This is a genomic window from Bradyrhizobium sp. 195 (assembly GCF_023101665.1).
Lineage (GTDB): Bacteria > Pseudomonadota > Alphaproteobacteria > Rhizobiales > Xanthobacteraceae > Bradyrhizobium.
In genome coordinates this window covers 2,563,277-2,677,674 of record NZ_CP082161.1, presented here as the reverse complement: position 1 = coordinate 2,677,674, position 114,398 = coordinate 2,563,277, and the positions used below count along the sequence as shown (strand labels likewise).

107 protein-coding genes, 1 tRNA gene, 1 pseudogene and 1 riboswitch (2 of these 110 running past the window's edge) are annotated in these 114,398 nt (G+C 61.6%); of the genes and pseudogenes, 44 read left to right on the top strand and 65 right to left on the bottom strand.

The features are described from left to right. The 4 genes from IVB26_RS12455 to IVB26_RS12440 all read right to left on the bottom strand — a co-directional run. A protein-coding gene (locus tag IVB26_RS12455; protein WP_247971922.1) for an alpha/beta fold hydrolase crosses the window boundary here: on the bottom strand, positions 1–131 show its beginning. The gene continues 763 nt to the left of window position 1, outside the view; the window shows 131 of its 894 coding nt (coding positions 1–131); the start codon lies at positions 129–131; its stop codon lies beyond the left edge, outside the window. A 57-nt stretch (positions 132–188) separates the two neighbouring features. Beyond that, the gene (locus tag IVB26_RS12450; protein WP_247971921.1) at positions 189–980 is read right to left on the bottom strand and encodes a crotonase/enoyl-CoA hydratase family protein; all 792 of its coding nucleotides are present in this window, start codon (positions 978–980) and stop codon (positions 189–191) included. Between the two features lie 405 nt (positions 981–1,385). Beyond that, positions 1,386–3,635 (bottom strand): xanthine dehydrogenase family protein molybdopterin-binding subunit, encoded by a 2,250-nt coding sequence (locus IVB26_RS12445; protein WP_247971920.1) that lies wholly within the window; start codon positions 3,633–3,635, stop codon positions 1,386–1,388. Between the two features lies 1 nt (position 3,636). Further along, on the bottom strand, positions 3,637–4,095 hold the full coding sequence (locus tag IVB26_RS12440) for a (2Fe-2S)-binding protein (RefSeq protein ID WP_247971919.1): 459 nt from the start codon (positions 4,093–4,095) through the stop codon (positions 3,637–3,639). A gap of 519 nt (positions 4,096–4,614) precedes the next feature. Here IVB26_RS12440 and IVB26_RS12435 point away from each other — a divergent pair. Then, positions 4,615–5,943 (top strand): SCP2 sterol-binding domain-containing protein, encoded by a 1,329-nt coding sequence (locus IVB26_RS12435; protein WP_247971918.1) that lies wholly within the window; start codon positions 4,615–4,617, stop codon positions 5,941–5,943. A 207-nt stretch (positions 5,944–6,150) separates the two neighbouring features. Here the strand turns inward: IVB26_RS12435 and IVB26_RS12430 are convergent, their stop codons facing one another. Next, positions 6,151–7,302, bottom strand: coding sequence for a hypothetical protein (locus tag IVB26_RS12430; RefSeq protein WP_247971917.1), 1,152 nt, complete (start codon positions 7,300–7,302; stop codon positions 6,151–6,153). 387 nt (positions 7,303–7,689) lie between these two features. Between IVB26_RS12430 and IVB26_RS12425 the strand changes: the two genes are divergently transcribed. The 3 genes from IVB26_RS12425 (at position 7,690) to IVB26_RS12415 (ending at position 11,550) form a co-directional block, all read left to right on the top strand. Continuing rightward, positions 7,690–8,439, top strand: coding sequence for an electron transfer flavoprotein subunit beta/FixA family protein (locus IVB26_RS12425; protein ID WP_247971139.1), 750 nt, complete (start codon positions 7,690–7,692; stop codon positions 8,437–8,439). After that, a complete protein-coding gene (locus tag IVB26_RS12420; protein ID WP_247971916.1) occupies positions 8,439–9,374 on the top strand; it encodes an electron transfer flavoprotein subunit alpha/FixB family protein in 936 nt (311 codons plus the stop codon). Before IVB26_RS12425 ends, IVB26_RS12420 begins: the two co-directional genes overlap by 1 nt. Positions 9,375–9,480: 106 nt before the next feature. Beyond that, positions 9,481–11,550, top strand: a complete 2,070-nt coding sequence (locus IVB26_RS12415) for a 3-hydroxyacyl-CoA dehydrogenase NAD-binding domain-containing protein (RefSeq protein WP_247971915.1) — start codon at positions 9,481–9,483, stop codon at positions 11,548–11,550. A gap of 193 nt (positions 11,551–11,743) precedes the next feature. On the opposite strand, the gene IVB26_RS12410 is transcribed toward IVB26_RS12415, so the two are convergent. After that, positions 11,744–12,316, bottom strand: coding sequence for a TetR/AcrR family transcriptional regulator (locus tag IVB26_RS12410; RefSeq protein WP_247971914.1), 573 nt, complete (start codon positions 12,314–12,316; stop codon positions 11,744–11,746). Between the two features lie 149 nt (positions 12,317–12,465). Here IVB26_RS12410 and IVB26_RS12405 point away from each other — a divergent pair, with 149 nt between their 5' ends. Together IVB26_RS12405 and fabF are read left to right on the top strand one after the other, a co-directional pair. After that, positions 12,466–13,203 (top strand): SDR family NAD(P)-dependent oxidoreductase, encoded by a 738-nt coding sequence (locus IVB26_RS12405; RefSeq protein WP_247971913.1) that lies wholly within the window; start codon positions 12,466–12,468, stop codon positions 13,201–13,203. 257 nt (positions 13,204–13,460) lie between these two features. Next, positions 13,461–14,720, top strand: a complete 1,260-nt coding sequence (fabF, locus tag IVB26_RS12400) for a beta-ketoacyl-ACP synthase II (protein ID WP_247971912.1) — start codon at positions 13,461–13,463, stop codon at positions 14,718–14,720. A 51-nt stretch (positions 14,721–14,771) separates the two neighbouring features. Here fabF and IVB26_RS12395 read toward each other — a convergent pair whose 3' ends face one another. Next, entirely contained in the window at positions 14,772–15,947 is a 1,176-nt protein-coding gene (locus tag IVB26_RS12395) for a vWA domain-containing protein (protein WP_247971911.1), read from the bottom strand. A 359-nt stretch (positions 15,948–16,306) separates the two neighbouring features. Between IVB26_RS12395 and IVB26_RS12390 the strand changes: the two genes are divergently transcribed. The 4 genes from IVB26_RS12390 to IVB26_RS12375 all read left to right on the top strand — a co-directional run bounded on the left by IVB26_RS12390 (position 16,307) and on the right by IVB26_RS12375 (position 19,194). Further along, positions 16,307–17,149, top strand: coding sequence for an AAA family ATPase (locus IVB26_RS12390; protein ID WP_247973143.1), 843 nt, complete (start codon positions 16,307–16,309; stop codon positions 17,147–17,149). Between the two features lie 80 nt (positions 17,150–17,229). After that, positions 17,230–17,817 carry a TetR/AcrR family transcriptional regulator gene (locus IVB26_RS12385; RefSeq protein ID WP_247971910.1) on the top strand — a complete coding sequence of 196 codons (588 nt, stop codon included), beginning with the start codon at positions 17,230–17,232 and terminating at the stop codon, positions 17,815–17,817. 23 nt (positions 17,818–17,840) lie between these two features. Further along, positions 17,841–18,473 (top strand): glutathione S-transferase family protein, encoded by a 633-nt coding sequence (locus tag IVB26_RS12380; protein WP_247971909.1) that lies wholly within the window; start codon positions 17,841–17,843, stop codon positions 18,471–18,473. Further along, complete coding sequence (locus tag IVB26_RS12375; RefSeq protein WP_247971908.1) at positions 18,436–19,194, top strand: SDR family NAD(P)-dependent oxidoreductase; 759 nt, start codon at positions 18,436–18,438, stop codon at positions 19,192–19,194. Before IVB26_RS12380 ends, IVB26_RS12375 begins: the two co-directional genes overlap by 38 nt. Positions 19,195–19,294: 100 nt before the next feature. Here IVB26_RS12375 and IVB26_RS12370 read toward each other — a convergent pair whose 3' ends face one another. The 7 genes and pseudogenes from IVB26_RS12370 to IVB26_RS12340 all read right to left on the bottom strand — a co-directional run. Continuing rightward, positions 19,295–20,278 (bottom strand): LysR family transcriptional regulator, encoded by a 984-nt coding sequence (locus tag IVB26_RS12370; protein ID WP_247973142.1) that lies wholly within the window; start codon positions 20,276–20,278, stop codon positions 19,295–19,297. Positions 20,279–20,655: 377 nt separating this feature from the next. Further along, positions 20,656–22,053 (bottom strand): NAD(P)(+) transhydrogenase (Re/Si-specific) subunit beta, encoded by a 1,398-nt coding sequence (locus IVB26_RS12365; protein WP_247971907.1) that lies wholly within the window; start codon positions 22,051–22,053, stop codon positions 20,656–20,658. A gap of 39 nt (positions 22,054–22,092) precedes the next feature. Then, entirely contained in the window at positions 22,093–22,410 is a 318-nt protein-coding gene (locus IVB26_RS12360; RefSeq protein ID WP_018317801.1) for a proton-translocating transhydrogenase family protein, read from the bottom strand. 11 nt (positions 22,411–22,421) lie between these two features. Then, positions 22,422–23,549, bottom strand: coding sequence for a Re/Si-specific NAD(P)(+) transhydrogenase subunit alpha (locus IVB26_RS12355; protein WP_247971906.1), 1,128 nt, complete (start codon positions 23,547–23,549; stop codon positions 22,422–22,424). 89 nt (positions 23,550–23,638) lie between these two features. Beyond that, entirely contained in the window at positions 23,639–24,442 is an 804-nt protein-coding gene (locus IVB26_RS12350) for a glutathione S-transferase family protein (protein ID WP_247971905.1), read from the bottom strand. Positions 24,443–24,854: 412 nt separating this feature from the next. After that, the gene (panB, locus tag IVB26_RS12345; RefSeq protein ID WP_247971904.1) at positions 24,855–25,727 is read right to left on the bottom strand and encodes a 3-methyl-2-oxobutanoate hydroxymethyltransferase; all 873 of its coding nucleotides are present in this window, start codon (positions 25,725–25,727) and stop codon (positions 24,855–24,857) included. 260 nt (positions 25,728–25,987) lie between these two features. Continuing rightward, positions 25,988–27,610, bottom strand: a pseudogene (locus IVB26_RS12340) (long-chain-fatty-acid--CoA ligase); the annotation flags it as partial. 215 nt (positions 27,611–27,825) lie between these two features. Between IVB26_RS12340 and IVB26_RS12335 the strand changes: the two are divergent. Next, complete coding sequence (locus IVB26_RS12335) at positions 27,826–28,233, top strand: tautomerase family protein (RefSeq protein WP_247971903.1); 408 nt, start codon at positions 27,826–27,828, stop codon at positions 28,231–28,233. A gap of 521 nt (positions 28,234–28,754) precedes the next feature. Continuing rightward, the gene (locus IVB26_RS12330) at positions 28,755–29,861 is read left to right on the top strand and encodes an AraC family transcriptional regulator (RefSeq protein ID WP_247971902.1); all 1,107 of its coding nucleotides are present in this window, start codon (positions 28,755–28,757) and stop codon (positions 29,859–29,861) included. Positions 29,862–30,024: 163 nt separating this feature from the next. Here the strand turns inward: IVB26_RS12330 and IVB26_RS12325 are convergent, their stop codons facing one another. The 10 genes from IVB26_RS12325 to IVB26_RS12285 form a co-directional block, all read right to left on the bottom strand. After that, positions 30,025–32,241, bottom strand: a complete 2,217-nt coding sequence (locus tag IVB26_RS12325) for a 3-hydroxyacyl-CoA dehydrogenase NAD-binding domain-containing protein (protein ID WP_247971901.1) — start codon at positions 32,239–32,241, stop codon at positions 30,025–30,027. A 118-nt stretch (positions 32,242–32,359) separates the two neighbouring features. Next, positions 32,360–33,568, bottom strand: coding sequence for an acetyl-CoA C-acetyltransferase (locus IVB26_RS12320; protein ID WP_247971900.1), 1,209 nt, complete (start codon positions 33,566–33,568; stop codon positions 32,360–32,362). A gap of 359 nt (positions 33,569–33,927) precedes the next feature. Beyond that, positions 33,928–35,130, bottom strand: coding sequence for an ABC transporter substrate-binding protein (locus IVB26_RS12315; RefSeq protein WP_247971899.1), 1,203 nt, complete (start codon positions 35,128–35,130; stop codon positions 33,928–33,930). A gap of 73 nt (positions 35,131–35,203) precedes the next feature. Next, complete coding sequence (locus IVB26_RS12310; protein WP_247971898.1) at positions 35,204–36,844, bottom strand: class I adenylate-forming enzyme family protein; 1,641 nt, start codon at positions 36,842–36,844, stop codon at positions 35,204–35,206. Beyond that, positions 36,845–37,033 (bottom strand): PaaD-like zinc ribbon domain-containing protein, encoded by a 189-nt coding sequence (locus tag IVB26_RS43515; RefSeq protein ID WP_458309348.1) that lies wholly within the window; start codon positions 37,031–37,033, stop codon positions 36,845–36,847. It lies immediately after the preceding gene. Next, positions 37,030–37,800, bottom strand: a complete 771-nt coding sequence (locus tag IVB26_RS12305; protein ID WP_247971897.1) for a Phenylacetic acid catabolic protein — start codon at positions 37,798–37,800, stop codon at positions 37,030–37,032. The genes IVB26_RS43515 and IVB26_RS12305 overlap by 4 nt, the downstream gene beginning before the upstream one ends. Next, positions 37,800–38,054 carry a phenylacetic acid degradation b gene (locus IVB26_RS12300; protein WP_247971896.1) on the bottom strand — a complete coding sequence of 85 codons (255 nt, stop codon included), beginning with the start codon at positions 38,052–38,054 and terminating at the stop codon, positions 37,800–37,802. The genes IVB26_RS12305 and IVB26_RS12300 overlap by 1 nt, the downstream gene beginning before the upstream one ends. 10 nt (positions 38,055–38,064) lie before the next feature. Further along, a complete protein-coding gene (locus IVB26_RS12295) occupies positions 38,065–38,376 on the bottom strand; it encodes a metal-sulfur cluster assembly factor (RefSeq protein ID WP_247971895.1) in 312 nt (103 codons plus the stop codon). Further along, a complete protein-coding gene (locus IVB26_RS12290) occupies positions 38,373–39,329 on the bottom strand; it encodes a 1,2-phenylacetyl-CoA epoxidase subunit PaaC (protein WP_247971894.1) in 957 nt (318 codons plus the stop codon). The genes IVB26_RS12295 and IVB26_RS12290 overlap by 4 nt, the downstream gene beginning before the upstream one ends. A gap of 35 nt (positions 39,330–39,364) precedes the next feature. Then, positions 39,365–40,216, bottom strand: coding sequence for a TetR/AcrR family transcriptional regulator (locus tag IVB26_RS12285; RefSeq protein ID WP_247971893.1), 852 nt, complete (start codon positions 40,214–40,216; stop codon positions 39,365–39,367). A 217-nt stretch (positions 40,217–40,433) separates the two neighbouring features. Here IVB26_RS12285 and IVB26_RS12280 point away from each other — a divergent pair, with 217 nt between their 5' ends. From IVB26_RS12280 to IVB26_RS12270, 3 genes are all read left to right on the top strand, one after another. After that, entirely contained in the window at positions 40,434–41,033 is a 600-nt protein-coding gene (locus IVB26_RS12280; RefSeq protein WP_247971892.1) for a 2-hydroxychromene-2-carboxylate isomerase, read from the top strand. Positions 41,034–41,035: 2 nt separating this feature from the next. After that, the gene (locus IVB26_RS12275; RefSeq protein WP_247971891.1) at positions 41,036–41,737 is read left to right on the top strand and encodes an SDR family NAD(P)-dependent oxidoreductase; all 702 of its coding nucleotides are present in this window, start codon (positions 41,036–41,038) and stop codon (positions 41,735–41,737) included. A 250-nt stretch (positions 41,738–41,987) separates the two neighbouring features. Next, a complete protein-coding gene (locus IVB26_RS12270; RefSeq protein WP_247971890.1) occupies positions 41,988–42,971 on the top strand; it encodes an NAD(P)H-binding protein in 984 nt (327 codons plus the stop codon). Between the two features lie 246 nt (positions 42,972–43,217). Here the strand turns inward: IVB26_RS12270 and IVB26_RS12265 are convergent, their stop codons facing one another. Both IVB26_RS12265 and IVB26_RS12260 read right to left on the bottom strand, forming a co-directional pair. Continuing rightward, complete coding sequence (locus IVB26_RS12265; protein ID WP_247971889.1) at positions 43,218–43,382, bottom strand: hypothetical protein; 165 nt, start codon at positions 43,380–43,382, stop codon at positions 43,218–43,220. A 25-nt stretch (positions 43,383–43,407) separates the two neighbouring features. Then, positions 43,408–44,583, bottom strand: coding sequence for a saccharopine dehydrogenase family protein (locus IVB26_RS12260; protein WP_247971888.1), 1,176 nt, complete (start codon positions 44,581–44,583; stop codon positions 43,408–43,410). A gap of 237 nt (positions 44,584–44,820) precedes the next feature. Between IVB26_RS12260 and IVB26_RS12255 the strand changes: the two genes are divergently transcribed. After that, positions 44,821–45,612 (top strand): SDR family oxidoreductase, encoded by a 792-nt coding sequence (locus tag IVB26_RS12255; RefSeq protein ID WP_247971887.1) that lies wholly within the window; start codon positions 44,821–44,823, stop codon positions 45,610–45,612. A 246-nt stretch (positions 45,613–45,858) separates the two neighbouring features. Here IVB26_RS12255 and IVB26_RS12250 read toward each other — a convergent pair whose 3' ends face one another. The 6 genes from IVB26_RS12250 to IVB26_RS12225 are packed head-to-tail and all read right to left on the bottom strand — an operon-like array spanning position 45,859 to position 51,250. Beyond that, the gene (locus tag IVB26_RS12250) at positions 45,859–47,409 is read right to left on the bottom strand and encodes a class I adenylate-forming enzyme family protein (protein WP_247971886.1); all 1,551 of its coding nucleotides are present in this window, start codon (positions 47,407–47,409) and stop codon (positions 45,859–45,861) included. A gap of 7 nt (positions 47,410–47,416) precedes the next feature. Then, the gene (locus tag IVB26_RS12245) at positions 47,417–47,833 is read right to left on the bottom strand and encodes a Zn-ribbon domain-containing OB-fold protein (protein ID WP_247971885.1); all 417 of its coding nucleotides are present in this window, start codon (positions 47,831–47,833) and stop codon (positions 47,417–47,419) included. A 2-nt stretch (positions 47,834–47,835) separates the two neighbouring features. Continuing rightward, a complete protein-coding gene (locus IVB26_RS12240; protein ID WP_247971884.1) occupies positions 47,836–49,005 on the bottom strand; it encodes a thiolase family protein in 1,170 nt (389 codons plus the stop codon). Positions 49,006–49,059: 54 nt separating this feature from the next. Continuing rightward, positions 49,060–49,467 carry a rhodanese-like domain-containing protein gene (locus tag IVB26_RS12235; RefSeq protein ID WP_247971883.1) on the bottom strand — a complete coding sequence of 136 codons (408 nt, stop codon included), beginning with the start codon at positions 49,465–49,467 and terminating at the stop codon, positions 49,060–49,062. A gap of 5 nt (positions 49,468–49,472) precedes the next feature. Beyond that, positions 49,473–49,979, bottom strand: coding sequence for an aromatic-ring-hydroxylating dioxygenase subunit beta (locus IVB26_RS12230; RefSeq protein WP_247971882.1), 507 nt, complete (start codon positions 49,977–49,979; stop codon positions 49,473–49,475). Positions 49,980–49,990: 11 nt separating this feature from the next. After that, on the bottom strand, positions 49,991–51,250 hold the full coding sequence (locus IVB26_RS12225) for a Rieske 2Fe-2S domain-containing protein (RefSeq protein ID WP_247971881.1): 1,260 nt from the start codon (positions 51,248–51,250) through the stop codon (positions 49,991–49,993). A 334-nt stretch (positions 51,251–51,584) separates the two neighbouring features. Here IVB26_RS12225 and IVB26_RS12220 point away from each other — a divergent pair, with 334 nt between their 5' ends. Further along, on the top strand, positions 51,585–52,370 hold the full coding sequence (locus IVB26_RS12220) for an SDR family oxidoreductase (RefSeq protein ID WP_346732874.1): 786 nt from the start codon (positions 51,585–51,587) through the stop codon (positions 52,368–52,370). A 45-nt stretch (positions 52,371–52,415) separates the two neighbouring features. Here the strand turns inward: IVB26_RS12220 and IVB26_RS12215 are convergent, their stop codons facing one another. The 4 genes from IVB26_RS12215 to IVB26_RS12200 form a co-directional block, all read right to left on the bottom strand. Then, complete coding sequence (locus tag IVB26_RS12215) at positions 52,416–53,387, bottom strand: Bug family tripartite tricarboxylate transporter substrate binding protein (RefSeq protein ID WP_247971879.1); 972 nt, start codon at positions 53,385–53,387, stop codon at positions 52,416–52,418. Positions 53,388–53,447: 60 nt separating this feature from the next. Further along, positions 53,448–54,323, bottom strand: a complete 876-nt coding sequence (locus tag IVB26_RS12210) for a Bug family tripartite tricarboxylate transporter substrate binding protein (protein ID WP_247971878.1) — start codon at positions 54,321–54,323, stop codon at positions 53,448–53,450. A 244-nt stretch (positions 54,324–54,567) separates the two neighbouring features. Then, the gene (locus IVB26_RS12205; protein WP_247971877.1) at positions 54,568–55,467 is read right to left on the bottom strand and encodes a LysR substrate-binding domain-containing protein; all 900 of its coding nucleotides are present in this window, start codon (positions 55,465–55,467) and stop codon (positions 54,568–54,570) included. A gap of 276 nt (positions 55,468–55,743) precedes the next feature. After that, positions 55,744–57,666, bottom strand: coding sequence for an AMP-binding protein (locus IVB26_RS12200; RefSeq protein ID WP_247971876.1), 1,923 nt, complete (start codon positions 57,664–57,666; stop codon positions 55,744–55,746). A 375-nt stretch (positions 57,667–58,041) separates the two neighbouring features. Between IVB26_RS12200 and IVB26_RS12195 the strand changes: the two genes are divergently transcribed. Beyond that, the gene (locus tag IVB26_RS12195) at positions 58,042–59,724 is read left to right on the top strand and encodes a tannase/feruloyl esterase family alpha/beta hydrolase (protein WP_247971875.1); all 1,683 of its coding nucleotides are present in this window, start codon (positions 58,042–58,044) and stop codon (positions 59,722–59,724) included. A gap of 200 nt (positions 59,725–59,924) precedes the next feature. After that, positions 59,925–60,323 carry a hypothetical protein gene (locus IVB26_RS12190; protein ID WP_247971874.1) on the top strand — a complete coding sequence of 133 codons (399 nt, stop codon included), beginning with the start codon at positions 59,925–59,927 and terminating at the stop codon, positions 60,321–60,323. A gap of 156 nt (positions 60,324–60,479) precedes the next feature. On the opposite strand, the gene IVB26_RS12185 is transcribed toward IVB26_RS12190, so the two are convergent. From IVB26_RS12185 to IVB26_RS12165, 5 genes are all read right to left on the bottom strand, one after another. Then, positions 60,480–60,863, bottom strand: coding sequence for a DUF1214 domain-containing protein (locus IVB26_RS12185; RefSeq protein ID WP_247971873.1), 384 nt, complete (start codon positions 60,861–60,863; stop codon positions 60,480–60,482). Further along, positions 60,854–61,183, bottom strand: a complete 330-nt coding sequence (locus tag IVB26_RS12180; RefSeq protein ID WP_247971872.1) for a hypothetical protein — start codon at positions 61,181–61,183, stop codon at positions 60,854–60,856. Before IVB26_RS12180 ends, IVB26_RS12185 begins: the two co-directional genes overlap by 10 nt. A 28-nt stretch (positions 61,184–61,211) precedes the next feature. Beyond that, positions 61,212–61,784 (bottom strand): DUF1254 domain-containing protein, encoded by a 573-nt coding sequence (locus IVB26_RS12175; RefSeq protein ID WP_247971871.1) that lies wholly within the window; start codon positions 61,782–61,784, stop codon positions 61,212–61,214. Between the two features lie 393 nt (positions 61,785–62,177). Then, positions 62,178–63,611, bottom strand: a complete 1,434-nt coding sequence (locus IVB26_RS12170; protein WP_247971870.1) for a DUF1254 domain-containing protein — start codon at positions 63,609–63,611, stop codon at positions 62,178–62,180. Positions 63,612–63,956: 345 nt separating this feature from the next. Beyond that, positions 63,957–64,625 (bottom strand): hypothetical protein, encoded by a 669-nt coding sequence (locus IVB26_RS12165; protein ID WP_458309368.1) that lies wholly within the window; start codon positions 64,623–64,625, stop codon positions 63,957–63,959. 241 nt (positions 64,626–64,866) lie between these two features. On the opposite strand from IVB26_RS12165, the gene IVB26_RS12160 reads away from it, so the two are divergent. Together IVB26_RS12160 and IVB26_RS12155 are read left to right on the top strand one after the other, a co-directional pair. Then, positions 64,867–65,568, top strand: a complete 702-nt coding sequence (locus tag IVB26_RS12160) for a hypothetical protein (RefSeq protein WP_247971869.1) — start codon at positions 64,867–64,869, stop codon at positions 65,566–65,568. A gap of 372 nt (positions 65,569–65,940) precedes the next feature. After that, on the top strand, positions 65,941–66,948 hold the full coding sequence (locus IVB26_RS12155; protein ID WP_458309367.1) for a SphA family protein: 1,008 nt from the start codon (positions 65,941–65,943) through the stop codon (positions 66,946–66,948). Here IVB26_RS12155 and IVB26_RS12150 read toward each other — a convergent pair. Continuing rightward, positions 66,938–67,186 (bottom strand): hypothetical protein, encoded by a 249-nt coding sequence (locus IVB26_RS12150; RefSeq protein WP_247971868.1) that lies wholly within the window; start codon positions 67,184–67,186, stop codon positions 66,938–66,940. The two genes, IVB26_RS12155 and IVB26_RS12150, sit on opposite strands and share 11 nt — an antisense overlap. A 170-nt stretch (positions 67,187–67,356) precedes the next feature. On the opposite strand from IVB26_RS12150, the gene IVB26_RS12145 reads away from it, so the two are divergent. After that, positions 67,357–67,791: a DUF2721 domain-containing protein gene (locus IVB26_RS12145; protein ID WP_247971867.1), complete on the top strand. Its 435-nt coding sequence runs from the start codon at positions 67,357–67,359 to the stop codon at positions 67,789–67,791. A 553-nt stretch (positions 67,792–68,344) separates the two neighbouring features. On the opposite strand, the gene IVB26_RS12140 is transcribed toward IVB26_RS12145, so the two are convergent. Continuing rightward, positions 68,345–68,419, bottom strand: a tRNA-Gln gene (locus IVB26_RS12140). 266 nt (positions 68,420–68,685) lie between these two features. Here IVB26_RS12140 and IVB26_RS12135 point away from each other — a divergent pair. Continuing rightward, complete coding sequence (locus IVB26_RS12135; RefSeq protein WP_247971866.1) at positions 68,686–70,464, top strand: acyl-CoA dehydrogenase; 1,779 nt, start codon at positions 68,686–68,688, stop codon at positions 70,462–70,464. A gap of 115 nt (positions 70,465–70,579) precedes the next feature. Here IVB26_RS12135 and IVB26_RS12130 read toward each other — a convergent pair whose 3' ends face one another. Next, positions 70,580–71,815, bottom strand: a complete 1,236-nt coding sequence (locus tag IVB26_RS12130) for an MFS transporter (protein ID WP_247973139.1) — start codon at positions 71,813–71,815, stop codon at positions 70,580–70,582. A gap of 243 nt (positions 71,816–72,058) precedes the next feature. Between IVB26_RS12130 and IVB26_RS12125 the strand changes: the two genes are divergently transcribed. The 7 genes from IVB26_RS12125 to IVB26_RS12095 all read left to right on the top strand — a co-directional run bounded on the left by IVB26_RS12125 (position 72,059) and on the right by IVB26_RS12095 (position 80,954). Continuing rightward, entirely contained in the window at positions 72,059–72,817 is a 759-nt protein-coding gene (locus IVB26_RS12125) for an enoyl-CoA hydratase-related protein (RefSeq protein WP_247971865.1), read from the top strand. Between the two features lie 181 nt (positions 72,818–72,998). Further along, positions 72,999–74,654, top strand: coding sequence for a bifunctional metallophosphatase/5'-nucleotidase (locus tag IVB26_RS12120; RefSeq protein ID WP_247971864.1), 1,656 nt, complete (start codon positions 72,999–73,001; stop codon positions 74,652–74,654). Positions 74,655–74,786: 132 nt separating this feature from the next. Beyond that, positions 74,787–75,716, top strand: coding sequence for a histone deacetylase family protein (locus tag IVB26_RS12115; protein ID WP_247971863.1), 930 nt, complete (start codon positions 74,787–74,789; stop codon positions 75,714–75,716). A 74-nt stretch (positions 75,717–75,790) separates the two neighbouring features. After that, on the top strand, positions 75,791–76,042 hold the full coding sequence (locus tag IVB26_RS12110; protein WP_247971862.1) for an exodeoxyribonuclease VII small subunit: 252 nt from the start codon (positions 75,791–75,793) through the stop codon (positions 76,040–76,042). A gap of 608 nt (positions 76,043–76,650) precedes the next feature. Continuing rightward, positions 76,651–78,579 carry a 1-deoxy-D-xylulose-5-phosphate synthase gene (gene dxs, locus IVB26_RS12105; RefSeq protein WP_247971861.1) on the top strand — a complete coding sequence of 643 codons (1,929 nt, stop codon included), beginning with the start codon at positions 76,651–76,653 and terminating at the stop codon, positions 78,577–78,579. A 400-nt stretch (positions 78,580–78,979) separates the two neighbouring features. Next, positions 78,980–79,714, top strand: a complete 735-nt coding sequence (locus tag IVB26_RS12100) for a TlyA family RNA methyltransferase (protein ID WP_247971860.1) — start codon at positions 78,980–78,982, stop codon at positions 79,712–79,714. Then, entirely contained in the window at positions 79,707–80,954 is a 1,248-nt protein-coding gene (locus IVB26_RS12095) for a class I SAM-dependent RNA methyltransferase (protein WP_247971859.1), read from the top strand. Before IVB26_RS12100 ends, IVB26_RS12095 begins: the two co-directional genes overlap by 8 nt. 10 nt (positions 80,955–80,964) lie before the next feature. Here the strand turns inward: IVB26_RS12095 and IVB26_RS12090 are convergent, their stop codons facing one another. The 5 genes from IVB26_RS12090 to IVB26_RS12070 are packed head-to-tail and all read right to left on the bottom strand — an operon-like array spanning position 80,965 to position 85,899. Beyond that, positions 80,965–81,816, bottom strand: coding sequence for an ABC transporter permease (locus tag IVB26_RS12090; RefSeq protein WP_247971858.1), 852 nt, complete (start codon positions 81,814–81,816; stop codon positions 80,965–80,967). Positions 81,817–81,818: 2 nt separating this feature from the next. Further along, entirely contained in the window at positions 81,819–82,667 is an 849-nt protein-coding gene (locus IVB26_RS12085; protein WP_247971857.1) for an ABC transporter ATP-binding protein, read from the bottom strand. Then, positions 82,664–83,710, bottom strand: coding sequence for an ABC transporter substrate-binding protein (locus IVB26_RS12080; RefSeq protein WP_247971856.1), 1,047 nt, complete (start codon positions 83,708–83,710; stop codon positions 82,664–82,666). Before IVB26_RS12080 ends, IVB26_RS12085 begins: the two co-directional genes overlap by 4 nt. Positions 83,711–83,752: 42 nt before the next feature. Beyond that, complete coding sequence (locus IVB26_RS12075; RefSeq protein WP_247971855.1) at positions 83,753–84,967, bottom strand: CaiB/BaiF CoA transferase family protein; 1,215 nt, start codon at positions 84,965–84,967, stop codon at positions 83,753–83,755. Then, positions 84,964–85,899 (bottom strand): hydroxymethylglutaryl-CoA lyase, encoded by a 936-nt coding sequence (locus IVB26_RS12070; protein ID WP_247971854.1) that lies wholly within the window; start codon positions 85,897–85,899, stop codon positions 84,964–84,966. Before IVB26_RS12070 ends, IVB26_RS12075 begins: the two co-directional genes overlap by 4 nt. 91 nt (positions 85,900–85,990) lie before the next feature. Between IVB26_RS12070 and IVB26_RS12065 the strand changes: the two genes are divergently transcribed. Then, the gene (locus tag IVB26_RS12065; protein WP_247971853.1) at positions 85,991–86,899 is read left to right on the top strand and encodes a GntR family transcriptional regulator; all 909 of its coding nucleotides are present in this window, start codon (positions 85,991–85,993) and stop codon (positions 86,897–86,899) included. A 235-nt stretch (positions 86,900–87,134) separates the two neighbouring features. Here IVB26_RS12065 and IVB26_RS12060 read toward each other — a convergent pair whose 3' ends face one another. Beyond that, entirely contained in the window at positions 87,135–87,734 is a 600-nt protein-coding gene (locus IVB26_RS12060; RefSeq protein ID WP_247971852.1) for a hypothetical protein, read from the bottom strand. Positions 87,735–87,969: 235 nt separating this feature from the next. Between IVB26_RS12060 and IVB26_RS12055 the strand changes: the two genes are divergently transcribed. Beyond that, positions 87,970–88,743 (top strand): enoyl-CoA hydratase/isomerase family protein, encoded by a 774-nt coding sequence (locus tag IVB26_RS12055; protein WP_247971851.1) that lies wholly within the window; start codon positions 87,970–87,972, stop codon positions 88,741–88,743. Between the two features lie 12 nt (positions 88,744–88,755). Here IVB26_RS12055 and IVB26_RS12050 read toward each other — a convergent pair whose 3' ends face one another. Then, entirely contained in the window at positions 88,756–89,391 is a 636-nt protein-coding gene (locus IVB26_RS12050) for a hypothetical protein (RefSeq protein WP_247971850.1), read from the bottom strand. Positions 89,392–89,564: 173 nt separating this feature from the next. Then, the gene (locus IVB26_RS12045; RefSeq protein ID WP_247325864.1) at positions 89,565–90,428 is read right to left on the bottom strand and encodes a DUF1194 domain-containing protein; all 864 of its coding nucleotides are present in this window, start codon (positions 90,426–90,428) and stop codon (positions 89,565–89,567) included. Positions 90,429–90,733: 305 nt separating this feature from the next. Continuing rightward, a riboswitch (Fluoride riboswitch) is annotated at positions 90,734–90,810 on the top strand. Between the two features lie 36 nt (positions 90,811–90,846). Between IVB26_RS12045 and IVB26_RS12040 the strand changes: the two genes are divergently transcribed. Genes IVB26_RS12040 through clpS form a run of 5 tightly spaced genes read left to right on the top strand, consistent with a single transcriptional unit; the run spans position 90,847 to position 93,645 of the window. Further along, positions 90,847–92,109 carry an MFS transporter gene (locus tag IVB26_RS12040; RefSeq protein WP_247971849.1) on the top strand — a complete coding sequence of 421 codons (1,263 nt, stop codon included), beginning with the start codon at positions 90,847–90,849 and terminating at the stop codon, positions 92,107–92,109. Between the two features lie 18 nt (positions 92,110–92,127). Beyond that, entirely contained in the window at positions 92,128–92,517 is a 390-nt protein-coding gene (gene crcB, locus IVB26_RS12035) for a fluoride efflux transporter CrcB (protein WP_247971848.1), read from the top strand. Positions 92,518–92,523: 6 nt separating this feature from the next. Further along, the gene (gene crcB / locus IVB26_RS12030) at positions 92,524–92,952 is read left to right on the top strand and encodes a fluoride efflux transporter CrcB (protein WP_247971847.1); all 429 of its coding nucleotides are present in this window, start codon (positions 92,524–92,526) and stop codon (positions 92,950–92,952) included. A gap of 2 nt (positions 92,953–92,954) precedes the next feature. Continuing rightward, on the top strand, positions 92,955–93,296 hold the full coding sequence (locus tag IVB26_RS12025; RefSeq protein WP_247971846.1) for a DUF190 domain-containing protein: 342 nt from the start codon (positions 92,955–92,957) through the stop codon (positions 93,294–93,296). Positions 93,297–93,339: 43 nt separating this feature from the next. Continuing rightward, a complete protein-coding gene (clpS, locus tag IVB26_RS12020) occupies positions 93,340–93,645 on the top strand; it encodes an ATP-dependent Clp protease adapter ClpS (RefSeq protein WP_212080890.1) in 306 nt (101 codons plus the stop codon). A gap of 3 nt (positions 93,646–93,648) precedes the next feature. Here clpS and IVB26_RS12015 read toward each other — a convergent pair whose 3' ends face one another. From IVB26_RS12015 to fabI, 4 genes are all read right to left on the bottom strand, one after another. Further along, complete coding sequence (locus IVB26_RS12015; RefSeq protein ID WP_247971845.1) at positions 93,649–94,839, bottom strand: adenylate/guanylate cyclase domain-containing protein; 1,191 nt, start codon at positions 94,837–94,839, stop codon at positions 93,649–93,651. Positions 94,840–94,901: 62 nt separating this feature from the next. Further along, on the bottom strand, positions 94,902–95,990 hold the full coding sequence (aroC, locus tag IVB26_RS12010; protein WP_247971844.1) for a chorismate synthase: 1,089 nt from the start codon (positions 95,988–95,990) through the stop codon (positions 94,902–94,904). 89 nt (positions 95,991–96,079) lie between these two features. Further along, entirely contained in the window at positions 96,080–96,679 is a 600-nt protein-coding gene (locus IVB26_RS12005; protein WP_247971843.1) for a histidine phosphatase family protein, read from the bottom strand. A gap of 13 nt (positions 96,680–96,692) precedes the next feature. Then, a complete protein-coding gene (gene fabI, locus IVB26_RS12000) occupies positions 96,693–97,508 on the bottom strand; it encodes an enoyl-ACP reductase FabI (protein WP_246924785.1) in 816 nt (271 codons plus the stop codon). Between the two features lie 171 nt (positions 97,509–97,679). Here fabI and IVB26_RS11995 point away from each other — a divergent pair, with 171 nt between their 5' ends. Beyond that, on the top strand, positions 97,680–98,168 hold the full coding sequence (locus tag IVB26_RS11995) for an RNA polymerase sigma factor (protein WP_247971842.1): 489 nt from the start codon (positions 97,680–97,682) through the stop codon (positions 98,166–98,168). Positions 98,169–98,271: 103 nt separating this feature from the next. After that, the gene (locus tag IVB26_RS11990) at positions 98,272–99,042 is read left to right on the top strand and encodes an anti-sigma factor family protein (RefSeq protein ID WP_247971841.1); all 771 of its coding nucleotides are present in this window, start codon (positions 98,272–98,274) and stop codon (positions 99,040–99,042) included. Between the two features lie 322 nt (positions 99,043–99,364). On the opposite strand, the gene IVB26_RS11985 is transcribed toward IVB26_RS11990, so the two are convergent. Together IVB26_RS11985 and IVB26_RS11980 are read right to left on the bottom strand one after the other, a co-directional pair. Beyond that, entirely contained in the window at positions 99,365–100,327 is a 963-nt protein-coding gene (locus IVB26_RS11985) for a DnaJ C-terminal domain-containing protein (protein ID WP_247971840.1), read from the bottom strand. Between the two features lie 109 nt (positions 100,328–100,436). Next, positions 100,437–100,844, bottom strand: coding sequence for an RT0821/Lpp0805 family surface protein (locus tag IVB26_RS11980; RefSeq protein ID WP_247971839.1), 408 nt, complete (start codon positions 100,842–100,844; stop codon positions 100,437–100,439). Positions 100,845–100,957: 113 nt separating this feature from the next. Here IVB26_RS11980 and pdxH point away from each other — a divergent pair, with 113 nt between their 5' ends. Further along, positions 100,958–101,599, top strand: a complete 642-nt coding sequence (pdxH, locus tag IVB26_RS11975; RefSeq protein ID WP_247971838.1) for a pyridoxamine 5'-phosphate oxidase — start codon at positions 100,958–100,960, stop codon at positions 101,597–101,599. 50 nt (positions 101,600–101,649) lie between these two features. Then, a complete protein-coding gene (locus IVB26_RS11970; protein WP_247971837.1) occupies positions 101,650–102,402 on the top strand; it encodes an SDR family NAD(P)-dependent oxidoreductase in 753 nt (250 codons plus the stop codon). A 1,324-nt stretch (positions 102,403–103,726) separates the two neighbouring features. On the opposite strand, the gene IVB26_RS11965 is transcribed toward IVB26_RS11970, so the two are convergent. Together IVB26_RS11965 and IVB26_RS11960 are read right to left on the bottom strand one after the other, a co-directional pair. Next, positions 103,727–103,945 (bottom strand): hypothetical protein, encoded by a 219-nt coding sequence (locus IVB26_RS11965; RefSeq protein ID WP_038972668.1) that lies wholly within the window; start codon positions 103,943–103,945, stop codon positions 103,727–103,729. 290 nt (positions 103,946–104,235) lie between these two features. Beyond that, on the bottom strand, positions 104,236–105,213 hold the full coding sequence (locus IVB26_RS11960) for a magnesium transporter CorA family protein (protein ID WP_247971836.1): 978 nt from the start codon (positions 105,211–105,213) through the stop codon (positions 104,236–104,238). 337 nt (positions 105,214–105,550) lie between these two features. Here IVB26_RS11960 and IVB26_RS11955 point away from each other — a divergent pair, with 337 nt between their 5' ends. After that, complete coding sequence (locus IVB26_RS11955; RefSeq protein ID WP_246921042.1) at positions 105,551–106,237, top strand: L,D-transpeptidase; 687 nt, start codon at positions 105,551–105,553, stop codon at positions 106,235–106,237. Positions 106,238–106,274: 37 nt separating this feature from the next. Here the strand turns inward: IVB26_RS11955 and IVB26_RS11950 are convergent, their stop codons facing one another. Then, on the bottom strand, positions 106,275–107,360 hold the full coding sequence (locus IVB26_RS11950) for an extensin family protein (protein WP_247971835.1): 1,086 nt from the start codon (positions 107,358–107,360) through the stop codon (positions 106,275–106,277). A gap of 65 nt (positions 107,361–107,425) precedes the next feature. On the opposite strand from IVB26_RS11950, the gene IVB26_RS11945 reads away from it, so the two are divergent. Together IVB26_RS11945 and IVB26_RS11940 are read left to right on the top strand one after the other, a co-directional pair. Next, entirely contained in the window at positions 107,426–109,054 is a 1,629-nt protein-coding gene (locus IVB26_RS11945) for a fatty-acid--CoA ligase (RefSeq protein WP_247971834.1), read from the top strand. Between the two features lie 230 nt (positions 109,055–109,284). Further along, positions 109,285–110,139: a DUF1499 domain-containing protein gene (locus IVB26_RS11940; RefSeq protein ID WP_247971833.1), complete on the top strand. Its 855-nt coding sequence runs from the start codon at positions 109,285–109,287 to the stop codon at positions 110,137–110,139. Positions 110,140–110,209: 70 nt separating this feature from the next. Here the strand turns inward: IVB26_RS11940 and IVB26_RS11935 are convergent, their stop codons facing one another. The 4 genes from IVB26_RS11935 to IVB26_RS11920 form a co-directional block, all read right to left on the bottom strand. Continuing rightward, positions 110,210–111,127: an MBL fold metallo-hydrolase gene (locus IVB26_RS11935; protein WP_247971832.1), complete on the bottom strand. Its 918-nt coding sequence runs from the start codon at positions 111,125–111,127 to the stop codon at positions 110,210–110,212. Positions 111,128–111,294: 167 nt separating this feature from the next. Continuing rightward, positions 111,295–112,509 (bottom strand): acyl-CoA dehydrogenase, encoded by a 1,215-nt coding sequence (locus IVB26_RS11930; RefSeq protein WP_247971831.1) that lies wholly within the window; start codon positions 112,507–112,509, stop codon positions 111,295–111,297. Positions 112,510–112,717: 208 nt separating this feature from the next. Continuing rightward, a complete protein-coding gene (gene ribB / locus IVB26_RS11925; protein ID WP_212476646.1) occupies positions 112,718–113,794 on the bottom strand; it encodes a 3,4-dihydroxy-2-butanone-4-phosphate synthase in 1,077 nt (358 codons plus the stop codon). 160 nt (positions 113,795–113,954) lie between these two features. Then, positions 113,955–114,398: the final stretch of a cation:proton antiporter gene (locus IVB26_RS11920; RefSeq protein WP_247971830.1), read on the bottom strand. Its footprint extends 1,287 nt past the window's final position; 444 of the gene's 1,731 nt are visible here — the last part of the coding sequence; its start codon lies off the right edge, out of view; it ends in the stop codon at positions 113,955–113,957.

Genomic DNA, 114,398 nt, shown 5'->3' with positions numbered 1-114,398 from the left:
GGCTCACCGTGCAGACAGACGATAGGATCGCCACTCCCCTCGTCGACGTAATGCATCCGGAAACCGCTTCCTTCGAAGAAGCGAGGCTGGAAGGGCCAGGTTCCACCGAAGGTCTCGCGAGAGTCGATCATCGTTGCGCTTCAACTCGTTCTGAACGGCTTTTCACCCTTTTCCGTCGCCCGCGCCGATCATTTCCCGCGGAAAACGGCTGGACGACGTTCGATGAAGGATTGAATGCCTTCCATCATATCCTCGCTACCGAGAACGCGGTCCTTGATCTTGGGTATGTAATCGATCGCGTCTCGTTCGGCCGCCTCGATATACTTCAGCGCGGCTTGCTTTGTGACCTGTATTCCGAGCGGCGCATTTTTTACGATCGTCTGCGCCAGCGCCATGGCCCGATCGATCTGGCTTCCCGGCTCGACCACTTCCTGCACGAGGCCAATCGCGTGCGCCCGCTCGGCATTGAACTCGTCGCAAAGGAAAAGGTGATACATCGCGTCCCCCCAACCTGCGCGCGTCAGGAATCGGAAGTGAGCGCCGCCGAGAGGTGCAATTCCTCGCTTTGCTTCCATTTGGCAAAACCGGCTATCCGACGCAGCGATGACGATATCGCCGGCAAGCATCATTTCGATTCCGATCGTATAGACGATGCCCTGCACTGCCGTCACGATCGGCTTGCGGCAACGTCCCTTGAGCGCAAAAGCATCGATGTTGCTCGGAGGAATCTCGCTTTTCTCGGCGTTCGGGCCGAAGAATTTTGGCATGTCGAGACCTGACGTGAAGTCCGTTCCTTCTGCGCAAACGACGCCCGCCCAATAATCGTCGTTGCCGTCCAGAAGCGTCATGGCATTCGACATCTCCACCATCATGGCGGGTGTGAAGGAATTCTTCTTCGCTGGATTGTCGATGATGATCTTGAGGATCCGACCATGCACTTCCGTGCGGATCCGGCCCGATGGGCCCTTCTGATCGCTCATTTGTATCCTCCAGACGCGGCAACCACCGACCGCGTCGCCAAAGCCTGCTTTCTTTCTGACGAGTTGACAGCGCAGCTCGCAAGTCGGCTACAACAATCTTGTGCCAACCCTATTCAGAGGTGAATGCCGCCGCCGAGGGTTGCGCCTGCCCCGCGACGTTTACGCCTCGCGCCTCTCGTGCGCGCGGAGGAGGCTCACCTACCGAGCGTCATTTCGTCCCTCGGCAGGGGTCCCTTTCCAGACATGCGCGCCCCATTTGCGCGCATTTGAGCGCGATCAAGCTGCCTGGCGTGGCAGCCCTGCCCTGTAGGCCGCCGCTTCCGATGGCGGCCCCAGATACAGCACCCGCGTTACCCGCACCCGTGCCGCTGGTGGCCAACGCGCTGGTTGCTCATGATCGAGATGTCACGCGAACGTGACGCTCTTGTTGAGTGGCAGTTCGCGCACACGCTTTCCGGTAAGAGCAAAGATTGCGTTGGCGAGAGCAGGTGCGGCCGGTGGGACTGGCGGTTCGCCAATTCCCCGCACTTCACCCCCAAGCTCCAATCCCTTGACGATGATTTCCGGCACCTGATGGAATCTCATGGCTTCAAACAGGTGAAAGTTCGTCTGGACCGGCGCAAAGTTTTCGTAGGTGAGCTCGCAGTTCATGGCATGGCCCAAGGCCCAGATGATGCCACCCCGCACCTGCGCTTCAAAATTGACCGGGTCCAGAATGCGCCCCACATCGCAAACGGCATATACCTTGTCGATCTTGATGCCCTGAGGAGTGTCGCTCACCTCGACGACTTGGGCCATGGGCACGCCGAAGGCCACTGTCAGCGCCAGGCCTCGGGCTCGCCGGTCGCCGATTCGCGAGCCTTTCCAGGCGGAAACATCTCGCAAGGTATGCAAGACCTTCTTGGAAGGTTCATGATTGCAGAGACGAATAAGTTCCGCCATCGGATCCGCACCCGCGGCATGGATCAACTCGTCCAGGAAGGAAGCATGGTGGAAGCCATTCGCGGACGCTCCGACGGATCGCCACGGGCTGACTGGCACCATTTCTTTCGCCCGGTAACCTGTCACCCGAAAGTTCGGTATGGCGAAAGGCTGATCCCAAATGCCGTTGACGCTTGAAGCATCGGGACCGGGAGGAACGGGCGCCTGCAGACGGTTGAACCAGGAAGCTCCCATCGATTGTCCAGCCACATCGATGCTCATGCTCTCGACCATGCCATCGCGAACCGTTCCCTTGGCGCGCGAGAGCTGAATCGGGCGCGGATAGTCGTGCCCCATGTTCTCTTCACGGCTCCAGGTCATCTTGACCGGAACGCCTTCCATGGCCATCGCGAGTTCGATCGCCTGCAACGCATAGGTGTCGTCCAGTCGCGCCCCGAAGCTGCCACCGATCGGCTGAGCGTGCACGTAGATCTTCTCTTCCGGCAGTTGGGTCAGCTTCGCCGCATGCGCCTGGAGGAATACCGGGATCTGCGTTCCCGTCCAGATGTCGAGCCGCTCCTTCGTATAGAGTACAACCGCATTCATGGGCTCGAGCGGAGCGTGGGCAAGATATGGAGTCCGATACTCCGCCTCAATCGGTTTGGATGAGCCGGCCAACGCCTTCTCGACGTCTCCGTCATTGCGAAGCCGGCTGTCCAGCAGGTCTTTGGAGAACGAATTCTCCAGCACCTTCCACATTCCAGCCGAGTCGGCCGGATAAGGAGGATCGTTCCATTCGATCTTGATAGCGGCCGCGGCCTGAAAAGCTCTCCACGTGTTGTCGGCAACGACGCCCACACCGTCTTTGATCGGAACGATCTTCTTGACGCCTCTCATCTTTTCCGCGCTAGAGGCATCATATCGTTTGATCGTGCCTCCCATGCCCGGGTTGGCCCGGACGGTGGCGTACACAATCCGGTCCGGACGAATATCGATCCCATACTGTTGCGTACCGGTAGACTTGGCGACGATATCGATCCGGCGCATCTTCTTGCCGATGTAGCGCCACTCCTGTTCCGGCCGGAGGGTGACATCGGTAACCGGTGCAAGCTGCGCTGCCTCGACGGCCAGCTCCGCGTAAGTGACGGACTTGCCATCGGGCAAGATGACCTGACCGTCCCTGGTTTTCAGCTGCGATCGGGGCACGCCCGACTTTCTGGCCGCCGCCTCCTTCAATGTCTCGCGAGCGACGGCTCCCGCCATCCGAAGTTTTTGATAGCCATCGGGTACGGTGGACGATCCTCCCGTGATCTGCATGCCGAGAAGACGGCTCAACACCTCGCCACCTCCCCGCGCCCCTCGAGCCATGAGGCCATCGTCGATCGGAGAGAAGGGGAGGCTGTCGTCCATGACCCGGCTGTTGAAGTAGGCCGGATTTGGCGGACCAGGATCGATGCGAACCTTGTGCGGATCCACGTCAAGCTCTTCGGCGATCAGATGAGCTTGGATGGAATATGAGCCTTGGCCCTTGTCGGCGCGCGGAGTGATGAGTGTAACGCCCTTTGCGTCGACGCGGACGTAGGGCGTGATCGCGGCTTCACCCGCCTTGAGGTCCTTGAGCAGCGGATTGGGAGGATCCTGGCGCAATCGGTAATAGCCGAAGGCGACGCCGCCGGCGATCGCAGCGGAGCCGATCAGAAACGTGCGTCTTGCAATTGTCCTGAGCCGAGCCACGTTATTTCCCCTTCATCATCTGGGCAGCAGTTTTGACGGCGCTGTGGATGCGAGTATAAGTGCCGCAGCGACAAAGATTTCCGCTCATGGCGTCGGCGATTTCGGTGTCTGACGGATCGGGGGTTTTCGATAGCAGGGCCGCTGCAGTCATCATTTGGCCGGACTGACAATAACCGCACTGCGCAACTTGGTGCTCGATCCAAGCCTGCTGAACAATGTGCAGGTTTGCGGGAGTGCCCAGACCCTCGATTGTCGTGATGCTGCCGCGGACCTCACCAGCGTTGATCGAGCAGGAACGAACCGCGGTACCGTCGATATGAACGGTGCACGCACCGCAAAGGCCCGCCCCGCAACCGTACTTCGGCCCTGAGATACCAAGCTCGTCTCGGAGCACCCAAAGGAGCGGCATTTCCGGTTCGACATCCAGATCGTAGCGCTTACTGTTGACGGTCAACTGCATTGCGAATGCTCCTGTAGTGGCGAACAACGGCACCTGCCTGCCTCTCCAAGCACCGCGGCCGCCGGATCCGATGTGTCGAACCTGGTACGTATTCTTGACGAATAGGTCGTTACGGAGGCCTCGGCCAATTCAGAATCGAATAGCTTTGCTTTACCGCTGAATTGCCGCGAAGCGCGTTTCGGCAGAACCGTTCTACACCTTGGATTTTCGGAAGCAGTGCGCAGCACGACGCTCGGTCCCGCAGGGCCCCCTCGTCGCTCGGTCCGTCTCTCAGATAACGTCTATCATGCTTTCGGCGAACACCGACGCAAGACCAGTTCGGAGCTGTCGTGCATCGGGCGTACGGATCAGACTCGGTGCTCCAGGCCCTTAGCATCAAATCGCCAAACGAACCTCAATGAAATGGCAGTTTACCTGCCTGCACAACGTGATAGTATCATATGCCCGTAATTGGGTCCGGCGCACCGCGCGCGGGTGCACGCAGCCTTCAGATGCAGCCTTCAGATCAAGGAGACCAGCATGGCGGGACTTAAAGACCACCCGATCGCCGAACGCATACGGCTCAACCCTCCGGCACCGCCTGCAGCCCTTAGCCTCGATGCTTTGAAGGCGTTGGTCATGGAATGCGGTGCAGATGATTGCGGTATCGTCAGCCTCGATGACCCCCTGGTAAAGGACGAAGCGGTTCACGCCCGACGGGCATTCGCGGGGGCGCGATTGGCGGTGAGCATCGTGAGCAGGATGAATCGCGGTCCCATCCGTTCACCCGCGCGTTCAGCGTCCAATAACGAGTTCCACAAGATTTCTCACGAGGTCGACGATATCGCGCGCGAGCTCGTTCGGCGGCTGGAGGACATGGGCATCTCGGCGATGAACCCGCCGATGGCATTCCCCATGGAGTTCGACAAATACCCGGAACGGGGATGGGTCGTCTCACACAAGCTCATTGCCGAAGCTGCCGGCGTTGGAAAGCGCGGCATCCATCGCAGCGTCATCCATCCCAAATTCGGCAGCTTTATCCTTTTGGGCACCGTGCTGGTCGATCTCGACATAGAGGCGCCGTCGAAGCCACTCGACTACAATCCCTGCTTCGAGTGCAGGCTCTGCGTCGTCGCCTGTCCGGTCGGCGCGATCAAGCCCGATGGCTATTTCGATTTTTCTTCCTGCCTCAACCACAACTACCAGCAGTTCATGGGCGGATTCGCACAATGGATCGAGGACATCGCGGACGCGAAGTCCGCCAAGGACTACCGTGAACGCCAACCGCTGGCAGAAACAGTCAAGCGCTGGCAGAGCCTCTCGTACGGCCCCAACTACAATGCGGCCTATTGCGTCGCGGTTTGTCCTGCCGGCGAAGACGTCATGGCCGGCTACTTGTCAGACCGCAAAGCGCACGTGGAAACGATCGTCAAACCGTTGCAGGACAAAGTCGAGCCGCTGTATGTCGTCCGGGATTCCGATGCAGCAAGTCACGCCGCGAAGATGTTCCCGCACAAGTCGCTTCGGTTTGTACGCTCGAGTGCCCGGGCCTCGAGTATCGGCGCATTTCTCTTCGGAATGGGGCTTACCTTCCAGCGTAATAGGGCTAAGGGCTTGAATGCCACCTACCACTTCGTCTTCACGGGCCAAGAGCCCAAGGAGGCCACGGTGGTTATCAAAAATCAGAAGCTGACCGTCACCGACGGCCTCATTGGTACCCCGGACTTGCGCATTCAGGCGGACTCAGCCGCTTGGCTGAAGACTTTGAATGGTCAGCTCTCGGTCGTCCTGGCGCTCGCGCAGAGAAAGATTCGATTGAAGGGTCCTCTTCAACTCCTGAAGGCCTTCGGCGCCTGCTTCCCGAAATGACAAAACACTGTTGCGAGCCAAGCCGTAGGCGTGCAGCTCGGGCGCCTACTGGCCGCAGGTTCGAACCTTTTAGTTCTTTTTTAGAATTGACTAAGCCATCATCTCAATGTTTTATTCCCGCAACCTCCCGGTCCGGCCCAGGAGACGGCGAGATCTGGCTCGGACTACTTAACCGGCTGCGAAAGCGGCCGGTTTTTTTTCATTGTGTTATTCTGTGGGATGAAGGAGCCAGGCTCGTCTCGCAATCTGTAGCATCTCCGTTTCGCGAAGCTTGAGCCGGCAAACTCTCGCTTTGGATCTTGGATAATGCTGGGCCGGCGAGGCTTTCAACATCGCCGGAAGCGCGCTGAAGCCGAGCATCATGCCATTCGGTGCGGTTTCGGTTGGATCGAGACGAAAGGCCGGCGGCGAAGCAAGGCCGTCTCCCTCGTGGTCACGGCGCCAACCGAGGCGATCGAGCGCGGCTACAGGCGAGTGTCCGCCGGGGCGCCACTTCAACACTTCGATCGCGGAACGAAAAGCAAGCGTCACACAATCGATGTCGTCGACAGATCGGTCACTAACCATCTGCGCGTGATACATAACAGCTTGCAGTACCTCTTCACGCACGTGATCATGGCTGAGAGCGATAGCGGTCAAGCCGAACAGAGCGTCAAAGATCCGGAACGCGTGGCGCGCGGTGACCAACATCCTGAGATAACATTCCAAGGCAGTCGGTCCGAACGCGGCCGCCGACTTCGCTCCGGCCGCCGCCAACCATATTGTGCGCGCTCGCGTGAATCCCAGGCTAGGAGTCCACCCATTCAAGGTCGATGATTTGGCCGCTTCAGCCAACCAGTATTCAGGAGCGTCGCTGCTCATCAGGGCGAAATGAGCCATCGCGTGAGCTATTGCGCAATAGTTGCATTCACCGACACTGAATGTGGTATTGGCTTCGACCCTCGCGCGCTCACCTAAGTCTTCCAGGGCCGCCAGATAGCGAGTTGCCAGCGCATATGCCAACACTTCGATGAGAGGCGCCCATCTGCATACGGACCGGAACTCTGTTCTAGACGGAAAGCGCCCCGGAAGAGTGAGTGGCGCGAGCAAATCGAAAGCGATATCTCTGCTTTTCGATCTCAGACGATGTAGCCGGCTCCGTAAGCCTGCGGATGTCATGAGCTTGTCGATCTCGTCACCGACCAGAAAGCCGTGCTGACGAAGCGGACGCAACCTCCCGGACGAGTCAATCTCAATGGCGGCCGGGACACCCGGAATTTTCAGGACCGCTGGTCGCGCAGACTCGCCGGCCGTCCGGATGCCTTCCCATGTCGTCGGCTCCATCTCTATGGCGAGTCCGATCGCCAGTGTGTCCGCCATTCTCACGAGGTCGTCAGATCCATATGCAGCGATGATCGGACCGAAGTTATGAGACCTCTCTCTAGCCTCCTGGTTCGATCGATCCGGATACAAAGTTCGCTGCTCCAACGTCCACCTCATTGGTTTTCCTGGGAGCGTGATCCGGTCGTCGCGCATGACGAACGGATCGATTTCCGAGGATGAACCTAGGGTGAGAAAGTAGGTGTGTTTCCTGCAACCCGGTCGAGCCGCGCATTTCGAGCAGCGCCTAGTCAAAAATGAATAAGCGGTCGTTCACGACGTGCAGCCGATTTGGCCGCCGAACTGTCCTGCTTGCCAGAGCGCTTGCATCCTCTTGACAAGTTCTTTTATGGAACTTATCGAATTCTTCCAAATGGAGGCTACTCGATGAAGGTCTTAGTGCCGGTAAAGCGGGTGGTCGATTACAACGTCAAGGTCCGCGTCAAGGGCGATGGATCGGGCGTTGAACTCGCCAACGTCAAGATGTCGATGAACCCGTTCGACGAAATCGCGGTCGAGGAAGCCCTGCGCCTGAAAGAAGGTGGCAAGGCCACCGAGGTCGTGGTGGTCTCCATTGGACCGGCGCAGGCGTCGGAGACGATCCGCACCGGTCTTGCGATGGGTGCCGACCGCGGCATCCTCGTGAAGGCCGACGGTACCGTCGAGCCGCTGGCGGTCGCGAAGATTCTCAAGAAGATCGCCGACGAAGAGCAGCCGGGCCTGATTATTCTCGGCAAGCAGGCGATCGACGACGACAGCAATCAGACCGGCCAGATGCTGGCCGCGCTGCTCGGCTGGTCGCAGGCGACATTCGCCTCGAAGCTCGAGGTCGAAGGTTCTGACTTCAAGGTCACCCGCGAAGTCGACGGCGGCCTCCAGACCGTCAAGCTGAAGGGACCGGCGATCGTCACCACCGACCTGCGTCTCAACGAGCCGCGCTACGCGTCGCTGCCCAACATCATGAAGGCCAAGAAGAAGCCGATCGCGGAGAAGACCGTCGCCGATTACGGCGTCGACGCCACCGCGCGTCTCGAGGTTCTCAAGACGACGGAACCGGCGGGCCGCAAGGCGGGCGTCAAGGTCAAGGACGTCGCCGAGCTGGTGTCGAAACTCAAGAACGAAGCCGGGGTGCTCTGATGACGACGCTTCTGATTGCCGAACACGACAACGCGTCGCTGAAGGATGCGACCAACAAGGCGCTGACCGCGGCCGCCGCGCTCGGCGCGGATGTCGAGGTGCTGGTCGCCGGCGAGAACGCCAAAGCCGCGGCAGATGCGGCCGCCAAGCTCGCAGGTGTGAAGAAGGTGCTGCTCGCCGATGGCGCGCTTTACGCGCACGATCTCGCCGAGCCGCTGGCTGCGCTGATCGTCTCGCTGGCGCCCGGCTACGACGCCATCGTCGCGCCCGCGACCTCGCGCTTCAAGAACGTGATGCCGCGCATCGCAGCCCTGCTCGACGTCATGCAGGTTTCGGAGATCATCAAGGTGGTCGCGCCCGACACCTATGAGCGTCCGATCTATGCCGGCAATGCCATCCAGACGGTGAAGTCGAAGGACGCCAAGAAGGTCATCACGGTGCGTACCTCGACCTTCGCCGCCGCGGGTGAAGGCGGCAGCGCGCCCGTCGAGAGCGTGGCTGCAGCGGCCGATCCCGGCCTGTCGTCCTTCGTCGGCGAGGAAGTCGCGAAGAACGACCGCCCCGAGCTGACCTCGGCCAAGATCATCGTCTCCGGTGGCCGCGCCATGCAAAGTCGCGAGAACTTCGCAAAGTACATCGAGCCGCTCGCCGACAAGCTGGGCGCCGGCGTCGGTGCCTCGCGCGCGGCGGTCGACGCCGGCTATGCGCCGAACGACTGGCAGGTCGGCCAGACCGGCAAGGTCGTGGCCCCCGAGCTCTATGTCGCCGTCGGCATTTCCGGCGCCATCCAGCATCTGGCCGGCATGAAGGACTCCAAGGTGATCGTCGCGATCAACAAGGACGAGGACGCGCCGATCTTCCAGGTTGCCGATTACGGCCTGGTCGCCGACCTCTACCAGGCGGTTCCGGAGCTGACGGCCGAACTCGGCAAGTAATGCACGTGGCGCCAGCCCATGCACCGTTCGGCGCGCGAATGCGACCCAACGTACCCGGCAATTCCAACGGCAAACGCCGTCCAGGACGGCGATATGGAGGAGATCGATGAGCACTGTCGTAAGCCTGAAGTCCCACGACGTCGTAGGCATCGTCACCATCGATAGCCCTCCCGTCAATGCGCTCAGTGCAGCAGTACGCGGCGGCATTCTGGAGTGCGTCCAACAGGCCATCGCCGATCCCTCCATTCAGGCCATCGTGCTGACCTGCGCAGGACGGACGTTCATCGCCGGAGCCGACATCACGGAATTCGGCAAGCCTCCGAAGAAGCCGGCCCTCGATGAGGTCCTGACCGCGATTGAGAGCAGCCCGAAGCCCGTCATCGCGGCAATTCACGGCACCGCTCTCGGTGGGGGGCTTGAGGTCGCCCTGGCGTGTCATTTCCGGGTGGCGGATAAGGGTTCGAAGCTTGGCCTGCCCGAGGTCAAACTCGGTCTATTGCCAGGCGCCGGCGGCACACAGCGCCTGCCGCGCGCAGTGGGTCCAGAACTTGCCGTTAAAATGATCATCGGCGGCGACCCCATCGGCGCCAACGAAGCGTTTCAGAACGGATTGATCGAGGAGGTGGTCGAGGAGGCAGCCTCGGGCGGCGAAGCCTTCGCTCGAAAGCTCCTTGCCGACAGGCGCCCGCTTCGCAGGTTGCGCGACGATGACACCAAGCTGGCCGCGGCTCGATCGGACCGCTCGATCTTCACCGGCGCGGTGGCTGCAATTACAAAGAAGGTCAGAGGATTGGAGGCGCCGTTCGTTGCGGCCGACGCAATCGGCCATGCGCTGGATCTACCCTTTGAGCAGGGGCTGAAGAAAGAACGAGAGTTGTTCCTCCGGCTGATGAGCAGCGATCAATCGAAGGCTCTGCGATACGCTTTCTTCGCCGAGCGAGAGGCAGCGAAGATCGCCGGTGTCGAGACCGGCACCAAGCCGCGTTCGGTCGAGGGCGTGGCGATCATCGGCGCCGGCACCATGGGGGGCGGGATCGCGATGTCGTTCGCGAACGCAGGCATTCCTGTCACTTTGGTGGAGACCGGCAAGGAGCAGCTCGATCGCGGATTGGGCGTCATCCGCAAAAACTATGAAGCCACCGCAGCCCGGGGTGGTATTCCCGCCGATGCGCCTGCGAAGCGCATGGCACTCATCACGGGAGCCGTCGGTCTCGACAACGCCGGGCAAGCCGACCTCATCGTAGAGGCTGTATTCGAAACCATGGCGATCAAAAAGGAGGTTTTCGGACAGCTCGACAAGATCGCGAAATCTGGCGCTATCCTGGCGACCAACACCTCCTTTCTGGACATCAATGAGATCGCCAAAGAGACCGGGCGTCCCCAGGACGTGGTCGGCATGCACTTCTTCAGCCCGGCCAACGTGATGAAACTGTGCGAAATCGTCCGCGCCAAGAGCACCGCGCCCGACGCGCTGGTAACTGCAGTTTCATTGGCGCGGAAGATCGGAAAAGTGCCGGTGATCGTCGGTGTCTGCGACGGCTTCGTCGGCAATCGCATGCTCATGGCCCGGCAGCATCAGGCCAGCCAGCTGCTTTTCGACGGCGCACTTCCTCAGCAGGTAGATGCCGCCCTGACCAAGTTCGGAATGCCGATGGGTCCGTTCGCGATGGGCGACCTCGCCGGACTAGATATCGGGTGGCGCTCGCGACAGGATCGTGGCATCAAGTCGGAGATCGAAGACGCCTTATGCGAGGCTGGCCGCTTCGGACAGAAGACCGGAAAGGGCTTTTTCCGGTATGAAAGCGGCTCGCGCGCTCCCCTTCCCGATCCGGAAGTCGAGAAACTGATCGATCAGACGTTGATGCGTCTCGGGCGCAAGCGGCGCACGATCAGCGATGAGGAAATCCTGGAGCGGACGACATATGCGATGATCAACGAAGGAGCGCGAATCCTTGAAGAAGGCATCGCGACTCGAGCAAGCGATATCGACGTGGTATGGCTTTATGGGTACGGATGGCCCGTCTATCGTGGAGGCCCCATGTATTACGCCGACCATATCGGGCTGAAGACAATCGCTGACAAGCTGTCGTACTATGCGAAGGAAGCAAACGATCCGTCGCTCGAGCCGGCACCGTTGCTGAAGAAGCTGGCCAATCAGAACGCGAAATTCACCTGAGTTGCTGGCCTCGGAGCGGGCGAATGCCCTTCCCGCTCTGAGGCTGACCTTCCTGTCGGCGGGTAAGTCCCCGTTGTTGCCGGCTTCCGGGCGGCAAAGCTGGTGGATCGAGACTTCGATCGGCAACGCGGATCGACCCGAGGCAGGGCCGGTCATGCCGTGAATCGCAAAGTCGGCTCCAGCCTTTGTCGGACTATGGCGAACGTAAGAACCGGGATAACTGCCGACGAACGACCCCCAGCATTGTTTCAGAAGCCGCCGGCTTCGCGTCTTTCAAAGCTCGCGAAATTGCCAGCGCTCCAACAAGCGCGGCGACAGCGAAAAGCGAGAGATCTCGGGATTCCGGGTTTGATCTGCCGGTAGCCCTCAGCTCGTTTTTGACCAGTCCCACGAAGCCGTCGAATCCGGCGGCGAACTCCTCTTGGACGGCGCCGTCTTGCTGAGAAATTTGCGAGACCAGCGCGGCTATGGGACAGCCGCTCTCCGGGGAATCCCGGTGCTGCAGCGACAAATATTGGCTCAACAAGTCGTCAAGCGCCAACTGGGAGAAGTCTGAATGGCATTGGCGGAAGCCCTCCTCGAGAGCTTCCGACGAGAGCGCGTCTTTCGAGGAAAAATGACTGTAGAGCGCCCCATGGGTAAGGCCCGCAGCTTTGGCGACCTCCCCCACCGTCATCGCTCCAAAACCGCCCTTTCGCATATGCCTGGAGGCGACATCGAGGATTGAAGCTCGGTTTTCGGCCGCCTGGGCCTTGGACACTTTCATTCTTTGCTGGCTCGGGCGTTGATGGGGACCTTGACATCCATAGATTACGTACGCAATTAAACCATTCATTGCAAATGCAATGAATATGAGAAACGCTGGCCTGAGCGGCTGTCGACTGCCGGCAATTACAGGGACTTTGGAGATCGAGAATGAAGGTTGAAGGTTCAGTTGCCCTGGTGACTGGTGCGAACCGAGGAATCGGGCGAGCTCTCGTCGAGGAGTTGCTCAGACGTGGCGCATCGAAAGTCTACGCCGGAGTACGCGACGTCAGTTCGGCAGAGGCATTATTCAAGGACGACCGGCGATTGATCGCGGTCCAACTGGACGTCAGCAAGCCCGACCAGGTCGCCAAGGCAGCGGCGGCGGCATCCGATGTGACCCTGCTCGTGAACAATGCAGGATTTCTCGGAGGCCACGGCGCACTGTCCGTGAGCGATCTTGCACTGGCGCGTGAAGAGATGGAGGTAAACTACTTTGGACCTCTGGCCCTTGCCCAGGCATTCAAGAATACGCCCGCGCTGAACGGCGGCGCAGTAATCAACATTCTGAGCTTCCTGGCCCTCGCGACCATTCCACAAGCAGGCACCTATTCGGCCTCGAAGGCGGCGGCACTCTCGTTGACGCGTGTCCTGCGAGCGGAACTGAAGAATCGTGGATCTCAAGTCCTGGCGGTATTGCCGGTGCAGGTTGATACACCGCTCGGAAAGTCCATGCCGGATCCGAAGCTGACGCCCAACGAAGTCGCGGTCCACACTCTGGATGCCCTGGAGGCGGGGCAAGACGAGGTTTTTCCGGGTGCGCTCTCCGAAGGTGCCGCGGCCGCGTTCAAGGCGGACCCGGCGGGATTGCAGGCGAAGTTGGCCACCATGGTCCACGCCATCGATTAGGCCGCAATGGGCGGTTCGGCGCCGAAGCGAGCCCCGGCCGCCCATTTTTCACCGATAGTTACTTGAAATTTCGTAGCTACTCTGGCAGCTTGGGGGTGCGTAGCTTGCCAGGGGTAGAGCGCTGCTCCCTATCACAGGTGAGAGCGCCGCCTCGTCGCCGGAGAAAAATTCGAGAAGAACCGATACTGCTGACGCACGCTCGGGATCTCGCCTCGCTCCGGCAATCGACCATCCATCATCAAGAATCGGGTCCTGACATGCGCCGAATAGTAGTCACAGGAATGGGGCTTGTCTCTCCGCTCGGCTGCGGTACGGAGTTGGCGTGGTCCCGGCTGCTTGCCGGCAAGTCCGGGCTGACCGTCCTGCCCGAGTGGGCTTCCTCGCTGCCGGGGAGAGTTGCCGGACTCGTGCCGACCAAAGACGATGATTTCGATGGCGGCTTCGATCCCGATCGGACGATCCCGCCCAAAGAACAGCGGAAAATGGATCGGTTCATTCAGTTCGCGTTGGTGGCAGCTGCAGAGGCAGTCAAGCAGGCTGGCTGGTCCCCTACGGACGAACGCTCTCAGGAGCGGACAGCGACGATCATCGCTTCTGGAATTGGCGGATTTCCGGCCATCGTCGAAGCGGTACGGACCACCGATCAACGTGGCATCCGCCGCCTGTCTCCGTTCACCGTACCATCCTTTCTGGCAAATCTCGCCGCCGGACACGTTTCGATACAGTACGGCTTCAAAGGGCCAATCGGCGCCCCCGTAACCGCGTGCGCCGCCAGCGTACAGGCGATCGGCGATGCGGCTCGATTGATCCGCGCGGGTGAGGCCGACGTGGCGATCTGCGGAGGTGCCGAAGCTTGCATCGATCTCGTCAGCCTTGGAGGTTTCGCGGCGGCCCGCGCGATCTCGACCCGCTTCAATCACCGGCCCTCGCAGGCGTCCCGCCCATTCGATCGGGACCGCGATGGCTTCGTCATGGGCGAAGGAGCTGGAATTCTGGTGATCGAAGAACTCGAGCACGCTCGAGCACGCGGGGCCCGGCCGATCGCCGGACTCGTCGGCTATGGAACTTCCGCTGACGCGCATCATATCACGTCGGGACCTGAGGATGGCTCGGGCGCGCGGCGAGCTATGGAAGCGGCCTTGCGGCAGGCCGAACTTTATCCGCGCAACGTGCAGCATCTCAATGCGCACTCGACTTCGACCCCGGTCGGCGACAACTCCGAGCTGGCCGCTATCAAATCCGTTTTCGGAACCCACGGCGGCATCGCCGTCAGCGCGACGAAGTCGGCGACCGGTCATTTGCTGGGCGCCGCAGGGGGGGCCGAGGCCATCTTCGCGATCCTCGCCGTCCGAGATCAGGTAGCCCCTCCTACCCTCAATCTGGAAAATCCAGACGAGACAGCGGAAGGCGTCGATCTTGTCGGACCCAAGGCTCGAAATATGGCGATAGATCACGTGATCTCGAATGGTTTTGGATTTGGCGGCGTGAATGCCAGCGTCATTTTCAAGCGCTGGTAGGGGGACGTGCGCGTACTTCTCTTCGCTGGGTTCTAGCCGGCCAGCTCCGGGCTAGTGCGTCAATTCCTTCGTCGCTGCTTCCAGACCCTCGACGGTGATCGGGAACATGCGGCCCGCGAAGATGCGCTTGATGACGGTGGTCGATTCCGAATAGTCCCAATGCTTCTGAGCGACCGGGTTCAGCCACACCGAATGCGGATACGTGCGGATGATGCGGTCGAGCCAGATCGAGCCCGGCTCCTCGTTGACGTGCTCGACCGAGCCGCCGGGCACCATGATCTCGTAAGGCGACATCGAGGCGTCGCCGACGAACACGACCTTGTAGTCGTGCGGGTATTTGTGCAGCACGTCCCAGGTCGGCGTGCGGTCGGTGAAGCGGCGCTTGTTCTGCTTCCACACGCCTTCATAGAGGCAGTTGTGGAAGTAGAAATACTCCATGTGCTTGAACTCGCTCTTCGCCGCCGAGAACAGCTCCTCGACCTGCTCGATATGCGCGTCCATGGAGCCGCCGATGTCGAAGAACACCAATAGCTTCACCGCATTGCGCCGCTCGGGGCGCATGTGCACGTCGAGATAGCCGTGATTGGCGGTCTCGCGGATGGTGGTGTCGAGATCGAGCTCATCAGGCGCACCGGTGCGGGCGAACTTGCGCAGGCGCCGCAGCGCCACCTTGATGTTGCGGATGCCGAGCTCGACATTGCCGTCGAGGTCCTTGAACTCGCGCTTGTCCCACACCTTCACGGCGCGGTTATTGCGGTTCTTCTCCTGACCGATGCGCACGCCTTCGGGATTGTAGCCGTGGGCGCCGAACGGCGAGGTGCCGGCGGTGCCGATCCACTTCGAGCCGCCCTGGTGGCGGCCCTTCTGCTCCTCGAGGCGTTTCTTCAGCGTCTCCATGAGCTTGTCCCAGCCCATGGCCTCGATCTGCTTCTTCTCTTCCTCGGTAAGGTATTTCTCGGCGAGCTTCTTCAGCCACTCCTCGGGGATCTCCGCCTTCTCCACGGCGTCGAGCAGGTTTTCCAGCCCCTTGAACACCGTGCCGAAGACGCGGTCGAACTTGTCGAGGTTGCGCTCGTCCTTCACCAACGCGGTGCGCGACAGATAGTAGAAATTCTCGACCGAGTAGTCCGCAAGGTCAGCGTCGAGCGCCTCCACCAGCGTGAGGTATTCGCGCAGCGTCACAGGGACCTGCGCGTCGCGCAGAGAAGTGAAGAATTGCAGGAACATGATAGATGAACCATCCGAGTATCCGGGTGAAACTATCCCGGATCTTAGCGCGCCCGATCGACAAACGAGAATAAGTACACTTCATCGGTGAATAGCCCCGCCCATTGCTTCTTGCTCCGACGATGGTCGATCAATCGTCCTGGATGAGTAAGGCACAAAGCATTTGAATCATGCGACTTTAACCACGTCGGGCTGCGCTCGGGCAGATCACCGAAACTGGTCGACTTTGCGGCGAGTCACTCCATGAACATGCGCGGCTGTTGGAAGTGGCCGAGTGGCCGAAGACTTGATTCCCCTGTAAAGCTGCCGCTATTCAGAGCATACCTTGCTTACTACCCGCTCCAACAAATCTGATGGTCATGAAATTCACCGGGACGAAGAACTACGTCGCAACCGACGATCTCAAAGTGGCCGTCAATGCCTCGATCGTGCTGCAGCGCCCACTCCTCATCAAAGGCGAGCCAGGCACCGGCAAGACTGTGCTTGCTGAAGAGGTCGCGAACGCGCTGAGCGCGCCGCTCCTGACCTGGCACATCAAGTCTACCACCAAGGCACAGCAGGGCCTTTACGAATACGATGCTGTATCGCGGCTGCGCGATAGCCAACTCGGCGACAGCAGGGTCTCCGACATCAACAATTACATCAAGCGCGGCAAGCTGTGGGAGGCCTTCACGGCCGAGCAGCGCCCAGTGCTTCTGATCGACGAGATCGACAAGGCCGACATCGAATTCCCGAACGACCTCCTGCTCGAGCTCGACCGCATGGAATTCCATGTCTACGAAACGGGCGAGACTATCAAGGCCAAGCAGCGCCCGATCATGATGATCACCTCCAACAACGAGAAGGAGCTGCCGGACGCCTTCCTGCGCCGCTGCTTCTTCCACTACATCAAGTTCCCCGACGCGGACACCATGAGCCGCATCGTCGACGTCCACTTCCCCGGCATCAAGAAGCGTCTGGTCGAGGAGGCCTTGCGCATCTTCTTCGAGGTGCGCGAGGTGCCCGGCTTGAAGAAGAAGCCGTCCACGTCCGAGTTGCTCGACTGGCTCAAGCTGCTGCTCAACGAGGACATGAGCGTCGAGCAGCTGCGCGAGCGCGATCCGCGTAAGCTGATCCCGCCGCTGCACGGCGCGCTGCTCAAGAACGAGCAGGACGTGCACCTGTTCGAGCGGCTGGCGTTCCTCGGCCGGCGAGAGGTCTAACGCTTCGAGAATTCGATATTGGCCGCCAGTCGGAGTTCTTGATATTCAGGTCTCCGATTATTCTGACCGGAGCAGATTAGATGGGCCACTCCCAAGCGGACAAAGCGAAAAGTCGGGAGCGCATTCTGGATGCCGCCGCAGTCCGGATCCGAGAGCTGGGATTGGACGGCCTCAGCATTGCCGAGCTCATGAAATCGGCAAAGCTGACGCACGGCGGGTTCTACGGGCATTTTGACTCGCGCGATGAGTTGATCGCCGATGCCTTGGCAAAGGCTCTCTCGGAAGGTGGCCCGGAATCGGCGCGCCTGGGAAGCACGAACGGTCCGCGGACCCTCAAAGCGCTGCTAAACACCTATCTCAGCAAGGCGCACCGAGACGATCGGAGTGTGGGATGTGCGGTAGCGGCGCTGGCTGGAGACGTTGCGCGAAGCGATCGAAGAACGCGCGACGTCATGACGAGCTATCTCTCCCAGCACTTCGACAAAGTGGCTCACCTGGTGGAAGGCGATCACCCCGACGAATCCGCCATTGCCATCGTCTGCACGATGGTCGGAGCGGTCGCTCTTTCGCGAGTCGCGAGAGATCGCCCGATGTCTGACAAGATATTGCGCGCGGCCCAACGGAGCATTCTCGATCTTGTGGAATGCCGCGAGGCAACTGAAAAATAGCAGCCCGAAGGAAAAGGACGACGATGAAGCTCTACGATTTCGGACCTGCGGCGAGCGCTCAACGCGTCCGTGTCTTCCTAGCCGAGAAAGGCCTCGATCTGCCAACCGAACAACTGAACGTCCGGGAAGGGGCGCAGTTCACCCTCGCCCTCACCGAGATGAATCCGTTTCACTGCGTCCCCTTCTTGGAATTGGACGACGGCACGGTCATCGCGGAGTCCCTCTCGATTTGCCGCTATCTCGAAGAAATATACCCGCAACCAGCTCTTTTTGGGCGCACGAGCACCGAGCGCGCCGTGGTCGACATGTGGTTGCGGCGGTTCGAACTGGACGGCCTTATTCCGATGCTGCACGCCGTGCGCAATTCCCTGCCGATTTTCGCCGGTCGAGTTGTGCCGGGCACGCGGAATGATCTGCCGCAACTACCCGCACTGGTCACTCGTGGGCGCGAAATGATGGAAATCTTTCTCGGTCGGGTGGAGCCGTACATGGCGAAGAACGCCTTCGTCGCCGGCCCCCAATTCAGCGTCGCGGATATCACCGGCTTCTTCGCCATACGCTCAGCCAACGCGCTGAACATGGATATTGGCGCGCGCTATCCTGCCGTCGCGACCTGGTTTGCCAAAGTTTCGGCGCGCCCGTCTTTCCAGCTCTGAGGAGGCCCATATGAAAAATCCAGTTTGCATCGTCACCGGGGTCGGTCCTGAGCACGGCACTGGCGCAGAGATCGCCAGGCGTTTCAGCGAGGGCGGCTATCGGGTCGCGATGATAGCCCGCAATGCGGAGAACCTTCGCAATTTGGCATCGAAGTACGAGGGCGCGCGGGCCTTTCCTTGCGATGTCGGTGATCTCAAAGCATTGGTCCAGACGCTCGCCCTCATCAGGACCGAGATGGGTGCTCCCCAAGTCGTCGTTCACAATGCTCTGCGTGCAACGCGGGGAAGCATCCTTACCATGGACCCCGACGATTTGGAGAAGAACTTTCGGGTCAATACGACCGCGCTGCTCCATCTCTCCCGCGAGACCATTCCGCAGATGCTGGAGGCCGGGAAAGGCGCAATCCTGGTAACTGGCAACACGTCCGCCTTTCGTGGAAAGGCCAACTGGGGATTCTTCGCTTCAACGAAAGCGGCCCAGCGCATTTTGGCCGAATCAATGGCGCGTGAGTTCGGGCCGAAGGGAATTCATGTCGCCTACTTCATGATCGACGCGGCGATCGACACTCCGCGCACCCGCCCGATTTTGGCGGCGGACAAGCCCGACGATTTCTTCGCAAAGCCTGCCGCCATAGCGGAGGAGATGTTTCGGGTCGCCCACCAGGACCGGTCGACCTGGTCTTTCCTTGTCGAACTACGCCCGTTCGGCGAGGCTTGGTAAGGCTAACCGAATAGCCGAAAGAGACGGACCAGACGACCAAATTGCTCCCGGCGTCGGTTCCGCGCAGACGAGCTAAGGTGCTAAGGCTAACCGAACTGGATCAAGCAACCCGCTGCAGTCGCTTCTGAGCCGGCCTCTGACCGACAAACCACGATTTGGTGTCAGTCAATTCCGCTTCCAGAAAGCGCCAGACCTGCTTGGTCATCTTTCTGAGGTCGCTTTCGCGGCGGCGGAGCAGCCATAAATCCAAAATGGTAGCCTCGTCCGGAAGCACACGCACCAAGCCTTCGGCTAAGGCAAACGGCACCGGCAGAAATGCCAAGCCGAGACCTTCCGCCGTCGCAGCGAAATGATTGACGACCGGCACGAGCTTCAATGTACTCCGGGCGTTCGCAGCCGAATTGAAGGCCGTCAACAACGAGATATGACTCGTCCGTTCGTTGTGAAGCCTCCCGTACTCCGCCGTGCTTCCGATCAGTTCATGGTCGACCAGCTCATTCAGGGACCTCGGTGCTCCACGCTCCGCCAAATAGCTGTCAGATGCAAATAGACCGAAGGCGATGGTTCCGACGCGGCGACCGATGAGTTCGCTGTCACCCGGATGTCCTATCCGAATGACCAGATCGAGATCGCTGGTGGCAAGGTTCTGCTGCTCGACAGTGGAATTGATCTCAAGTCGGATCTGAGGACTCAGCGCGCGCAACTTCTTGACGCGAGGCAGCAGCCAGTGCTTGGTCAGGCCTTCGGTTGCGGAGATCTTGACGGCGGTCGAACGATGGCCGACCCGCAGGGACAGATCCCGGTGAAACTCCTCGAAAGAACGAACCATCTCTTCCGCCGAGCGGAGTAGGTCCTGTCCCTCCTGGGTAAGTTTCACTCCGGACGAGACCCGAAAGAAAAGCGGCGCACCGATATTCCGCTCCAACTCCTTCAAGCGCCTGCTCAGAGTCGGCTGGCTCATGCCCAAGTCCCGGGCGGCCCTGTTGACGCTTCCGGTTCGGGCCACTGAAAAGAAGAGCCTGAACAGATCCCAATTGGTTTCGGTCAAGCGAGGTTTGTGTTGGCTACTACCAGTCGCCTCCATCCCCGTGTTGCGGGGCTCCGCTTCGGAGAAAGGTCCGCCGCGCGCAGCTTCGCCACTCACCACGTTCTCCATTTCCACCCCTTCGAGACACGTGCGAGCGGAGCTAAATGACGCTCGTCATCTTTTACACAGGATGATGCTTATCATGCAAAACGTCAAGCGGCGGATTGAGCACAGATCGGTTGAAACGAACAATTGAACACACGTTCAATGCATGTTCTCGCGGTTGTGAAGGTTGTGAACAGGACACACCGGCTGCGTAACCTCAGCTCTGTCCTGTGCGCTAGAGAGCCGAATTCGTCTCGTGGTGATCTGTTCTGCCTGGCAAGCTTCGCAAGAACCCTTACACCTATTGGACGAGTTGCCTGAGAAATCCGCTACATCGCCTTGACGATGTTCTCGGTGACCTTCTTGGCGTCGCCGAGCAGCATCATGGTGTTGTCGCGGTAGAACAGCGGGTTGTCGATGCCGGCATAACCAGACGCCAGAGAGCGCTTGATGAACATCACGGTGCCGGCCTTCCAGACCTGAAGCACGGGCATGCCGTAGATCGGCGAGGTCTTGTCCTCTTCGGCCGCCGGGTTGGTGACGTCGTTGGCGCCGATCACGAAGGCGATGTCGGCCTGCGCGAATTCGGAGTTGATGTCCTCGAGTTCGAACACCTCGTCGTAGGGCACGTTGGCTTCGGCCAGCAGCACGTTCATGTGGCCGGGCATGCGGCCCGCCACCGGGTGAATGGCGTATTTCACCTCGACGCCTTCCTTCTTCAGGATGTCGCCCATCTCGCGCAGCGCATGCTGGGCCTGCGCCACCGCCATGCCGTAGCCGGGCACGATGATGACCTTCTGCGCGTTCTTCATGATGAAGGCCGCATCGTCCGCCGAGCCGAGCTTGGCGGGCTTCTGCTCGCCGCCGCCACCGCCGGCCGCGGCGGTCTCACCGCCGAAGCCGCCGAGGATGACGGAGATGAAGGACCGGTTCATCGCGTGGCACATGATGTAGGACAGGATCGCGCCCGAGGAGCCGACCAGCGCGCCGGTGATGATCAGCGCCGAATTGCCGAGCGTGAAGCCGATGCCGGCGGCGGCCCAGCCGGAGTAGGAGTTCAGCATCGAGATCACGACCGGCATGTCGGCGCCGCCGATCGGGATGATCATGAGCACGCCGAGCGCCAGCGCGAGGATGACGATCAGCCAGAAGTCGAACGCGCCGCCGGTCAGGACGAGGCGGACGATGAAGAACACCAGCGCCACCGCAATCGCGATGTTGATGATGTGACGGGCGGGCAGGATGATCGGCGCACCGCTCATGCGGGCGGACAGCTTCAGGAACGCGATCACCGAGCCGGTGAAGGTCAGCGCGCCGATGGCGACGCCGAGCGACATCTCGACCAGGCTCTGCGGATGGATGTTGCCGGGGGTGCCGATGTCGAAGGCCTCGGGCGCGTAGAACGCACCGGCGGCGACCAGCACCGCGGCCATGCCGACCAGCGAGTGGAAGGCGGCGACCAGTTCCGGCATCGAGGTCATCGGAACACGGCGGGCGATGACCGCACCGATCGCGGCACCGATCGCGATGCCGACGATAACGAGCACCCAGGCAAGACCGTCTGCCGGCGGATGGTTGGCAAGCGTGGTGGCGACTGCGATCGCCATGCCGATCATGCCGAACAGATTGCCCTGGCGCGACGAAGCCGGGCTCGACAGCCCGCGCAGCGACAGGATGAACAGCACTCCCGCCACGAGATACAAAAATGCAGAGAGGTTGGCGCTCATCTCAGGTCCCCATTGATCCCTTCAGCCCGAGGTGGCCGCTTACTTCGACTTCTTCTTGTACATCGCCAGCATGCGCTGGGTGACAAGGAAGCCGCCAAAAATGTTCACGCAGGCGAAGATCAGCGCGACGAAGCCGAAGGCGCGCGCCCAGCCCGAGCCGCTCGAGACGTTGGCGACGCCGCCCGCGAGCAGTGCGCCGACCACGATCACCGAGGAGATCGCGTTGGTCACGCTCATCAGCGGCGTGTGCAGCGCCGGCGTCACCGACCACACCACGAAATAACCGACGAAAACGGCGAGGACGAAGATCGACAGCCGGAAGATGAAGGGGTCGACGACCTGTGCAGCATGCTCCATGGCGGATCTCCTTAAGCCTTCGGCTGGAAGTTCGGGTGGATCACGGCGCCGTCCTTGGTCAGCGCGGTGGCCTTGACGAGCTCGTCGTCCCAGTTCACGGCGAGCTTCTGTTCTTTCTTATCGACCATGGTCTCGATGAAGGAGAACAGGTTGCGCGCGTAGAGGCTGGACGCGGAAGCGGCGACGCGGCCGGCCACGTTGGTGTAGCCGACGATCTTGATGCCATCGAGGTCGACGACCTCGCCGGCCCTGGCGCCCTCGACATTGCCGCCGCGCTCGACGGCGAGATCGACCAGCACCGAGCCGGGCTTCATCGACTTGACCATTTCGCTCGACACGAGCTTCGGCGCGGGCCGGCCCGGGATCAACGCAGTCGTGATCACGATGTCCTGCTTCTTGATGTGCTCGGCCGTCAGCGCGGCCTGCTTGGCCTGATACTCCCTGGACATTTCCTTGGCGTAGCCGCCGGCGGTCTGGGCGTTCTTGAACTCCTCGTCCTCGACGGCAAGGAACTTTGCGCCGAGCGATTCGACCTGCTCTTTCGTTGCGGGCCGCACGTCGGTCGCGGTCACGATCGCGCCGAGACGGCGCGCGGTCGCGATCGCCTGGAGGCCGGCGACGCCGACGCCCATCACGAACACTTTTGCGGCAGGTACGGTGCCGGCCGCCGTCATCATCATCGGAAAGGCGCGCCCGAAGGCCTCGGCGCCTTCGATCACGGCGCGGTAACCGGCAAGGTTCGCCTGCGAGGACAGCACGTCCATCACCTGCGCGCGCGTGATGCGCGGCATCAATTCCATGGCGAAGGCGGCGACGCCGGCATCGGCGATCGTCTTCAGCGCGGCCTCGTTGCCATAGGGATCCATGATGGCCACGACGAGCGCGCCGCGCTTGTACTGCGACAGCTCGGAGGCTTCGGGGCGCTTCACTTTGATGATGATGTCGGCATCCTTCAGCGCGTCGGCGCTGACGGTGGCACCGACGGCGGTGAATTCGGAATCCGGCAGGCCCGACTTGAGGCCGGCGCCCGGCTCGACGGCGATCTCGGCGCCCAGCGCCTTGAACTTCTTCACCGTATCAGGCGAAGCGGCGACCCGCGGCTCCGACGGATCGATTTCCTTGGCAACGGCGATCTTCATAGGCCCTCCGGCGGCGCCCTCAAGTACGATTTATAAACCCACGGCGAACGCGGCGGGTCGAGTTGTGGACAATACTGCATGCCGTCGCATCAGGCCGCCGCTGCGGACAGCTTATTTACGTATGACCCAAGGTCTGCAGAGAAATGCTCGTGCTTCAACAAACGACCGAAGTGCCTCATCATGCGTGGATACTCGTTTCGGACACCACGGTGAAGTATTCTGCTTAGGCCCAGCTCCTCCAGCTGACGCCGCCGAGAATGTTCGTTCATGAAGAGAGCGAACTCCGTGGCGAAGCAGATATCGGCAAGGGAAATGTTGTCGCCGACCAGCACCTGGCGGGCGGACGAGAGCGCTTGCTCAAGTCCCGAGGCGTAGATCGAAAACGCTTCTTGAGCTCTCGCGTGGACCGTCGCGTCCAGTGTCCCGTCCGACAGTGCGAGAAGGTAGATCTGAGCGTCCCGCGCAAAAATCAGGCTCACATCCAGGAAGCTGTCGATCCTGGAAGCCTCGTAAGCATCATGCCCATAGAGAGGGAAATCGGTCTTGCTCAGGCGTGCCACCGCTCGCATGATGCTATTCGATTCGAAGATGCCGATTTTTCCGCCCGGAGCAAACGCGGCAGGAACGTTGCCGAACGGATGGGCATCCATGAACGCTTCTGTCTTGAACAGGCGCTCTCCTGCCAGCCCTACAATGCCAGTTCGAGCGAGCGGCGAGTACGCGTGCCATTCGTAGGAAGCCACGGGAGCGGCATTGTAATCCCAAAGCCAGCTCTTCAATTCTTTGGCGAGAGCGCCTTTGATCTCGATTTCAACTCCGGCGAATCTGCCCGCAATGGTCGCCTTCCAAACTCTTGGGTTCGGCAGATACGAAAAAATGCGAAGGTCAGCCATTGTAAGCCACTGAGAGAAGCGGTCCCTGGGACGTGTCAGAGGACTAAAGGCCTAGCGGAAATCTGGGCAATCAAAAATCTGCATATCGCCCTACTCACCAATGAATAGGGCACCGCGAACCTGGGTCCGGCAGGCACTTGTCCGGGAGCGCGAGGCCGCGCAATCCAGGTACCGGTGTGGTCCTTACGACCGGAATGGTGTGTCGAAGATGGTGTCTACGCTCGAACCGTGGACCTACTTGGCTAAAACATGGCGCGAACGCATGATGCATAAGACGCCGGTTATGGACCAGATGGAAACCGCAGCACTATTCCTCGTCTCCCCCACTGTACCTCCGCCGCGAAGAGAATGGCGACGCCCGCATTTCGACAGAGCTCTTCATCGCGCAGAAAGCCGCGAGGTCTGATCCGCATCAAGTCGGGCGAGACGGTGTCCAGTTGGCGATGGCAGGGCTAGCGCTTTCAGGAAGACGATAGGATTCGTCTGCAGAGGGGAATGCGCCATCGCGAACATCCGCAGCCCAGCGTGAGAGTGCCTCTTGCAACTGGCCAAAGCCGTCTGTGTAGGTGCGAACGAACCTCGGGCGGCGGCCTTCGACCAAGCCGAGCAAATCATGGAGCACAAGAACCTGGCCCGCACAGGCCGGTCCCGCTCCGATACCGATCGTAGGAATGGTCAGCGTTTCCGTCGCTCGGGCTGCCAGCTCGGCCGGTATTCCCTCCAGAACGAGCGCGAAGCAACCAGCCTCCTGCAGACGATGAGCGTCGTCGAGCAGACGCAAAGCATCGTCGGCCTTCTGACCTTGCACCTTGAATCCGCCCATCACGTTGACGCTCTGCGGGGTCAGGCCGAGATGGCCCATAACCGGAATCTCGCAATCGACCAAGGCGCGAACCATTTCGAGACGCTTCGCTCCGCCCTCGAGTTTCACGGCGTCGGCTCCACGCTGCAGAAACCCGCCGGCATTGCGTATCGTGTCTTGGATGCTGAGATGGAAACTGAGGAACGGCATATCGGCCACCAGCAGGGCTCTCGGCCTCGTTCGTGCGACTGCTTCGAGGTGGTGATTCATCATGGCCATGCTGACCGGAAGCGTATTATCGTATCCGAGGCAAACGTTGCCCACGCTGTCGCCGACGAGAATGACATCGACGACGGGATCAGCTATGCGGGCGGTCACTGCGTCGTAGGCGGTGGTCATAACCAGTCGTCGACCATCCCGCTTCCAAACCTCGAGCATCGGAATCGTAACTCGCCGGACGGGCGCCTCGGGAGTATGGCTCATCTACGTCGCACCCATCTCTTCCTCTGATCGCCCTAACCGGTCCATCGCTCTAGAGTGCCTTGAGAGCGGGCAAGCCAAGCACAGACTTTTCACTTCGAATGAATATTTGGCCCGAAGAAAGCTGAACAGATCGATTTATGGTGCCACGCAATTCATCCATGAATTGCGGATCGTCACCGGTCGCGCGGTGACAGATCTCAACTGTGACCGCTGGCCCGCCCCGACTTGGACGTTTCGCTATCCGGCAGCGGCCGGGAGGAAGCCGATGCGCCGGGAAGTTGGTGATTGCGGTAACGCTCACGAAGCTCCGACTTCTTGACCTTCCCCGTCGCCGTATGGGGAATTGAGTCCATCACAACGTCGTCAGGCATCCACCACTTCGCGATCTTGCCCTCGAGATACGCTAGAATGGCGCTCTTGGACGCCTCCGCACCCGTCTTGATCTGGACCACGAGAAGCGGCCTCTCGCCCCATTTCGGGTGTGGGACGGCAATCACCGCAACCTCCTGCACGGAAGGGTGCGCGGCGGCGACATTCTCGATCTCGATCGACGATATCCATTCGCCGCCTGACTTGATAACGTCCTTAGATCGATCGGTTATGCGCATGTACGCGTGCTCGTCGATCGTTGCGACGTCTCCTGTGTCGAAGTAGCCCTCCTCGTCCAAAATTTGGTCATTCAAGCCAAAGTACGCCTTGGCGACGCTTGGGCCACGCACCTTCAGTCTACCGAATGCTTTTCCGTCGCGGGGGAGTTTCGTGCCGACGTCGTCGGTGATCTTCATCTCGACGAGAAACGGTGCAAAACCTTGACTCGAAAGCTGGGCAAGCCTTTCGGCGCCATTCAGCTTTTCGAACGGCGGCTTCAGGTACCCGATCGAACCGACAGGCCCCATCTCCGTCATACCCCAGCCCTGCCGTGCAGCAATTCCGACTCGCTCAAATCCTTCGATCATCGCAGGTGGAGGCGCCGCCCCACCGATGGTCAGACTTTTAAGCGACGGCAGCCGCAAGTTTTCCGATTCCATATGCTGTTGAAGCATGAGCCAGACCGTCGGGACGCCTGCCGTCGACGTCACGTTCTCGTCCCTGAGCAGCTCATATACGGATGGGCCGTCGAGCTTCGCGCCAGGGAATACAATCTTGCTACCCACCATTGGCGCCTGGAATACGTACGCCCAGCTATTGGCATGAAATAACGGAACGACCGGAAGGACGGTATCGTTACAGCTTAAACCCATCACGTCTGCTTGAGCGGTCATCAGCGACTGAAGTACATTTGACCGATGAGAATACAAGACGCCCTTCGGATTCCCTGTGGTGCCCGACGTGTAGCACAGGCCAGCGGCGGTATTCTCGTCGAAGCACTTCCAGGCGAAGTCGCCGTCGACGCTATCGATCCATTCCTCGTACGCAACGGCACCGCGCAAAGACGTTCTCGGCATATTCTCGCGATCCGTCAGAATGACGAAGCGCTCGACGGATTCGAGTTGTGCAGACAGCTTTTCGAGAAGCGGCACGAATGTGACGTCAGCACAGAGAATTCTGTCCTTTGCGTGATTGATGATCCATACAATCTGTTCGGGAAACAGGCGGGGATTCACGGTGTGGCAAATGGCGCCGATCCCCATGATTCCATACCAGAGCTCCATGTGTCGCCAAGTGTTCCAGGCCAATGTCGCCACCCGATCGCCAAGCACAATGCCGTCGCGATCCAGCCGCTGGGCAACTCTTAGGGCACGTTTTCTGATTTCGCCGTAATTGGTCCGATGGATCGGTCCTTCGATCGACCGAGTCACCACCTCGCGATTCGGGTGGCAAGCTGCGGCGTGATCAATGATCCGCTGACACAGCAAAGGCCAGTCTTGCATTAAGCCCAACATGGATCCCTCCGATAGGTCCTGCCACTTCCGTTCAATCGGAAGCGATCAACGTCTGTTACCTCGATTGGAACATGCGGCCGTCGGGCGGTAAAACGAAACATAGGAGTTGGCGCACAACGTCAATTTTTTGGCGCGTACGGCCATAGAACCCGCGCTGCTGGGTCGTGATATCTTTCCGCACAATTTCAAAAAGCAGCAAGGCGGCAGGAGACGACATGCCAATCTACAGGATCATGAGTGAACGCGGCGCGATCAGCTCCGGGCAGAAGCATGAGATCGCCGAAGCGTTGGTGGAAATGCATTTGCGTGTGGCGGGCGGAGCCAGATGGCTGGTCAACGTCGTCTTCGAGGAATTGGAAAGCGTGTTTGTGGGCGGAACGCCGGCAAAGAGACTGCTGATAGCGACAACCATTCGCGAAGGACGAGGCGCCGAGGCAAAAGCGAAACTCCTTGCAGAATACTCATCACTCGTATCGCGTGTGCTGGATATCCCGACCTCCGATATCATCGCTGGTCTCGATGAAGTAAATCCGGACAACGTGATGGAGGCCGGATTCATTCTTCCAAGGGTCGGGGAGGAAGAGGCTTGGATGAAGAAGGTGCTGGCCTCGAAAGGGCATTGACGCCGACCGGTCGATTGGGTGCGATTGCATCGTGCCGGCGGACGCGGGCCAATCCGCTGGCCGCGATGCTGGGCGCTCCTGGGAGCTCGACCGCAAAAGAACGAATTGATCCCAGCGGCTTACGGAAGCTGCCCCTCGCACCAACTTGCACATCCGAAGGCACTGCAGACGCCGCCAGTCCACGCGACAGCTCGGCCTGCCGTTGCGGCCGAACGGCTCCTTGCACCGCAAACGCGCCGGATGGGAGGCCTTCGGCCGCGATGGCATTTACAACTTAGTTGCCGTCTCCGGCGACAGCGGTCCGGTCCCTCCTCGCCTCCAGCGACCGCGTCACTACTCCTGCGCCCCGCAACGATCGCGAAGGCCACCTTGGTGCAAGCCTCTGCCGAATTGTCATCCGGGTACGCAGTCGCTGCGACCGAGAATCCGCAAGAAGATCCGAAAGCCGATAAGAAGAGCATGGCCATGCTTGTCAAAATACTGATATCATTCGACCGCGCTCCGCGGGGAGAACCATCGTCTTGACAGCTCTTACCGTAGCCTCATGCTGGTTCAACGCAATTCTCGACGGCCTTGAACGACAGGGCCTGGAGAGAACACGACTGACGCTCGGGGTCCGCGGCATCGTGGACGGCAGATTTCCCGACACGAGCCGCATTGAGCTCTCTCCAACAAGGACCATTTGGGGCCGCGCCCGGCTTCTTTCGGACGATCCTCTGCTCGGGGTCAAGGTCGGCAGCGCCCTGCCTATACACGCCACCAATGTGATCGCGGTCATCACAGCGCACAGCCCTACGTTTGGCGAATCTATTCAGCACCTGTTGCGCTATCAGGCGTTGCTGAGCGAGGGCGGCCAGCTCACGACGCAATCCACGGGAGGCGCGATTCGGGTGCTGTATAAGCCGAACTGGGACGCCGTATCGATGGATGTGCTTCATACCGATGCCATCATCGCTTGTGTCGTCGCGAGCGGTCCGAAGCCTACGCTTGTTCATCTCGTTGGTCGGCCGGAGGCCGATCAGGCCTCGTTCGCTGAAACCCTTAAATGCGACGTTTGCTTTGGCGCGCGATGCGCTTCCGTCGACTACGATGCCAAGGCACTGAACACACTAAGATCCGGAGCGGATCGATCTTTGTGCGACATCAATATCGCTTACGCTGAGACCTTGCTTGGCGCTCTCCGTCGAATGGATGCCCTTTGCCAACGGGTGCAGGCAGCGGTCGCAAAGCTCGGTCCGGGTGCAGCCAATATCGACGCCGTCGCCAGCGAAGTCGGCTGTTCACCGCGCACGCTCCAGCGCCGTTTAAGTTCAGCCGGCACGAGCTTCTCTGCACTTTTCGATGCCTATCGGATGGCTGAAGCCCTAATCATGCTGTCCGAGACAGATGTCGGTGTATCTCGTATCGGTCACCTTCTCGGCTTCTCGGAATCGAGCTCCTTCTCCCGCGCCGTATCGCAGTGGTGTGGACTATCGCCCCGCCAAATCAGGGAGCAGCGGAACAGTGACCTGGCTGGAATTCGAGATTCGCATCTATCGCCTCATCGGCCGCTTCCCCGAACGAGGAACGCCGTCGGAGCGACCCGGATGGGGGTCGTCAAACGGCCAAGCTCCTTGTTGACAGTGTGATGTGCTCGCTCCGTCACCCGCAAACGAAAGAGTCGCTCTTTCGATAATTCAAGGCTGCTTAGACGACATTCCCTCTCGCCCGACAATGAAACGGGCTGTTCGATCAAACGGGGCACCGGATTGACGGTTGCCCCGCCGCGAGCTCGGGCGGATATCGACGCCGCTATGCCGCCGTCGCCTTTTTCGGTGTAAAGCGACCGTAGAACGTTTCGCCTTTAGCGGCCATTTCGATCAAGAGCTTTGGTGGCGTGAAGCGCGAACCATACTTCTTCTCCAGCTTCAGACACAGCTCGACGAACTTTTTCGTTCCCATGAAGTCGATGTAGGACAGCGTGCCCCCGGTGAATGGCGGGAACCCGAATCCGAGAATCGAGCCGACATCGGCCTCCCGCGGATCGGTGATGACGTTATCTTCCACGGTGCGCGCGGCTTCCACTGCCTGGACCACGAGAAACCGCTGCTTCAATTCCTCGACGTCGAGCGTATCCGGATCGAGCCGCTTCGGCTGCAGCACGGTCAGCTCCGACCATAGCTTCTTTTGTCCCTTTCCCTTTTCGGGATAGTCATAGAAGCCCTTGCCATTTTTTCGGCCGAGGCGCCCGCGCTTCTCCACCATTTCGACCAGCAACTTCTTGTGATCCTGATTGACCGCCTGCGTGCCGACATCGGCTTCGGTGGCCCTCAAGATCTTAAGCCCAAGATCGAGCGCGGTTTCATCACTGAGTGAGAGCGGCCCGACCGGCATGCCGGCCATCTTGGCGACGTTATCGATCATCGCGGGCGGAACGCCCTCTAGCAGCATCTCATATCCTTCGAAGAGGAAAAGCATCACGCAACGGTTGGCGTAGAAGCCGCGAGAGTCGTTGACGACTATCGGCGTTTTCTTGATCTGGCGCACGTAGTCGAGTGCGGTGGCCAGCGCCACGTCTCCAGTGTCATTGCCGACGATGATTTCCGACAGCATCATCTTCTCGACTGGAGAGAAGAAGTGGATCCCGATGAACTTAGACGGATCCCTGAACTCCTCAGCCAGCGAATTGATCGGCAGCGTCGAGGTGTTCGTCGCAAAGATCGCGCCCTTCTTCAAAAGCGGCTGCGCTTTGGCGTAGGTCTCTGCCTTGACCTTCCGATCCTCGAACACCGCCTCGATCACTAGGTCGCAATCGCTTATCGCGTTGTAATCTGCGGTGGCGGTAATGCGCGAGAGGATCGCGTCGCCGTCGGCTTGATTCATCCGGCCCTTGGAAACCGCCGCATCGACGTTCGCCTGGGCGTGTCCCTTGCCCTTGTCGGCCGAGGCCTGGTCGCGATCGATCAGCACCACATCGATTCCCGCCTGAGCGGAAATGTAGCCGACGCCGGCGCCCATGAAACCTGCCCCAATGACAGCGAGCTTCTTCACCCTTGTCGGCGGCACCTTCTGCGGACGACGCGCACCCTTGTTCAGATCCTGCATCGATATAAAGAGCGAGCGGATCATCGCCGCCGCTTCCTTCGAGCGCAAAATCTTTGAGAAGTACCGAGACTCGACGCGCAGCGCTGTATCCATCGGCAACTGCAGGCCTTCGTAGACGCACTGCAGAATTGCCCGTGCGCCCGGATAATTGTCGTAAGTCTCCCGGCGCAGCATCGCGGTCGCAGGCTGGAAGAACTGCAAGCCCGCTTTCGAGTAGACCGTACCACCAGGCAACTTGAAATCTTTCTGATCCCAGGGCGCGACCGCCTTGCCGCCGGCTTTGATCCAGTTCTTGGCCTTCTGAATCAGATCCCCAGCAGGCACCACCTCTCCGATGATGCCGCGGGCTTGGGCCTTCTTGACATCGATGGCCTCGCCCTTGAACAGCATCTGTACGGCGTCCATGGTCGGCATCAGGCGCGGCAGGCGCTGCGTGCCGCCGGCGCCGGGGAAAATTCCAATTTTGACCTCCGGCAGCCCGACACGGGCTTTTGGATTGTCGGACGCTATGCGGTGGTGGCAGGCAAGCGCCAGTTCGAAGCCGCCGCCGAGCGCCGTTCCATTGATCGCGGCAACCCACGGCTTGCCACCAACCTCGATATTTCGGAACGATTGCGACAACTTGCGCGCCTCACCGAACAGGTATTTGTTCGCCGCTTCCTCGCCTTGCGACTTCAACATCTCCGCGTGAGTACGGTTCATCGCTTCGAGCATCGTCAAATCCGCGCCGGCGCAGAAAGCGTCCTTGCCGGATGTGACAACGACGCCCTTGACTGCCGCATCTGATGTCATCTGCTCGATGATCGCGGCAAGCTCGGCGCCGGACGTGTCGTCGATGACGTTCATCGATTTTCCGGGGATATCCCACGTCACCAGCGCAATGCCGTCGACGTCCGTCTCAATTCTGAAATTCTTGTAGGCCATGTGATCGTTCCAATTCCTTGTCGCCATCCAGGGGGGCCTCGCTCCTCGCGAGGCCCCTAAGGACGTCATGATTAGGATTTTCGCCTGGGTTGCCTCCCCTTACGGGGAGGAGAACAATTCAGACCCGTTCGATGATGGTCGCGGTGCCCATTCCGCCGCCGATGCACAGCGTCACGAGAGCGGTGGATTTGTTGGTGCGCTCGAGTTCGTCGAGGACCGTACCGAGGATCATCGCGCCGGTCGCGCCAAGTGGGTGGCCCATCGCAATCGCGCCGCCGTTGACGTTGATCTTGTCCCTGTCGATTTCGAACGCCTGCATCAATCGCAGGACCACGGAGGCAAACGCCTCGTTCAGTTCGACCAGATCGATGTCCGACAGCTTCATGCCGGAACGATCGAGCACTTTCTTGGTCACATCGACCGGACCGGTCAGCATCATCGCAGGTTCGGAGCCGACATTGACGAACGCGCGAATCTTTGCACGTGGCTTGAGGTCATGCCTCTTGCCAGCATCCTTGCTACCGAGAAGAACGGCTCCCGCGCCGTCGACAATACCCGACGAGTTGCCCGCATGGTGTACGTAATTGATCGCCTCGATTTCCGGATGCGATTGCACGGCAACGGCGTCAAAGCCGCCCATCGCACCCATCGTGGCGAATGATGGCTGCAGCTGGCCGAGCGACTGCATTGTCGTTCCCGGGCGAATATGCTCGTCCTTTGCAAGAATCGTGATGCCGTTGACGTCCTTCACCGGCACGACCGATTTCTTGAACCGTCCTTTCTCCCAGGCCCGGGCGGCGCGCTCCTGGCTCTGAACGGCGTAGGTATCGACGTCATCGCGCGAGAAGCCGTATTTAGTGGCAATCAAATCCGCTGCGACGCCCTGAGGCATGAAATAGCTCGGCACCGCCATCGAAGGGTCCGTCGGCCATGCCGAACCGGAGGACATGATCCCGACGCGGCTCATGGATTCCGCGCCGCCGCCGATGGTCAATTCGTGCTGCCCCGACATGATCTGCGCCGCGGCAATATTCACGGCGTCGAGGCCCGACGCGCAGAAGCGGTTGACCTGAATACCGGGCACTGACTTGTCGAAGCCGGCCTTCAGCGCGGCAAATCGCGCGATGTCGCTCCCTGCCTCGCCGATCGGATCAACGACGCCGAGCACGACGTCATCGACGCTGTCAGGCGCCAGATTGTTGCGCTCCTTCAGCGCCTGTAGCGGAACGGCCGCCAGCGCGAGGGCGGTCACTTCGTGGAGCGAGCCGTCGGATTTCCCCTTGCCGCGCGGCGTGCGAACGTGATCGTAAATATATGCCTCAGGCATCTCTGGCCTCTCCTGCCTTGTTTACCTCCCCGGTTCGGGAGGAATTGTCCCATCGCAAATCAAGCTGTCTCGAGTCACTCGCGAGAGCGCGACCGACACCGCCCCTTCTCACTCAGATCAAAGTAGATGCTGCAAACCTACATAAGTTGCTTTCGTATATCGACTTGTTTTTTACAAGTCTTGGATCGGCGGATTTCGGTCCAGCCGCACACCAGCTCTCGATGCGGCAGGTCTGATCTTCGTTCAGTGTTCAGCGGTGCGTGACGACCCTGCGCCGGCGCATCACGGCTCAACTCATTGCGCAGGTCTGCCGTGAGGCGCCACCGTGTGGACACCGGAGCCCGACCTTCCGTCCCTGCTCACTCTGAGGAAGCGTCAAGGACTTCGCCGAAAAGCTCCCAGGCGGTACCACTCCAGCGTTGCAGCCTCATTTGTGTGTAATTCATGTTGATCTTATCGCTCGTACTGACGCTGATGCCAGGCAACAGCGTCGGTAGCATCACATTCTTCAGGCTCTTCGCCTGCTTGATGATGTTCTCGCGGGAAAGATCGCTCCCACACTGTTTGATCAGGTGTTCGAGCAGCACTGCTTGCGCATACCCGTACTGGATATTGGTGTCGGCGATATCAGCGCCCGGCATGTACTTTTCGATGAAGGCTCGATAGCCCTTCATCCCAGCGTCGCTGGCCCACTGCGTGTCGACCGGATCCATCATGTTCTGCCCGACGATCACACCGACCGCCCTTTCCAGACCTGCCGGCTTCAGGGTCGCGCTAACCGAACTCGAGGGGTAGTTCAGCACGATCGTGGGTTTCCAGCCGATCTCGGCAGCCCTCCGAATGGCTTGCGCCGCGAACTTTGGCGTCCCCGCCACCATCAGCGCATCGGCCCCTGAACTCTTCAAGTTCAGGATTTGAGAATCCACCGTTGGATCGCTGACCTCATATGAGACGGCGATAACCTTCGTTTCGAAAGCACCTTTCAAGATCGCCTTGAAAGCGTTGACGTAATCTTTGCCGAGATCGTCATTCTGATAGAGGATGCCATACTTCGCATTCGGCATCGTCTTGGTCAAAAACTTGGCATAGATCTTCCCCTCCGTATCGTAACTGACGATGCTCGTCGTCGTCAGCGGATAATCCGCGACGTTCGTGAACTTGTTCGACCCGGTGATCATGCCTATGCTCGGCACGCGCTTCGCAATCAGATATTTGGCGACCGCTGTGTTTCCCGGGGTACCAAGCTGACCATAGATGAACGCAACCTCGTCGCCTTCGACGAGCTTGCGCACCTGCTCCACCGCTTTGGGCGGGCTGTAAGCATCGTCGTAGGCAATGTAGTTTATTTTCCGGCCGTTGATGCCGCCGCGGTCGTTGACCGATTGGGCATAGGCTAGAATGGCCTGACCTATGACACCGTACGGCGAGGCCGGTCCGCTGAAAGGAAAGACTCCGCCAATCTTGATCTCAGACGGCGTCACACCCGGTGCATCGGCGGCATACGCAGCGGACCCGAACGACATCAGCATCAGAGCAATAAATGGCCTGAAGAGCTTGAACATGACATCACTCCAAAACTGTGAAACTACGTGTCTTCTTAAACCTCAAGCCGGTTGGAGAAGGTCGGCTCCTTGACTAGGACGCGCGGCGTATGCGCGTCGACGACGGGAGCCGCTCACGGACCATCTCCCGAACCAGGTCCTTGCGTACTTTGCCGAAGCTGTTGCGCGGCAATGCGTCAAGGCAGACCACCTCACGCGGCCGCTTGTAGCTCGCGAGGGACGCGCAGCTCCTTACGATGTCGTCCATATCTACGGCTGCATCTGTCGCCTTGACGATGGCAGCGACAACGATTTCGCCCCACTTTTCGTCGGGGACACCGACGACCGCGACTTCCCGGATTGATGGATGATCGATCAACGCCAATTCGACTTCGGCGCAATAGACATTCTCTCCGCCGGAGATGATCATGTCCTTCTTGCGGTCCTTGATAGCAAGGTATCCGTCCTCATCGAGAACACCGACATCGCCGCTGCGATACCACTCCTGCCCATTCAGATCGATGATCGCGTCCCGCGTCGCTTGCTCGTTGTCGAGATACCGAGAGAATGCCGTCGGCCCGCTGATGAGAATTTCTCCGATCTCGCCACGAGGAAGGACCCCGCGCTTGTCGTCGTAGATGGCGATCTGCGTCCCAGGTGCCGGGAGCCCGGCACTGCCTGGCTTCCTCGACAGCATCGACGGAGGACAGGTCGAAACGAACAGCATTTCGGTGATGCCGTAAGTGTTCATAACTCCATTGGGTAATTCGAAGCGTTTGGTGATTTGCTCCGCAAGTACCGGCGGCAACGGGGCGGACGCTGAAAGCCAGTTTACGAGATGAGGCAACGGCTTCGTCTCGGCAGTCAGTTCGCGCAGCAATTGCCAGGCCATCGTCGGGACGATGAACGCAGTGTTGATCTCGAGCTTCTCCAGATATTCCAACGTTTGTGCAGCGTTGAGCTTCTTGAACAAAAACTGCGTCCCACCACACATCACGACCGGGAGCGCAACGTTTTCCATCGCTCCTCGATGAAAAAGGGGAGCGACGCCCAAGACTCTGATGGGTTCCGAAATCCGAATAGCCCAGGCGCCGAGCATCGCGGCAGCCAGAGCAGATCGGTGCTTAACCACCGCTCCCTTCGGCCGGCCTGTCGTGCCCGATGTGAACCAGATGCCGCTATCAGCATCTGAGCTCACGATCGGGAAGGAGGACATGTCTGTGGTAGCGCTTAGCAGATCGTCGAAGCGAAGCTGATCGGGCCCCACGCCGCTGCCGCATACGATCAGTCGGATCGAGAGGGTAGAGGTCGCGATGGCCTGAGACGCCAGTCCGGCGAGCTCTTCATCAACGATGAGCGCTTTACACTTGGCTGCCGAGAGCTGATACGCGAGCTCTTCGGCCGTCAGTCGAAAGTTCAGAGAAACTGTCAGTGCACCGAGACGGGCGATCGAAAAGTAAGACAGAAGCAGCTCGCGCTGATTCCACAGCAAATATGCAACCCTGTCGCCTGCTCCAATTCCGAGCCGCTGAAGTCCAGCCGCAAGGCGGTCGACGGTCTCATCGAATTCGCGGTAGGTCAGCGACCCCGCCTCATCGACGACGGCGCTTCTTTGCGGCGTCGCGCGGGCCGTTGCCCGAAGAACATCCGAAACCGAAATGGCTCGATCCAGCACCATGACCTCCCCTTGTTCGTTCTGGCAGCTTGTGCTGCTCTTGGTGTTTTCCGACTTCACCTAACGTGGTGGCTCCGGCTGCCACTTCACCCAATGGAAGAACGACCTGCATTTCCGGCATCGAAACAAGACTTCGGAAACGCTTCCACCGAAAGGCGATTCGATATCGACAACATCGCTCTCACAGTGCGGACAAACGACCTTGCTGGCATCTACCGGCAAGTCGAATGTTGGCTCGTCTCGATTCACGGCATCGCCAATTCGCGATTCTGGAAACGGATCTTCTCGAACAGGTTCTCCGGGATTCCCGGAACGCCATTGCGGCGGATAGACCGCTGCCAGGACCTTGCATGGCCGGCAATTCCATCCGGAACATCGAAGGTTTCACCGACCGCTTTGAGGAAGCGTTCGCGAAGGTCCGAATCCGCCGCATCCCGAAAGCCGCTTGAGAAAACGATATCCGGCTGGTCCGGCTCGCCCCACCAATCCAACGCTTCGACCAGGCGGCGACGGGCGTCTTCATCCACAGTGGACGCCGTATCCTTGCGTAGCGCCTTGACCCACCCCACGGAATAGCTGAGATGAAAGCGCGATTCCTTCAGAATCTTGTCAGCGAGGCGTGCCAGGGTTCTGTCGGCCAGGCTCGTTCTGTATGCGCTCAATTGCGTGGAGATGGCCTGCTCGGCCACGAATATCGTCGCGATAAAATCAGACCACGATTGCGGCGGCCGGTCGAGCAGTTTGGGCGAGCGGATATCCTTCGCACCACGCGTCCACTCCACCTCCTCGAGCGTGACTCCGAAACGCCCCAGATGCTGATAGAGCGCGCGGGCATGCCCATACTGCCCCTGCATCATCGCGCAGATGGACGTGAAGTCCGCGATGGAGCGCCCGTTCTGCAACACCATCATGTACCAGCCGGCGAGCACCAGTTTGGCGTCCGCGATGCAATACAATTCGTCCCGCAGGACTTTGTCCGCTTCTGAAAGGTCGTCGATTGAATTGATGACAGCCATCACACCACCTTTACCTTCGATTTGCTGCCGCGTTCGGTAATCGTGACGATTGCCGACAGCGGTACGATGCACATCTCCCGCCAGATATGCTGGTCGTAGACAAACCAGGCGCGCGCCTCGGCCAGTTCCGCGTTGGGGGCCTCGACAGAGCCGATATGGGTGAGCGGTTCTGCAGAATCTCGGCGCGCAAATACCTCGTAGAACTCCGGCTTGTCGCCACCCAACTCCAATTGTCTATCGATAACCTTTTTCATCATCGCACCCCTAGACCTGTATTCCGAAGCGACGCATCAATTGTCGCGCATTGGGTTCAATGGATTGCGTGGTCCAATCGTGATGCCAGCCTTCAAGGACGTTGACCTTGCTGACACCCTCCAGACCGCCCACAGCGTCCTTGACCGATTGCTTCAACATCGAGACGCCGGGACAGGCCAGGCACGGAATTGCGAGCTCGACATCGACCACGCCGGTGTCCGAGATCGTGACGGCCCTCAACATCCCCATGCTCTCGATGCTGACCGGTATATGCGGGTCATTCACCGCAAGGAGCGCTTCGCGGACCGCCTGTTCCGTCACCACAGGTCCTGCCCCCAAAGCTCAACCTGCATCCGAGTCAGGCCCGGCAGCTTCAATGGGCCGCCTTTCTTCCATTGCGCGAGCTTCTCCGGCCACGTGACCGTACGAAAATCCCACTTCAGGGTTTCCAGATTCAGCAGGATCGGCATTTGGTAATCGAGGACGTAAATGCCCTTTTCGCGGTCGAAGTGAGCCGGGACCTTCAAACCAACCTGCTCGCAGAAAGGCACGAGGCGCTGCAGCCAAATCTGCCTGAGCTGATCGTTGCTGCTGCCGCGTATCTTGTAATGGAGTTGGTCGGTCCTCGACTTGACGTCGTCCGTCGCACCGAACCACTCGGCCCCCAGCGGAAACCAGAAATCCATACGTTCCTGGACCCGCTTCCGCATCTCGGGGCCCTGCTGCATGTAATGGCGGATCATGTATTCGCCGCGCTTGACGTGGAAGTTCTCTTCGAAGTTCACCTTCCGCAGCGATCGGCTATACGGCCCGAATGAACAATTCTCCTCGAGATCGCGCGTCGTGATATATCCCGCCTGATCGCCGACAAGGTGGCCCAGCCCCACATCGATCGGACTCAGGTTTCCAAACTCGAGCAGAAAGAACGTCTTGAAGTTCTTGGGATCACGCTCGAACACCTGGTGATAGGAGTCGAAGCCGAAATCCTCGAGCATGCGGAACATGACCTGGGCATGTCCCATCTCGTCTTGCAGCGCAGACGCGACGGCGATGCGATCGTTGATGCTGGGCGCAAACGTGATGGCATCGAAGTCGAGTGGCAACGTCATGATTTCCAGATCGGCCGCGATCGCCATGGTCGCGACGAGCACGTCACGATAGCGCGGCGTCATCTCGCTGATATCCTCCAGCGTTGCGCCAGCCTTGATCCGGGTCTGTAGAGCGACCTCAGTTGCCTCTTCCGGGATTTCACGTGCGAGCGCCGCTTGAGCCATGGTCGGACCTTCCCTCGTTGTAATTCGCTGATTGTTTATGCGTGGTCCTGAAGATTGCCGCGCAAGACATCGATAACGGAGGGGCCATCATCGGCCTCGATGTCCCTGGGCGCCTCCGACGCGATTTGAAGACCGGTAAGCACGACAGCCTTCAGCGTGCGAACCAGACGGTGAACGTCAATGCGGAGATTCTGACGAAGGCACTCGAGCATGATGCCATCGCCGGTGGAGATCAGGAGCCGAGCCATATCGCTGCTGCTCAGATCGGAGCGGAACATGCCAGAAGCCTGCCCCTGCTCCAGGACAGTACGCACTTCTCGTGCGATCCGATTGTAGCCAGCCTTTACCCTGCGCGCCGCTTCGGATTCAGTTGCCGCCATCTCTATAGAGACGACGATCGGCAGCAACATCGAGCCTGGATGGTCAAGGGCGACCTCGCCGGCCCTCTCCAGATATTTCGTCATGCGCTCGACGGGCGAAAGGCCTTGATCTTGCAGGATCTGAAGATATGGCTCCATGACGTTGGCTCGCACGCGATTGAGCAGCTCAAGCAGGACACCTTCCTTGTTGCCGTAATAGAAGTAGACGCTGCCCTTGGTCAGATCCGCGAGTTGCCCGATCTGCTCCGTCGTCGTGCCGTTGTAGCCTTGGGTCACGAAGAGAAACTCGGCGGCAGCCAATACTGCCGACATGCTCAACTCGCGATGTTCGGAATTTGTCAGTCGTTTCTTGCGCTTTTTCATGCGCTCGAAAGTATTATCACTCGACTCGCGAGGTAAAGCCTCGTGCACCCCTAATGCACCGCTAGACGCACGATCGCCGCTTTCGCCAAAGCCATGGCTAGCGTCGACAACTCCTGACAGTGCGGCTGAAATACACATGCTCATGGCCCAGCGAAGTCTTCTTCGAAGCGGCTAGCAGTTGACATTGATACTCATCTACAATTAACTTACTTACCAGTCAATAACTTTCTTTGAGGGCGGGAGAAACCAGATTTTCGTCTTGGAAACCAGTGAGATACACGAAAGCAGCGGCCCGGCTCGGCAGCTGTTCGGCAGCAAATTGAGCCAAAGCGAGCGATCGACAAGGGAGAAAGGACCAGGAATGACCAAACAGATTGAATTCTATTTCGACTTCGGTAGTCCCTACAGCTACCTCGCACAGAGCCAGCTCAAGAAGCTGGCCGTAGATACGCAGGCAACCGTCGTCTACATGCCCATCAATGTGTTGGATCTGATGAAAGCGACCGGCAACACCCCGACGACAATCGAGTGCAGGGCGAAGAGAAAATACGCAAAAAGCGATCTGCAACGTTGGGTCAAAAAGTACGGCGTCGGCTGGGAGCCCAACCAGAACTTCCGGCACATCGACCTCAACTTCCTGCTTCGCGGGGCTATCGCCGCGATCAAGCTCGGGGTGGGTCCCGATTTCGTATCGAAGGTGTTCACTGGCCTCTACGCTCAGGTGCTTGACCTCGGCAACGTCGAAATCCTCAGAGACTTCCTGAAGAAGAACGATCTTCCTGCCGATCGCATCCTCGAACTGATGGCTCAGGAGGAGACCTCCGAGGAACTGAAGGCCCGCAACAAGGCAGCCGAAGAAGCCGGCCTGTTTGGTACACCAACGTTTCGGATCGGAGAGGAGCTCTATTTCGGAAACGATCGGCTTCCATTCGTTGAAGCAGCAGCAAAAGCGCAGGCATGATCATGACAAAACCAGTTTGTGTTATTACCGGGGTTGGTCCCGGCACGGGCAGCGCACTCGCCCGCCGCTTCTCTCGCGGCGACTACCACGTCGCTCTCATTGCGCGCTCGGAGAAGCGCATTCCGAAGCTGCAAGCCGAACTGCCGGACGCCTCCGCCCACATCTGCGATGTCACGCAGGAGGACCAGGTCAGCGAAACCATCGCAAAAATCACGCGTGACCACGGCGCGCCCGCGATCGCCATCCACAATGCCGTAGGCGGAACGTTCGGAAATTTCCTGGAAGTGGATCCCGCGGCTCTTGAGACGAACTTCAAAGTCAACACCATGGGACTGCTTTACCTTGCCAGAGCGGTCGCTCCTGCGATGATCAAGGCGCAAAGCGGTGCCATCATCGCGACCGGCAATACCTCAGCCTATCGCGGAGTCGAGAGCTACGCCGGCTTTGCGCCGTCGAAGGCGGCAGAACGCATCCTTGCCGAATCGATGGCGCGGCATCTGGGCCCGAAGGGCGTCCATGTCGCCTTTCTGATGATCGACGCAGTCATCAACGTGCCATGGGCTCGCAAGATGTTCCACGACAAGCCGGAAGAGTTTTTCGCTCAACCGACAACGATTGCCGATGAGATTTGGCACATTTGCCATCAGCCTCGCTCGGCATGGTCGTTCAACTACGAACTCCGCCCCTACGGCGAGAAGTGGTGATCGGCTTCATCTCGCAATCGATCGCGATGCCGATCTGAAAAATGCCGGACCGTCGCCATTGCTGAGCGACCGGTCCGGCCCGCGACCATAGCCACCTACTTTTCAGACCGTGGAGAAGAAATTGCCTGAAGCACTTTCTTCGGAGGCGCGGGCGAACTTGCCAAGCGACCAGATGGGATGGGAACTATTTTGCGGCTCAAGGCAACACTAACCGCGTCGGAGACCGAGAGCTGACCTTGGGAGACGATCCATGTCGAAACGAAGTCCAATCCTGATCACCGGCGCCGGCGGAGAAGTTGGCTCGGTCAGTAAAACGATCATCCACATGCTGCTGGAGAAGCAATATCCAGTACGTGCCTTTGTCAAAAGGGACGACGAACGGGCCGAAGCGCTGCGGGAAGCCGGTGCAGAAGTATTTGTCGGGAATCTTCTCGATCTCGCCGACGTCGTCGCCGCCGTGAAGGGCTGTCAACGAATCTATTTCAGCATGAGCTTGAACCCCTACTATACCGACGCCAGCATCCTGATGGCTGCAGCCGCACAAGAACAAGGGGATACCGAAGTGTTCGTGAACATTTCGGAATACGAGCAGTGCTACATGACCTTCGACAGAATGTCGACCTCGCACGATGTAAGACGCGCTTGGCTGGGCGGCTTGATTGGCGATTGGTCGCGGCAACAACGGGCTCACTGGGCTTCGGAGCGGGCGTTGAAATGGTCAGGCCTGCCGGTTGTGAACGTTCAGGCGACCATGTTCGTCGAGAATCCCATCCTGTCGTGGTTTCCTCTGAAGCAGCTCCTCGGTGCGAATGAGTTGCACCTGCCGTTTGGGTCGCAGAAGGTTGCGCCCATTGCGGCCTATGATGTTGCAGAAGTATGCGCGAAGATTCTGATGGATCCTTCGGGGCATGTTTCGAAGTCTTATGCGTTGACGGGTCCGACGTTGAAAGACATGCACGGGGTTGCGGAGGACTATGCCGCGGTGCTGGACCGGCGTATTTCTTACGTTCCTCAGGAGGCGGACGCCTGGATCGAGACTTACGTCAACAGCGCTTATGCGTCCCGCAATCCGCATGTCGCAAGCCACATAAGGGCGCTCGTCCACTTGGTCGCCGGCGGACGCTATGACATCGTTGACGACCAGCTCGAGCGGTTACTTGGGCGTACTCCGAAGGACATACAATGGGCTTTGAAGCGATCGATGCGTATTCGCGAAGCTTTACAGAACGCATAGATCGAGGGGATGCACCGCCGCGCGGGAAGGCGGGCAGCTTGATCGAAGCCGGCGCGCAGGCACTGATGGAAGCCAATCGGAATTTTCGCGGCCCGAGGTATATGCTCGAACTACAAGGCCAAGCCAGGCGATCTTGATCGACAATCGCGGTTGGATCCGCGCGGCGTCGAAGAGTCCCCCACCCCCCAAAAAAAGTGGCCCGGGATCGGAGATCCCGGGCCAGTCTGGGAGACTCGCGCGCCCACTTCACAGCGCAATCCAAAGAACCAGCTGCACGATGACCGCGAAAGGCAATCCGAAGGCCAGCGCGAGAAGCTGACCTTCTCTGATTTCATCGACGCTCGGATCGGGAAAGAATTCGATCGCGAATAGACCACATTCCATGAGCCGCCCCCAATTTTTCCTGAACAACGATTTTCCCTGCGTTCGTCCTTTCTCAGCCCTCGACTTTGAAGGTGAGCCCGGCATTTCGAACCAACCGAGGTATCAGCTTGTCGCCCATCGCAGCGCCAGGCGTCCAAATGCCAGCAGCGACGTCGCTCGCGTCCTGCAGGAGGCAGATCGCGCATTCCGTGATCATTTTTGACGTCGATCCGTAGCCTGGATCCCTGTCACCTCGAACCGCGACAGAGATCTTGCCGCGATCCTTGCTACTCCCGATGAACAGGACGTCGTAACAACCGGCCTCGCGTTCTGCCTTCGATGGGCCCTCACCCGGCTTTGGACTGCCTTCGCCGCCGAACGATCTGTTATCCTCTGCAATCTTGGCGGCCGTAATCTCGCCCTGGTTGCCGGGACCGGCGACGATCATCTCGTCGTAAACGAAGCCGGTCCCGTAGGTGTGCCCCATGAGAGCGTTCGAGCGATGGACGTTGCGCGTGTTGATCGGCGACATGATGAAGGGGGCCACCCAGGCGCCGAGGTCCTCGTCGAACTCAATCTTCATTCCATGCGGCTGCTTCGGCCCGGCAAAGCCGGGCGTCAGAAGAAACGGATCCTTGAGCTGGTCGAGCACCTTCGGATCACTCATCGCCGCGGCCATCGTCGCGCGTGAACTGGCTGCAGTTCCGCCCGAGAACGTGCCCTTCATCACCCGGACCCGGCCTTTCACGTGCTCGGCCGGACCTCCCCACGCCTTCCTGGCGGTACCCTGCAGGAAGAACACGCCGAGTTCGAACGGCACGGAGTCGAAGCCGCACGAGAAAACGATGCGCGCCCCGCTCGATCGGGCCTCGTCCTCATGGGCGTCGATCATGCTCCTCATCCAGACGGTCTCGCCGCTCAAGTCGAGATAGTCCGTGCCGTCGCGAGCGCACGCCGCCACCAATTTCGATCCGAAAAGCTGGAAGGGTCCGACCGTGGAGATCACGGCGCGGGTCGACCGAGCCAGCGCCTGCAGCGACGCTTCGTCGTTCGAGTCAGCCTTGATCAGCAATGTATCGTCGGGCGCGCCGATCTCGGCGCGGACGGTGGCGAGCTTCTCGAGGTCGCGGCCCGCCATTCCCCATTTGATTTTCTTTCCGTATCTCGTCGCGAGGTACTCGGCCACGAGCCGACCGGTGAAGCCACTGGCGCCAAAGACAATCAGATCGCAGGCGCTATCGCGTACCATATTCTCGCTCCATCAGTGCTCGGAGGCGCGGCCTCACTTACGGCCACGAACTCACGACTCACGAAATGACTCATCCTGCCGAGAAGGCTGAACCGTTGTTTTTCATCAATCTTCTTGGCACCAAGAAAACATTCTGACTATACAGTAAGTTTCATTGATGTAAAGTATGGCGCGTCTCGGCTGCCCCTTGCGGCTGAGCTTCGGATGCCCCCTCCAACAGAACATCAGGTCTTCAAAATGGTCAGCTTGAAAAGCTTGTTCGATCTCTCTGGAAAGAAAGCCCTCGTGACCGGGGGCTCCCGCGGGCTTGGGCTCCAAATCGCCGAAGCACTGGGCGAACAGGGAGCGGAGATCGTATTGTCGTCGCGGAAGGCTTCGGATCTTGAAAAGGCGCAGGCGCATCTCGCCGGCCGCGGAATCTCAGCACAATGGATCGCAGCGGACAACTCCAGGGACGATGACATCTCACGTCTCGTCGACGAGGCCATCGGCAAGCTCGGGCGAATTGATATTCTCGTCAACAATGCGGGAGCGACATGGGGGGCTCCGACCGAAGATCACCCGATCGAGGCGTGGGACAAGGTCATGAATCTCAACATTCGCTCCCTCTTCCTCCTGAGCCAGCAGATCGGAAAACGCTCGATGATTCCGAACCGATATGGTCGGATCATCAATCTGGCGTCGATCGCCGGCCTCCTCGGCAGCACGAGCACGACTCAAACGATCGCCTACAACACGAGCAAGGGCGCCGTGGTCAACTTCACCAGAGCACTCGCCGGCGGCTGGGGGCGCTACGGCATAACGGTGAACGCGTTGGCGCCGGGCATGTTTCCTTCGAAAATGACCAAGGGCACGATCGAGCAGGTCGGCATGGAGAAGCTGACGACAGGCGTACCTCTTCAGCGCATCGGTGACGAAGACGACCTGAAAGGCGCCGCCCTGTTATTCGCCAGCGAAGCCGGCAAACACATCACCGGTCAGATCCTAAGCGTGGACGGCGGTCTAACGGCTGTACTGTCCTCATCCTAGCGAGCCCTCATAACCGATCAGCCGTTATCTTGGATGAGATGCTCCACGAGTTCCGGGTCGCAGCCGCCTCTCGTGCTTCGCCGCGCCGCTCGCGACGTTCACGGGATTGACCCCCAACACCCGCTGTTCGGGGATCAAGGAGCTTCTCGTTCAAGATTCAGGAACTCACTCTTCGAGAGTGAGGAGCCTTCAAGGGCCTCGACAGTTGATTTCCGAACGGCGATAGTCGCATCGACTACCGCATGATCAAACCCGGGCTGCTTCGGGCGACGGACGCAGCAATCGTTCTGCGCGCAGCCGCAGCTCGTGTTTCAAGACCTTGCCGGTGCCGTTTCGCGGGAGGTCATCGACCAGGAAGACGTGTTTGGGCTTCTTGTAGCCCGCGATTCGCCCTTGAGCGGTCGCGATCACATCTTCGATCGTCAACGAGCTATCCGCCGAGCGCTCGACGAACGCAACAACCGACTCGCCGTAGATATCGTCCGGAATGCCGACGACGGCGGCGTCCGCAATGCCGGGGTTGGTCAGCAGGGCCTGCTCGACTTCCTTTGTGTAGACATTCAAGCCGCCGCTTATGATCATGTCCTTCTTGCGGTCCACGATATAGAGGTACCCAAGCTCGTCGCATCTTGCAATGTCGCCGGTATGCAACCAGCCGTCGCGCAGCGCCGTCGCCGTCTCCTCGGGCCGTTCATAGTAGCACCGCATGACGGTGAAACGCCCCGGCTCGCCCGATCGAACGAGCAGCTCGCCCGGCTGTCCCGGCACGGTGTCGGCCCCGCGATCATCGACGATCCTGATCTCCACGCCCGGTGTCGGACGTCCGATCGATTCCGGCCGGACGAACTGTTCCTCGTGCGCAAGCGACGTTACCGCTCCGGCTTCCGTCATGGCGAAGAAGGAGACGAGGCGGACGTGCGGAAGCAAGGACAGAAACTTCCGTTTCAGCTCCACCGGGAACGCCTCCCCGGTCACGACAATGCACCGTAACGAGGCGCACCGCGACGGGTCTTCCTGGATCGCAGGCAGCATCATGCGACAGACGGTCGGCACCATTCCGACCACGGTGATCTTCTCGTCTTCGATCGCCCGGACAGCCGCGACGGGATCGAACGTCTTGAGGATCACCAAGGTCCCCCCGAGACTCAGGGCGTTCGCCAGTCGCGCCAAGCCGGCGCGATGCGCCAGAGGCGTTGTAACCAGATAGTTGTCGTCGCTCGAAATGCTCCATTCGACGGCGTGCACGAAATAGTTCTGCACGATGAGGTTCGAATGGGTAATAACTGCTCCCTTGGGAGCACCCGTCGTGCCTGACGTGTACATTACCAATGCATCGTCCGCAAACGGCAGGGGATGCAGGGGAACCGGATCGTTGGCGCGCAACTCGGCCAGGCCGATCGTGCCGAAGATCTTCGCCCCGGTCGAGATGAAGACCGCGTCCGGAAGGTCCTTCGCGACTTCAGCGCGCAGAGCGAAATCCGCCTCCAGAGCGACCGCGAACGGTTTGCTGTCACGGCAAATGTACTGCAGCTCGAGGGCTGTGAGCCTTGTCGGTACCGGAACCACGATCACACCGATCGAGAAGGCCGCGTAGAGAAGCTCGACCAGTTCGATTCCATTCGGCAGGTAGATGACCAGCCGGTCTCCGGCTTTTGCGCCGAGTTTGAGCAGTCCGGCCGCGAGATTGAGTATCCGGCGGTCGAGCTCGCTGTAGCTGACACGATCGCGTCCACAGACGAGTGCGGTCTTTTCGGGATAGCGGACCGCTTGTGCTCGGAAGATCGTGTCGAGCCGCATCGAAGCCTCAAACGATCCGGAACGCCGGGTACCGTACGTCTTCCGAGAGGCGGTCCCAGCTTACTTCGACGCGCTGGCCGATCGAGACCCTGTCCGGATCTGTGCCGACGATGTTACCGAGCATCCTGACCCCTTCATCCAGTTCGACCGTCGCGATGGATAGCGGTAAGCGCCCCTCAAGCCCGGGACCCGGAACGCGGATCACCGTACAGGCATAGATGACTCCTTTTCCCGAAACCTCGCGCCACTCCAGATTTCGGCTCCCGGTGAAAATGCTGACCGGGCGCGGATAGTGCTGGAATTGATTGGTGTCCTTGCAGAATTGCAGCACGAGTTTTCCGCGTTTCGCGGCCTCCCAGAATGGGGTGGTATCGACATAGACCGAGACCTTCGGAACGGGGCGCGCGGCCGCTTGATCAACCATCGCTAGGTCTCCAGGATCAGGGCTGCGCTTGTGCCCCAGTTGCGCGCAAATGGGATGACGCCGATTCCCGTGACCAGCGCGTTCCTGGCATCCTTCACCTGTCGACCGCCTCCTTCTCCGAACATCTGTCGGACAGCCTCGGCCAGATTGAGCCCGCCGCTCGCCAATCCTGGTTGCCCGGCCGAGATCTGACCGCCTCCCGTGTTCAGCGGCAATGTGCCGGTGCGCGAGAGATCCGTAGCCAGAGTGAAGTCGCTGCCCTGCCCGCGCTCACAGAACCCGAAATCTTCGAACTGCATCATGACGGCGATCGTAAAATCGTCGTACGGCTGAAACATCCGGATGTCCCGGGCAGACAAGCCGCTCTGTTTGTAGATCAAGGGAGCGATGACAGAAAAGCCCGTCTCCGTTATGTCGGGACACGAACGGTCACCGTGCAGATTGGTGATCTCGGCGTAAGCCGTGGGGTAGACCATCTTGCTCAAGCCCAGCGCTCGCGCGCGCTTCTCGGACGTCACCAGGAAGGCGTTCGCCCCATCGCAGAACATCACACAATCCAGCAATCGAAGCGGGTCTGCGATCACACGGGAGTTGAAGTAGTCCTCCATCGTGAGAGGCGTCTTGAACTTCGCGAGCGCATTTTCGTTATGGAGCGCGTGTTCACGCTGTGTGACCGCGATTTTTCCGAGAGCTTCCGGTTTGATCCCATATTGATGATGATACCGGCTCATCAACAAACCAAAGCTCGCGGGAGGTCCTTGAACACCTACAGGTTCCTGAAACTCGCCTCGATATGCTCCGTAATTCGCTCGCCAGGCCGTGCTCGGGGCATCCGCGCAAAGAACAACGACGGTTTCGCACAAGCCGTCTCGGATGGCTGAAGCAGCCCTCGCGATGCCGCCCGTGGCGGAGCATCCCCCGGTGCCACTATAATTCAGCCATTTCGGCGAAAGCCCCAACGCCTCAGCCATATACACGGGGAAAAACGGATTCGGACACTCGCTGAGCGGCGCAGCGACCGCCATGCCGTCGATCTCGGATTTTGGGATGCCCGTGGATTGCAGAAGCTTCGCTAGAGCCTCTCCGCCGAAGTCATACGCGCTACGCCCGGATTTGAACTCGACAGGAGTTTCGGAATAGCCCGCTATGACGATGTCACGCTTCTTCGCCAAACTGATTTCCTCGGAAGTTGAGTTGCCGCCGCACCCGCGCAACGGAACGCGATATCAAGGCTGTCTCCAGGGTAGTCCCTCCGCCTTCCAACCGACCTTGGTGCCGCGATGTCCATCTTCGTCGGCATCGCCCTCGAAGCCGCCGGCGAGACTGAAGCACCGCGCAAACCCTGTCTCGAAGACAGCCTTTGCGGCAGCGGGGCTTCTGCCGCCGGAGCGGCACATGAAAATCACCGGGTTGGCCGGATCGTACGTCGCCTTCAATTTCCCGATGAACTCGGGATTGACGCGCATCTCCGGAAAGACATGCCAGGAGATTTTGGCCACCGCCTTTCCGAGATCCGCAAGATCCGGCACTCCGACATAGGCCCATTCGGGCTCCGTCCGCACGTCGACGAGCCGCGCGTGCTTGTCGGCAGCCAACAAGTCCCATGCCTGTCGCGGCGAAATTTCCGTCGTCATCGGTGTCACAACGGAATAACGATCAAAATATCGACGTTCCTGGAATCCAGGATCACCACCCGCTTCCGGAAGCGGGGCTGACCATCCTCGATCACGACTTCGTCGAGATATCTGCCGACCGCGAACAAGTCCATGCGACCGGTTTCCATGGTTCGCACGATCTGAAAGTTCGACCGAGCCGAAATCGCCATCTCCGATGTCGGCTCCAGAAACTCCGATCGTCCGATAATGTGGCTATAGGTATGCGGCTCGAAAATGTTGGCCGAATAAAATGCCTTCACCCGGTCCTGCATCATACCCCTTCCGACACAACGCACGACGCCGATCGGAAGTCCCGCCTCATGGTTCTCGCGGGTCGTCACGTGATACAGAGCGTCCGACGTGAAGAACTGCGGCCAGATATCCAACCTCATGTCGTCGACCGAATGGGCGTAGGCAGCGATCAAGTCCACGACTTGGTCGCGCGTCGGTGCGACCATCTGCTTGGAGGATTTATCGAGAACCTTGTGCATCCCGCCTCTCCTCAGAAGCCCATGATGTGGCGATAGCCGTGCCAGAAGCCGCGAACCGCGGTTTCCGTCGCGCGCGAATTCTTTTCGGATTCGACCTCACGCCCCCCCATCTCGATGAACGACGACTGGTCGGGATCGGCCCGCGTTCCGCGCTGCACGAATTCGTTGATGCAGCCATCCTCCAGCGAGACGAGGCCGGCGGCACCGGTCAGATTGCTTTGCATCACCCGCATGCTCGACTGTTCATCGGTATCCCGCTCGTAGCCCAGATAAATCCAGAACAACTCGGTCTGATCCACGCCGCGCGGGGCGAAAAAGCGGATCGCCAGAGAGTTCAGCGTGAACTGAATGCACATGTTGGGAAAGACGGTCTGGATACTGTGCGTGATGCCGTCGTCGAACTCCTCCCAGGCCTCGAGCAGGCCCGGACCATCGAGAGCGGATTCGTAATTAGCGGAATGCACCTTCGCTTCCGCATATTCGGCCGCCTCCTGCATCTTCGCGCGGCGCGCGAAGCTGAGATGGTGCCATTTGCGCTCGGACAGCGTGATGCCGCCGTCCATGTCGAGCCGGTTCACCTTGAAGGTCGTGTAGAACGTATGCAGCAGCGTCGCATGATAGGAATCGCGCAGGTTCTCGGCGTACAGTTTCCAGTTGTTATGGATCATCTGGCTGTGCGTTCCGAGGATGCGCAACGGTCGGCCGAGGTTTCGCTTGATGAACGATGCCATCTCGGGACCGAGATAGGTCTCGACGTCCTCGATTTCGTCCGCAAAGGTCCCGAAGATCATCCCGCAGAACGACTCCACCCTCAAGGGGCGGAGCCGGTGCTGCGCCGGATCAAAATCCTCCGGCATGCCACCCTGACCGCGCACACCGTTGCGGAAAGCGACGCCCTTGAGCTTGCCGTCGAGCTCGTAATTCCACGCGTGGTAGACGCACGAAAGGCTCGCGACGTTGTCCTTCTTCTTCAGGCACACCAGAGCGCCTTTGTGCGCGCAGCGATTGACCATCGCGTGTACCTTGCCGTCGCGGTCGCGCGTAACGACAACCGGGGTTTCGCCGACGGTCGTGGTCCGGTAGTCCCCGGCATTCTGGATCTCAATGTCCAGGCACAGGAAATTCCAGGTCTTTCCCCTGAAGATCCGCTCCTGCTCCAGCTTGTAGATTTCAGGGTCGGTGAACAGACGGTATGGCGCGCGGGTTACGCCCTGCGGCGGCCATCGGAATTCCGATGCTTCGTTGCGGCCTGCTTGTACCGTTGGCGACATGCGATATTGCTCCCGCTTCGTCCACTTCAGAGACTTTCGGGAATACTAGGTATCGCTCTCGCCGAGCTCCAATACATTATTTCGCTGTATTGATAAGCACTCGCTATCACCAATCTGCATCGGATTCGACCGGTTGGACGCAGAACTAGACGGCACCGGGGACGCTCTCGATTGCAAGTCATGGCAAATCGCTTTGCGCCTTACGCCGATGGCCGATCCAGCAGTGGCGGCGAAGTCTCGGCTTCGTAACCGCTCTCGATCTTCCAAACTTTCCATTTGGCGACAATCCGACACCCGCATATAGTTCCGATTTGGAATTGATCACCAAGCACACATGCGAGCAAGCGACATGGCTCAGTCCACTCAACCTTCCGTTCAAGACGTTGCACTCATAGTCGGCGGCGGTCCGGGAATTAGTTCAAGTTGCGCGAGATTGTTCGCAGAGAATGGCATGCGTGTTGCCGTAGCGGCGAGGAATCCCGAAAAAGCGGTCCTTGAGAAGCTCGAGAAGATGCATGGGGTGCATCGCTACGCCTGCGATGCGAGCGAACCGGTCGCAGTGGATCGGTTGTTCGCGAAGGTCGTGCAGGACCTCGGGACTCCGAGGCTTGTCGTTCACAACATTGATGGCCGCGTCCCCGGCATTTTCCGCAAGAGCGTGATCGAAGCGGACCCAAGCATGGCGCTGGAAACGCTTCGCAACGCCGCATTCAGTGCGTTCCTGGTGGGGCAACAGGCTGCCAAGGTCATGCTTGGAAACAAGCCCGACACCAACGGGGCAAAAGGCACAATCATCTTCACAAACGCCAGCGCTGCGCTCAAAGGCTTCCCATTGAGCGGTGCCTTCGCGATGGCATGTCATGCCAAGTCGGGGCTCGCGCAAAGCATGGCGAGGGAATTGATGCCGCAAGGTATCCACGTTGCGAATGTGCCCATTGACGCCGCGATCGGCTGGACCCAGGAGGACGGGACCCGCGCTCACCGGCTGGCCGGAACGACGGTCGACGACAACATGGCCGATCCGGATCGCATCGCCGAAACCTATCTGCACCTGCATCGCCAACATCGATCGACCTGGGCGTTCGAAGTGGTGCTTCGGCCGTGGGTCGAAAAATGGTGACGATTGCCAGCACAGGACGGCCGACAACCGGCAAACTCGTGTCGCCTATTCTATGATGGATATCCCCGAACTCTTGATAACGTCTCCCCATTTTTCGGTTTCGTCCTTCATGAATCGGCCGAACTCCGCACCGAAGACCGAACCCGCTTGCGCGCCCGTCGCTTCAAGGCTCTTGCGAAAGCGCGGGGTCGACATGACCCGCTCTATGTCGGCCGTCACTTTTGACACGATATCGGTCGGCGTTCCCGCCGGCGCCAACACGCCGAACCAGGAAGATGCCTCGAAGTGAGCCAATCCGGCCTCCTCAAACGTCGGCACATCGGGCAGTGAGTCCAGACGTTTTGGGCTTGCAACGGCCAGAGCGCGAACGGTGCCCGCCTGCACCTGCGGAATGACGGTAGGCAGATTGTCGAAGAGAATGGGAACGTGGCCGGCGATAATGTCGTTCATGGCCGGCGCGGCGCCGCGATAGGGCACGTGCCTGAGCTTGAGGCCCGTCATCTTCTTGAACAATTCCGCCGACAAATGATGCGTCGATCCAATTCCGGAGGAAGCGTAGTTGAGTTCATCCGATTGTTTCCTGGCGAACTCCAAGAGTTCGTCGAGCGTGGAGATCGGCAGTCCCGGATTGACGATCAGCACGATTGGAACGGTTGCGAGCAGCGCGACGGGCGTGAAGTCTCTCGGCGGATCGAACGGCAGTTTCTTGTAGAGCAATGGATTTATAACGATTGGACCGGGCGAGGAGACCAGGTAGGTGTATCCATCTGCCGCCGCAGACGCGGCGGCCTGGGTCCCGATATTTCCGCCCCCTCCCGGCTTGTTCTCTACGACAACATTTTGTTGCCAAAGCTCGCTGAGCGCTTCCGCCAGGAAGCGCGCTGCGGCGTCGTTTGAGCCTCCGGCAGGGTTCGGCACGATCAATCGAACAGTCCGCGCCGGAAACATCTCAGCTCGGGCGGCGCTCACCTGACCGACGAGCGCAAGAGCAAGCAAACCCAGGACCAATCTTTTCAAGGCGTACTCCACATTGACTGATCAATAGGATGGCAATTCGGCGCCGCGTTCAGTCTCCGGTCAGTCGAGCGTTATGTTCAAGGACTTCACAAAGGGCTCCCAATAGTCGGCCTCACTCTTCAGCAATTTCTCTGTATCCGCACCGTTCATCGGAGCGGGGATCGCTCCGAGATCTGTCAGCCGAGCTTTGGTCTCTGGATGGTTCACCGCGTAAAGAGCTGCAGATTCCAGCTCGGCTCTGGCTGTTGCGGGAATCCCGGCGCGCGTGCATACCGCAAACCAGCTTTTGTTGACGAACTCCGAAAGGCCCGCCTCGGCGATCGTTGGAACGCCTGGCAGCGCCGGCACCCTGACATCCGTGGATACTCCAACCGGACGGATCGTATTCGACTGAATGAGGCCGATTGTGCCGGGGACGTTGTCGAACATCATCATGATGTTCCCGGCGATGAGATCCTGCAGCGCCGGCTGCGTGCCGCGATAGGGGACATGAACCATCTCGACGCCGGCAAGCTTCTGAAACAGCTCTCCCGACAAGTGCATGATGGTGCCTTGGCCGGCGCTGCCAAAGCTGTAGCGGCCAGGACTCGCCTTCAGATAAGCAATCAACTCGCGCAGGTTCGTCGCCGGGACGTCCCTGTTCACCACGAGAATGTTCGGGATATAGGCGATGTGGCCGAGCGGAACGAGGTCTCGATCGACCGCATAGTTCAAGTTTCGAAACAGGAATTTGCTGAGTACGAGCGTGCTGAGATTGCCCAACAGAATCGTGGAGCCATCTGCTGCCGATCGGGCAACTTCTCCCGTACCTATCGTTCCCCCGGCGCCAGACCTGTTCTCCACGACGATCGATTGTTTGAGATAGTCGCCCATATGACGAGCGACGAGGCGCGCCACGGTGTCGGTGGAAGCGCCCGGCGAATAAGGAACGACCATTCGAAGAGGACGATCCGACGATCGACCCTCCGCCCGGACGGATCGTACTCCGGCGGCTGCAGACAATGTCAAAGCCAGCGCGTCTCGCCGGGTGATGGGCCTTACCGCCACTTTGTCCCCTCAGTCATCCTCCCCGTCGCCAATCTTTAGAGGCGTTCAAAGGAGACTACCGAGCGGAGCGTTGTTGCAGCCAATAATGATTCCCTCCAATTTAATAAGAAGATCGTATTAGCCGCGACCATCATCAGGGTGACGGCCGCGCCAGCTTTCTCAACTGATCGAGGAACGCGACGACGGCAGGGGCTCGCTCTGACTTGCGATAGACCATGGCCAGATCGGACTGCTGATTGATCTTCGCCAACGGCCGATACACCACGTCGTCAATCCGCAGCTTCCGAAGTGAATCGGGTACGAACGCCACACCGAGGCCGCCCGCGACCAGCCCGGCAAGAGCCGTGAATTGTCCCGCGCGTTGCGCGATCTGAGGCGACAATCCGCCTGCGGCGCATATCTGGGCAACCTGCGCGTTAAAGCCGCTTCCTTCCTGAATCTGCACGGCGACGAATGGCTCGGACTTCAACGCGCTCAGCGTGACGCTCTTTTGCCGCGCGAGCTGATGGCCGCGCGGGATCGCCAAGATGATCGGCTCGCGATGCAGCGACATGATCCCAACGCCGGTCGGCACCGACTTCACGGGAAGACGAAGGATGCCGAGATCAAGGCGGCCACTGCTGACGTCGTCCAATTGCTGGACGATCCCGACTTCGTTCAGGCGAAACTCCACGAGAGGATTGCCTACGCGAAACCGGGCGATTGCCTTCGACAGGACGCCCGTGAAAATAGCTGACCCCACGTATCCAATTTCGATGTGCCCCAGTTCGCCGCGACCTGCCTGGCGCGCCACCAGCGCGGTCTTTTCAGCTTGCTGAAGGGTTCTGATCGCCTCGTTCAGCGTGACCCGACCGGCGACGGTGAGCTTCACGGATCTCTTGGTTCGGTGGAAGAGCTCGACATCCAGCTCGCGCTCGAGAGCCCGAATTTGCTGCGTGAGTGCCGGCTGCGCAATGCCCAGACGCTCGGCTGCCCTTCCGAAGTGCAATTCCTCGGCCAGCACGGACATGTATTTCAAGCGGCGCAATTCCACTCTCAGCCTCCCATGGCAGCCTAGACCTTACGAGTGCAACGTTCACCCGACAAAGCTCATTCTCCGTTGAATAACGCCTAGCCAAATTGAACGGGGGGCATATCGTGGAGCAGGTCAAGCCGGTCACAGTAAGGAAGAAAGAACGTAGCGTCCCGAATGCGCCCATAGGCAGGGAGAGCCCTGACAGGGTCGCCTGGTCGACGCTCACAAGCCCACTGCCCGACGGGCGCACCAAATTCGGCAGTGGCCGAGAAGGGCAACGTTTGTTCCCAGACCTCATTTGCGCCAGATGACGTCACTCTCGGCCGGCCGACGGGATTTCCTTCCGAGGGTGCTCGGCATTCCTGTCACGAATTCTATCTCGGGCGGCAGCGAATATGGCGGCAGGTGCCCCCGGGCATGTTGAGCAATCTCGTCCGCGACGTCAGCTGAGGGTCTTCGGCCGGAATTGAGAACAACGAACGCCTTCACGACTTCACCGCGCAGCCTATCGGGCCTTCCGACGACGACGACCTGCGCCACGGCTGGATGCGAGGTCAATGCCGCTTCGAGTTGGCTGGGTACGACCAGATAGCCGCTACTGCTGATCGCATCTTCCTTCATTCCCAGGAAATAGACATTCCCGTCCGCGTCCATTCGGCCGACGTCCCCCGTGAGGTAGTACCTGCGGCCGAAGTTATACCTGACTGTCGTGCCTTCGGTTTCATTGTGATACCGGTCAAACCAGTGCAAAGGCGATTTTTCAGTATCGATGGCGATTTCGCCTTTCTGGCCTATCGGACATTCGCGACCTGCAGCGTCCAGGATGACCACTTTAAAACCCGGGACTTGATGACCGATCGACCCGGGCGGGCGGCGGAATTGTAGTGTCACCGCTTGGTGATTGGATACGAACACGCCCGTTTCAGCTTGCCCATAGTGGTCATGAAGTCGTACGCCCAGCCTTTCGGCGGACCAATTTATCAGTTCGTCCGGGAGGAGCTCGCCGACACTCGAGGCCACGCGGAGACGGAGCTCACCTGCGGCAGGCTGAATCTTGTCGAAACTTCGCATGGCGTTGTACCAGTATGGAGATGCCGCCAGGTTCGTAACCTTGTGTTTCGCCAGTACACGATAGATCTGACCGGCGTCAAAGGGCCCATCGCAGAGCACGGTAGCCCGCCCGAGCAGAAGGGGGCCTATGATCGCGTAGTAGAGGCCGCCACCCCAGGCCGGATCGCTGAGATTCCAATAGACATCGTCATCGCGCAGATCGAGTCCGAGGCGCATGTGCTCCTCGATTCCAGCCAAAGCGCTCACCGGAACAGGAATGCCCTTGGGCGTTCCTCCGATACTCACTGTGTACAAGAGAACGAAGAGGTCCTCTCCGCAAAGGCTGGTAACGCTCTCCAGAGGGGTAGCCATATGAAGACTGGACCAGAACGATAGGTCCTTGGTGGGCCCCGGCACGGCGCCATAACCCTCGACAACAACGACGCGCAAACCAGCCGCAACGTCCAACGCGCTGCTTCGTAGCGAACGCGTGGTGATCAATACCTTGCTCTCGCTATGGGTCAGCCGAAAGGATATCGCCGCACTTCCGAAGGCTGTGAACAGAGGAACGTGAATGGCTCCCAGGCGCCAAGTTGCAAGCATCGCTATGAGCAACTCCGGACCTTTCGGAAGGAGAGTTGCGACGGCGTCGCCTTTTCTTATTCCGAGGCCACGCAATACTGCTGCGAAACGCCGCGAATAGTCCGACAGCTCCGCATAAGTGAGGCGGGAGGTGTGGCCGGCTGCGCTCTCGTAAACCAGGGCCACCGCCGATCCCCGTTCCGAAGTCTTGTGCCGATCGCACAGCAGCGCGGCAAGCGGAATCGAAGCCCCGACGTATTTGGCGTGCGACAGAGCCGACAGTCGAGCAACTGCATTCGGACTGAGATTGTGCGTGCCAAAGCGTGCTGCAGCGATCGTACCGAGCACGAAGGTGTCAGCTCCGAGATAATAGCGACGTGTGCTTTCGTCCTGCTCCAGAAGGCTCTCTCTGATAAGAGCGGCGAGCAGCCTGCGAACCGTGGCTTTGCTCAGTCCGGAGTCGGCGACCAGATCGGTCAATCGTGCACCACGATTGCCATGCGATGCCACCTCCCGCAGCAGAATGACGGCTCTCTGGAGGCTTTGAGTCCCCGTTCCGCTTTCGGCGGCATCTGCATCTGGCATGTGCACCCCTCCCTGGGCGATTACTTCCGTCACTGCGAAGTCCACATGCTGGACCAGTAGTGGATGAAATAGAAGCCCTCAGCTGGCGCGTTGTCTTGCGAGACGTTTTCGCGCTTCGTAACATCGAGAGACATTCAATCAAGGTCCATCATGTGGACCTAAAAACATCGATCGTGCGATCGGTCGGGAAGCCTGCTCACGGCAGGCGCTCAAGGGAGGGACGAGCGTGCGCAGCAGCGCGGGCCGCGGATGAACTTTGCCCGAATGCCAATTTGTGAACGCGGCGGCGTGACCGGCGCACAAGCGCTCACGTGCCGCTGTCACGTCGTCAAGCTGGCGGCTCCAAAATGATTCCACAGCAAGGGAGGGTGAGAGATGACCGAGACTGAACGACCTGGACGACGAGCTTCAAGGTACCTGCCGGCCGCCATCGTGGGTACGGTGATCGGGTTCGCGGCGTCACCGGCGTCGGCGACGACGAGCTGTTCGCAGCTGGCGAGCAGCTTTCATCGACCGAATACGACGATAACGACGGCACAGAGTGTTCCGGCCGGAACGTTCGTCACGCCGACGACTCCGCCTCAATCCATCACCGGCCTACCGGACTTCTGCCGGGTCGCGGGCTTTACCACGCCCACGAGCGACTCGCACATCGGTTTCGAGGTCTGGATCCCCGAAACGGGATGGAATTCGAAGTATCTCCAGGTGGGGTGCGGTGGCTTCTGCGGCGCGATCTCCTATCAGCAAATGGCCGACCCACTGCAGCGGGGTTACGCCGTCGCAGCAACCGATGACGGCCACCAGGCCAGTGTTGTCGACGCAAGCTGGGCCGCCGGGCATCCGGAAAAGCTGATCGACTTCGGTTATCGCGCTCTGAAGGAGACGACGGACGTCTCCAAAGCGATCATCAAAGCCTTCAAATCCGCCGGCGCGAGGCGATCCTATTTCATGGGTTGTTCGGACGGAGGCCGCGAAGCATTGATGGAGGCACAACGTTTTCCTCGCGATTTCGACGGCATCGTCGCAGGCGCACCCGCAAACAACTGGACCAACCTTTTCACCGGCTTCTTGTGGAACGAACGAGCTCTATCCGCTACCAAGGCCGGCGACCTCTCCCAAGCGGATGTCGACCTGGTAAGCAATGCCGTGCTCGCACAGTGCGCCGGCCGTGACGGCGGCTTGAGCACCGACAAGTTTCTGAACAACCCGCTGGCGTGCAAGTTCAAGCTGGAAAAGCTATCGTGCAGGGCGACCAACTCGGCAACTTGTCTCGCACCCGACAAGATCGAGGCAATCCAGAAGATCTTCTCGGGGCCACCGCGAATTTTCCCGGGCTACGGCCCAGGCGGTGAAGCAAACGTCGCCGTCAATTGGCCGCTCTGGATTCTTGGTCCCGGCAACCCGGCTCTAAGTCTGCAGGGCCTGTTCGGAAACAGTTACTTCCAAAACATGGTGTTTCCCAATTCCGGATGGAATCCCAACACCTTCAGCATCGAAGAGAATCTCCGCCAGGCCCGCATCCGAACTGGCGCGATCCTGAACTCGGTCGACCCAAATCTGCAGCCTTTCGCGCAAAGCGGCGGCAAACTGATCCAATATACAGGTTGGGCCGACACCGCGATTTCTCCGCAAAGCGACATCGACTACTTCAAGGCAGTCAACGAAGCTATGGGTGGACCGAGGCGCACCAGCGAATTCTATCGGCTATTCATGGTGCCGGGCATGGCTCATTGTGGCGGCGGACCAGGCGCGAACGCATTCGGCCAAGGCGGTGCGACGGGGCCCAACCCCTCCGATCCGGAGAGTGATATTCTCTCGGCTCTCGATCGCTGGGTCGAATTCGGTAGAGCTCCGGAAAAGATAATCGCGACGAAGTACCGTAACGACGATCGGACTCAAGGCGTCGCGTTCCAGCGGCCATTGTGCCCCTTCCCGAAGATGGCGAAATATGAAGGGCGTGGCGCAAGCACGACCGATGCGTCAAGCTTCGAATGCTCTCGTGACGAAGGCGATCACGACGGCCATCACGGCCGCGACGAGCGGGCCGACAATCGCTGACCAACGCGGCCGGGAGCCCGCCATCAGCGGCGCTCCCGGCCCATACTTTCGCTCATGAACTGCATACACAGGCCTTGTCTGGATCGGGGCTCGTCGAGGTTGGCCATGGATGTTCGTCGATGCCTGTGATCCGACGGAGCCGAATATGGTCGTCTCCGAACGCCGTCCTGATAACATTGGTTCTATCGGGATCGCTGTTGATGAGCAGCAGACGGGCAGTTTGTGAGGAGTTGTTGATCGAGGGGAATGAAACGGCATTGCATCTGGATGCCCGTGACGTCCCGCTCGGACGGTTGCTCGATGCCATGCAAAGGAAATTCAATCTGCGCTACCGGACCGATAGCGCGCTCGACTCGTCCGTGACCGGAACATACAACGGGCATATGCACCAGGTCGCCGCGCGCCTTCTCGCAAACTATGATTTCGTCATGAGAACAAGTCCGGAAGGCCTCGATGTGCTGATCTTTCGACGGAGTATAAAGCCTGTCCGCTCTTTGCCCGCCAAGGAGACGGCTGCCGCGTCGTCAATGTTTCAATTGACCTCGAACCAGATCCTCGGCGTCGTTCTTTCGGGGCGCTTGCCCACGTCGAACCATTGAGACCGACGATAAAACCCAGCTGACCTTCTAGCGGTTGAGCCTCAAACATCAGATGGCAACCTACAGCGAGCTGCGCGAGGTTGCGATTTCGATCCACGGCTTTAACGGACGCGCCAGGGTGGTGGAGCAGTCTCTTCGTGCGACTAATCTGTTCCGTCAGGAGTGGCGCTCAATCGCTAGGCAGCGCGCGCGATATCCGACATTGACCACGTCTTGTCGTATACTGACTTCCCCGAGCCATAATAGCGCATGATGACGAAGAAGTCTTCGCCGGCGGAGGGAAAGCCAATTCTTCTCCTCGCCTTTTGGTGCAGAATTGCCGAGGTAGATGTTCACTGAACTATCCGCATTCGCTTTTAGCTTCGATTTGTCATAGCTATCCAATCCCACTTGGTCGAGATCATTCGGAATGAACGATTTGGTGTTCTGGTTATAGACGATGACCGACCAGAATTTGTCGACCGGCACATCGGCAGGAACGCGCACAACATAACTGCGTTTGCCCGATAGAAGCGCTCCGGACTTGTCCCTCATGCCCATGAGATAGAGTTGTTCGCTGCCAAGTTTCGGCGGCAGATAGTTGGCCCAGAAAAACGGTGCAATCGCCCTGTCATACGATTAGACCGCATCTGCTGTTTCGAACGACCAGGCCACGCCCATATTGGCAAGCAAGGCGGGTTGATGTTCATCCACTGGCGATCCGGCCACCATGTGGCCATCGCCTTGCCGGACGTCACAAAACCCTGCTGCATGATTGCATAAGCGTCCTTGATCGCTGCGTTCAGTGCCTTTGTAACCGTGGCATCAGGTTTGAACGGTTTTCCCTTTTCAATGCCCAATGATGAGAGCATTCCCATCATTACCTTATCCCGGTTCCGGATCGGCTCGTCATTGACGAATTTGGCGAGGTTTGAACCAGATGATGTCGTACACCGGCAGCGAGTGCCAAGGCTTGCTCCAGCCGTCCATGACTTTGGTCGGTTTGGGACCGGCGGCGTCCGACAGCAGATATATGCGGGTTTGATGAGCAAGCGCGATGGACCCTTCCATCGTGCCCTTCCCGATGACCACTGGCCTGAAGACCATCGTGCCCCGGAAGCCTTCCATCGGTACGGCGAAGTAGCCTTCCGGTGCCTTGTCTTTGTAGCCCGGAGGAATGAGGAGGTACTTGCCTCCCCTGCCCGCGTCAGGACCGACCACGCCAACGCCAACCAGTGGCGCCTGCCAATTGTCGCAGATCTCGCCGATGATGGCGTAGTCACTCCCACTTGCGGGGATCTCGACGACAAGCGGTCCCGCCGTAAGGTCGAAAGGCATTGCCGCGTAGTTGACCTGGTTGTTCGCTGTCAGGACTTCATGGCGTGCCACGAGCGGCTTGCCCATCACCATCACGTCCCCGGGTTTCATGCCAAAGTCTCTGAACAGACTTTCACGAAAGAAAACATCGCTGATGGCCGGCATCGACCATAGCACCGCTTCAATCCCGCGCTGGTGGGCAAGCTGATAGTCGAATTATTTTGTCGAATCGTCGGTTTGCGCGGCCGCGGCGTCAATGGCGGACAATCGATTTGTCACAGAGAGGCCACCGATGGCCGCCGAGGTGATCAATCCTCCGGAGATCAGCACCGAGCGTCGAGTTGTCATTTTTGACCTCTCTATGGGAGAGCCGGATTGGTGGCCGTAAGCAGCCATCGTCGATCGGCGCGTTTAGCGAAGCGGAAATCGGAGCAACACCGTTGTGCCGCTAGATGAACTTGGGCAGACACCTTGCCTGCCGTTTTTGGTGAAAGCTTCAGAACACCCCGGGAATGAGGAGACCGTCTCTGCGAAGACGGCCTCCACGGTACATCAGCTTTAGGCTTCGACTTTCTTGACCGGCGGAATCTTCCACGATCCGTCGATGATCGAAGGGTCTTTCTCGCTCGGCCAATAAAGCCGCATCATCAGGACGAAATCGCCGGATGGTGCCGGAAGCCAATTGGATTCCTTGTCCTTCTCCGGCGAATCCTTCTGGATGTAGATATCAGTGGAGCCATCCGGATTTGATTTCAAATTCTCCCGGGCACTGATCGAGTAGCGGTTGATTGGATTGGCCACGAAGAAATACTTGGCGTCGTACATCGTCACCGACCAGAAGCCTTGTGCCGGCGGCAGCTGTCCCTTAGGGAATCGCATAACGTACTTGTTGGCGCCGTTGTATTTCCGGTCCTCGGCATCCTTCAGCGATGTCGGATACACGGCATCTTGCGGACGGTTGGCGCCCAGTCCGATCTCAGTGAGAAGCGCCCGCATCAAGTAGTCGGCGCCGTAGACGCCTGTCGCGGTCGTGAAGCCCCAGCCGTTCTCGTCCTTCATGTTTTTGTTGATCTTGAATTGCAGCATGATCCGGTCGTTGGCGATTTCCGGAACGCGCTTGACGAAATCCGCCTTGAGCTTGCTCGCGTCGAAATCCTGCCCCGCCACGATTCCGATCCTGGCGAACTTGGCAAGCTGGGGTGCATCTGCCGCGGTGGGCGGATTGTCCTTCATCAGCTTGCACAGCAGCGTGAAATAGGCCACCGCGTCCATGCGGTTGACTTGATCGCGCACCGCCGTCTTCATGTCGATCGACGGATCGACCGTGCCGGACGGCGGCGTGTAGGATTGGCCATAAGCGCTCAAGGGCACCAGCTTGCATTCGTCCTGCAGCTTGTGGACAGCTGCGTAGTCTTCGGGCGTGCCGGTGCAATAAATGCGGCCGAGGAGCCACACGATGTTGGTCGGTGACTTGTATTCCTTCACGCCGGCCGGCAGCGTGCCCTTCCATCCGGGCCCCGTGATCGCGTAGGTCTGCGCGCCAGTGCCGGTGGTCCGCTTGCCCGGCACCTCGAATACGGTGGTCCAGCCATCCAGCATCGGAAACAGCGCGTAACGGCCATTCATGTCGGGGATGCTCAATACCCAGGGCTCCTTGCCCACGTCGAAGAACGCCGTGGTGTAAAGCGTGTCCGCATTGGGCGCTGTCACGTCCCTGAATGACGCGTTGGGATACTGACGCAGCTTGATGATATGCCCCATCGGCGCTCGCGTCCCCTCTGGCGCCGCAACGTTGGTCATTACCCTACGTGTCATCTCCATCGTCACCAGCGGATAGCCGAAGATGTAGGCGTCGGTGGCCAGCGCGAAGTCTTCGAATCCTTCGCCGATGCCGAGGAGCTCGCCGAAGTCGGCGCGGCTCAACGTGCTCATGGAAGCGCTGGCGAGCAGGCTCATGCCGCCAATCGTTACGTTGCGACGGGTGAATTTCATTGGACAGTCTCCATTACATTCCCGTGGGGAAACAGTGCTTCGATAAACCGACTTCTTATGTGCCCGGCCGCCAAACACTTCCTGTATCTCAACACGCGCGAAGATCGCGGGCGGTGATCGCAGCGACCCGTCCCTACCTTCATTGCCGCCAAGGTGAAAAGGAGAAGTCACGATGCAAACTCCTTGTCTAACGTCTCGGCCTGATTTTGCCTCCTGGTAGATGAGACAATAGTGGGACACAACCATTGATTTAAATCAATATACCGGCGCGTTGTTCGCGATGCAGGCACGCATGCAGCTCGCCTTCGCGCGCTGATGCTCGCCTCGCGCTCCTTTCGCGGGGCCTCAATAGCAAGGCGGGTACGGATAGTAGCCACAAGCCGGACGGTAGTATGGGTGGTAGTACGCAGCCGCTCCGTACGCAGCCGCGCCGAGCGCGCCGGCATACATCGCACCACGGAATGCGCTGCGTCGCGCGACGCCGGCGAACGAAAACGGCGTGAACGGCCGGCCGATAATGTCGATGAAGAGCGCCGCGCCGCCATCGGCGTCGGAAAGGTCGCCTTCAAGCGTCTGGACATTGAAGGTAAGCTTGTCGCCGTCGAGCTTCGGATTCTTCAGCACCACGACTGCGTCCTTCACCGAACCATCCTTGCCGAGCACGGAGACGGTGGCATTCGGAGGGTTCTTGGCAAAGCTGTCCTCGCCCGATCCCCATTCCGCGATCACGTCGGCAGTGGCCTGGTGGCCCGCGGCCCGCACGGGGCGGTCGGCAAAGATGATCGAGCTCGGTGACACGCCGGTCAAAACCAGGGCGTCGCCTTGCAAGCTCGCACCGCGGGAGTTGAGTACGAACAGCGAGGGCACGACCTCCGGTTTGGCGGGGGTGGATGGCGTGCCGATGGTCTTCATGGTGAGCGGCGTCGCCGCATTCTGGGCAAGCGCTACGTCGGTAACGTAGAGCGCGGTGGTCAAAGCCAGTAATCCGAAAATCTGATTGTTTGTAATGCGCATGAAATCAATTCCTTCTCCTGCGGAAGTATCGATCGGCGTCATAGCTCTCTCGTTTCCAAGCGAAAGGCCTTGCATCGAGACGTGCAATACCGGCTGCAGTTAACGCGACATGGCGTCTGCAGAATCAAAAACGCGCGCTGGAATTAAAATCGATGGACTTGTAGTCTGACAGAATCTCGAAGGGTGATGCTTCAGCTACCTCCACAAGCACTCTAACACAATGTTAGGGTGAGGACCAGTAATGGTTGTTATTCTGTGCCTCTACCTCGTCGCACCCTGGCTCATATTCTCGAAGCTCAGAATCGTGCGGTGGAGCGGGTTGTCGGGAACGATCTCGCTGTTGTTCGGCGTATTTGATATTATCCACGCGCTTCTTGCGCTTTTTAATGTTCGTATGCCGTCGGGCCGCGTGACGGTGACCGGCCGTGTGGTGGGAGTAACGCCGAGTGACGGGACAAATTGTCGCAATCCCGGTCAGGCCGAACGCGCCGGTGATGAAGGACGGTGTGCTGTTTCAGATCGATCCGGCGCCGTTGCAGTACATGGTCAACCCTTTAACGAAAGCTGCGCGTATGCGCTTCTCGGGTTGTTCAAGCAGTTCACCGTTCGCACAGTCGGGAGCCCTCTGATGCATCGCAATGTCTCCGCGCCCATTCATCTGTTTGCTGGCGTTGTTCTCTTCGCCGCATCGTTGCTGACCGGAAGCGGGTCTCCTACCGACCTTATGATGTCTCCCGCGCAAGCCGCGGAAGAAATGCCGAAGGAGATGCTTGCTGCGCAGATCCGCACGCAGGGTTTCGTCTGTGACAAGGCCATGCGCGCCACGAGGGACGCCAAACGCTCCCGGCCCGATCATGCCGTCTGGGTGCTGAAATGCAGCAACGCGACCTACAGGGTGAGCCGCGCTCCAGATATGGCAGCGCAGGTACAGCCGTTGCAATAGTCGATGCCAGCAACGTCCCTACGGCACGATCCTACGAACAACGCTCGAAATGAGTGAACCCATACAGCGACACCGCAGGAGCGACGCTCGTCTTCCAGTGGGGAGCCGGCGAACCGTGCGACGCCGCATCCAGCGCTTTTAACTCAAGCGACGACTGCGCAGAGAGTTGAGCGAACGCCTCGATGTAGATCAAGAACAGCGTGCCCCCGCGGCAACACGGCGACGCGATTTCAGGGTATACCACTTCAAGGCGAGACATTCACGATCTTGCCGGATAGTATCGTGAGCGGACAATGGGGGAAGCACATGAGGCGCTGCATACCCGAACGCATTTCTGATCGCCGGCTGATCTGCTCGGCCGTCGGTATAATCATGGCGATGTCCGCGACGTTATCCGACGCCGCCTACGGCGACGAAAGCGGCGTTTCCTATTGGCTTCCCGGACGCTTCAGCAGTCTTGCCGCAACACCCGCGGTGCCGGGATGGTCCATGGCCGAGGTTTACTATCACACCACCGTATCGGCGTTCGGCGCCGCGGCTGCGTCAAGAGAAATTCAGATCGGCCGATTTCCGGCGGCCGTAAACCTCAGCCTGGATCTGCGTCTGAATGCGCAGGCCGATCTGGTGCTGCTCAATCCCACTTACACCTTTGCAACACCGGTGCTGGGCGGACAATTGGCTGTTGGCATGACCGGTCTGTTCGGGCGGTCGGCCGCCGATCTTAGCGGCACGCTGACGACGGGGTTCGGACCGTTGGCCACAACACGCATCGGAAGCATCGGCGACTCCGTCACCTCCATCGGCGACCTCTATCCGCAGGTGACGCTGAAATGGAACAAGGGCGTCCACAACTTCATGACCTACGTGACGGGCGACATTCCCGTCGGCGCCTACGATCCAAACCGCCTGGCCAATCTCGGCATCGGCCACGGCGCCGTCGATGGCGGCGGCGGGTACACCTATTTCAACCCGCAGACGGGACACGAGTTTTCGGCCGTCGCGGGCTTCACCTACAATTTCAAGAATCCGGACACGCAATACCGGAGCGGCATCGACTTCCATCTCGACTGGGGTGCGTCGCAGTTTCTCTCGAAGCAGCTCTTTGTCGGCCTCGTGGGATATGCGTATCAGCAGATCACCGACGATTCCGGACAGCACCCCATCCTGGGTGGTTTCCGGTCGCGTGTCCTCGGCGTCGGTCCGCAGATCGGATATTTGTTTCCGGTTGGCGACATGCAGGGCTATCTGAATTTGAAAGGATACGGCGAATTTGCTGCAGAAAACCGGCCAGCGGGCTGGAATACCTGGCTGACATTCTCGCTCTCACCGATGGCGCCTGCCAGCACCGTGACGCCAACACGACGGATCGCTAAGAACTAACTGCAGTCTGCGGCGAGCCGCGAAGTACCGTTCGCCGCTGCTGCAGCAAATAGTGAACCCTTTGCGCCGCAAGACCGAGCGCGGCCATCTCGTTGCTGTCACCGCCGCCCTCCCCGCTCGCATTCCTGGAAAGCTCTGCTTTCAGAATGTCGTCGATCGGCCTTTCAGTTTCGTCCAGCTCGGCCTCGCTCCGCGCATTCCTGATATCGTTGCCAAGCGCGTATAGCGGCTCCAGCAAGCTTTTCTTTCCGACCCCCGAATAGGCCGGGCGTGCTCTCGCCGCCGCTATTTTACATAGAAATCGCGCGAAGCGAGCGTAAGCTGCGCGCGACTACTTCGACGCAAAGAGATCGCGCGGTTTTTCGGGCGCGCGATGGTAATTCTTGAACGCCAGCCTAGTGAGAACCGATGTTGCCAGACACTCCTACTGTCAGTCAGCTCTCGCATGTCATCTCGCAGGCGGCAGCCCCCGCGTTTCTTCTCGGTGCGTTGGCAGCGTTCATCGCCTTGCTGATAGCCCGCCAGAACAGGATCATCGACAGAACGATCTACCTGAACGGAATTCACGACGAAGACGTGATCAGGTCCCGGCTGAAAGCCGATCTGCCACGCCTGGTCCGGCGCGCAGCGATGATCAACCGCGCCATCTTCTGGTCGATAATGGGAAGCATCTCGACCAGCATTTTGATCGTTGTGGCGTTCGTAAGCGCGTTCTACGGAATTCAACACGAGCGCGGCGTTGCAATCCTTTTTATTGTCGCGGTCGCGGCGTTCACCGTATCGCTGGTTGATTTTGCGCGGGAGGTTCGAATTGCCCTCAGCGAATTCGACCATCACGGCTAATCTGCGCGCCTACCGTTGAGTTAGCGACCGACAATTTCGTGAGGCGGGGCGGCGCCGGCTTCGACAGATTGCAAACCGCACGGTCGGTTGCACCGGCGCCGAACGAACGGTGCAGCCTTCGCATCCGTCGTCGCTGGATCGTCGCTTTTCCTCCATCGTGGATCTGCGCGAAATCGAGATGCCGATGTCACCTGTGACTTATCGCCAATGTGCGAACTGCGATCAGATTGGGGAGTGCCGCCGCGGCCTGCGACGGCTTGAGCTGATGGTTAACGGGCCGTAGGCCTGCCGTAAAGTTCGCGGTAGCGTTGTCGGATAGTACCGTTTCTTTGAAGAGATACATCCCGCTGAGACTGCTTTCGCCCAAGACCAATCTCCGCCGATAGTCTCTGCGAAACAGGAGTTTTTCGGGAAACAGCCGGAGACTTTCCGCCATTCAGCCCCGAAGATTGCAAGACCGGGAGCCTGGAGACCCAACTTGAATGGGGAAAAAGCCCGGATTTCCGGGCGCGTGAGGCGCAGGTTGCAAACTTTAGCTAACCGCAGGACTGCATGGCTGGGGCGGGAGGGATCGAACCTCCGAATGGCGGAATCAAAATCCGCTGCCTTACCGCTTGGCTACGCCCCAACAGGCGACCGACGGACCGCGGAAGATCAGGCTACCGCGGATTCCCATCCGGTCGCTGCCGGTCTATAGGGAGCGGCGCGGCATTTCAACCGCCTGGAGGGGCAAAATACCACACGGGTCCACCGACCGCCCCTCCTCACTCTATATAGAGACTATATAGAGACATCCGGGTCGCTCCGCTCCGGGCAGGCGCCATCTCCGGGCCCATTGAGACCGCCTTCGTTTCGTGGGAATACGGCGCCAAGACCTGTCTACGGGAGTGAAACATGACCTACCGCGCGCCGATCAATGACATGCTGCTGTCGCTCAACCATGGCGCCGGCCTCAAGGCTGCCGTGGAAGCCGGTCATTACGGCGATTTCGACGCCGACATCGCCGCGGCCGTGCTGGAGGAAGCCGGCAAGTTCGCAACTGACGTGCTGGCCCCGCTCAACAAGGTCGGCGACGAGCACGGCATCAAGCTCAGCGACGGCAAGGTCACGACCGCGCCGGGCTGGCCGGACGCTTACAAGCGCTGGACCGAGGGCGGCTGGAACGCCGTGTCCGGCCCCGAAGATTTCGGCGGCCAGGGCCTGCCCCTCGCGATCAACGCCGCCTGCACCGAGATCTGGAGCGCCGCCAACGTCGCCTTCGGCCTCTGCCCGCTGCTGACGGCCTCGGCGATCGAGGCGCTGGAGGCACATGGCAGCGACGAGCTGAAGAGGATCTATCTCGAAAAGCTCGTCTCCGGCGAGTGGACCGGCACGATGCAGCTCACCGAGCCGCAGGCCGGCTCCGACGTCGGCGCGCTGCGCACCCGCGCCGAGAAGCAGGCCGACGGCACCTATCGCATCAAGGGGACGAAGATCTTCATCACCTATGGCGAGCACGACATGACAGACAACATCGTGCATTTCGTGCTGGCGCGCCTGCCCGATGCGCCCTCCGGCACCAAAGGGATCTCGCTGTTCCTGGTGCCGAAGTTCATGGTGAACGCCGACGGCTCGCTCGGCGCGCGCAACGACATCTTCGCCAGCGGCGTCGAGCACAAGCTCGGCATGCATGCTTCCCCAACCTGCACCATGACCATGGGCGATCATGGCGGCGCCATCGGCTTTTTGATCGGCGAAGAGAACCAGGGCATGCGCTGCATGTTCACGATGATGAACCAGGCCCGCCTCGGCGTCGGCCTGGAGGGCGTCGGCGTTGCCGACCGCGCCTATCAGCAGGCCTTGTCGTATGCCCAGGAGCGCAAGCAGGGCCGCGCCGTCGGCAGCAAGGGCGATGGTGCGGACGCGATCTTCGTTCATCCCGACGTCAAGCGCATGCTGATGCGGATGCGGGCGCAGACGGCCGCCGCGCGCACCATCTGCTATGCGACGGCGGTCGCGATCGACGTCTCGACGCGCGCCAGGGATCCCAAGGTGCGGGCCGATGCCGCCGCGCGCGCGGCGCTGCTGACGCCGATGGCGAAAGGCTATTCCACCGACATCGGCAACGAGGTCGCCTATCTCGGCGTGCAGATCCACGGCGGCATGGGCTTCATCGAGGAGACCGGCGCGGCGCAGCACTATCGCGATGCCCGCATCACCGCCATCTACGAGGGCACCAACGGCATCCAGGCGATCGACCTCGTCACGCGCAAGCTGGCGGCAAATGGCGGCGCTGCCGTGTGGGCGCTGCTCGAGGAGCTCGCGGCCACCATCAAACAGGTCGAGGCCTCCAACGATCCTGCTTTCGGCACCACGGGCGCGAAGCTGCGCGAGGCACTCGAGGCCTTGATGCGCACCAGCAAGTGGCTGCTGGAGCGCGTTGCATCCGCACCGAACGATGCGCTTGCAGGTGCGACGCCTTATCTGCAGCAGTTCGGCGCCACGCTCGGCGGCTGCCTGCTCGCCTCCGAGGCGGTCGCCGCCAAGGCCGACGGCAACACGGACGCCGCGCGCTACGTCTCGCTCGCACGCTTCTTCGCCGAGAACATCACGGTGCAGGCGCCCGCGCTCGAGCGCACGGTGACGGAAAGCGCAGAGTCGGTCGCCGCGGCGGATGCGGTGTTGCTGGGCTAGGCTGCTTGCCACGAGCGTCGATGCGTAGGGTGGGTTAGCGTAGGCGTAACCCACCGTTCCCGCCTGCTGGTGAACCGAAGAGCTGGATTACGCTTCGCCAATCCACCCTTACGGGCTACGACGCTGCGAGCTTCGCCCTTCCCCCCGGCCGCCACAGCACGATGCCCGCCGCGACGAGATCCAGCACCACGCACATCGCAAACGCCGTCGTGTAGTTGCCGGTGAAGCTCCGTACCAGCCCGACGATGCCTGGACCGAAGGCGCTGACGATGCCGCTGATCGACGTGCCCAACCCCATGGCGGCGGCGAAGGCGCTGGCGCCGATCTCGCGCTGGATGATCAAGGGTGGGAATGTGATCATGTTGCCGATCGAGAAGCCGTAGACGGCACAGCACAGCAGCAGCATCGTCGGGTTCGTGCTCTGCAGGAGAACGAACAGCGCCGCCGCCTGGCTCGTCATCGAGGCCGCGCAGGCGAGCCGCGGATCGAGCCGGTCGACGAACAGGCCGAGCGAGAGGCGGCCGACCACCGCCATCGCCGCCATGACGGTGACCGCGAGTCCTGCCGCGGAGCGGCCGATCAGCGGCTCGAGAAACGTCACCTGGTGGATGATGAATCCCATCTGCGCCAGCAGCGCGATGGCGATCGGCAACACCATGGTCCAGAACGCCGCGTTGGCGAGCAGCGCCCTGCGGGATCGGCCCGGTGCGGCCGCGCCGCCGGAGGAACGCCCGTCCGATGCCAGCGACATCCCGGTCGGCCAGCCGATGAAGATCACGACCACCGGCAGCACCAGCACCATCATCGCCGTCGTGGCCGCCAGCATGGCAGACCGAAAGCCGATGCTCCCCGACAGCGACAGCAGCAGCGGAACGAGGACGATGCCGCCGCAGGTCGCGCCGTTGAACGCGAGGCTGAGCGCGAGCCCGCGCCGGCGTTCGAACCAGGAATTCAGCACAGTCGCGATCACCACGGTGCCCATGCCGGTCCAGCCGACCGACATCAGGCCATAGGCGAGATAGAGCTGCCAGGGCGTCTGCATCAGCGCCAGCAGCACCGTCGAGGCGCCGAGCGCGACCAGACCGCACAGGATCAGCGAGCGCAACCCGATGCGGGCGAGCAGATCGTCGGTAAAGATGACGAGCACGGAGGTCAGGAGGAACGAGAAAGTGCTGGCCGCGGAGACCACTGTACCCGGCCAGCCATGAGCGCGCTGCAGCTCGGCAAGATAGACGCCCTGGCCGTACAGGCCGAAGCCGAACATGAAGAAGGCCATCAGGAAGCAGGCCAGCACGACGCGCCAGCCGCGGTAGTGCAGCGAGGATTCGTCGACGCGGGTTGCGGCAATCATCAATCGAGCAATCGGCCAAATGGAACCGCGTGAGATCGTGCACCACAACCACCGGTTTTTCAAATGAAACATTGTAGCCAATTGTTGCGGCGCGCCGCGGCAACGGCTGCCATGCGCCGGCCGTGCGGAAATTGGCGCCGAAAAGATCGAGCCAGCGCATTGGCAGGCCTGCGGGATGATGTAGGCTGACGCTTGGCGAGACTCGCGAAGCGGCGAGCGTCGCAGCGAGCGCGGGGGGCTCTCATGCCGAATGGCAACATCGTGATCACCGAGGAGCGCGGAACGCGCGTGATCACCCTGCGTCGCCCGGGCAAGAAAAACGCGATCACCCAGGACATGTACCGGGAGATGGGCCGCGCGATCGACACCGCGCAGAACAACCCTGATATCCGCTGCATGATCATCACCGGTGGCTCCGGCGTGTTCACCGCCGGCGACGACATCGACGATTTCATGCACGCCGACACCTCGCGCCCCGAGACGCTGTCGGAGGGCGCAAAATTTCTCTATTCGCTCGCCCTCAATACCAAGCCGATCATCGCAGCCGTGGACGGCGCCTCGATCGGCATGGGTACCGTGATGCTATTCCACTGCGACTATGTGCTAGCCTCGAACGCTGCGACCTTCTCCGCACCCTATATCCATCTCGGACTTGTCCCGGTCGGCGCGGCCAGCCTCTTGATGCCGAACACGATGGGCTACCAGCGCGCCTTCGCGATGCTGGTGATGGGGCGGACTTTTTCCGCCGCAGACGCGCATGCTGCCGGCTTCGTCAACGCCGTTGTGTCGCCGGGACATACCGAGGTCGAGGCGCGCAAAGTGGCGCGCGAGATCTGCCGGCTGCCGGCCGAGGCGGCCGCGATCTCGCGCAAACTGCTACGCACACCGGCCGAAGAGCTCACCCGCCGCATCGACCAGGAAGGCCACCTGTTCGGCGAGCGGCTGAAATCGGAGGAAGCGGTGGCGGCATTCAATGCGTTCGCGAACAGGAAGAAGCGGTAGGTACGAGCCAGCACTCCACCTACCGCCGTCATTCCGGGGCGCGCCCTTGGCGCGAACCCGGAATCCATTCATCAACCAACTCCGCCGCACAATGGATTCCGGGCTCGACGCTGCGCGTCGCCCCGGAATGACGGCGAGATGCTTCGTGAAAACTTCGCGCGGAATGTCTAATCTTGGCTCCATGCGATACCGATCCCTCCTCACCGCCCTCGCCCTTGCCAGCACCCTCCCCGCCTCGGCCCAGACCGTCGCGCCAGTCGAGCTGCGCATCCTCGCGATCAACGATTTCCACGGCAATCTGCGCCCGCCGCCGGGTGGCATCCGCGTCGGGGATCCCGAGGATAAGGCCAGGAAGGTGATGGTGGCGGCCGGCGGCGCCGAATACATGGCGACGCTGGTCAAGCAGCTGCGCGAAGGACACAAGAACACGATCTTCGTCGCCGCCGGCGACCTGATCGGCGCGAGCCCGTTCCTGTCGGCGATGTTTCACGACGAGCCCTCGATCGAATCGCTCTCGATGATGGGGCTTGCGATCACGTCGGTCGGCAACCACGAATTCGACGAGGGCAAGACCGAGCTGCTCAGGATGCAGAACGGCGGCTGCCATCCCCTCGACGGCTGCCAGGGACCGCACCCCTTCACGGGCGCCAAATTCCGTTATCTCGCGGCATCCACCATCGAAACCGCGACGGGCAACAGCGTGCTGCCGCCCTACGAGATCAGGGAATTCGACGGCATCCCCGTCGCCTTCATCGGGCTGACCTTGAAGGAGACCGCGGGCATCGTCTCGCCGTCGGGCATCGCCGGGCTCGAATTCCGCGACGAAGCCGAGACGGTGAACGCGCTCGTGCCGCAGCTGAAGGCGCGGGGCGTCGAGGCGATCGTGGTGCTGATCCACCAGGGCGGCGAGCCCGCCGGCGACTACAATGAATGCCCGACTATCACGGGGCCGATCGTCGACATCGTCAAGAAATTCGACCGTGCCGTCGACGTCGTCGTCAGCGGCCACACCCATCGCGCCTATGTCTGCGACATCGACGGGCGGCTCGTCACCAGCGGCGACAAATACGGCACGCTGGTCACCGCGATCGACCTCAAGCTCGATCCCACAACGCGCGACATCGTCGGCGCCAGGGCCGAGAACGTCATCGTCGCCAATGCCTCGCTGGCGAGGGACGCGGAACAGACCGCGCTGATCGAGGCCTACGACAGGCTCTCAGCGCCGATCGCCAACCGGCCGGCCGGATCGGTGACGCAGACGCTGTCGCGCGTGCCGAACGAGGCCGGCGAAAGCCCGCTCGGCGACGTCATCGCGGACGCGCAGCTTGCCGCGACCAGGGAAGCCAAAGATGGGAGCGCTGTCATCGCGCTCACCAATCCCGGCGGCATCCGCACCGACATCGTCCCGAAGGAGAACGGCGCGATATCCTTCGGCGACGTTTTCGCCAGCCAGCCGTTCCGCAACCGCCTCGTCACGATGACGCTGACCGGCAGTCAGCTCAAGGACATGCTCGAGCAGCAATGGCTCGACCCAAAGCGGCCGCGCATCCTCCAGGTGTCGAACGGATTCAGCTATGCCTGGGATGCGGCGAAGCCATTCGGCGAGCGCGTGATCCCCGAGAAGATGACGCTCAACGCCAGGCCGATCGACCCTGCAAGCGGCTACCGCGTCACCCTCAACGATTACCTCGCCGTCGGCGGCGACGGTTTTACCGTCGCCAAACAAGGCACGGCGCCACAATATGGCGGCTACGACGCGGACGCGCTGTTTGCGTTCTTCCGGGCACACGGGCCGATCGGTCCGCTACCGCCGAGCCGCATCCTGCGCGTGAATTGATCCGGATCAAACCGGCCGGGCCGGACAACCCTTTGCCATTGCCGCCCAAGCGCATAGATTGAGTTCTGCATTGCGTTTTGGCGCCGGATGCGCCAACGACGCCAAAAGCCCGTTTCCTGTGAGGCCGACCTGATGAGCACGCTTCTCCTTTCCCACAAGGCCTGCCTCGACCATGTCACGCCGCCGGGACATCCTGAGAGGCCGGATCGTCTTCGCGCCGTGGAAGAAGCGCTGTCTCATGAGCGCTTCCAGTTTCTGGTGCGCGACCAGGCGCCGGAAGGCGATCTCGATCTCGTCACGCTGTGCCACAACGAGCATTACGTCACCGAGCTGCGCCACATCGCACCGTCCAGCGGACAGGTCTATATCGACGGCGACACCTCGATGTCGCCGGGCACGTGGGAGGCGGTGATGCGCGGCGTCGGCGGCGCGGTCGCGGCGACCGAAGCGGTGATGGCGGGCGAGCATCGCAACGCCTTCGTCGCGGTGCGCCCGCCCGGACATCACGCCGAGATCGGCAAGCCGATGGGCTTCTGCTTCTTCGACAATGTCGCCATCGCCGCGCGCCATGCACAGCGCAAATACGGCATCACGCGCGCGGCCATCGTCGATTTCGACGTGCATCACGGCAACGGCACGCAGGACATCTTCTGGTCGGACCCGACCGTGATGTACTGCTCGACGCACCAGATGCCGCTGTTTCCGGGCACGGGCGCGAAAAGCGAACGCGGCGATCACGACACCATCGTCAACGCGCCGCTCGCTTCCGAAGATGGCGGGCCGGAATTCCGTTCAGCGTTCGAGAATCTGATCCTGCCGCAACTCGAGAAATTCAGCCCCGAACTCGTGGTCATCTCCGCCGGCTTCGATGCGCATTATCGCGATCCGCTGGCTTCGCTGAATTTGCGCGCGGAGGATTATGCCTGGGTGACGCGCAAGCTGATGGATCTCGCGGACAAGTCCGCAGGCGGCCGCGTTGTTTCGGTGCTCGAGGGCGGCTATGACCTGCAAGGACTGAAAGAATCTGTTACGGCGCATGTCGGCGCCCTGATGGGTGCCTGACGACGCCCGCCACATTAAGCCCGCAAAACCCGCTTTCACTGCCAGGAAAGCGAATCGGGCAATCGGAAACGGATATGGCCGAAAACACCCAAATCGACGTGACCAGGCTCACCTTCGAGCGCGCGATCGAGGAACTCGAGACGATCGTGAAGCGGCTCGAAGACGGCAAGGTGCCGCTCGAGGAATCCGTGACGATCTACGAGCGCGGCGAGGCGTTGAAGCGCCGCTGCGAGGAATTGCTGCGCCAGGCCGAGGCCCGCGTCGACAAGATCACCACCGATGCCAGCGGGCAGGCCACCGGCACTGCGCCGCTCGACGTGCAGTGAGCCGAGGCTTTCCCACACACCCACCCTCCTCACGCGTTTGGCCCTATGACACGGCAATGAAAGCGTAGCGGGCCGAGTTTTTCACGATCGCAGGGCGCCGTCCCACGAGACAAGACGGTTCCATCGGCGGGCGCCACTGCTCGCCACTGGGCAATAGGCGGCTCCGGGACCGAAAAAGATCCGATTCGCGTCGAAAAAGCCGCCCGGGAACCAGCCAAGCCGGGAACCCCTCGCCGCGGACCACAGTTAACTACTCTGGCCCGCCGGTTGCATCTGCATACCCCTAATCGACCCTGCGGGTTGGCTTTGGCCCAAGCTTTGGTGTAAAGCTGCGCGGAGTGTGGCTTTTTGTAAGCCTTGCGTGGGCGCTGATTACCGACGACAAGTGCTTCAATCTGCTAGTGAAATTGGCTGGGACGGACGAAGCCGATCTAAGTGACAGGGATCACAGAGACTGAACCGGAGCGCACTTAAGCTCACCTAAGCTTGAAGACGGGGCCTTGCCCCATGCAGGTGGCTCCGACGGTTAGGACTCGCGCTGCGCCGATATTGTGCAAACCCATCGCGCGCCGGAACGATCTTCCGGCGCTGACAAATTGGAAATCGCCGTGAACGCATACAGTAAGACGCCGCTTCTCGACACCATCCGGACGCCAGACGATTTGCGCAAGCTCAAGATCGAGCAGGTTCGCCAGGTCGCCGACGAGTTGCGGCAGGAGACCATCGATGCCGTCTCGGTGACCGGCGGTCACTTCGGCGCGGGCCTCGGCGTGGTCGAGCTCACCACCGCGATCCATTACGTCTTCGACACGCCGCGCGACCGGCTGATCTGGGACGTCGGCCACCAGGCCTATCCGCACAAGATCCTCACCGGCCGGCGCGACCGCATTCGCACGTTGCGCACCGGCGGCGGCCTGTCCGGTTTCACCAAGCGCAGCGAGAGCGACTACGATCCGTTCGGCGCGGCGCATTCCTCCACCTCGATCTCCGCCGGCCTCGGCATGGCCGTGGCGCGCGACCTCTCCGGCGGCAAGAACAACGTTATCGCCGTCATCGGTGATGGTGCGATGTCGGCCGGCATGGCCTATGAGGCCATGAACAACGCGGGTGCGATGAACTCGCGCCTGATCGTCATCCTCAACGACAACGACATGTCGATCGCGCCGCCGGTCGGCGCGATGAGCGCCTATCTGTCGCGCCTCTACTCCGGCAAGACGTATCGCACGCTGCGCGATGCGGCCAAGCAGATCAACAAGCGCCTGCCCAAGATCATCGCCAACCGCGCCAATCGCGTCGAGGAATATTCCCGCGGCTTCATGATGGACGGCGGCACGCTGTTCGAGGAACTCGGCTTCTACTATGTCGGCCCGATCGACGGCCACAATCTCGACCATCTGCTGCCCGTGCTGAAGAACGTCCGCGACATGGAGACCGGCCCGATCCTGGTCCACGTCGTGACCCAGAAGGGCAAGGGCTACGGCCCGGCCGAAGCGTCCGCCGACAAGTACCATGCGGTCGTCAAGTTCGACGTCGCGACCGGCACGCAAGCCAAGGCCAAGCCGAATGCGCCGGCCTATCAGAACGTGTTCGGCCAGAGCCTCGTCAAGGAAGCCGAGAAGGACGACAAGATCGTCGCCATTACCGCGGCGATGCCGTCCGGCACCGGCGTCGACATCTTCAACAAGGCCTTCCCCGATCGCACCTTCGACGTCGGCATCGCCGAGCAGCACGCGGTCACCTTTGCCGCCGGTCTTGCGAGCGAAGGCTACAAGCCGTTCTGCGCGATCTACTCGACCTTCCTGCAGCGCGGCTACGACCAGATCGTTCACGACGTCGCGATTCAGAACCTGCCCGTCCGCTTCGCCATCGACCGCGCCGGCCTCGTCGGCGCCGACGGTGCGACCCATGCCGGCTCGTTCGACAACGCCTTTCTCGGCTGTCTGCCGAACATGGTGATCATGGCGGCGGCCGATGAGGCCGAGCTCGTGCACATGGTGGCGACCCAGGTCGCGATCGACGACCGTCCGAGCTCGCTGCGCTATCCGCGCGGCGAAGGTCGCGGCATCGAGATGCCGGAGGTCGGCATTCCGCTCGAGGTCGGCAAGGGCCGCATGATCCGTCAGGGCAGCAAGATCGCCCTGCTCTCCTTCGGCACGCGCCTCGCCGAATGCGAGAAGGCGGCCGACGAGCTCGCGGCCCACGGCCTGTCGACCACGATCGCCGATGCCCGCTTCATGAAGCCGCTGGACACCGAGCTGGTGCTCAAGCTTGCCCGCGACCACGAGATCCTGATCACGATCGAGGAAGGCTCGGTCGGCGGCTTCGGCTCCCATGTCGCGCAGTACCTGACCGATCAGGGCGTGCTCGACACCGGCATGGTCAAGTTCCGCTCGATGGTGCTGCCCGACGTGTTCCAGGACCACGACACGCCGGCCGCGATGTACGGCCGCGCCGGTCTCGACGCCAAGGGCATCGTCGCCAAGGTGTTCGAGGCGCTCGGCAAGGACGTCAAGGCCGAGACGGTCAAGCTGGCCTGATTGGTTTCACCTCTCCCGCTTGCGGGAGAGCGTAGGCCGCCTCCGGCGGCCGTCCTCTAGGAACGCCGGGGCGATGCCCCGGCTATCGCGCAGCGTCGGGTGAGGGCTTTCTCTTCTTGAGGGTCCTTGCTCGCGGAGACACCCTCTCCCCGGCCTTCCCCCCGCAGGCGGGCGAGGCAGCAGAGCTCGCGCGGCGACTCGCATCTCGATCCAAATTTTCGGGCATTCGCTTCGCAAAATGTCGGCCGCGTCAGCCGCTTCATGGACCGTACCTCCGAGGCAGACGGCAGAGGTCGACACGCAGGGCCTGACGTTCGAGGCTTGCGTCCGGATGGCGGCCGCGCGATTGATCGCTACATGAGCCCATCAATCGTCCCAAGAAGTGTCACATGAGAGCGTGATGTCCCCTGCCCGCAAGCGCGCAGATATATTGCTGGTCGAGCGCGGCCTGTTCGAGAGCCGGGCGCGGGCGCGCGCGGCGATCGAGGCTGGCCTCGTCACGGCCGACGACAAGCAGGTTTCAAAACCGTCGGAGACGATTGCCGAGGATGCGGTGATCCAGGCCGAGCCTGCGCACCCCTACGTCTCCCGTGGCGGCGTCAAGCTCGCCGGCGCGCTGGAGCGCTACCCGATCGAAATCGAGGATCATGTCTGCCTCGATGTCGGCGCGTCCACCGGCGGCTTCACCGAGGTGCTGCTGGCGAACGGCGCAAGCCTGGTGTTCGCAATCGATGTCGGCACCAGCCAGCTGCATCCCTCGCTGCGGGATCATCCCAAGATCGTGTCGATGGAGGAGACCGACATCCGCAGCTATGACGGCAAGCGGCTGCCGGCGCGGCCCGATGTCGTCGTCATCGACGTCAGCTTCATCTCGCTCAAGACGGTGCTGCCGGTCGCTCTTTCCCTCGCCGCCGCGCCGATGAGCCTGCTGGCGCTGATCAAGCCGCAGTTCGAGGCTGATAGGAAGCACAACAAGAAGGGCATCGTCCGCGACGCCGCCGTGCACAAGGAGATCTGCGACGACATCGCCGCCTTTGCCGCTTCGCTCGGCTGCGCCGCCATCGAGATATTTCCGTCCTCGATTGCGGGCGGCGACGGCAACATCGAATTCTTCCTGGGTGCGCGCCGTGGTTGAACGTCTCACGATTGATCACGTTGGCCATCGCGGCGACGGCGTCTCGATGGCGACGGGCGAAGCGATCTATGTGCCCTACACGCTTGGCGGCGAGACCGTCGAGGTCGATCACGTCGCGGGCCACCATCCCGACCGCCGCAAGCTGCTCGCGGTGGATGTGGCAAGCTCCGAGCGCGTCGAGCCGTTCTGTCCGCATTTCGGCGTCTGCGGCGGCTGCGCCATCCAGCACTGGGCGGCTGAGTCCTATCACGCCTGGAAGCGCGGCATCGTGGTCGAAACACTGGCGCAGGCCGGCATCGATTGCGACGTGGCGCCGCTGGTCGATGCTCACGGCGCCGGGCGCAGGCGCATCACCCTGCACGGCCGCTTCGGCACGCATGACATCCTCAAGGTCGGTTTCTCCGCGACGAGCTCGCACGACGTCATTCCAATTGATCGCTGCCCCATCCTCGATCCCGCGCTCGACGGCGCGCTCGATGCCGCCTGGGCGCTCGCCGAGCCGCTGACATCCAGGATGCCGGTGACCAAGCCGCTCGACATCCAGGTCACCGCCACCGCCAATGGCCTCGACGTCGACGTGCGCGGCTCCGGCCCGCTGCCGACGGCGCTCGTCACGGCACTCTCGCGCGTCGCCGAACTGCACCGCCTGGCGCGGCTGACGCGGCATGGCGAGTTGGTGCTGCAACGCTTGCCGCCAACGGTGAAGATGGGCCGCGCCGAGGTGACGCTACCGCCGGGCTCATTCCTGCAGGCGACGGTGGCGGGCGAAGAGACGCTCGCCGCGCTTATCGCGGAACGCATCGGCAAGGCCAAGGAAGTTCTCGACCTTTTCTGCGGTGTCGGCCCGTTCGCTCTGCGGCTCGCGGAGAAGGCCCGCGTCACCGCCTATGACAACGACGCCGGTGCGATTGCGGCCCTCGCGAAAGCCGCGCGCACGCCGGGCCTGAAGCCGATCAAGTGCGAGCCGCGCGATCTGTTTCGCCGCCCCCTGGTGCTGCCGGAGCTGCGCGATTTCGATGCCGTCGTGTTCGACCCGCCGCGCCAGGGCGCGCAGGCGCAGGCGTTGAAGCTCGCCGCGAGCAAAGTGCCGGTGGTGATCGCGGTGTCCTGCAACGTCGCGACATTTGCCCGCGACGCGCGACTGCTGATCGACGGCGGCTATCGATTGGAGGCGGTGGTGCCTGTCGACCAGTTCCGCCACACGCCGCATGTGGAGCTGGTGGCGCGGTTTAGCCGTTGACGTCGGATCGTTACGCCGACGGCTCGAATTGCGGCTGCCATCGCAGCAGGTAGGACTGCAGCGAGCGCACCGCGATCGCGAGCAGGATGCCGACGAACATCATGACGAAGACGGCGACCATCATCTCGCTGGCATTGGCCCGCGCCTCGGCCTCGATGATGAGTTTGCCGAGGCCGCGTTCGGCGCCGATGAATTCGCCGACGATGACGCCGATCAGCGCAAAAGACACCGCCGGCAGGAGCGAAGCGAACACCCAGGCGAGCGCGGACGGGATCACGACGGTCCGCAGCACCGTGAATTCGCTGGCGCCGAGCAGACGGGCGGCGGCGATCTGGTCGCGGTCGACCGCACGTGTTCCCTCGAAGGTGTTGAAGAACACCACGAAGAAGACAACGAGCCAGGCCGTCGCGATCTTGGAGAGGTCGCCGAGGCCGAAGATCAGGATGACGAGCGGCACCAGCGCAATGCGCGGTATCGAGTTGAGCGCCACGATGTAGGGTCCGAACACCCGGGCAAGGAAATCCGAACGGCCGAGAATCAGGCCGGCCGCGATGCCGCTTGCCGAGCCAAACAGAAAGCCCCACCAGGTGTTCTTCAGCGTGACAAGCGTGGCAAGCCACAGATTGTTGTCGTTGCCCTTGAGACAGGTGGCGAAGCCGCCCGCGTCAGCGAAGCAACCAAGCCGCAAAAAACTCTGCCAGATCAGCGACGGCTTGGCGACGAAATAGGGATCGAGGATCTTCGGCACGTAGGCCTTTGGCAGCAGCGCCTTGCTCCATTCAAAACCCCACTGCCAGACGACGAGAACGGCTGCAAGAATGGCCAGTTGCCAGAACAGGATAGCGGTGCGGCTGTGGGACATGGTCAGTCGGCCCTGGTGCGGCGGAATTCTTCGCCGAGGGAATGCCAGATGTGCGAATAGAGGCGGCCGAATTCAGCGGTTTCGCGCACCGCTACGGGATCGCGCGGACGCGGGATGGCGACGTCGAAGTCTTCCTTGAGACGCCCAGGCCGCGCCGAGAGCAGGATGATGCGGCTCGCCAGTGTCAAGGCTTCGCCGAGATCGTGCGTCACGAACAGCACGGTCTGCCGCTCGCGCTCCCAGATCTCCAGCAACGTCTTGTGCATCTCCAGCTTGGTGTGGGTGTCGAGCGCGCCGAACGGCTCGTCCATCAGCAGGATCTCGGGCTCGAGGATCAGCGTGCGCATCAAGGCGACGCGCTGGCGCATGCCGCCGGACAGCATGCGGGGAAAGCTCTGCGCAAAGCCCGAGAGCCCAGCCTTCGCGACCGCCGAAGCGACGCGCCCGGCGCGTTCGGTCTTCGGCAGTCCCGCGATCTCCAGCCCATAGCCGATGTTCTGCTCCACGGTTCGCCAGGGAAACAGCGTATCGCGCTGGAAGACATAACCAACCCTGGGGTTGACCTTGCCGGTCTCGACCGTGTCCTCGTCGATCAGGATGCGTCCGCCCGAGCGCGGCAACAGCCCCGCGACCATGTTGAGAATGGTGCTCTTGCCGCAGCCGGATGGACCGAGCAGCGCAACGAACTCGCCCTGCTTGACCTCGAAGGAGACGTCATCCACCGCCACGAACTCGCGGCCCGACGCGTTGAAGCGCTTGGCAAGACCCTGCACGGCAATGCGGATGCGCGCTGCCGCTGCTTGATCCTCGCCGCGCGCGAGCGCAAGGCCCTGGCCTGGCGCGGCGATCATTTGTATTTCGCCCTGGCCGCCTGGAGGAAGCTCATGTCGACGACATCCTCGTATCTGGTCTCGGGAATATCCGTGCCCTTGCGGTACCAGGGCTTGGCGCCGCGTTCGAACGCGGGCTTGTCGATGACACCGTCATAGGCCCAGGTCGACTTGTCGAAGCCGAGTTCGGCACTGACCGCGTCGGGATCTATCCCTGAGAAATATTTCGGCGTGACCAGCGCCTGCACCTCCGCGAGCGGCGTTGCCTTCACGAAGGCCATCGCGCGGTAGATCGCGTTGACATAGGCCTGCACCATCGCCTTGTCCTGCTCGACCGTGTCCTTGAGCGTGTAGATCACCAGCACGGGCAGCGTCCCGCCGAAATCCTTCTCGAACACGCCGGCTTTCGACGTGTCGTAGATCGTCTTGCCAAAACCCTTCTTCTCGACCTCGACGATCCAGCTCGGCGGCGCCATGATGGCGTCGAACTGCTTGGTCTGGAGCGAAGGGAACATCGTGTTGGGCCCGCCGCCCGCGACCCAGTTCACCTTGCTGCCGAGGCCGCGCGCTTCGAACACATAGGTGCCGAACACCCAGGTGCCGGACCCGATCGCGGTCGCCGCGACGATCGGCTTGGCACCATCGGGGCGCTTGTAGTCGGCGAGCTTCTCGACCGAATTGATGCCGCTGTCGTGGAGGTCCTGTCGGACCATGATATTGGCGTAGGAGCACACCATCTCGGTCGCGAGCAGGATCTTGCAGGGCTTGCCGCGCGCACCGAGCTGGAGCGGATGGCTGGCATCACCATGGGCGAACAGCGCCTGCCCTCCTGCCAGCGTCTGGCGACCGAATGTGCCGGCATTGCCGGTGACGAGCTTGGAATCGAGTCCTTCGTCCTTGAAGTAACCCTTCAGCTCCGCGATCATGCCGATGGCGTAGACCGGCGATACCGGACCGAAGGCGAGCGAGACCTGCTTGGTCTCGGCGCGCAGCTGCCCCGGCAGCAGCGATGCGCCGGCCCATGCGGAGCCCGCGATCAGCGTCTGGCGCCTGGTAATGCTCATGTGTTCCTCCTCCCTTGGTTCTTGTTCGCTAGCGCCGATCGATCAGGACGGCGCGAGCTTGATCGTCCCAGCTTGTCGCAGCGCTTCGATCTCATTCGGGGACATGCCGATCTCGCTCAGGATCTGGCCGCTGTGCTCGCCGATCCCGGGTGGATCGTAGCGATTGGGCAGGCGCCTTCCGTCCATGGAAATCGGCAACAGCGGCGTCTTGGCCTGGCCGCCGTCCGGAAGCCGAATATCGGTCAAGCCCCCCGACTGGTTGAGATGCGGATCGTCGAAGAGATCGCCGGGCTTGTTCACCGGCGCATAGGGCAGATCGAGCTGCTCGAGACGCGCGGCAAGATCGGCCTTGTCCCATTGCCTGAAGATGTTCGCGATCTCGGGGATCAGCCAGCTGCGATGATCGACGCGGTCGTTGCTCGTCGCAAAGCGCGGATCGACGAGCCAGGCTTCGCGATCGAAGGCACGACAGAACGCCTCCCATTGCTCTTCACCGACGATGGTGACGAACAGCTTCGAGCCGTCTTTTGTGTCGAAGAGATCGTAGACCGGCCACGGGCTGTCCTTGATCGAATACGGGATCGACGGCTGCCCACTGACCACCTCGCACATCATGGCCTGCGCCATCAGGAACACGTTGTTCTCGTACAACGCACTCTGGATGTAGCGACCCCTGCCGGTCCGCTGCCGCTCGGCGAGCGCCGCCTGGATCGCGATCACGCCGAACATACCGCCCATGACGTCGTTGACAGAGGCCCCGGCACGCATCGGCCGATCGGGCAAGCCGGTCATGTAAGCAAGGCCACCCATCATCTGCACGACCTCGTCGAGCGCGAGGCGATTCTCGTACGGCCCGGGCAGATAGCCCTTGAGCGAGCAGTAGATCAGGCGTGGTGCGAAGGCGGCGACGCTCTCGTAGTCGAGACCGATCCGCTTCAGCAGGCCCGGCCGGAAGTTCTCGATCAGGACGTCGCTGTTCTCGATCAGCCTGCGTGCGACGTCCTGGCCTTCCGCGGTCGACGTATCCAGCGCGATGCTGCGCTTGTTGCGGCTATAGGTGGCGAAGAAGCCGGCGGCGGACCCCTTGAAATAACGGGTGCGGTCGCCCTTGGGCGGCTCGACCTTGATCACGTCGGCGCCGAGATCGGCGAGGATCAAGCCGCAACTCGGCCCCATCACCATCTGGCTGAACTCGACGACACGAATGCCGGCGAGCGGACGAAGCTCCGAGGCCGTCCCGCGCTCTGCCGCCGTCATGCCGCCCTCCGCAAAACCTTGGGAATGCCGGCCTCGTGCAGATGCCCCGTCAAATGTTTTGCCGGGATATGGCGGGCGAGAATCTCGCGCGTTTGCATCAGGTGGTCGAGGTCGATGCCGGTGGAAAGTCCCATCCGCTCCAGCATGAACACGAGATCCTCGGTGACGATGTTGCCGCGCGCACCGGGAGCAAAGGGGCAGCCGCCAAGGCCGGACACCGCGGCGTCGAAACGGCGGATGTCCGCTTCGAGGCCGGCGACGGCATTGGCAAGGCCTGCGCCGAGCGTGTCGTGCAGATGCAGCCGCAGAGTCATTTGCGATCCGATCTCGCGCCGCACGGCCGTGACGATCTGCCCGATCGATTTGGGCGTCGCATAACCGACGGTGTCGGCAAGCCCGATCTCGTCGGCGCGAGCTTCGGCAAAAGCGCGTGCCACACGGCACACGGCCGCTTCACTCACCTCACCTTCCAGCGAGCAGCCGAAGGAGGTGGAGATCGCACCCATCAATTGCGGCCGCTGGCCCACGGGCCGGGCGTCGATCGCGGCGCGAACCGCGCGAAATCCTTCGATCTGCTCGTCGACCGAGCGGCGCACATTGGCTTGGTTGTGCGTCTCGCTCGCCGAGATAACGAAATAAACGGCGTTGACGCCTGCGGCGATGGCGCGCTCGGCACCCTTCACGTTCGGCACCAGCGCGCCGATGGTTGCCGACTTGTGCGTGAGCGCATGCGCCATCACCGCGTCGACGTCGGCGAATTGCGGCACGACCTTTGGCGGCACGAACGATCCGGCATCGATCTCGCGCACGCCGGCAGCGGCGATCGTGTCGATCAGCGCGCATTTGGCTTCAGTCGGAATGAAGATGTCCAGGTTCTGGAGCCCATCGCGGGGGGCAACCTCGCAAATGTGGACATCGGGCGCGTGCGCCATCGGGCTCTCTCCCTGGGTCGATTGTATATTGTTGCGTAAAAGAACAATCCGTGGGACAATCTGTCAAGCCCCAAAAATTGCGTGCACTGCAATGAGCGCATCCGACAGTTCCCGACAACGCAGCGACAAGAACGGTTCCGAACGCGCCGAACACCTTGCCGGGCTGATCATGGCGCTCGCCCGGCGCGAAGGCATGAAAACCGGAGACCGCCTGATCGAACAAAGGCTTGCGGATGCGCTAGACCTTTCGCGCGCGCCGATCCGGCTCGGCCTGAAGGCGCTGGAAGCAGCGGGGCTGGCGCGGGGCGAGCCGCATCGCGGTTTTGTGCTGGCCAAGAATCCCACCAGCGGCGCTGCCCAACCGGCGCTCGCGGCGGTCAGGCGCAACGAGCAGGTTTATGCGACCATCGCAGGCGACGTGCTCGCGAGCCGGTTGCCGGCTGACGTCACCGAGGCGGAGCTGATGCGCCGCTATGGCGTCACTCGGGCCGAGTTACAGCGACTACTGGATCGGATCGCTGCCGAGGGCTGGATCGCGCGCCTGCCGGGTTATGGGTGGCGCTTTGCGGAGACGGTCTCGAGTCCCGAAGCTCAAACGCAGGCCAAGGCGTTTCGCGCGGTGATCGAGCCGGCGGCAATCGCGCAGCCGGGCTTTGCGCTGCCGCAGGAGGTGATCGTACGCCTGCGCGAGCACCAACAACGCGTCTTCGAAGGCGAGCTCGAAAAGATGACGATCGGCGAAATCTTTCACTCCGGCTGCGAATTCCATGAAGAAATCATCCGTGGCGCCGGCAATCCCTTCTTCCTCGAAGCGCTCAGGCGCGTGAACTCGATCAGACGCCTGTTCGCCTATCGCAGCTTCGCCGATCGTGACGGCATGCGACGGCACGTGCGCGAACATTTGCGCCTGCTCGACGTTCTGGAGACGCGGCGTTACTCCGAGGCGGCGGAACTGATGGCCAGGCACCTGCAACGCCCGCTGGTGGCCGGCTTGTCGTGATGCTCGCTGACTGCGAAGTCGCGCGGTAACGGCTCAGGAAACAAGCTTGTGCTCTACGGGCGTGGCCGCGCTTGTTGCCGATCGCCGCGACAAATCGCACCGGATCGCGGCCGGCCGCGCCTGTTGCGACCTCACTCGGACTCGGCGAACGGCGTCCCGATATCGTGATGCGTTTCGGAACCGGCCCAAACCTGCCGAAATCGCGGCGGCGTCCGCCGAAGTTGGTGATGCGATCCTAACGCCGGAGGCCGCTCAAGGCCGGCGACTCGCCGGGCAGCATCGAGGAGTTGATGTCGCTGTCCATGCGTCCCGATTGCTGCTGGATAAAACCGGCACCGAACGACAGGCTGAGATTGGAGGTCGGCTTGAATTCGACTCCCGCAAACGCGCCATAGCCGGGCGCGGCGCTGGAGGTCAGCGGCGCGAGTGAGCTGCCGATACCGCCGTCGTATCTCAGCGTGTTGAAGCCGGCAAAGAACGTGACAGGCATGCCGCCCGAGGTTTTGGTGTTGTAACCAAACGCCGTGCTATCATAGGAGAGCGCGCTGAAATTGCCGGCCGATCCCGCCTGGTTGAAGCCGCTCAAACCCATATTGGCGCGTTGGCTACCGACGAAGAAACCATTCGCCGAGCTGCGCCAATCCGCATCGCTGGCATTGAAGCTGGTGAAGTTGCCGTAGGTATCGGAGCTCTGGCCGGCACCGCCACTGAGGCCGAAAGGCCCGCCCGGAATCCAATACCTCAGCGGCGCGACCTGCGCATGAACCGGCGCTCCGGTCAGGCAGAGTACGGCGAACAGAGTTGCAAGGACGCGTGAAGAAGCGAAGCTCGACATTCCAGGCTACCGTCAAAGATCTCGCAGGCTACCGTCAAAATCCAGCAAATCATACTCTCCGGATGTCGCAAATGCCAGCAGAGCCGGCGACGGTTATTGCTTCAGTTCCGGCCTGCAGGTCTTGCACAGGTTGCGCGGCAACATAAGCTGCCGGCCGGACAAGGCGGCACGAGTCCGCCGCTGTTGATTGATCCGCTGCCGAGAGGGGCGGCAGTTTGAAAATATGGAGAACGCGGTGACATCCGACAATCCCGTCGTATACGAACGTGTCGACAACATCGCCCGCATCACGCTGCGCCGCCCGCCCGTCAACGCGCTGAGCCTCGAGGTGATCCGCGCGGTGGTCGCGGCGCTCCGCCGCGCGGCCGACGATCCGGATGCCCGCGTGGTCGTGTTGGCGAGTGCGATCCCTAACCGCTTTTCGGCGGGCCTCGATCTCGACATCCTGCTGGGCAGGCCCGGCGCCGAGATCCGCAAATTTCTCCAGGCGCTTTATATCGACCTCTACGATGCTCAGTACGGGCTGGGAAAGCCGTCAATCGCCGCGGTCGGTGGTGCGGCGCGGGGCGGCGGCATGACCATGGCAGTGTCCTGCGACGTCGTGCTGGCGGCCGAGAGCGCGACGTTCGGCTATCCCGAGATCGACGTCGGCGTCATCCCCGCGATCCACTACGCGCATCTGCCGCGCATCGTCGGACGCCATCGTGCCTTCGAGCTGCTGTTCACCGGCCGGGTCTTCAGCGCCATGGAAGCGCGCGAGCTCGGCGTCATCAACCGCGTCGTCGGTGACGCCGAGCTCGAGGCGGAGGTGCTGAAGCTTGCGGCGCAGTTCTCCGCCAAATCGGCCGCGGTGCTCCGGATGGGCCGCGCCGCCTTCATGCGCCAGATCGATCTCGACTATCGACGCAGCATTGCAAGCGCCGTGGACGATTTCTGCAACGTCGCGACGTCGGATGAGGCGCAGGAGGGCTTGCGGGCGTTCGTGGAGAAGCGGCCGCCGAAATGGTGAGGACGGCAGCGCTCAGGCGGTTCGGTCGAGAGTAGACGATGTATCGGCCGGTGGATATTTCGTCACCGGCACCATGAAGGATTTCGTGCCGACCTGGTAGATGACCTTGCCGTTCTGTCCGTCATCGGTCGCGATCTGCGCCTGCCCGAACATGATGACGTTCTTGTAGACGGTGCCGGTGCCCTGGCGGGTGACGCCGTCAGTGGTGACACTGACCTGGGCTTCCTTGCCGTTGACCGAGAGCACCTTGAAGCTCGCGCTCTTGCCGTTGTCGCTGGAGTATCCGCCCCAGCTTCCCATGAGGCGGCTGTCGGAAGGCGGCGGCGCCTGCTTCTCGAGATTGGCGGTCTGCTTGCCAGCGCCGCCCGCCGAGAACAGCAGCACCATGTTCTTGCCGTCCTTGGTGCCGACCGTGACCCCGCCGAAGGTGATCAGCGCGCCGCTGACCTCGGCAAAACCCCGCTCGGTCTGCCCATTATGGGTGTACTCGACCTGCGCCCGGGCACCGCGGATGTTGACGACCTTGAAGCTGACGGGCTGGTTGTTGCCCACCCAATTGCCCTTCCATTCACCGACCAGCCTGCTCTGGTGAAACACCCGCTCGTTGGCGGGCGAAATCTGGCTGGTGCTCGAGGTGACGATGGCCATTGGATTGCTCGGTGGACGGGTTCGATGAACCCGCTCTCGTTCGCGCGTCCGACAGCAAAGTCAAACAGCGGTCGGAAACGAACTGAAACAACCTGATTAGGGCCATGTGCCGGTTAACGAGCGGTTAAATTCAACCTCCGGACGAGATGAGGCGAAAGGTCCCAACTGCGCTATCAGCGGCCCCAGCGGTCCGACCAGATTTTCTCGCCGATCAGGCAATTGACGCGCGGCTCCTTGTCCGCAACGCGCATCGTGGGGCGCTCCGGCGTGCGGCCGGCGACCTCCATCAGCAGCTTGGTGCGGATCGCTTCCTTGAACTTGTCGCGATCCTTGATCGTGATGACGAAGGAGCCGGGACCGCCGATGACGCAGTCTTCGTAGTAGAAATCGAGATTGTCGATATCCATGGTCGAATAGGACGGCTCCTTGACCATGATCGGGAGGCCGTTGATGACGACGCCCTTCTCCAGCGCGGCGTCGCGCGCCACCGTGACCGGGCCGCCATTGTTGTTGGGGCCGTCGCCGGAAATGTCGATCACGCGGCGCAAGCCCCGATAGGGATCCTCGTCAAACAGCGGCATCGCGAAAGTGATCGCGCCGGAGATCGAGGTGCGCGAGGCGCGCCGGATCGGCGTCTTCATGATCTCGGCGGCGACCGCATCCGCCGTCTCCGGGCCATCGACCAGCCGCCAGGGAATGATGATCTTCTGGTCGCTCGAGGCGGCCCACTCGAAATAGGTCACCGCGATCCGGCCGTTCGGACCGAGCTTCAGAGCCTGGAGGAACTCCTTCGACTGGATCGCCTGCGCATAGCCCTCACGCTGGATCGCGAGCTCGTCCATGTCCATGGAATAGGACACGTCAACCGCGAGGATCAGCTCGACGTCGACCGTCTGCGCGTCTCTGTCGCCCGCCAGCCGCTGCGGCTGATGTTTGGGCGGTTCGAATTTTGGCCCTGGTGCCGCGACGCCCGCGACGTCCCCTCCGGCAAACATGCCGGCAACCAACACAGCCCCGATCGAGAACAGCAAGCGCATCGCAGCCTCCCGTCGTATGACGCGATGGTGACATGCAATCGCCTTGCCGCAAAGCGCGAAGATCGCTTGTGCTTCACATTCAAGTTAAGGATCGCAAGTTAAGGATCTGCGAGTTAAGGATCTGCGAGTGAAGGATAGCGAGCCGGGGATCTGCACGCCTTGCGCAAAGCTGCCGCCGTGTTGCCACGCTCGCGCCGCTGGACACGCCCGGTCGCTCGCATCATCGGGCTCATGATGCGCGAAGCCTGACCGCGGGACAGAGCGCCCCGCCCACTTGTCCGAAGCGATTTCCGTGCTAGGTTGGCCGCACAGATGGGGATGGAGTCCCCCGATAACCGCCCGGCGGTCGATGACCGTGTGGGCTGATGACTCCTGCTTGAGGAGGGGCAATCTTTGAGCCTCTGCCTTCGGCGGGAGCATGGACAAACCCGCCAATGGCGGGTTTTTTGTTGTCTGGTGCAAAGGCGAAGGCGTGACGACGACGACACCGAATGCCGAGCGTGCGGGGCTGCCCAGGGGAATCTGGGTGCTCGGCTTCGTCTCGATGCTGATGGACATCTCCTCCGAGATGATCCACGCGCTGCTGCCGATCTATCTCGTCACCGTGCTCGGCGCTTCGACGCTCTCCGTCGGCTTCATCGAGGGCATTGCGGAGGCGACGGCCTCGATCACCAAGATCTTTTCCGGCGCATTGTCCGACTGGCTCGGCCGCCGCAAGCTGCTCGCAGCGCTCGGCTACGGACTTGCCGCGCTGACAAAACCGCTGTTCCCGCTCGCACCCAGCGTCGGATGGCTGGTGGCGGCGCGCTTCGTCGACCGCATCGGCAAGGGCATTCGCGGAGCGCCGCGCGATGCGCTGATCGCCGATATCGCTCCCGTCGGCCTGCGCGGGGCGAGCTTTGGCCTGCGGCAATCGCTCGACACCATCGGCGCCTTCATCGGGCCGCTCGTGGCAATCGCCCTGATGTGGTGGACGGCGGACAATTTTACGATCGTGTTCTGGGTGGCGGTGCTGCCGGCCTTCTTGTCCTTTGGCTTGATTGCGTTCGCGGTGAGCGAGCCGGAGCCGGACCCGAGCCGCGAGCCTGCAAAGAATCCGCTCAATCTCGCCGCAATGCGGCAGCTCGGAGCGATCTATTGGCGCGTTGTGGCCGTCGGCGTCGTCTTCACGCTGGCGCGCTTCAGCGAGGCCTTCCTGATCCTGCGCGCACAAAACATCGGGCTCAACGCGATGTGGGTGCCTGCGGTGCTGGTACTGATGAACATCGTCTACGCCTTGTCGGCCTATCCGGCCGGCGTGCTTTCGGACCGGATCAACAGGACTGGCCTGCTCGCGCTCGGGCTCGTCTGCCTCGCTGGCGCCGATCTGGCGCTGGCGCTGCTGCCGAGCCTTGGCGGCCTCGCCCTCGGCGTCGCGCTGTGGGGGCTGCACATGGGACTGACGCAGGGCCTGCTCTCGGCGCTCGTCGCCGACGCCGCGCCGCCGAGCCTGCGCGGCACCGCGTTCGGCTATTTCAACCTGTTCACCGGCCTTGCCTTGCTGGCCGCGAGCGTGATCGCGGGCGCGCTGTGGGACGCCTATGGTCCGGCCGGAACGTTCCTTGCGGGGCTCGGCTTCGCGCTGGTCTCGCTCGTGGGACTATTGACCGTTGGCAAGGGTCTGGCAGCGGAGGAAAAATGAGATGGGAGGTCTTTCATCGTGCTGAGCGGAGTGTTCGCAATCATGGTCGGCAGCGTGCTCGGCGGCTGCGCCCGTTATTTCGTCTCCGGTGCGATCGCGCGGCGGCTGGGCGAAACGTTTCCATGGGGCACCATGACCATCAACGTCACCGGCGCCTTCCTGATCGGCATTTTCGGCGCTCTGGCGACCCATCCCGGCTCGGCCTTCGCCACGCCCAATCCATGGCTGTTCGCAGTGACCGGTTTTCTCGGCTGCTACACCACGGTGTCCTCGTTCAGCCTGCAAACGCTGACTCTCGTGCGTAGCGGCGAGCCGATGCATGCGCTCGGCAATATCCTGTTCTCGGTCGGACTGAGCTTGGCCGCCGTCAGTTGCGGCTTCCTCCTTGCGGACAGCGTGGGAGGCTAGAGGTAGATGAAGTCCGCCTCCTCCGCCGAGCGCTGGCGCACTGCGATGCTCTATGCCTGGGTTGCCGCGGGCAGCATCGTCGGTGGCCTGTCGCGTTATCTGGTCGGGCTCGCGCTCGACACCGGACCGGGCTTTCCCTTCGCGACGCTGTTCATCAACGCCACTGGATCGCTGATCATCGGCTTCTACGCGACGCTGACCGGCCCCGACGGCCGCATGCTGGCGCGGCCCGAGCACCGGCAGTTCGTCATGACCGGGTTCTGCGGCGGCTACACCACCTTTTCGACCTTCAGCCTCGAGACCTTCCGCCTGTTCCACGGCGGCATGAAATACACCGCACTCGCCTACATCGCCGCATCCGTGTTCTGCTGGCTGGTGTCGGTGTGGATCGGCCATATGATGGCGAGCCGCTACAACCGCTTGACAAGGAGCTGACCATGCAAATTCCCAATCAGGCAGTTGCGCTCCGGATCTTCATCGGCGAGAGCGACCATTTTGGCGGCAAGCCGCTCTACGAAGCGATCGTGATGACGGCGCGCGAGCGGCACCTCGCCGGCGCCACCGTGCTGCGCGGACCGATGGGGTTCGGCAAGTCGAGCCGGCTGCACACCTCGAAGATCCTGCGGCTGTCGGAGGACCTGCCGCTCTTGATCGAGATCGTCGACAGCGAGGATAGCATCAACGCATTCCTGCCCATCCTGGATGGCATGATGTCGAGCGGGCTGATCACCTTGGAGAAGGTGCAGGTCCTGCAATATGGTGCGAAGACCGCGAGCTGATGGCCGCGGCCGCACCCCCAGCCCGCCGTGTCCAGGAGGCGGAATGAACGACACTGTCACCAAGCCGAAGACGCGGACGAAGACCAAGGTCGAGCGGCCGAAGCTGCACAAGGTCATCCTGATCAACGACGACTACACGCCGCGCGAATTCGTCACCATGATCCTCAAGGCCGAATTCCGCATGACCGAGGATCAGGCCTACAAGGTGATGATCACCGCCCACAAGCTGGGCGCCTGCGTCGTCGCCGTCTTTACCAAGGACGTCGCCGAGACCAAGGCCACGCGCGCCACCGACGCGGGCCGCGCCAAGGGCTATCCGCTGCTGTTCACGACGGAGCCGGAGGAGTAAGGCTCAGCCGGCGAGCGCGTGCCTTTCTTCCGCAAGCCCGTACACGCGCTGCGCCTTGGAAAATCCTGCGATCGGAAATTCTCCGAGCTCGTGCCAGTCGTGGCGGCAGACATTGGCAAAGCCTTCCGAGGCCACAACGGTCCGTCCCAGGCGTCCCGTGATCTTCTCGAGCCGGGCCGCGAGATTGACGGCCGGGCCGATGCAGGTGAAGTCGAGTCGGTTGCCGCCGCCGATATTGCCATAGAGGATATTGCCGACGTGCAACGCGACGCCGAAGCGGAACCGCTCGACGGCCTCCCCGACCGGAATGGCGAGCGCCTCGACGCTGGCGCGGGATTCGCGCGCCGCCTCCAGCACACCCGCGCAGACATGGGCGGCATCGCCGACATATTCGTCGATCGGGAATACGGCGAGCAGGCCATCGCCCATGAACTTCAGCACCTCGCCGCCATGATCCCGGATCGCGGTCACCTGGCAGTCGAAATAGTGATTGAGGATCTGAACCACCGTCTCGGCGGGCAGCCGGTCCGACAGCGCGGTGAAACCGCGCAGGTCCGAGAGCCAGATCGCAGCCTGCATGGTGTCGTTGTGGCCGCGGCGGATCTGACCGCCGAGAATGCGGGCGCCGGCCCGATTGCCGACATAGGTGTCGAGCAGCATCTCGGCGGTGCGACGCAGGCTGACGATTTCGCTGACGCGCGCAAGCGGTGCAATGATGGCCCGGATCGCCGCGATGTCGTCGTCGCTGAAGCCGCCGGGCTGCCGCGTCATCCAGCTCGTCGCGTTGACCGAGCCGTCGAGGAACGACAGCGGCACCGCGACATAGTCGGTCACGCCTTCGGCGCGCATGTCCTGGATGATCGGGAACCGTTTGCTGTCGGGATCGTCGACGCGCCCTCTGACCTCCAGCCCCTGCTCGAATACGATTCGAAGCGGGCTCTGGGCGAACTCCGGCGAGTCCAGCACATCGAACTCGACGGCGCCGATTTCGACCTCTCCGCCCTGCCGCCAAATGAAGTTGCGGCCGAATACTTCGGGGTGGAGCGTGCGGATGAAAATGCCGAACCGGTACAGCGGCAGGCCGGCTGCGACCAGACGTTCGCAGAAATCCGCGATCATCTCGACCGGCTCTACCGTCGACCAGGCGCCATCGATCAGCCAGTTGGAGACGCGCTGAAGCTCGGAGGTTCCCATGTCCGCATTTGCCGACGAAGTTGTGGGATCGTCAAGCTGCGCGGTCGGCTAGTACCGTTAGATCAACGCCCCACCTGTCCGCGATCGCGCAGGAAGTGATCGGCCAGCACACAGGCCATCATGGCTTCACCGACGGGGACGGCGCGGATGCCGACGCAGGGGTCATGGCGGCCCTTGGTGAAGATTTCAGTGTCCGCGCCCTGGCGATCGACGGTCAGACGGGGCTGCAGGATCGATGAGGTCGGCTTCACCGCGAAGCGCACCACCACGGGCTGTCCCGTGGAGATGCCGCCCAGCACGCCGCCGGCATGGTTGGACAGGAAGCGCGTGCCGTCATTGCCGGTGCGCATCTCGTCGGCGTTCTCCTCGCCGGTCAATTCCGCCGCGCCAAAACCGGCGCCGATCTCGACACCCTTCACGGCGTTGATGGTCATCATCGCACCCGCCAGATCGGAATCGAGCTTGGCGTAGATCGGCGCGCCAAGGCCCGCCGGCACACCCTCGGCGACGACCTCGATCACCGCACCGATCGAGGAGCCGCTCTTGCGGATGCCGTCGAGATAGGTTTCGAAGAACGCGGCCTTGTCCTTGTCCGGGCAGAAGAACGGATTCTTGGCGACCTCGTCCCAGTCCCATTTGTCCCGGTCGATCTTGTGCGGCCCCATCTGCACCAGTGCGCCCCGCACCCTGACGTCGGGCAGTACCTTTCGCGCGATGGCACCGGCGGCAACGCGCGTCGCGGTCTCGCGCGCCGAGGAGCGACCGCCGCCGCGATAATCGCGCAGACCGTATTTGGCCTCATAGGTGAAGTCGGCGTGACCCGGACGAAACTTGTCCTTGATCTCGGAATAGTCCTTGGAGCGCTGGTCGGTGTTCTCGATCAGGAGCCCGATCGGCGTGCCCGTTGTCACCTGCACGCCGGTCTCCGGGTGCGCCATCACCCCGGAGAGGATCTTGACCTGGTCAGGCTCCTGGCGCTGGGTGGTGAAGCGCGATTGGCCCGGCCGGCGGCGATCGAGATCGCCCTGGATGTCGGCCTCGGTGAGCGGAATCATGGGCGGACAGCCATCGACCACGCAGCCGATTGCCACCCCATGGCTCTCGCCGAAGGTGGTGACGCGGAACATGTGGCCGAAGGTGTTGAAGGACATCGCTGCTCGCAGGCTTGGTTCCGGCGTGTGGTAACGCGCGGGGGGCCGGGGGTCAAACCCGCAGCCGCTCCGAAAGACGGCGGACTGGCTTAACTATACTTCTCCAGCCGGCCGTCGCGGAACACGTAAACGGCGCCCTGCTCGATATAGAGCTCGGCGGCGCTCACCGGCGTCTCCAGGCCGAGCGAGACCATCAGGGCCCGGCAGGTGCCGCCATGGGCAACGGCGACGGTGTCGGCCCGGAGCTCGTCGTACCAGGCGCGCACGCGGACTTGCACATCGGCATAGGTCTCGGCGCCCGCAGGTCCCACCGTCCATTTGTCGGCGAGGCGCCGAGCATAGATCTCAGGATCTTTCGCCTCGCTCTCGGCCAGCGTCAGCCCTTCCCAGGTGCCGTAGCCGATCTCGCGCAGCCGATCATCGAGCGCATATTCCGTAGGCGGCAGTTCGAGCTTGCGGCGTGCGAGTTCCATGGTCTGGCGTGCACGGCCGAGCGGGCTCGACACGTAAGGCAGGGCCGCCTTGTCGCAACCGTCGCGCTTGAACAGGTCGGCGAGAATGCCGCCGGCCTGTACGGCCTGATCGCGCCCGCGCGCATTCAGCGGAACGTCCTTGGTGCCCTGAAGCCTCCCGAGCGCATTCCACTCGGTCTCGCCGTGGCGAAGATAATAGATCGTGGGCACGGGCATTCCAGATCTAAGGCTAGTCCTTGCCGCCGAACGAAATGTCCGGCGCATCGGGCCGCTTCATGCCGAGTACGTGATAGCCGGAATCGACGTGATGCACCTCGCCGGTGACGCCGCGCGAGAGGTCGGAGAGGAAATACAGCGCGCTGCCGCCGACGTCCTCGGTCGACACGTTGCGCCGCATCGGCGCGTTGGTCTCGTTCCACTTCAGGATATAGCGGAAGTCACCGATGCCAGAGGCGGCGAGCGTCTTGATGGGACCTGCCGAGATCGCGTTGACGCGGATGTTCTTCTCGCCGAGATCGGCAGCAAGGTAGCGCACGCTGGCCTCCAGCGCCGCCTTGGCCACGCCCATCACGTTGTAATGCGGCATCCACTTCTCGGCGCCGTAATAGCTGAGCGTGATGAGCGAGCCGCCATCCGTCATCAGCTTCTCGGCGCGCTGCGCCACCGCCGTGAACGAATAGCAGGAGATCAGCATCGACTTGGAGAAATTCTCCGGCGTGGTGTCGACGTAGCGGCCCTCGAGCTGCTCGCCGTAGGCGATCGCGTGCACCAGGAAGTCGATCTTGCCCCACTTCTCCTGCAGCACCGCGAAGGCGGCATCGATGGTCGCGGCATCGGTGACGTCGCAATGGCCGAGCACGAGCCCGCCGATCTCGGCGGCGAGCGGTTCGACGCGCTTCTTCAGCGCATCGCCCTGATAGGTGAAGGCGAGCTCGGCGCCGGCGGCGTGGCATGCCTTGGCGATGCCCCAGGCGATCGAGCGGTTGTTGGCAAGGCCGAGGATCACCCCGCGCTTTCCTTGCATCAGACCTGAATTCTGCGCCATTTTGAACGTCCCGTCGAACTCTTGCTGAGGTCTGGAGGTACACCAGCGCTCCCCTGCGGTACAGCCCTAATACGCGGCGTTAACGCTGTTTCGAGCGCCGGAATAGCCGTTCCGTTCGGGTGTTATGATCGTTGAGGCGCTTGCGCCGGACACCAGGACGTCAAGACCGCAATGAGTGCGTTTCGCCAGAGTGTGGAAGCCATGATCCCGGCGTTGCGCCGCTACGCCCGCGCGCTCACGCGCGACGCGGACGCGGCCGATGATCTGGTGCAGGACACGCTGGTGCGGGCGCTGCGCTCAGAGCGATTGTTTCTCGGAGGCGACGTCAGGAGCTGGCTCTACACGATCCTGACCAACCTCAACAAAAATCGGCGGCGCTCGCTGGCGAGGCGGCCGCAATTCATGCAGCTGACGGAGAACAACCCGGATGCCAGCGGCACCGAAGCCGAAGGGCGCGACATCGAGAGGGCACTGGCCACGCTCGTCGAGGAGCAACGTTCGGTGCTGCTTCTGGTCATGCTGGAGGGCATGAGCTACCGCGAGGTCGCTGACATCCAGGGCGTGCCGATCGGCACCGTGATGTCGCGCCTGGCTCGCGCCCGCGCCCACGTCAAGGCCTCGCTGGAAGGCGAGCGCACGACGCTTAGGCGGGTGAAATGATGGCAGGGTTGATGCATCGCGTACGGTCCGCCCGCATGCCGATGGAGCGAGCGACGTTGAGCGACGAAGAACATTTTGGGCGGCAGAGCCAGAGACGACCGATATGAACGACCGCAACATTCCGATCACCGAGGACGAACTGCACGCCTATGTCGACGGCGAGCTGCCGGCCGAGCGCCGCGCCGACGTCGAGGCCTGGCTTGCCGCTCATCCTGAAGAGGCCGAACGCGTGCAATCCTGGCGTGCCATGGCGGAGATGCTGCACGCCCGCTACGACGCCATCGCCCAGGAGCCGGTGCCGGCGCGGCTGGAGCTCGAGCGGCTGGAACGCCGCCCGCGGCAATGGCTCTATGGCGCGGCCGCCGCTGTGCTGGTTGCTTTCCTCGCCGGCGGCACGGCTGGCTGGGTCGCGCATGGCGCCGCCAGCGCCCCCTCGGCCTTCCAGAACTTTACCGCGGACGCGCTCGACGCCCACCGCCTCTATGTCGTCGAGGTCCGCCACCCCGTCGAGGTCGGCGGCAACGAGCGCGACCACCTCCAGGCCTGGCTGACCCGGCGCTGCGGCTGGACCGTGTTCGCGCCGAACCTGGAGGCCAGCGGGCTGAAGCTCGTCGGCGGCCGGCTTTTACCGGGGCCGAGCGGCCCGGCATCGTTCCTGATGTATGAGGGCGCTTCTGGCGAACGCTACACGATCTACACCGCCAAGACTGAGAATGGTGCGACGCAAATGCGTTACGCCAGAACGGACAAGGACGGCGCGTTGTTCTGGGCCGAGCGCGGCGTCGGCTACGTCGTCAGCGGCGGCGGTGATCGCGACCGGCTGACCAAAGTGGCACAGGCCGTCTACGATCAGGCCGAGAAAAACGGCACCTGAGCAACCGCATAGAGGCGGTGCCTCGATTCCGTCATTGAAAATTTGGAATGAAGACATCGGCGCGTCTCATTATCGCACCGGATGATCACGCGAAAATGAGCAGCGTTCGATCCGCCGATCGACGCGGGCGGCCTCGATTGGGGTTTTTGGTACCGCGCTGGTCCCCCTCTCGAGGCCGCACCCTTTTATCGGCTGCCCCGCCGGACAGCCGACACGTCACAAACGTCAGCGTCGAAGCGCGAGCCGCGCTTCAGGCGTATGTTGAGCATCATCCTTTCGGGAAGAGAATGCTCCCATCGTCGAGCTGGCCTCGGATAGCGCCCTAGCCGAGTCCGCTACGTGGATTGTAGGGGTGTTGGTCCCGCCACTTCTCCATCAATGCTTCAAGCTCGGCGTCGTTCCCGTCCGGTAGCATAATCCTGATGGTGACGAAGAGATCCCCGGTTCCACCAGCTTTGGGCAGGCCCTTGCCCTTGAGGCGGAAGGTCCGGCCACTCGAGGTGTTTTTCGGGACCGAAAGCTCCACGGCATTGCCGAGGGTGGGCACGCGGACCTTGGCCCCGAGCACCGCCTCGTAGAGCGTGACCGGCAGGTCGATGCGCAAGTCGGCGCCCTCAACCTTGAAGTAGGCGTGCGGCGCGATGCTGATGGTGATCAGGAGATCGCCGGGCGGATGGCCCTGTGCGGACTCGCCTTGTCCCCGGAGCCGGATCTGCTGGCCCTCGGTGACGCCGGCCGGAATCTTGACGTTGAGCTCCTTGCCCGTCGGCAGCCGGACGCGCTTCTCGCCACCCTTGACGGCCTCTTCCAGCGAGACGGACATGGCAACATTCACGTCGAGATCGAGCCCGACGCCGCCGGTGTCGAATTCGAACTGCCCGGCACTGCCGGCTCCGGGCCGCGCGCCACGCATCCCGCCGCCGAACATGCTGTTGAGGATATCCTCGAATGCGCCGCCGCCCTGGCCAGGGCCGCCGCCGGAGCGGAACGTATAGCTCTCGAATCCGCCGGGACCCGCGCGCCCGCGCGGCCCGCCGCCGCCCGGAAAACCTTGGAAGCGCGGCTTGCCGTCGGCGTCGATCTCGCCGCGGTCGAACTGCTTGCGCTTGTCCTCGTCGCCGATGATCTCGTTCGCCGAGTTGATCTCGGAGAAGCGCTCGGCGGCTTTCGGGTCGTCCTTGTTGCTGTCGGGATGGTGCTTCTTGGCAAGCTTGCGATAGGCGCTCTTGATCGCGGCAGCGCTGGCGCTCCGCGGCACCCCCAAGACCTCATAGGGGTCGCGCATCCGTCACGTCTCCTTCAAGAAATCGAATTGTTCAAAGGGCTCCCCGCCCCACCTGCGAACCATGTGGGGAGAGAGTGGCATTTTTGCAACTAGGGGCGTGTGCCGATTCCTAGCTCCGCCACGGCTTTAGCGTATGAATCTCCCAACGGCCACGGGTGCTTTGGCAACCGGCGCCCTGGAGCCAGCTTTCGGTGCTGCCGTTGACATAGCTCGCCAGGAAATCGCGGCATTTGCGGCCGTCCTCAGCGGCATAGGACTGCGCGATCGGCGTCACCGACCCGCGCGCGCCGGTCTCCGGATTCTCCCAATGCTGGCTGGAATCCTTGTCGCCCTTGCTGAGGACGTCGGAGGCGGCGTTGCGGGCGAAGGCGAGATCGGTGTCGGTCGGCGGGGCGTCCTTCGCCGGTCGCGCGATCGAGCCGGTGAGGTCATTGTCGTCGGCCTTGGCGTAGGCATTCTTGTCGTTGCGGGAAAAGCTGCATCCCCCGGTCCCGAGCGCGACGAGCATGATCGTCATGACAAAGCCGGACGGCCGGATCGCCGATAGGCCAACGCGTCCCCATGCCCTATATAGGGCGGTAGCGGACAACAACGCGTTTTGGGCCGCGGGACGCAACTCGGACTCCAGACATGACCGACACGACCTCGATGAAACACCAGACACCCTTAACATCCGGTGATTTCACCGCCGCCGACGAGCCTTTTGCGCTGTTCGAGACCTGGCTGAACGAGGCGATCAAGAGCGAGCCGAACGATCCGAACGCGATGGCCCTCGCAACCGTCGACCCCCAGGGCTTGCCTGACGTGCGCATGGTGCTGATGAAGGGCTTCGATACCGAGGGTTTTGTCTTCTACAGCCACATCGCCAGCCAGAAAGGACGCGAACTCGCCGCAAATCCTAAGGCAGCGTTACTTTTTCACTGGAAGTCGCTGCGCCGTCAGGTCCGCATCCGCGGCAACGTGACGCCGGTGACCGAGGCCGAGGCCGACGCCTATTTCGCCACCCGTCCCAAGCAGGCGCAGATCGGCGCCTGGGCGAGCAAGCAGTCGCAGGAGCTGGAGAGCCGCTTCGCCTTCGAACAAGCCATCGCGAAAGTCGCGGCCAGATACGTCATCGGCGAGGTGCCGCGGCCGTCGGGGTGGAGCGGCTGGCGCATCACGCCCTCGCGGATCGAATTCTGGCACGACCGCCCATTCCGTCTGCACGACCGCATCGAATTTCGCCGTGACGCGGCCGGACAGAAGTGGTCCAAGACGCGGATGTACCCTTGAGCCTGATCTCGAACCTCGTCTCGAGCTTTGAGCCGACCTGAAAGATGTCCATGCCGCATTCGTCCAATGCGCCGCGCCGTACGCTGCTCCTGACCGGAGCCAGCCGCGGTATCGGCCACGCCACCGTGATCCGCTTCTCCTCGGCGGGCTGGCGCGTCATCACCTGCTCGCGGCATCCCTTTCCGGAGGACTGCCCGTGGGACGCCGGACCTGAAGACCACATCCAGGTCGACCTCGGCAATCCCCAAGACACAGCGCGCGCGATCAGCGAGATCCGCAACCGGCTGGAGGGCGGCACGCTGCATGCGCTGGTCAACAACGCCGCCATCTCGCCGAAGGGCGCGGGCGGCTCCAGGCTCGGCTCGGTCGACACCGATCTAGACACCTGGACGCATGTCTTCCACGTCAACTTCTTCGCGCCGATCATGATGGCGCGCGGGCTGATCGAGGAATTGAAGGCGGCCAAGGGCTCGGTCGTGAACGTCACCTCGATCGCGGGCTCGCGCGTGCATCCCTTCGCGGGCGCCGCCTATGCGACCTCGAAGGCCGCGCTGGCCTCGCTGACGCGCGAGATGGCCTCCGACTTCGGCCGCGTCGGCGTGCGCGTCAACGCGATCGCGCCGGGCGAGATCGATACCTCGATCCTGTCGCCGGGCACCGAGAAGATCGTCGACCAGCAGATCCCGATGCACCGGCTCGGCACGCCCGACGAGGTCGCCAAGATCATCTACGTGCTGTGCACGGACACCTCGTCCTACGTCAACGGCGCGGAGATCCACATCAACGGCGGCCAGCACGTGTAGTCCGTTCGGATCATTGCGATCTGTTGGTCCCGTCATCCTGAGGCGCGAAGCTTGCAACGCGCAGCGTTGCAAGCGAAGCCTCGAAGGATGAACGGCCGAGATGCAGCCGGGCCGTCGCCCTTCGAGGCTTGCTCTGCAGCGCTGCGCGCAGCAGAGCGCGCACCTCAGGGTGACGGTCATAAGCCTTTGCCTCGCTTTCTATCGCAGTGCAGTAGGGTGGGCAAAAGGCGCACAGCGCCGTGCCCACGATCTCCCTCCATGAGCAACAAGGCATGGGCACGCTGCGCTTTGCCCACCCTACGAGATCGAGATTGTGGCGGGCAGCTCAGCTTGCAGACTGGATTGCTTCGTCGCAAGGGCGCCTCGCAATGACGGAGAATGAGGCGGCAGGTTGCTTCTCCAAGTGACACTGTCATTCCCCGCGAAAGCGGGGAATCCAGTACGCCGCGGCCTCTCGGTTCAATCGCTGGCGTCTCTGGAATACTGGATCGCCCGGTTGAACCGGGCGATGACACCGCGTGTGTGGTGACAGACATGACTATTCGACCTCGCGGCTGAATTCGCCCGAGCTTTGCTTCATCTCTCCGCCTCTAAATCCAAGAGGGCGCAGGGAAGGCCGGGTGCTTAGCTCGCACCCGCGGTCTGCTGCGCAATAGGCACATGCAGAAGAACCGCACAGCAGCATACAGGTGTGGCCGATCACTCGACCTTCCCTGCGCGATGGTCGGACGGCGTATGCCGGGCTCTCCCGGGAGCCGAACTTTCCTTCTGGCCTCCCTCGCCCCGCGAATTGATGATGCGGTCTGCCCGGTTGGGCTCGCTCGCATCTTCGCAAGACTTGACCGTAGCAACGACGGCCAGGACCACACGGTTTTGCCGTACGCACGGCCCGCCATTTCGCCGCAGTTTTTCCAGCCCTGTCGACAAAGCCGGAAACTTACAGGCGAGACGAACCTAGCAGCGCCGCTCGTCCGCACGCGGCCACGGGCTCACAGGGACTACCCGCCCTGCCCGCACCTCTCATGCCGACGCTGCCGCGTCCACCGCAAGCCCGGCTCGCGACAGTGACGACACATCGTCGCCCCTCTTGGTGAGCCGGGATGAACGACACATACGCCGAAACCGAATTTCGGTAAAGTGGAATATTTTCGCGCGCGTGGATTGACAGAGCGCGACACAGGCTCTGTTTTGACCGGATTGGGGTTCAGTCGCTCTCTAGCGCAGCCGCCAATCGGACGTCACAGTGATTGTCCTGAAAAGAAAGGAAGCAAGGCGATCCAGACAACGCCGCCGCAAGACCTGGATCGCCCTCGCCTTCCGTTCCTCAATCGATTCGAATCCGACGTGACCGGTCGCGCGGCCGCGGAGCGGCCGTGCTGAATGCAGTCGAGCAGTCGTCGTCGTTCTCACCGTCGAGCAGCGGAGCACCACAGTGCCGGCACATGCGTGCCGACATCGACGACGCCTTGCCGCTCGCCAGGACCTGACGATAGTTCGCGAGGTCGATGACGTTGCGGGGCGACGTTATGTGTTTTTCAACCATGGTTGTTCCTCGCGGCTACGCACTGCTTATCGCAGACAAGTTTCGCGCAAACGTTCAGTCCACCGCTCAAATTTTACCGGAGGAATTGGGGCGGCAGGCACGCATCACCGCGTGGCCGCAATCCCGCTCTATTCTGCGACACCAACAGCCATGTCTCTGCAAACGGTGTAAGGTCTCGGTAGGGATCTTCGCTTGAGCATCATCTCCGCGCAATTGCGCTCGGCGTTTGTCGCGAGGGAAAACCGCTGCACACTTTGCGCTACGCGGCCCTCCGGGTCCGGATCATGCTCCTACAGCCACTTCTTCCACTTGAAGATCCAGTACGGGACGATCGCGGCGATCAGCATCATCACCAGCGCCATCGGATAGCCGTGCACCCATTCGAGTTCCGGCATCACCTTGAAGTTCATGCCGTAGATCGAGGCGATCAGGGTCGGCGGCATCAGGACAACGGCCATGACCGAAAACAGCTTGATGATGTTGTTCTGCTCGAGATTGACGACGCCGAGCATGGCATCGAGCACGAAGGTGATCTTGTTGGAGAGATAGGAGGCGTGGTCGGTCAATGAGGCGACGTCGCGCTGCATGGTCTTGAGCTGCTCGCGCATGTCCTTCGACCATTTGATGCCCTCGACCACCGCCGAGAGGAAGGTGACGACGCGGCCGATCGACACCAGGCTCTCGCGAACCTTCGAGGTCAGATCGCCCTTGCGGCCGATCGAGATCAGGATCTGGGAATATCGCTTGGCCTGCCCGTGGCGCTCGCTCTCGGGCTCGAAGATGTCGTGCGAGACCTGGTCGATCTCGGCGCCGCATCGCTCCAGGATGTCGGCACAGCGGTCGATCACGGCGTCCAGCAGCTCCATCAGCACCATCTCGCCCGTGATCGCGGGCGTGCAGGAACGGGCGAGCTTGGCCTCGACCAGGGCGAAAGGCTTGGGCAGATCGTAGCGCACCGTCACGAGGCGGTGGTCGCCGAGGATGAAGGTCACCGCCGTGGTCCGGGGCATGTCGGTATCGGAGTGGCACATCAGGGTCGCGGTCATGTAGCGCGCGCCATTCTCCATATAGAGGCGGCTGGAGATCTCGATCTCCTGCATGTCTTCCCGGGTCGGGATGGCGATGCCCGCGAGCCGCTCCACCGCCTTGTCCTCTGCTGCGCTCGGATTGACGAGATCGATCCAGACCGCGCTCTCCGGCAACACCGTGAGATCCTCGACGACAGCCTTCTTGAGGGTCCCCTCGGAGGGAACAAACACCGAAAACATGCACAACTCCAGAGAACCTGCGTCAGAATGACAGCCCTTAGCGCGATTCTGACAAGTTCACGATGACAACCAGATTAACGAAGCGTTTGCATTTGCGGCGCTGCCATGGCCCAACTGTGGCCGGGAATCGACAGTTCGGCGCTTCTTGCCCAAAAACCTCCACGTCTTCCCCGAATTTGCGGCAGAAAAGCCACAGCCACGGTCTTGCAGCGCGGGAAAAGGGCTTCAGTGCTGGAATTGTGGCAGATTTCAACGATAATGCGGATTAACGGAGTCGAGGAACTTGGGCGCTAAGCTCAAGCGTTCCGCACGGTATTGTTTTGATTGGAACCAAATCATGTCGTCGCTGAAAATTAAGCTGGTAATCTTGGCCGCCGGCCTGATGCTGTCGGGCTGCATGCAGGCCACGCATTACGAGGCGACCGACACCAAGGCCTTCAAGCCAAAGGACAAGGACCTGCTCGCCAAGGTCAGGTATGAAAATACTCCGGTCGCAGAGCCGTTCCGCCGCGCCATCGTCCAGTACCATCGCAAGGAATCGCCGGGCTCGATCGTGGTCGATTCCGACAACCATTACCTCTATTACGTCCTGGAGGGCGGCAAGGCGATCCGCTACGGCATCACCGTCGGCGAAGAGGCCATGGCCTGGTCCGGCATCGCCAAGGTCGGCAGCAAGACCGAGTGGCCGGCCTGGCACCCCACCCCCGGGGAAATTTCGCGCCTGGGCGTGCCGACCTATGTGGCACCCGGCCCGGACAATCCGATGGGCTCTCGCGCGATTTACCTCTATTCCGGCGGCAAAGACACGTTGTTCCGCATCCACGGCACCAACCAGCCAGAATATATCGGCGCCTCGATCTCGTCAGGCTGCATCCGCCTGACCAACGAGGACGCGATCGATCTCTATGATCGCGTCAAGGTCGGCACCCTCGTCGTGGTGCTGGAGCCGAAGCATGGCGACTCGCCCTACAATTCGCGGCTTGCGCTCGGCGGCAGCCAAACCGGCCAGGCTGGCAGCTACTGATCGCCTCCTGAATCTCTGAGATCCAAAAGCGCCGGTTTCACCGGCGCTTTTTTGTTGCCGGCTTGTGCGGCCGGGACTTGCCGCCATTGGCCGCCGGCTTTTCCGCAGGTGCTGGAGCCTTCTCCGCCGCCTCGTCGTCAGCTCCGTCCTTTGCCTCGGGCTTGGCCGCGACCTCGCGTGGCGGCGCCTCCTCGGGGCGTTCCGCCGGCAGCAGCGGAGCGACCTGTGGCAGCGGATCCCAGACGTTCCACTGGCAGATCCGGTAGTCGTTACGCCGCTGCGCCAAGTCGAGATGGATATGGTCCTCGTGGTACCAGTCCGAACCCGGACCGAGCACCGTGGAAAACCGCGCGCAGACCGAGTGCAGCACGCGCTCACGCACCTCGCGCGTCATGGTGCGGTCGGTAAGGCCGATCGATTGCCCGTTGGCCAGCTTGATGGCGCGGACGTCGATCGCATTGGCCTTGCCGTGCTCCGACAGCATCGCGCCGACGACGCGGTTGCGGCCGCGGCACTCGAACGAATCGAAATTGTCGAGTTCGCTGATGGTCGAGCCGAGGCTGGTGGCCAGCGGCACCATGTCCTTGCGCAGCCAATCAGCGATCGCGGACGCCATGGTGCAGCGGAGAATCGCCGCCGGCTTGACCGTCACCTTGCGCTTGTCCGGCAGCACGACGGCTTCCAGCCGCACCAGATCCTCGCCGCCGCAGGCGCCGGGGCCGCGGATATCCGGAATTGAGGGCGCGATCGCGATCTCCTCGGTCAGCGCGAGACGGCAGGCCGAGAGCGGCTTCTGGGGCGGCTGCGCAACCTCGGCAGGCTTGTCGGGGCCGGGCTTGTCCGGAGAAGGCTTGCCGTCAGTTTCCGGCGGAGCCTCGTCCGATGCTTTGGGCGCCTCCTCGGGGCGCGGTCTCGGCAGCGGGATCTTGGCGGAATGAACCGCTACGCGCGGCCGTGGTGTGGCGATACCGAAGATATCCAGCGGGGAAGCATGTTTTCGCGCCTCTGCCCTTTCGGCGAGCACGAGCGACAGCCCGAGCGCAGCGGTAACCATTGCCGCGCCAGCGGACATATAGCCGCGACAAGACCATTTGCGGCGAAAGTCCGGCAGGCTAAAACTCATGACAATTCTTTGGCCCAACGCTGAGAGCGACAACGCGCCCAGCGAATTCTCGGAGGAACGTCGGAATGCTTGGTTTGATGCAAGATTGGCCCCTGCTCTGCCACCGGATCATCGAACACGCCGCCAGGATTCATGGCAAGCAGGAGGTGGTTACACGCTCGGTCGAGGGACCGATTCACCGCACCAATTACGCCGAGATCCACAAGCGCGCGCTCAAGGTCTCGCAGATGCTGGAGCGCGACGGCATCAAGCTCGGCGACCGTGTCGCAACGATTGCCTGGAACACCTGGCGCCATCTCGAGGTGTGGTACGGCATCATGGGGATCGGCGCCATCTGCCATACCGTCAATCCCCGCCTTTTCCCCGAGCAGATCGCCTGGATCATCAACCATGCGCAGGACCGCATCGTGATGACCGACATCACCTTCGTACCGGTCCTGGAGAAGATCGCCGACAAGCTGACAAGCGTGGAGCGCTACGTCGTGCTGACCGACAAGGCGCACATGCCGCAGACGACGCTGAAGAATGTGGTCGCCTACGAGGACTGGATTGCCGAGGCCGACGGCGAATTCAAATGGAAGGACTTTGACGAGAACACGGCAGCCGCGATGTGCTACACGTCGGGCACGACGGGCGACCCGAAAGGTGTGCTGTATTCGCATCGCTCCAATGTGCTGCACGCGCTGATGGCCAACAATGTCGACGCCCTCGGCACGAGCGCGTCCGAGACAATGCTGCCGGTGGTTCCGCTGTTCCATGCCAACAGCTGGGGCATCGCCTTCTCCGCCCCTTCGCAGGGCACCAAGCTGGTCATGCCCGGCGCCAAGCTCGACGGCGCCTCGGTGTATGAGCTGCTCTCGACCGAGAAGGTGACGCACACTGCCGGCGTGCCGACGGTGTGGCTGATGCTGCTCCAGCACATGGCGGCCAATAATCTCAAGCTGCCGGACCTGAAGATGGTGATCTGCGGCGGCTCGGCGATGCCGCGCTCGATGATCAAGGCCTTCCTCGACATGGGCTCGAACGTGCGTCACGCCTGGGGCATGACCGAGATGAGCCCGATCGGCACCGTCGCGGCGCTGAAGCCGCCATTCCAGAACGCCACCGGCGATGCGCGGCTCGACGTGCTGCAGATGCAGGGCTATGCGCCCTTCGCGGTCGAGATGAAGATCACCGACGATGCCGGCAAAGAGCTGCCCTGGGACGGCAAGACCTTCGGCCGCCTCAAGGTTGCCGGCCCGGCCGTCGCCAAGGCCTATTACCGGGTGGATACTGACATCCTCGACGAGGAGGGCTTCTTCGACACCGGCGACGTCTCGACCATCGACGAGGACGGCTACATGCGGATCACCGACCGCTCCAAGGATGTCATCAAGTCCGGCGGCGAGTGGATCTCCTCGATCGACCTCGAAAATCTCGCGGTCGGCCATCCGGCGGTGGCGGAAGCTGCCGTGATCGGCATCTTCCACCCCAAATGGGACGAGCGGCCGCTCCTGATCGTGCAGCTCAAGCAGGGCCAGCAGGCCACGCGCGAGGACATCCTGAAATACATGGACGGCAAGATCGCCAAATGGTGGATGCCGGACGACGTCGCCTTCGTCGAGGGTATTCCGCATACCGCCACCGGCAAGATCCTGAAGACGGCGCTGCGCGACCAGTTCAAGGATTACCGCTTCCCGAACGCGGCGGCGTAAAGCCTAAGTACACACCGTCATTCCGGGATGGTCCGAAGGACCAGACCTCAGGTGCGCAATTGCGCACCGGGGAATCTCGAGATTCCGGGTTCGATGCTTCGCATCGCCCCGGAATGACGGGCCGTAACAGTCCGGTCACCCTTGAATTTGCTCCCGCGCCGTGGTCTCAACGACCCATCGTCGCGCCAAATCGGCCGGCATCGCTCCAAAACTCCGGCAGAGCTCACTCGATGGCCCGCAGGTTTTCCGCTCCCTATCAGTCGGAGCCCGTGTCCAGCCTCGCGAGCTGGGCGCGCAATCTGGCTGTGTTCGCGGTGGTGGCGGTGGTGGTGTCGGTCATCATCGTCCGCTTCGATTTCCTGGAGCCGAAGCCGGCGCTTGCGACCTTCCTCGGCGGCCTCGCGATCGCCGGCCTCTCGATCCTGTTCGGGCTCGCCGGCTTCGCTGCGATCTGGCAGAATGGCTCGCGCGGCATGGCGCGCATCCTGCTCGCCTTGCTGATCGACGGGGCGATCCTCGCCTACCCCGCCTATCTCGGCCTGCAATATCGCAAGCTGCCGGCGATCCACGACATCACCACCGACCCGATCGATCCTCCGCGTTTCGAGGCGCTGGCGCGCCTGCGCACCGGCGAGGGCACCAACAGCGCGGTCTATGCCGGCCTCTATTCGGCGGAGCAGCAGCGCCACTTCTACCCTGATATCGAGCCGGTCGAGCTCGAGATTTCCGTCGACCGCGCCTATGCGATCGCGCTGCAGCTCGTCAACAAGCGCAAATGGATCGTCATCGACGAGCGCGCACCGCAGCCACCGCGCCGAATCGGCCGCATCGAGGCGGTGGCGCGCACGCCAATCATGGGTTTTCGCGAGGACGTTTCGATAAGGTTCGTGGCGGATGGCGATGATTCCCGCGTCGATATCCGCTCGGCCTCGCGCAATTTCGACAGCGATCTCGGCAGCAACGCCGCGCGCGTCAAGAAATTCATCGACGATCTCAACACCGCGGCCGACGCCGACGCGCTCAAACCGGTGAAGAAGACGCCGGTCGCTCCGCCGAAGGCACCGGCAAAGACAGTGAAGAAGTAGCAAATGGCGAATGGCGAATAGCGAGTGGAAGCCACCTTTCCTATTCGCTACTCCCTATTCGCCATTCGCCCTAAGCCATCCTGTAGGTCCCGCCGATCACCGGATCGCCCTCGGTCGCGACCACGCCGCGGGCGACCAGGTCTTCCAGGTGCGCCAACACCGAATAACCTGCCGCCGTCGTGAGCCTCGGATCGATGCCGATATAGATCGCGCGCACCATGGTCGGGATGTCGGTCTCGCCCTTGGCGAGGCGGTGCAGGATCGAGGCCTCACGCGCCTTGCGGTGACGGATCAGGAAGCGCACGAAGCGCTGGCCGTCGGGAATCTCGGGGCCGTGGCCGGAGAAATAGAGGTCTTCCTCGCGTGCGGCGAGCCGGTCGAGCGAGTCCATGTAGTCGGTCATCGAGCCGTCGGGCGGCGCCACGATCGAGGTGGACCAGCCCATCACGTGATCGCCGACGAAGTTGAACTTTCGCTCCGGCCAGGCGAATGCCAGATGATTGGCGGTGTGCCCCGGCGTCGCCACGGCCTCAAGCCGCCAGCCATCACCTTCGACGACGTCGCCATGTGCGAGGCTGACGTCCGGTGCGAAATCGCGGTCGGCGCCGGATTCCGGATTGTGCTTCTCGCTCTCGAAACGTGGGCGCGAGGCCCGGTGCGGGCCTTCGGCATAGACCGGCGCCCCTGTCGCCTGCTTGATCCGCGCGGTGTTCGGCGAATGGTCGCGATGGGTGTGGGTGACGAAGATATGGCTCACCGTCTCGCCGCGCACGGCATCGAGCAGCGCAGCCGCATGCGCCGCATCATCAGGACCGGGATCGATGATCGCGACGTTGCCGTTGCCGACGATGTAGCTGACCGTGCCGGTGAAGGTGAACGGGCTCGGATTGTTACAGAGCACGCGGCGCACGCCGGGTCGGACCTCCTCGACGATGCCGGCTTTCAGCGGAAAGTTGCGGTTGAACGGGACATCGTCATTGTCGGACATGGGGACTTCCTGCGCACTGCTGCCCCAACCCTCGCCGTCATACCCCGCGAAGGCGGGGTATCCAGTACGCCGAGGCGTTTGTGGCGAAGGCTAGGTCTCTGGAATACTGGATCGTCCGCTTTCGCGGACGATCCAGCGGAGCATATCAACCACGCTCGTTCTAGGGCTCAGAAAAACGCCTGAATACCCGTGATGGCGCGACCCAGGATCAGGGCGTGGACGTCGTGGGTGCCCTCGTAGGTGTTGACGGTCTCGAGGTTATGGACGTGGCGCATCACGTGATACTCGATCGAGATGCCGTTGCCGCCGTGCATGTCGCGGGCGACACGGGCAATGTCGAGGGCCTTGCCGCAATTGTTGCGCTTCATGATCGAGATCATCTCGGGCGCGAACTTGCCCTCGTCCATCAAGCGGCCGACGCGAAGCGAGCCCTGCAGGCCGAGTGCGATCTCGGTCTCCATGTCCGCGAGCTTCTTCTGCACCAGCTGGGTCGCGGCGAGCGGCTTGCCGAACTGCTTGCGGTCGAGCGTGTACTGGCGCGCGCGATGCATGCAGTCCTCGGCGGCGCCAAGCGCGCCCCAGGAGATGCCGTAGCGGGCGCGGTTGAGGCAGCCGAACGGCCCCTTCAGGCCCGAGACGTTGGGCAGCAGCGCGTCTTCGGGAACCACGACGCCGTCCATCACGATCTCGCCGGTGATGGAGGCACGAAGCGAGAGCTTGCCGCCGATCTTGGGCGCCGACAGGCCCTTCATGCCCTTCTCCAGCACGAAGCCGCGGATCTGGTTGTCGTGCGCGGCCGACTTGGCCCAGACCACGAACACGTCGGCGATCGGCGCGTTCGAGATCCACATCTTGCTGCCGGTGATGCGATAGCCGTCCGAGACCTTCTCGGCGCGGGTCTTCATGCCGGCCGGGTCGGAGCCGGCATCGGGCTCGGTCAGGCCGAAGCAGCCGACCCACTCGCCGCTGGCGAGCTTCGGCAGGTACTTCTTGCGCTGGTTCTCGTCGCCATAGGCGTAGATCGGGTACATCACCAGCGAGGACTGCACCGAATTCATCGAGCGATAGCCGGAATCGACCCGCTCGATCTCGCGCGCGACGAGGCCATAGGCGACGTAGCTCGCATTGGCGCAGCCATATTCTTCCGGCAGCGTGATGCCGATCAGGCCGAGCTCACCCATCTCGTTGAATATCTCGCGGTCGGTCTTCTCCTCGAGATACGCCTTGGTGACGCGCGGCAGCAGCTTGTCCTGGGCGTAGGCGCGGGCGGTGTCGCGCACCATGCGCTCATCTTCGGTCAGCTGCTCGTCGAGCAGGAATGGATCGTCCCACTGGAAAGAAGCCGCAGCCGGCTTGTCCTTGGTCTGAGGGCGCACGCTCATGAAACGTCCTTTCGTCTGGTTCCGTCAAAATTTGCCCGACAAAGTAAAGCGCCGCGGCAACAAGTGCAATTGCATCCTGGTTCGGTCATTCCGGGGCGACGCAACGGGACCGCGCAAGTGCGGCCCGGAGCGTCGAACCCGGAATCTCCTCGCCTCTACGACGTCCGGGTCTGGCACTTTCAGCGCCATCCCGGAATGAGACCGCGTGTCAGCTCTCAAGCTGCTCGTTGGCGACGATCTCGATTCCGAAGCCCGACAAGCCTTTGTAGTCGTGGACCGAGGAGGTCAGATGCCGGATCGAGGTGACACCGAGGTCGCGCAATATCTGCGCGCCGACGCCGACTTCGCGCCACTGGCGGTTGCGGTCGGCCTCCGTCGCCGACTCGTCCGGCAGCGCCGCCACGGGGACGCCGGCCGCGCCGTCGCGCAAGTAAACCAGCACCCCACGGCCGGATTTCTTGAAATGCTCGAGCACAGCCGCCATGCGCTTGTGCCCAGTGAAGATGTCCTTGACGATGTTCGGCTTGTGAAAGCGCGTCAGCACGTTCTTGCCGTCGCCGACACCATTATAGACGAAAGCGACGTGGGCAATGGAATCGAACGGCGAACGGTAGGCATAGCCTTGCAAGGGTCCGATCGGGCTTTCGGTGACGAAGGTCGAGACCCGCTCGATCAACTTTTCGCGCGCCTGGCGGTAGGCGATCATGTCCGCAATGGTCACATGCTTGAGCTTGTGCTGGGCGGCGAAGCGGGCGACCTGCTCGCCCTTCATCACGCTGCCGTCGTCGTTCATCAATTCGCTGATGACGCCGACCGGCGGCAGGCCGGAGAGCTTGCAGAGATCGACGGCGGCCTCGGTATGGCCCGAGCGCAGCAGCACGCCGCCATCCTTGGCGATCAGCGGGAAGATGTGGCCGGGCCGGGCAAAATCGTTGGCGCCGACATTGGGATTGGACAGCGCGCGGCAGCACGAGGCGCGCTCCTCGGCGGAAATGCCGGTGCCGCCATCGGGCTTGTAGTCGATCGACACCGTGAACGCAGTGGTGTGCGCGGAATCGTTATGGGCCACCATCGGATCGAGCCGCAGACGGCGCGCATCCTCGGTCGTCACGGGCGCGCAGACGATGCCGGAGGTGTGGCGGATGATGAACGCCATCTTCTCGGCGGTGCAGAGCGAGGCGGCGACGATCAGATCGCCCTCGCCCTCACGGTCCTCGTCGTCGGTGACGACTACGAGCTCACCCCGGGCAAAGGCCTGCAAGACTTCCTGAACGCTATCGGGCATGTCCCAATCTCTATCGGTTATGCCGGGAGGCTTAGCCGGACTTGGGCCGGGACGCTAGTGTCCTGGACGCAACCACATATTCCGGGCGGCGGGCAGACTTGCACCGAAGATGCCAGAAATATAGGCGCAGACAGCCGGAGAGGAAGGCGGCCGGGCGCCCTCACGGCAGCACTTCGCGCCGTTCGCCGAGCCGCTGATCGAGCTCGGCGCGCTTGTCGGCCAGAAGGCCGGCCTGGGCGGCTTCGATCACCGTGAACAGCTCGTGGGCATCGCTGAGCCGGGTCACGGTGACGTAGCTGGCGCCGGCCTCGTAGAGCGCGCCGACGTCGGCCAGGAGGTCGGCCGTGGCTACGATCAAGGCGGTTGGATTGAGCGCGCGGACGTGGCGGACCAGCTTCTCGTTGGTGGCGCCTTTCAGCAGCGAATCCGGCACGCTGAGGATGATCATCTCGGACTTGGCGATGCCGGCATGGAGCAGGGTATCGACATTGCTGATGTCGCCGTAGATCACGTGCAAGCCGCGCGAAATCAGGGTCTGGTACACATTGGGGTTGAAGTCGACCACGGTGATCTGCTCGAGCAGCACCGGCGTCTGCCGCTCGAT

Bases quoted from the DNA above. Each gene is read 5' to 3' on its own strand.
- IVB26_RS12230 (WP_247971882.1), bottom strand. From the start codon at position 49,979: ATGCACAAGGTTCTCGATAAATCCTCCAAGCAGATGGTCGCACCGACG.
- IVB26_RS12290 (WP_247971894.1), bottom strand. From the start codon at position 39,329: ATGGCTCAAGCGGCGCTCGCACGTGAAATCCCGGAAGAGGCAACTGAG.
- IVB26_RS12185 (WP_247971873.1), bottom strand. From the start codon at position 60,863: ATGGGCATGAGGGACAAGTCCGGAGCGCTTCTATCGGGCAAACGCAGT.
- IVB26_RS11990 (WP_247971841.1), top strand. From the start codon at position 98,272: ATGAACGACCGCAACATTCCGATCACCGAGGACGAACTGCACGCCTAT.
- IVB26_RS12135 (WP_247971866.1), top strand. From the start codon at position 68,686: ATGACCTACCGCGCGCCGATCAATGACATGCTGCTGTCGCTCAACCAT.
- IVB26_RS12440 (WP_247971919.1), bottom strand. From the start codon at position 4,095: ATGCAGTTGACCGTCAACAGTAAGCGCTACGATCTGGATGTCGAACCG.
- IVB26_RS12320 (WP_247971900.1), bottom strand. From the start codon at position 33,568: ATGCCTGAGGCATATATTTACGATCACGTTCGCACGCCGCGCGGCAAG.
- IVB26_RS12250 (WP_247971886.1), bottom strand. From the start codon at position 47,409: ATGCGGCTCGACACGATCTTCCGAGCACAAGCGGTCCGCTATCCCGAA.
- IVB26_RS12170 (WP_247971870.1), bottom strand. From the start codon at position 63,611: ATGAAATTCACCCGTCGCAACGTAACGATTGGCGGCATGAGCCTGCTC.
- pdxH (WP_247971838.1), top strand. From the start codon at position 100,958: ATGACCGACACGACCTCGATGAAACACCAGACACCCTTAACATCCGGT.
- IVB26_RS12115 (WP_247971863.1), top strand. From the start codon at position 74,787: ATGAGCACGCTTCTCCTTTCCCACAAGGCCTGCCTCGACCATGTCACG.
- IVB26_RS12075 (WP_247971855.1), bottom strand. From the start codon at position 84,967: ATGACGGCGGCAGAGCGCGGGACGGCCTCGGAGCTTCGTCCGCTCGCC.
- IVB26_RS12195 (WP_247971875.1), top strand. From the start codon at position 58,042: ATGACCGAGACTGAACGACCTGGACGACGAGCTTCAAGGTACCTGCCG.
- IVB26_RS12065 (WP_247971853.1), top strand. From the start codon at position 85,991: ATGAGCGCATCCGACAGTTCCCGACAACGCAGCGACAAGAACGGTTCC.
- IVB26_RS12360 (WP_018317801.1), bottom strand. From the start codon at position 22,410: ATGGAGCATGCTGCACAGGTCGTCGACCCCTTCATCTTCCGGCTGTCG.
- IVB26_RS12435 (WP_247971918.1), top strand. From the start codon at position 4,615: ATGGCGGGACTTAAAGACCACCCGATCGCCGAACGCATACGGCTCAAC.
- IVB26_RS12175 (WP_247971871.1), bottom strand. From the start codon at position 61,784: ATGCCGGCCATCAGCGATGTTTTCTTTCGTGAAAGTCTGTTCAGAGAC.
- IVB26_RS12275 (WP_247971891.1), top strand. From the start codon at position 41,036: ATGACAAAACCAGTTTGTGTTATTACCGGGGTTGGTCCCGGCACGGGC.
- IVB26_RS11965 (WP_038972668.1), bottom strand. From the start codon at position 103,945: ATGGTTGAAAAACACATAACGTCGCCCCGCAACGTCATCGACCTCGCG.
- IVB26_RS12285 (WP_247971893.1), bottom strand. From the start codon at position 40,216: ATGAGCATGTGTATTTCAGCCGCACTGTCAGGAGTTGTCGACGCTAGC.
- IVB26_RS12370 (WP_247973142.1), bottom strand. From the start codon at position 20,278: ATGGAGGCGACTGGTAGTAGCCAACACAAACCTCGCTTGACCGAAACC.
- IVB26_RS12280 (WP_247971892.1), top strand. From the start codon at position 40,434: ATGACCAAACAGATTGAATTCTATTTCGACTTCGGTAGTCCCTACAGC.
- IVB26_RS12165 (WP_458309368.1), bottom strand. From the start codon at position 64,625: ATGCGCATTACAAACAATCAGATTTTCGGATTACTGGCTTTGACCACC.
- IVB26_RS12325 (WP_247971901.1), bottom strand. From the start codon at position 32,241: ATGGCCTACAAGAATTTCAGAATTGAGACGGACGTCGACGGCATTGCG.
- IVB26_RS12220 (WP_346732874.1), top strand. From the start codon at position 51,585: ATGCGAGCAAGCGACATGGCTCAGTCCACTCAACCTTCCGTTCAAGAC.
- IVB26_RS12125 (WP_247971865.1), top strand. From the start codon at position 72,059: ATGCCGAATGGCAACATCGTGATCACCGAGGAGCGCGGAACGCGCGTG.
- IVB26_RS12060 (WP_247971852.1), bottom strand. From the start codon at position 87,734: ATGTCGAGCTTCGCTTCTTCACGCGTCCTTGCAACTCTGTTCGCCGTA.
- IVB26_RS12365 (WP_247971907.1), bottom strand. From the start codon at position 22,053: ATGAGCGCCAACCTCTCTGCATTTTTGTATCTCGTGGCGGGAGTGCTG.
- IVB26_RS12430 (WP_247971917.1), bottom strand. From the start codon at position 7,302: ATGGCGGACACACTGGCGATCGGACTCGCCATAGAGATGGAGCCGACG.
- IVB26_RS12050 (WP_247971850.1), bottom strand. From the start codon at position 89,391: ATGGCCATCGTCACCTCGAGCACCAGCCAGATTTCGCCCGCCAACGAG.
- IVB26_RS12200 (WP_247971876.1), bottom strand. From the start codon at position 57,666: ATGCCAGATGCAGATGCCGCCGAAAGCGGAACGGGGACTCAAAGCCTC.
- IVB26_RS12210 (WP_247971878.1), bottom strand. From the start codon at position 54,323: ATGGTCGTTCCTTATTCGCCGGGCGCTTCCACCGACACCGTGGCGCGC.
- panB (WP_247971904.1), bottom strand. From the start codon at position 25,727: ATGAGCCATACTCCCGAGGCGCCCGTCCGGCGAGTTACGATTCCGATG.
- IVB26_RS12110 (WP_247971862.1), top strand. From the start codon at position 75,791: ATGGCCGAAAACACCCAAATCGACGTGACCAGGCTCACCTTCGAGCGC.
- IVB26_RS12380 (WP_247971909.1), top strand. From the start codon at position 17,841: ATGAAGCTCTACGATTTCGGACCTGCGGCGAGCGCTCAACGCGTCCGT.
- IVB26_RS11960 (WP_247971836.1), bottom strand. From the start codon at position 105,213: ATGTTTTCGGTGTTTGTTCCCTCCGAGGGGACCCTCAAGAAGGCTGTC.
- IVB26_RS12155 (WP_458309367.1), top strand. From the start codon at position 65,941: ATGGCGATGTCCGCGACGTTATCCGACGCCGCCTACGGCGACGAAAGC.
- IVB26_RS12350 (WP_247971905.1), bottom strand. From the start codon at position 24,442: ATGGCTGACCTTCGCATTTTTTCGTATCTGCCGAACCCAAGAGTTTGG.
- IVB26_RS12425 (WP_247971139.1), top strand. From the start codon at position 7,690: ATGAAGGTCTTAGTGCCGGTAAAGCGGGTGGTCGATTACAACGTCAAG.
- IVB26_RS12395 (WP_247971911.1), bottom strand. From the start codon at position 15,947: ATGTTCCTGCAATTCTTCACTTCTCTGCGCGACGCGCAGGTCCCTGTG.
- IVB26_RS12085 (WP_247971857.1), bottom strand. From the start codon at position 82,667: ATGATCGCCGCGCCAGGCCAGGGCCTTGCGCTCGCGCGCGGCGAGGAT.
- IVB26_RS12245 (WP_247971885.1), bottom strand. From the start codon at position 47,833: ATGGTTGATCAAGCGGCCGCGCGCCCCGTTCCGAAGGTCTCGGTCTAT.
- IVB26_RS12235 (WP_247971883.1), bottom strand. From the start codon at position 49,467: ATGACGACGGAAATTTCGCCGCGACAGGCATGGGACTTGTTGGCTGCC.
- IVB26_RS12145 (WP_247971867.1), top strand. From the start codon at position 67,357: ATGTTGCCAGACACTCCTACTGTCAGTCAGCTCTCGCATGTCATCTCG.
- IVB26_RS12100 (WP_247971860.1), top strand. From the start codon at position 78,980: ATGTCCCCTGCCCGCAAGCGCGCAGATATATTGCTGGTCGAGCGCGGC.
- IVB26_RS12405 (WP_247971913.1), top strand. From the start codon at position 12,466: ATGAAGGTTGAAGGTTCAGTTGCCCTGGTGACTGGTGCGAACCGAGGA.
- IVB26_RS12305 (WP_247971897.1), bottom strand. From the start codon at position 37,800: ATGGCTGTCATCAATTCAATCGACGACCTTTCAGAAGCGGACAAAGTC.
- IVB26_RS12355 (WP_247971906.1), bottom strand. From the start codon at position 23,549: ATGAAGATCGCCGTTGCCAAGGAAATCGATCCGTCGGAGCCGCGGGTC.
- IVB26_RS11985 (WP_247971840.1), bottom strand. From the start codon at position 100,327: ATGCGCGACCCCTATGAGGTCTTGGGGGTGCCGCGGAGCGCCAGCGCT.
- fabI (WP_246924785.1), bottom strand. From the start codon at position 97,508: ATGGCGCAGAATTCAGGTCTGATGCAAGGAAAGCGCGGGGTGATCCTC.
- IVB26_RS12300 (WP_247971896.1), bottom strand. From the start codon at position 38,054: ATGAAAAAGGTTATCGATAGACAATTGGAGTTGGGTGGCGACAAGCCG.
- aroC (WP_247971844.1), bottom strand. From the start codon at position 95,990: ATGTCCTTCAACACCTTCGGCCACATGTTCCGCGTCACCACCTTCGGC.
- clpS (WP_212080890.1), top strand. From the start codon at position 93,340: ATGAACGACACTGTCACCAAGCCGAAGACGCGGACGAAGACCAAGGTC.
- IVB26_RS11950 (WP_247971835.1), bottom strand. From the start codon at position 107,360: ATGAGTTTTAGCCTGCCGGACTTTCGCCGCAAATGGTCTTGTCGCGGC.
- IVB26_RS12040 (WP_247971849.1), top strand. From the start codon at position 90,847: ATGGACAAACCCGCCAATGGCGGGTTTTTTGTTGTCTGGTGCAAAGGC.
- IVB26_RS11930 (WP_247971831.1), bottom strand. From the start codon at position 112,509: ATGAGCGTGCGCCCTCAGACCAAGGACAAGCCGGCTGCGGCTTCTTTC.
- IVB26_RS12225 (WP_247971881.1), bottom strand. From the start codon at position 51,250: ATGTCGCCAACGGTACAAGCAGGCCGCAACGAAGCATCGGAATTCCGA.
- IVB26_RS12120 (WP_247971864.1), top strand. From the start codon at position 72,999: ATGCGATACCGATCCCTCCTCACCGCCCTCGCCCTTGCCAGCACCCTC.
- IVB26_RS12045 (WP_247325864.1), bottom strand. From the start codon at position 90,428: ATGCGCTTGCTGTTCTCGATCGGGGCTGTGTTGGTTGCCGGCATGTTT.
- IVB26_RS11945 (WP_247971834.1), top strand. From the start codon at position 107,426: ATGCTTGGTTTGATGCAAGATTGGCCCCTGCTCTGCCACCGGATCATC.
- fabF (WP_247971912.1), top strand. From the start codon at position 13,461: ATGCGCCGAATAGTAGTCACAGGAATGGGGCTTGTCTCTCCGCTCGGC.
- IVB26_RS12270 (WP_247971890.1), top strand. From the start codon at position 41,988: ATGTCGAAACGAAGTCCAATCCTGATCACCGGCGCCGGCGGAGAAGTT.
- IVB26_RS12255 (WP_247971887.1), top strand. From the start codon at position 44,821: ATGGTCAGCTTGAAAAGCTTGTTCGATCTCTCTGGAAAGAAAGCCCTC.
- IVB26_RS12260 (WP_247971888.1), bottom strand. From the start codon at position 44,583: ATGGTACGCGATAGCGCCTGCGATCTGATTGTCTTTGGCGCCAGTGGC.
- IVB26_RS12410 (WP_247971914.1), bottom strand. From the start codon at position 12,316: ATGAAAGTGTCCAAGGCCCAGGCGGCCGAAAACCGAGCTTCAATCCTC.
- IVB26_RS11980 (WP_247971839.1), bottom strand. From the start codon at position 100,844: ATGACGATCATGCTCGTCGCGCTCGGGACCGGGGGATGCAGCTTTTCC.
- IVB26_RS12415 (WP_247971915.1), top strand. From the start codon at position 9,481: ATGAGCACTGTCGTAAGCCTGAAGTCCCACGACGTCGTAGGCATCGTC.
- IVB26_RS12160 (WP_247971869.1), top strand. From the start codon at position 64,867: ATGGTTGTTATTCTGTGCCTCTACCTCGTCGCACCCTGGCTCATATTC.
- IVB26_RS12450 (WP_247971921.1), bottom strand. From the start codon at position 980: ATGAGCGATCAGAAGGGCCCATCGGGCCGGATCCGCACGGAAGTGCAT.
- IVB26_RS12130 (WP_247973139.1), bottom strand. From the start codon at position 71,815: ATGATTGCCGCAACCCGCGTCGACGAATCCTCGCTGCACTACCGCGGC.
- IVB26_RS11940 (WP_247971833.1), top strand. From the start codon at position 109,285: ATGGCCCGCAGGTTTTCCGCTCCCTATCAGTCGGAGCCCGTGTCCAGC.
- IVB26_RS12390 (WP_247973143.1), top strand. From the start codon at position 16,307: ATGAAATTCACCGGGACGAAGAACTACGTCGCAACCGACGATCTCAAA.
- IVB26_RS12190 (WP_247971874.1), top strand. From the start codon at position 59,925: ATGAGCAGCAGACGGGCAGTTTGTGAGGAGTTGTTGATCGAGGGGAAT.
- IVB26_RS12335 (WP_247971903.1), top strand. From the start codon at position 27,826: ATGCCAATCTACAGGATCATGAGTGAACGCGGCGCGATCAGCTCCGGG.
- IVB26_RS12090 (WP_247971858.1), bottom strand. From the start codon at position 81,816: ATGTCCCACAGCCGCACCGCTATCCTGTTCTGGCAACTGGCCATTCTT.
- IVB26_RS12385 (WP_247971910.1), top strand. From the start codon at position 17,230: ATGGGCCACTCCCAAGCGGACAAAGCGAAAAGTCGGGAGCGCATTCTG.
- IVB26_RS12180 (WP_247971872.1), bottom strand. From the start codon at position 61,183: ATGATGGGAATGCTCTCATCATTGGGCATTGAAAAGGGAAAACCGTTC.
- IVB26_RS12005 (WP_247971843.1), bottom strand. From the start codon at position 96,679: ATGCCCGTGCCCACGATCTATTATCTTCGCCACGGCGAGACCGAGTGG.
- IVB26_RS11995 (WP_247971842.1), top strand. From the start codon at position 97,680: ATGAGTGCGTTTCGCCAGAGTGTGGAAGCCATGATCCCGGCGTTGCGC.
- IVB26_RS11970 (WP_247971837.1), top strand. From the start codon at position 101,650: ATGCCGCATTCGTCCAATGCGCCGCGCCGTACGCTGCTCCTGACCGGA.
- IVB26_RS12315 (WP_247971899.1), bottom strand. From the start codon at position 35,130: ATGTTCAAGCTCTTCAGGCCATTTATTGCTCTGATGCTGATGTCGTTC.
- IVB26_RS12080 (WP_247971856.1), bottom strand. From the start codon at position 83,710: ATGAGCATTACCAGGCGCCAGACGCTGATCGCGGGCTCCGCATGGGCC.
- IVB26_RS11935 (WP_247971832.1), bottom strand. From the start codon at position 111,127: ATGTCCGACAATGACGATGTCCCGTTCAACCGCAACTTTCCGCTGAAA.
- IVB26_RS12070 (WP_247971854.1), bottom strand. From the start codon at position 85,899: ATGGCGCACGCGCCCGATGTCCACATTTGCGAGGTTGCCCCCCGCGAT.
- IVB26_RS11955 (WP_246921042.1), top strand. From the start codon at position 105,551: ATGTCGTCGCTGAAAATTAAGCTGGTAATCTTGGCCGCCGGCCTGATG.
- crcB (WP_247971847.1), top strand. From the start codon at position 92,524: ATGAAGTCCGCCTCCTCCGCCGAGCGCTGGCGCACTGCGATGCTCTAT.
- ribB (WP_212476646.1), bottom strand. From the start codon at position 113,794: ATGCCCGATAGCGTTCAGGAAGTCTTGCAGGCCTTTGCCCGGGGTGAG.
- IVB26_RS12420 (WP_247971916.1), top strand. From the start codon at position 8,439: ATGACGACGCTTCTGATTGCCGAACACGACAACGCGTCGCTGAAGGAT.
- IVB26_RS12025 (WP_247971846.1), top strand. From the start codon at position 92,955: ATGCAAATTCCCAATCAGGCAGTTGCGCTCCGGATCTTCATCGGCGAG.
- IVB26_RS12015 (WP_247971845.1), bottom strand. From the start codon at position 94,839: ATGGGAACCTCCGAGCTTCAGCGCGTCTCCAACTGGCTGATCGATGGC.